This is a genomic window from Streptomyces rubellus (genome assembly GCF_036323805.1).
Classification (GTDB): domain Bacteria; phylum Actinomycetota; class Actinomycetes; order Streptomycetales; family Streptomycetaceae; genus Streptomyces.
Map to the genome: position 1 here is coordinate 1 of NZ_JAZDCX010000009.1, position 110,128 is coordinate 110,128.

Annotated in this window: 110 protein-coding genes and 1 riboswitch; of the genes, 48 read left to right on the top strand and 62 right to left on the bottom strand. The window is 74.6% G+C overall.

What is annotated here, in order from left to right; genetic code table 11:
- Window positions 1-87: 87 nt before the first annotated feature.
- From V1L54_RS12275 to V1L54_RS12305, 7 genes are all read right to left on the bottom strand, one after another.
- A complete protein-coding gene (locus V1L54_RS12275; protein ID WP_330117990.1) occupies window positions 88-426 on the bottom strand; it encodes a TcmI family type II polyketide cyclase in 339 nt (112 codons plus the stop codon).
- Window positions 411-923, bottom strand: a complete 513-nt coding sequence (locus tag V1L54_RS12280) for an SRPBCC family protein (RefSeq protein ID WP_330117991.1) — start codon at window positions 921-923, stop codon at window positions 411-413. Before V1L54_RS12280 ends, V1L54_RS12275 begins: the two co-directional genes overlap by 16 nt.
- Before the next feature lies 1 nt (window position 924).
- Window positions 925-1,194, bottom strand: coding sequence for an acyl carrier protein (locus tag V1L54_RS12285; protein WP_330117992.1), 270 nt, complete (start codon window positions 1,192-1,194; stop codon window positions 925-927).
- 33 nt (window positions 1,195-1,227) lie between these two features.
- Window positions 1,228-2,478: a beta-ketoacyl synthase N-terminal-like domain-containing protein gene (locus tag V1L54_RS12290; RefSeq protein WP_330117993.1), complete on the bottom strand. Its 1,251-nt coding sequence runs from the start codon at window positions 2,476-2,478 to the stop codon at window positions 1,228-1,230.
- Window positions 2,475-3,743, bottom strand: coding sequence for a beta-ketoacyl-[acyl-carrier-protein] synthase family protein (locus V1L54_RS12295; RefSeq protein WP_330117994.1), 1,269 nt, complete (start codon window positions 3,741-3,743; stop codon window positions 2,475-2,477). The genes V1L54_RS12290 and V1L54_RS12295 overlap by 4 nt, the downstream gene beginning before the upstream one ends.
- Window positions 3,740-4,165 carry a cupin domain-containing protein gene (locus V1L54_RS12300; protein WP_330117995.1) on the bottom strand — a complete coding sequence of 142 codons (426 nt, stop codon included), beginning with the start codon at window positions 4,163-4,165 and terminating at the stop codon, window positions 3,740-3,742. Before V1L54_RS12300 ends, V1L54_RS12295 begins: the two co-directional genes overlap by 4 nt.
- 99 nt (window positions 4,166-4,264) lie before the next feature.
- Window positions 4,265-5,410 (bottom strand): SchA/CurD-like domain-containing protein, encoded by a 1,146-nt coding sequence (locus V1L54_RS12305; RefSeq protein ID WP_330117996.1) that lies wholly within the window; start codon window positions 5,408-5,410, stop codon window positions 4,265-4,267.
- 359 nt (window positions 5,411-5,769) lie between these two features.
- On the opposite strand from V1L54_RS12305, the gene V1L54_RS12310 reads away from it, so the two are divergent.
- The 3 genes from V1L54_RS12310 (at window position 5,770) to V1L54_RS12320 (ending at window position 9,329) form a co-directional block, all read left to right on the top strand.
- Window positions 5,770-7,455 carry an FAD-dependent oxidoreductase gene (locus V1L54_RS12310; RefSeq protein WP_330117997.1) on the top strand — a complete coding sequence of 562 codons (1,686 nt, stop codon included), beginning with the start codon at window positions 5,770-5,772 and terminating at the stop codon, window positions 7,453-7,455.
- A gap of 462 nt (window positions 7,456-7,917) precedes the next feature.
- Window positions 7,918-8,370 carry an NUDIX domain-containing protein gene (locus V1L54_RS12315; RefSeq protein WP_330117998.1) on the top strand — a complete coding sequence of 151 codons (453 nt, stop codon included), beginning with the start codon at window positions 7,918-7,920 and terminating at the stop codon, window positions 8,368-8,370.
- Between the two features lie 41 nt (window positions 8,371-8,411).
- Window positions 8,412-9,329 carry an oxygenase MpaB family protein gene (locus tag V1L54_RS12320; RefSeq protein ID WP_330117999.1) on the top strand — a complete coding sequence of 306 codons (918 nt, stop codon included), beginning with the start codon at window positions 8,412-8,414 and terminating at the stop codon, window positions 9,327-9,329.
- A gap of 9 nt (window positions 9,330-9,338) precedes the next feature.
- On the opposite strand, the gene V1L54_RS12325 is transcribed toward V1L54_RS12320, so the two are convergent.
- The 5 genes from V1L54_RS12325 to V1L54_RS12345 form a co-directional block, all read right to left on the bottom strand.
- Window positions 9,339-9,560, bottom strand: a complete 222-nt coding sequence (locus V1L54_RS12325) for a DUF3072 domain-containing protein (protein WP_330118000.1) — start codon at window positions 9,558-9,560, stop codon at window positions 9,339-9,341.
- A 263-nt stretch (window positions 9,561-9,823) separates the two neighbouring features.
- Window positions 9,824-10,000: a hypothetical protein gene (locus V1L54_RS12330; RefSeq protein WP_330118001.1), complete on the bottom strand. Its 177-nt coding sequence runs from the start codon at window positions 9,998-10,000 to the stop codon at window positions 9,824-9,826.
- Window positions 10,001-10,126: 126 nt separating this feature from the next.
- Window positions 10,127-10,684 (bottom strand): CAP domain-containing protein, encoded by a 558-nt coding sequence (locus tag V1L54_RS12335; protein WP_330118002.1) that lies wholly within the window; start codon window positions 10,682-10,684, stop codon window positions 10,127-10,129.
- Window positions 10,685-10,784: 100 nt separating this feature from the next.
- Window positions 10,785-11,030 carry a hypothetical protein gene (locus tag V1L54_RS12340; RefSeq protein WP_330118003.1) on the bottom strand — a complete coding sequence of 82 codons (246 nt, stop codon included), beginning with the start codon at window positions 11,028-11,030 and terminating at the stop codon, window positions 10,785-10,787.
- On the bottom strand, window positions 11,027-11,449 hold the full coding sequence (locus V1L54_RS12345) for a DUF1622 domain-containing protein (RefSeq protein WP_330118004.1): 423 nt from the start codon (window positions 11,447-11,449) through the stop codon (window positions 11,027-11,029). Before V1L54_RS12345 ends, V1L54_RS12340 begins: the two co-directional genes overlap by 4 nt.
- 207 nt (window positions 11,450-11,656) lie before the next feature.
- On the opposite strand from V1L54_RS12345, the gene V1L54_RS12350 reads away from it, so the two are divergent.
- On the top strand, window positions 11,657-13,102 hold the full coding sequence (locus tag V1L54_RS12350; RefSeq protein WP_330118005.1) for a WGR domain-containing protein: 1,446 nt from the start codon (window positions 11,657-11,659) through the stop codon (window positions 13,100-13,102).
- Window positions 13,103-13,130: 28 nt separating this feature from the next.
- Here V1L54_RS12350 and V1L54_RS12355 read toward each other — a convergent pair whose 3' ends face one another.
- Window positions 13,131-13,943, bottom strand: a complete 813-nt coding sequence (locus tag V1L54_RS12355; protein ID WP_330118006.1) for an AraC family transcriptional regulator — start codon at window positions 13,941-13,943, stop codon at window positions 13,131-13,133.
- A gap of 50 nt (window positions 13,944-13,993) precedes the next feature.
- On the opposite strand from V1L54_RS12355, the gene V1L54_RS12360 reads away from it, so the two are divergent.
- Window positions 13,994-14,470 (top strand): DUF2000 family protein, encoded by a 477-nt coding sequence (locus V1L54_RS12360; protein WP_330118007.1) that lies wholly within the window; start codon window positions 13,994-13,996, stop codon window positions 14,468-14,470.
- Between the two features lie 114 nt (window positions 14,471-14,584).
- On the opposite strand, the gene V1L54_RS12365 is transcribed toward V1L54_RS12360, so the two are convergent.
- The gene (locus V1L54_RS12365) at window positions 14,585-15,154 is read right to left on the bottom strand and encodes an AMIN-like domain-containing (lipo)protein (RefSeq protein ID WP_330118008.1); all 570 of its coding nucleotides are present in this window, start codon (window positions 15,152-15,154) and stop codon (window positions 14,585-14,587) included.
- 158 nt (window positions 15,155-15,312) lie between these two features.
- On the opposite strand from V1L54_RS12365, the gene V1L54_RS12370 reads away from it, so the two are divergent.
- Both V1L54_RS12370 and V1L54_RS12375 read left to right on the top strand, forming a co-directional pair.
- A complete protein-coding gene (locus tag V1L54_RS12370) occupies window positions 15,313-18,261 on the top strand; it encodes an AfsR/SARP family transcriptional regulator (RefSeq protein ID WP_330118009.1) in 2,949 nt (982 codons plus the stop codon).
- A 750-nt stretch (window positions 18,262-19,011) separates the two neighbouring features.
- The gene (locus tag V1L54_RS12375; protein WP_330118010.1) at window positions 19,012-19,644 is read left to right on the top strand and encodes a DUF4360 domain-containing protein; all 633 of its coding nucleotides are present in this window, start codon (window positions 19,012-19,014) and stop codon (window positions 19,642-19,644) included.
- A 113-nt stretch (window positions 19,645-19,757) separates the two neighbouring features.
- On the opposite strand, the gene V1L54_RS12380 is transcribed toward V1L54_RS12375, so the two are convergent.
- The 3 genes from V1L54_RS12380 to V1L54_RS12390 form a co-directional block, all read right to left on the bottom strand.
- Entirely contained in the window at window positions 19,758-20,519 is a 762-nt protein-coding gene (locus V1L54_RS12380; protein WP_330118011.1) for a sigma 54 modulation/S30EA ribosomal C-terminal domain-containing protein, read from the bottom strand.
- 119 nt (window positions 20,520-20,638) lie between these two features.
- The gene (locus V1L54_RS12385; RefSeq protein ID WP_330118012.1) at window positions 20,639-21,142 is read right to left on the bottom strand and encodes an SRPBCC family protein; all 504 of its coding nucleotides are present in this window, start codon (window positions 21,140-21,142) and stop codon (window positions 20,639-20,641) included.
- Window positions 21,143-21,433: 291 nt separating this feature from the next.
- A complete protein-coding gene (locus V1L54_RS12390; RefSeq protein WP_330118013.1) occupies window positions 21,434-22,444 on the bottom strand; it encodes a GlxA family transcriptional regulator in 1,011 nt (336 codons plus the stop codon).
- 70 nt (window positions 22,445-22,514) lie between these two features.
- Here V1L54_RS12390 and V1L54_RS12395 point away from each other — a divergent pair, with 70 nt between their 5' ends.
- The gene (locus tag V1L54_RS12395) at window positions 22,515-23,816 is read left to right on the top strand and encodes an MFS transporter (protein ID WP_330118014.1); all 1,302 of its coding nucleotides are present in this window, start codon (window positions 22,515-22,517) and stop codon (window positions 23,814-23,816) included.
- Window positions 23,817-23,892: 76 nt separating this feature from the next.
- Here V1L54_RS12395 and V1L54_RS12400 read toward each other — a convergent pair whose 3' ends face one another.
- The 7 genes from V1L54_RS12400 to hypA all read right to left on the bottom strand — a co-directional run bounded on the left by V1L54_RS12400 (window position 23,893) and on the right by hypA (window position 31,342).
- Window positions 23,893-24,729, bottom strand: coding sequence for an AfsR/SARP family transcriptional regulator (locus V1L54_RS12400; protein ID WP_330118015.1), 837 nt, complete (start codon window positions 24,727-24,729; stop codon window positions 23,893-23,895).
- Between the two features lie 303 nt (window positions 24,730-25,032).
- On the bottom strand, window positions 25,033-26,022 hold the full coding sequence (gene hypE, locus V1L54_RS12405) for a hydrogenase expression/formation protein HypE (RefSeq protein WP_330118199.1): 990 nt from the start codon (window positions 26,020-26,022) through the stop codon (window positions 25,033-25,035).
- 127 nt (window positions 26,023-26,149) lie between these two features.
- Window positions 26,150-27,304, bottom strand: coding sequence for a hydrogenase formation protein HypD (gene hypD / locus V1L54_RS12410; protein WP_330118016.1), 1,155 nt, complete (start codon window positions 27,302-27,304; stop codon window positions 26,150-26,152).
- Window positions 27,301-27,630: a HypC/HybG/HupF family hydrogenase formation chaperone gene (locus V1L54_RS12415; protein WP_330118017.1), complete on the bottom strand. Its 330-nt coding sequence runs from the start codon at window positions 27,628-27,630 to the stop codon at window positions 27,301-27,303. Before V1L54_RS12415 ends, hypD begins: the two co-directional genes overlap by 4 nt.
- Before the next feature lie 57 nt (window positions 27,631-27,687).
- A complete protein-coding gene (hypF, locus tag V1L54_RS12420; protein WP_330118200.1) occupies window positions 27,688-30,072 on the bottom strand; it encodes a carbamoyltransferase HypF in 2,385 nt (794 codons plus the stop codon).
- Window positions 30,073-30,134: 62 nt separating this feature from the next.
- Window positions 30,135-30,935 carry a hydrogenase nickel incorporation protein HypB gene (gene hypB, locus V1L54_RS12425; protein WP_330118201.1) on the bottom strand — a complete coding sequence of 267 codons (801 nt, stop codon included), beginning with the start codon at window positions 30,933-30,935 and terminating at the stop codon, window positions 30,135-30,137.
- The gene (gene hypA, locus V1L54_RS12430; protein WP_330118018.1) at window positions 30,935-31,342 is read right to left on the bottom strand and encodes a hydrogenase maturation nickel metallochaperone HypA; all 408 of its coding nucleotides are present in this window, start codon (window positions 31,340-31,342) and stop codon (window positions 30,935-30,937) included. The genes hypB and hypA overlap by 1 nt, the downstream gene beginning before the upstream one ends.
- 355 nt (window positions 31,343-31,697) lie before the next feature.
- Here hypA and V1L54_RS12435 point away from each other — a divergent pair, with 355 nt between their 5' ends.
- The 9 genes from V1L54_RS12435 to V1L54_RS12475 all read left to right on the top strand — a co-directional run bounded on the left by V1L54_RS12435 (window position 31,698) and on the right by V1L54_RS12475 (window position 39,205).
- Window positions 31,698-32,750, top strand: a complete 1,053-nt coding sequence (locus V1L54_RS12435; RefSeq protein WP_330118019.1) for an NADH-quinone oxidoreductase subunit B family protein — start codon at window positions 31,698-31,700, stop codon at window positions 32,748-32,750.
- Between the two features lie 76 nt (window positions 32,751-32,826).
- Window positions 32,827-34,617, top strand: a complete 1,791-nt coding sequence (locus V1L54_RS12440; RefSeq protein ID WP_330118020.1) for a nickel-dependent hydrogenase large subunit — start codon at window positions 32,827-32,829, stop codon at window positions 34,615-34,617.
- A gap of 11 nt (window positions 34,618-34,628) precedes the next feature.
- Window positions 34,629-35,267, top strand: coding sequence for a NifU-related iron-sulfur-binding protein (locus V1L54_RS12445; protein ID WP_330118021.1), 639 nt, complete (start codon window positions 34,629-34,631; stop codon window positions 35,265-35,267).
- Between the two features lie 6 nt (window positions 35,268-35,273).
- The gene (locus tag V1L54_RS12450) at window positions 35,274-36,041 is read left to right on the top strand and encodes a DUF5947 family protein (protein ID WP_330118022.1); all 768 of its coding nucleotides are present in this window, start codon (window positions 35,274-35,276) and stop codon (window positions 36,039-36,041) included.
- Complete coding sequence (locus tag V1L54_RS12455) at window positions 36,038-36,247, top strand: hypothetical protein (RefSeq protein ID WP_330118023.1); 210 nt, start codon at window positions 36,038-36,040, stop codon at window positions 36,245-36,247. Before V1L54_RS12450 ends, V1L54_RS12455 begins: the two co-directional genes overlap by 4 nt.
- Before the next feature lie 38 nt (window positions 36,248-36,285).
- Window positions 36,286-36,996: a DUF6084 family protein gene (locus V1L54_RS12460; protein ID WP_330118024.1), complete on the top strand. Its 711-nt coding sequence runs from the start codon at window positions 36,286-36,288 to the stop codon at window positions 36,994-36,996.
- Between the two features lie 15 nt (window positions 36,997-37,011).
- A complete protein-coding gene (locus V1L54_RS12465; RefSeq protein ID WP_330118025.1) occupies window positions 37,012-38,190 on the top strand; it encodes a hypothetical protein in 1,179 nt (392 codons plus the stop codon).
- Complete coding sequence (locus V1L54_RS12470; protein WP_330118026.1) at window positions 38,187-39,077, top strand: hydrogenase maturation protease; 891 nt, start codon at window positions 38,187-38,189, stop codon at window positions 39,075-39,077. The genes V1L54_RS12465 and V1L54_RS12470 overlap by 4 nt, the downstream gene beginning before the upstream one ends.
- The gene (locus V1L54_RS12475; RefSeq protein WP_330118027.1) at window positions 39,074-39,205 is read left to right on the top strand and encodes a DUF6893 family small protein; all 132 of its coding nucleotides are present in this window, start codon (window positions 39,074-39,076) and stop codon (window positions 39,203-39,205) included. The genes V1L54_RS12470 and V1L54_RS12475 overlap by 4 nt, the downstream gene beginning before the upstream one ends.
- Before the next feature lie 145 nt (window positions 39,206-39,350).
- Here V1L54_RS12475 and V1L54_RS12480 read toward each other — a convergent pair whose 3' ends face one another.
- Complete coding sequence (locus V1L54_RS12480) at window positions 39,351-39,890, bottom strand: GNAT family N-acetyltransferase (protein WP_330118028.1); 540 nt, start codon at window positions 39,888-39,890, stop codon at window positions 39,351-39,353.
- A gap of 272 nt (window positions 39,891-40,162) precedes the next feature.
- Here V1L54_RS12480 and V1L54_RS12485 point away from each other — a divergent pair, with 272 nt between their 5' ends.
- The 6 genes from V1L54_RS12485 (at window position 40,163) to V1L54_RS12510 (ending at window position 45,407) form a co-directional block, all read left to right on the top strand.
- Window positions 40,163-40,777 carry an MTB12 C-terminal domain-containing protein gene (locus V1L54_RS12485; RefSeq protein ID WP_330118029.1) on the top strand — a complete coding sequence of 205 codons (615 nt, stop codon included), beginning with the start codon at window positions 40,163-40,165 and terminating at the stop codon, window positions 40,775-40,777.
- 388 nt (window positions 40,778-41,165) lie between these two features.
- The gene (locus V1L54_RS12490; protein ID WP_330118202.1) at window positions 41,166-42,392 is read left to right on the top strand and encodes a PP2C family protein-serine/threonine phosphatase; all 1,227 of its coding nucleotides are present in this window, start codon (window positions 41,166-41,168) and stop codon (window positions 42,390-42,392) included.
- 145 nt (window positions 42,393-42,537) lie between these two features.
- A complete protein-coding gene (locus V1L54_RS12495; protein WP_330118030.1) occupies window positions 42,538-43,038 on the top strand; it encodes a DUF2243 domain-containing protein in 501 nt (166 codons plus the stop codon).
- Window positions 43,039-43,043: 5 nt separating this feature from the next.
- Complete coding sequence (locus V1L54_RS12500) at window positions 43,044-44,237, top strand: cytochrome c oxidase assembly protein (protein ID WP_330118031.1); 1,194 nt, start codon at window positions 43,044-43,046, stop codon at window positions 44,235-44,237.
- Window positions 44,238-44,328: 91 nt separating this feature from the next.
- Window positions 44,329-44,586, top strand: a complete 258-nt coding sequence (locus V1L54_RS12505) for a hypothetical protein (protein ID WP_330118032.1) — start codon at window positions 44,329-44,331, stop codon at window positions 44,584-44,586.
- A 173-nt stretch (window positions 44,587-44,759) separates the two neighbouring features.
- Window positions 44,760-45,407, top strand: coding sequence for an acetoacetate decarboxylase family protein (locus V1L54_RS12510; RefSeq protein WP_330118033.1), 648 nt, complete (start codon window positions 44,760-44,762; stop codon window positions 45,405-45,407).
- Between the two features lie 33 nt (window positions 45,408-45,440).
- Here V1L54_RS12510 and V1L54_RS12515 read toward each other — a convergent pair whose 3' ends face one another.
- The gene (locus V1L54_RS12515) at window positions 45,441-45,593 is read right to left on the bottom strand and encodes a DUF6126 family protein (RefSeq protein ID WP_330118034.1); all 153 of its coding nucleotides are present in this window, start codon (window positions 45,591-45,593) and stop codon (window positions 45,441-45,443) included.
- 279 nt (window positions 45,594-45,872) lie between these two features.
- Between V1L54_RS12515 and V1L54_RS12520 the strand changes: the two genes are divergently transcribed.
- The 3 genes from V1L54_RS12520 (at window position 45,873) to V1L54_RS12530 (ending at window position 49,642) form a co-directional block, all read left to right on the top strand.
- Window positions 45,873-46,544 carry a DUF4232 domain-containing protein gene (locus V1L54_RS12520; protein ID WP_330118035.1) on the top strand — a complete coding sequence of 224 codons (672 nt, stop codon included), beginning with the start codon at window positions 45,873-45,875 and terminating at the stop codon, window positions 46,542-46,544.
- A 103-nt stretch (window positions 46,545-46,647) separates the two neighbouring features.
- Entirely contained in the window at window positions 46,648-47,862 is a 1,215-nt protein-coding gene (locus V1L54_RS12525; RefSeq protein WP_443076615.1) for a lycopene cyclase family protein, read from the top strand.
- A gap of 151 nt (window positions 47,863-48,013) precedes the next feature.
- Window positions 48,014-49,642, top strand: coding sequence for an FAD-dependent oxidoreductase (locus V1L54_RS12530; RefSeq protein WP_330118037.1), 1,629 nt, complete (start codon window positions 48,014-48,016; stop codon window positions 49,640-49,642).
- A gap of 61 nt (window positions 49,643-49,703) precedes the next feature.
- Here the strand turns inward: V1L54_RS12530 and V1L54_RS12535 are convergent, their stop codons facing one another.
- The 6 genes from V1L54_RS12535 to V1L54_RS12560 all read right to left on the bottom strand — a co-directional run bounded on the left by V1L54_RS12535 (window position 49,704) and on the right by V1L54_RS12560 (window position 56,660).
- Entirely contained in the window at window positions 49,704-50,783 is a 1,080-nt protein-coding gene (locus tag V1L54_RS12535) for a Rieske (2Fe-2S) protein (protein WP_330118038.1), read from the bottom strand.
- Window positions 50,780-51,814, bottom strand: a complete 1,035-nt coding sequence (locus V1L54_RS12540; protein ID WP_330118039.1) for a phytoene/squalene synthase family protein — start codon at window positions 51,812-51,814, stop codon at window positions 50,780-50,782. The genes V1L54_RS12535 and V1L54_RS12540 overlap by 4 nt, the downstream gene beginning before the upstream one ends.
- On the bottom strand, window positions 51,811-53,367 hold the full coding sequence (gene crtI / locus V1L54_RS12545) for a phytoene desaturase family protein (protein ID WP_330118040.1): 1,557 nt from the start codon (window positions 53,365-53,367) through the stop codon (window positions 51,811-51,813). The genes V1L54_RS12540 and crtI overlap by 4 nt, the downstream gene beginning before the upstream one ends.
- Window positions 53,364-54,524, bottom strand: coding sequence for a polyprenyl synthetase family protein (locus tag V1L54_RS12550; RefSeq protein WP_330118041.1), 1,161 nt, complete (start codon window positions 54,522-54,524; stop codon window positions 53,364-53,366). Before V1L54_RS12550 ends, crtI begins: the two co-directional genes overlap by 4 nt.
- Before the next feature lie 416 nt (window positions 54,525-54,940).
- Window positions 54,941-55,630: an HAD family hydrolase gene (locus tag V1L54_RS12555; RefSeq protein ID WP_330118042.1), complete on the bottom strand. Its 690-nt coding sequence runs from the start codon at window positions 55,628-55,630 to the stop codon at window positions 54,941-54,943.
- A gap of 100 nt (window positions 55,631-55,730) precedes the next feature.
- Complete coding sequence (locus V1L54_RS12560; RefSeq protein ID WP_330118043.1) at window positions 55,731-56,660, bottom strand: RluA family pseudouridine synthase; 930 nt, start codon at window positions 56,658-56,660, stop codon at window positions 55,731-55,733.
- 86 nt (window positions 56,661-56,746) lie between these two features.
- Here V1L54_RS12560 and V1L54_RS12565 point away from each other — a divergent pair, with 86 nt between their 5' ends.
- Window positions 56,747-57,268, top strand: coding sequence for a hypothetical protein (locus tag V1L54_RS12565; RefSeq protein WP_443076606.1), 522 nt, complete (start codon window positions 56,747-56,749; stop codon window positions 57,266-57,268).
- 379 nt (window positions 57,269-57,647) lie between these two features.
- Here the strand turns inward: V1L54_RS12565 and V1L54_RS12570 are convergent, their stop codons facing one another.
- Both V1L54_RS12570 and V1L54_RS12575 read right to left on the bottom strand, forming a co-directional pair.
- Complete coding sequence (locus V1L54_RS12570) at window positions 57,648-59,735, bottom strand: glycoside hydrolase family 3 protein (RefSeq protein WP_330118044.1); 2,088 nt, start codon at window positions 59,733-59,735, stop codon at window positions 57,648-57,650.
- 295 nt (window positions 59,736-60,030) lie between these two features.
- Window positions 60,031-61,263: a glycoside hydrolase family 6 protein gene (locus V1L54_RS12575; protein ID WP_330118045.1), complete on the bottom strand. Its 1,233-nt coding sequence runs from the start codon at window positions 61,261-61,263 to the stop codon at window positions 60,031-60,033.
- Between the two features lie 279 nt (window positions 61,264-61,542).
- Between V1L54_RS12575 and V1L54_RS12580 the strand changes: the two genes are divergently transcribed.
- The 6 genes from V1L54_RS12580 (at window position 61,543) to V1L54_RS12605 (ending at window position 66,869) form a co-directional block, all read left to right on the top strand.
- Window positions 61,543-61,935, top strand: coding sequence for an RNA-binding S4 domain-containing protein (locus tag V1L54_RS12580; protein ID WP_330118046.1), 393 nt, complete (start codon window positions 61,543-61,545; stop codon window positions 61,933-61,935).
- Window positions 61,936-62,260: 325 nt separating this feature from the next.
- Window positions 62,261-64,675 (top strand): sensor histidine kinase, encoded by a 2,415-nt coding sequence (locus V1L54_RS12585; RefSeq protein ID WP_330118047.1) that lies wholly within the window; start codon window positions 62,261-62,263, stop codon window positions 64,673-64,675.
- Window positions 64,672-65,097 carry a roadblock/LC7 domain-containing protein gene (locus V1L54_RS12590; protein WP_330118048.1) on the top strand — a complete coding sequence of 142 codons (426 nt, stop codon included), beginning with the start codon at window positions 64,672-64,674 and terminating at the stop codon, window positions 65,095-65,097. Before V1L54_RS12585 ends, V1L54_RS12590 begins: the two co-directional genes overlap by 4 nt.
- A gap of 1 nt (window position 65,098) precedes the next feature.
- Window positions 65,099-65,491, top strand: coding sequence for a DUF742 domain-containing protein (locus V1L54_RS12595; RefSeq protein ID WP_330118049.1), 393 nt, complete (start codon window positions 65,099-65,101; stop codon window positions 65,489-65,491).
- Window positions 65,472-66,086 carry a GTP-binding protein gene (locus V1L54_RS12600; protein WP_330118050.1) on the top strand — a complete coding sequence of 205 codons (615 nt, stop codon included), beginning with the start codon at window positions 65,472-65,474 and terminating at the stop codon, window positions 66,084-66,086. The genes V1L54_RS12595 and V1L54_RS12600 overlap by 20 nt, the downstream gene beginning before the upstream one ends.
- Before the next feature lie 285 nt (window positions 66,087-66,371).
- Window positions 66,372-66,869 (top strand): YflT domain-containing protein, encoded by a 498-nt coding sequence (locus V1L54_RS12605; protein WP_330118051.1) that lies wholly within the window; start codon window positions 66,372-66,374, stop codon window positions 66,867-66,869.
- A 108-nt stretch (window positions 66,870-66,977) separates the two neighbouring features.
- Here the strand turns inward: V1L54_RS12605 and V1L54_RS12610 are convergent, their stop codons facing one another.
- Window positions 66,978-67,535 (bottom strand): hypothetical protein, encoded by a 558-nt coding sequence (locus tag V1L54_RS12610; protein ID WP_330118052.1) that lies wholly within the window; start codon window positions 67,533-67,535, stop codon window positions 66,978-66,980.
- A gap of 395 nt (window positions 67,536-67,930) precedes the next feature.
- On the opposite strand from V1L54_RS12610, the gene V1L54_RS12615 reads away from it, so the two are divergent.
- The gene (locus V1L54_RS12615) at window positions 67,931-68,770 is read left to right on the top strand and encodes a polysaccharide lyase family protein (RefSeq protein WP_330118053.1); all 840 of its coding nucleotides are present in this window, start codon (window positions 67,931-67,933) and stop codon (window positions 68,768-68,770) included.
- Between the two features lie 142 nt (window positions 68,771-68,912).
- On the opposite strand, the gene V1L54_RS12620 is transcribed toward V1L54_RS12615, so the two are convergent.
- The 3 genes from V1L54_RS12620 to V1L54_RS12630 all read right to left on the bottom strand — a co-directional run bounded on the left by V1L54_RS12620 (window position 68,913) and on the right by V1L54_RS12630 (window position 70,910).
- Window positions 68,913-69,674 carry a YidC/Oxa1 family membrane protein insertase gene (locus tag V1L54_RS12620; RefSeq protein ID WP_330118054.1) on the bottom strand — a complete coding sequence of 254 codons (762 nt, stop codon included), beginning with the start codon at window positions 69,672-69,674 and terminating at the stop codon, window positions 68,913-68,915.
- 127 nt (window positions 69,675-69,801) lie between these two features.
- A complete protein-coding gene (locus V1L54_RS12625; RefSeq protein ID WP_330118055.1) occupies window positions 69,802-70,176 on the bottom strand; it encodes a DUF6412 domain-containing protein in 375 nt (124 codons plus the stop codon).
- A gap of 110 nt (window positions 70,177-70,286) precedes the next feature.
- A complete protein-coding gene (locus tag V1L54_RS12630; RefSeq protein WP_330118056.1) occupies window positions 70,287-70,910 on the bottom strand; it encodes a TIGR03086 family metal-binding protein in 624 nt (207 codons plus the stop codon).
- 318 nt (window positions 70,911-71,228) lie between these two features.
- On the opposite strand from V1L54_RS12630, the gene V1L54_RS12635 reads away from it, so the two are divergent.
- The gene (locus tag V1L54_RS12635; RefSeq protein WP_330118057.1) at window positions 71,229-71,399 is read left to right on the top strand and encodes a hypothetical protein; all 171 of its coding nucleotides are present in this window, start codon (window positions 71,229-71,231) and stop codon (window positions 71,397-71,399) included.
- 41 nt (window positions 71,400-71,440) lie between these two features.
- Here V1L54_RS12635 and V1L54_RS12640 read toward each other — a convergent pair whose 3' ends face one another.
- The gene (locus V1L54_RS12640) at window positions 71,441-71,800 is read right to left on the bottom strand and encodes a hypothetical protein (RefSeq protein WP_330118058.1); all 360 of its coding nucleotides are present in this window, start codon (window positions 71,798-71,800) and stop codon (window positions 71,441-71,443) included.
- 290 nt (window positions 71,801-72,090) lie between these two features.
- Between V1L54_RS12640 and V1L54_RS12645 the strand changes: the two genes are divergently transcribed.
- Window positions 72,091-73,464, top strand: coding sequence for a hypothetical protein (locus tag V1L54_RS12645; protein WP_330118059.1), 1,374 nt, complete (start codon window positions 72,091-72,093; stop codon window positions 73,462-73,464).
- 47 nt (window positions 73,465-73,511) lie between these two features.
- Here V1L54_RS12645 and V1L54_RS12650 read toward each other — a convergent pair whose 3' ends face one another.
- Window positions 73,512-74,237 (bottom strand): ABC transporter permease, encoded by a 726-nt coding sequence (locus V1L54_RS12650; protein WP_330118204.1) that lies wholly within the window; start codon window positions 74,235-74,237, stop codon window positions 73,512-73,514.
- Between the two features lie 67 nt (window positions 74,238-74,304).
- Window positions 74,305-75,291: an ATP-binding cassette domain-containing protein gene (locus tag V1L54_RS12655; protein WP_330118060.1), complete on the bottom strand. Its 987-nt coding sequence runs from the start codon at window positions 75,289-75,291 to the stop codon at window positions 74,305-74,307.
- 90 nt (window positions 75,292-75,381) lie between these two features.
- Here V1L54_RS12655 and V1L54_RS12660 point away from each other — a divergent pair, with 90 nt between their 5' ends.
- Window positions 75,382-76,185 (top strand): TetR/AcrR family transcriptional regulator, encoded by an 804-nt coding sequence (locus V1L54_RS12660; protein ID WP_330118061.1) that lies wholly within the window; start codon window positions 75,382-75,384, stop codon window positions 76,183-76,185.
- Between the two features lie 39 nt (window positions 76,186-76,224).
- Here the strand turns inward: V1L54_RS12660 and V1L54_RS12665 are convergent, their stop codons facing one another.
- A complete protein-coding gene (locus V1L54_RS12665) occupies window positions 76,225-77,889 on the bottom strand; it encodes a glycoside hydrolase family 13 protein (protein ID WP_330118062.1) in 1,665 nt (554 codons plus the stop codon).
- A 245-nt stretch (window positions 77,890-78,134) separates the two neighbouring features.
- Here V1L54_RS12665 and V1L54_RS12670 point away from each other — a divergent pair, with 245 nt between their 5' ends.
- Complete coding sequence (locus V1L54_RS12670; protein WP_330118063.1) at window positions 78,135-78,866, top strand: DedA family protein; 732 nt, start codon at window positions 78,135-78,137, stop codon at window positions 78,864-78,866.
- Window positions 78,867-79,023: 157 nt separating this feature from the next.
- Here the strand turns inward: V1L54_RS12670 and V1L54_RS12675 are convergent, their stop codons facing one another.
- Together V1L54_RS12675 and V1L54_RS12680 are read right to left on the bottom strand one after the other, a co-directional pair.
- Window positions 79,024-79,506: a phosphatase domain-containing protein gene (locus V1L54_RS12675; RefSeq protein ID WP_330118064.1), complete on the bottom strand. Its 483-nt coding sequence runs from the start codon at window positions 79,504-79,506 to the stop codon at window positions 79,024-79,026.
- A gap of 88 nt (window positions 79,507-79,594) precedes the next feature.
- Window positions 79,595-80,338, bottom strand: a complete 744-nt coding sequence (locus V1L54_RS12680) for an alpha/beta hydrolase (protein WP_330118065.1) — start codon at window positions 80,336-80,338, stop codon at window positions 79,595-79,597.
- 120 nt (window positions 80,339-80,458) lie between these two features.
- Here V1L54_RS12680 and V1L54_RS12685 point away from each other — a divergent pair, with 120 nt between their 5' ends.
- Complete coding sequence (locus tag V1L54_RS12685; RefSeq protein ID WP_330118066.1) at window positions 80,459-80,827, top strand: hypothetical protein; 369 nt, start codon at window positions 80,459-80,461, stop codon at window positions 80,825-80,827.
- A 77-nt stretch (window positions 80,828-80,904) separates the two neighbouring features.
- Window positions 80,905-82,185, top strand: coding sequence for a cytochrome P450 (locus V1L54_RS12690; protein WP_330118067.1), 1,281 nt, complete (start codon window positions 80,905-80,907; stop codon window positions 82,183-82,185).
- 14 nt (window positions 82,186-82,199) lie between these two features.
- Here V1L54_RS12690 and V1L54_RS12695 read toward each other — a convergent pair whose 3' ends face one another.
- From V1L54_RS12695 to V1L54_RS12705, 3 genes are all read right to left on the bottom strand, one after another.
- Window positions 82,200-82,682, bottom strand: a complete 483-nt coding sequence (locus V1L54_RS12695) for an AAA family ATPase (protein ID WP_330118068.1) — start codon at window positions 82,680-82,682, stop codon at window positions 82,200-82,202.
- A 71-nt stretch (window positions 82,683-82,753) separates the two neighbouring features.
- On the bottom strand, window positions 82,754-83,284 hold the full coding sequence (locus V1L54_RS12700) for a DUF1360 domain-containing protein (protein ID WP_330118069.1): 531 nt from the start codon (window positions 83,282-83,284) through the stop codon (window positions 82,754-82,756).
- A 93-nt stretch (window positions 83,285-83,377) separates the two neighbouring features.
- The gene (locus V1L54_RS12705) at window positions 83,378-83,683 is read right to left on the bottom strand and encodes a hypothetical protein (protein ID WP_330118070.1); all 306 of its coding nucleotides are present in this window, start codon (window positions 83,681-83,683) and stop codon (window positions 83,378-83,380) included.
- 215 nt (window positions 83,684-83,898) lie between these two features.
- On the opposite strand from V1L54_RS12705, the gene V1L54_RS12710 reads away from it, so the two are divergent.
- Window positions 83,899-85,410, top strand: coding sequence for a DUF1996 domain-containing protein (locus tag V1L54_RS12710; protein WP_330118071.1), 1,512 nt, complete (start codon window positions 83,899-83,901; stop codon window positions 85,408-85,410).
- Between the two features lie 149 nt (window positions 85,411-85,559).
- Here V1L54_RS12710 and V1L54_RS12715 read toward each other — a convergent pair whose 3' ends face one another.
- From V1L54_RS12715 to V1L54_RS12725, 3 genes are all read right to left on the bottom strand, one after another.
- Window positions 85,560-86,090 carry a hypothetical protein gene (locus V1L54_RS12715; RefSeq protein WP_330118072.1) on the bottom strand — a complete coding sequence of 177 codons (531 nt, stop codon included), beginning with the start codon at window positions 86,088-86,090 and terminating at the stop codon, window positions 85,560-85,562.
- 85 nt (window positions 86,091-86,175) lie between these two features.
- The gene (locus V1L54_RS12720) at window positions 86,176-86,568 is read right to left on the bottom strand and encodes a site-specific integrase (protein ID WP_330118073.1); all 393 of its coding nucleotides are present in this window, start codon (window positions 86,566-86,568) and stop codon (window positions 86,176-86,178) included.
- A 138-nt stretch (window positions 86,569-86,706) separates the two neighbouring features.
- Window positions 86,707-87,585, bottom strand: a complete 879-nt coding sequence (locus V1L54_RS12725; RefSeq protein WP_330118074.1) for a glycoside hydrolase family 19 protein — start codon at window positions 87,583-87,585, stop codon at window positions 86,707-86,709.
- Between the two features lie 395 nt (window positions 87,586-87,980).
- On the opposite strand from V1L54_RS12725, the gene V1L54_RS12730 reads away from it, so the two are divergent.
- Window positions 87,981-88,916 carry a DUF2637 domain-containing protein gene (locus V1L54_RS12730; protein WP_330118075.1) on the top strand — a complete coding sequence of 312 codons (936 nt, stop codon included), beginning with the start codon at window positions 87,981-87,983 and terminating at the stop codon, window positions 88,914-88,916.
- Between the two features lie 112 nt (window positions 88,917-89,028).
- Here V1L54_RS12730 and V1L54_RS12735 read toward each other — a convergent pair whose 3' ends face one another.
- The 5 genes from V1L54_RS12735 to V1L54_RS12755 all read right to left on the bottom strand — a co-directional run bounded on the left by V1L54_RS12735 (window position 89,029) and on the right by V1L54_RS12755 (window position 96,801).
- Window positions 89,029-92,232, bottom strand: coding sequence for a glycosyl hydrolase 115 family protein (locus tag V1L54_RS12735; protein WP_330118076.1), 3,204 nt, complete (start codon window positions 92,230-92,232; stop codon window positions 89,029-89,031).
- Between the two features lie 238 nt (window positions 92,233-92,470).
- Window positions 92,471-93,661 (bottom strand): MalY/PatB family protein, encoded by a 1,191-nt coding sequence (locus V1L54_RS12740; RefSeq protein WP_330118077.1) that lies wholly within the window; start codon window positions 93,659-93,661, stop codon window positions 92,471-92,473.
- A gap of 147 nt (window positions 93,662-93,808) precedes the next feature.
- Window positions 93,809-94,060, bottom strand: a complete 252-nt coding sequence (locus V1L54_RS12745; RefSeq protein ID WP_330118078.1) for a DUF4235 domain-containing protein — start codon at window positions 94,058-94,060, stop codon at window positions 93,809-93,811.
- Window positions 94,061-94,234: 174 nt separating this feature from the next.
- Entirely contained in the window at window positions 94,235-95,890 is a 1,656-nt protein-coding gene (locus V1L54_RS12750) for a catalase (RefSeq protein ID WP_330118079.1), read from the bottom strand.
- A 278-nt stretch (window positions 95,891-96,168) separates the two neighbouring features.
- Window positions 96,169-96,801, bottom strand: coding sequence for a hypothetical protein (locus V1L54_RS12755; RefSeq protein WP_330118080.1), 633 nt, complete (start codon window positions 96,799-96,801; stop codon window positions 96,169-96,171).
- Between the two features lie 273 nt (window positions 96,802-97,074).
- Between V1L54_RS12755 and V1L54_RS12760 the strand changes: the two genes are divergently transcribed.
- Window positions 97,075-97,488, top strand: a complete 414-nt coding sequence (locus V1L54_RS12760; RefSeq protein ID WP_330118081.1) for a hypothetical protein — start codon at window positions 97,075-97,077, stop codon at window positions 97,486-97,488.
- A 49-nt stretch (window positions 97,489-97,537) separates the two neighbouring features.
- Here the strand turns inward: V1L54_RS12760 and V1L54_RS12765 are convergent, their stop codons facing one another.
- Window positions 97,538-98,614: a glutamate--cysteine ligase 2 gene (locus V1L54_RS12765; protein WP_330118082.1), complete on the bottom strand. Its 1,077-nt coding sequence runs from the start codon at window positions 98,612-98,614 to the stop codon at window positions 97,538-97,540.
- Between the two features lie 194 nt (window positions 98,615-98,808).
- Here V1L54_RS12765 and V1L54_RS12770 point away from each other — a divergent pair, with 194 nt between their 5' ends.
- Window positions 98,809-99,840, top strand: coding sequence for a DNA topoisomerase IB (locus V1L54_RS12770; protein WP_330118083.1), 1,032 nt, complete (start codon window positions 98,809-98,811; stop codon window positions 99,838-99,840).
- Between the two features lie 40 nt (window positions 99,841-99,880).
- Here the strand turns inward: V1L54_RS12770 and V1L54_RS12775 are convergent, their stop codons facing one another.
- The gene (locus V1L54_RS12775; RefSeq protein ID WP_330118084.1) at window positions 99,881-100,738 is read right to left on the bottom strand and encodes a Sco1979 family transcriptional regulator; all 858 of its coding nucleotides are present in this window, start codon (window positions 100,736-100,738) and stop codon (window positions 99,881-99,883) included.
- A gap of 348 nt (window positions 100,739-101,086) precedes the next feature.
- On the opposite strand from V1L54_RS12775, the gene V1L54_RS12780 reads away from it, so the two are divergent.
- Complete coding sequence (locus tag V1L54_RS12780; RefSeq protein ID WP_330118085.1) at window positions 101,087-101,530, top strand: ATP-binding protein; 444 nt, start codon at window positions 101,087-101,089, stop codon at window positions 101,528-101,530.
- Between the two features lie 64 nt (window positions 101,531-101,594).
- Here V1L54_RS12780 and V1L54_RS12785 read toward each other — a convergent pair whose 3' ends face one another.
- From V1L54_RS12785 to V1L54_RS12795, 3 genes are all read right to left on the bottom strand, one after another.
- Window positions 101,595-103,010 carry an NADP-dependent succinic semialdehyde dehydrogenase gene (locus V1L54_RS12785; RefSeq protein WP_330118086.1) on the bottom strand — a complete coding sequence of 472 codons (1,416 nt, stop codon included), beginning with the start codon at window positions 103,008-103,010 and terminating at the stop codon, window positions 101,595-101,597.
- 223 nt (window positions 103,011-103,233) lie between these two features.
- Window positions 103,234-104,610, bottom strand: a complete 1,377-nt coding sequence (locus V1L54_RS12790; protein WP_330118087.1) for a S1 family peptidase — start codon at window positions 104,608-104,610, stop codon at window positions 103,234-103,236.
- Between the two features lie 438 nt (window positions 104,611-105,048).
- Complete coding sequence (locus V1L54_RS12795; RefSeq protein WP_330118088.1) at window positions 105,049-105,432, bottom strand: hypothetical protein; 384 nt, start codon at window positions 105,430-105,432, stop codon at window positions 105,049-105,051.
- 129 nt (window positions 105,433-105,561) lie between these two features.
- Here V1L54_RS12795 and V1L54_RS12800 point away from each other — a divergent pair, with 129 nt between their 5' ends.
- Window positions 105,562-106,017: a MarR family winged helix-turn-helix transcriptional regulator gene (locus tag V1L54_RS12800; RefSeq protein ID WP_330118089.1), complete on the top strand. Its 456-nt coding sequence runs from the start codon at window positions 105,562-105,564 to the stop codon at window positions 106,015-106,017.
- Between the two features lie 220 nt (window positions 106,018-106,237).
- Window positions 106,238-106,654: a CBS domain-containing protein gene (locus V1L54_RS12805; protein WP_330118090.1), complete on the top strand. Its 417-nt coding sequence runs from the start codon at window positions 106,238-106,240 to the stop codon at window positions 106,652-106,654.
- Between the two features lie 207 nt (window positions 106,655-106,861).
- On the opposite strand, the gene V1L54_RS12810 is transcribed toward V1L54_RS12805, so the two are convergent.
- Both V1L54_RS12810 and V1L54_RS12815 read right to left on the bottom strand, forming a co-directional pair.
- Window positions 106,862-107,335, bottom strand: a complete 474-nt coding sequence (locus V1L54_RS12810) for a C40 family peptidase (protein WP_330118091.1) — start codon at window positions 107,333-107,335, stop codon at window positions 106,862-106,864.
- Window positions 107,336-107,339: 4 nt separating this feature from the next.
- Window positions 107,340-107,492: riboswitch (cyclic di-AMP (ydaO/yuaA leader) on the bottom strand.
- Window positions 107,493-108,055: 563 nt separating this feature from the next.
- Window positions 108,056-109,288, bottom strand: a complete 1,233-nt coding sequence (locus tag V1L54_RS12815; protein ID WP_330118092.1) for an acyl-CoA dehydrogenase family protein — start codon at window positions 109,286-109,288, stop codon at window positions 108,056-108,058.
- A 155-nt stretch (window positions 109,289-109,443) separates the two neighbouring features.
- Between V1L54_RS12815 and V1L54_RS12820 the strand changes: the two genes are divergently transcribed.
- Entirely contained in the window at window positions 109,444-110,085 is a 642-nt protein-coding gene (locus V1L54_RS12820) for a TetR/AcrR family transcriptional regulator (RefSeq protein ID WP_330118093.1), read from the top strand.
- The last annotated feature ends 43 nt before the right edge of the window (window positions 110,086-110,128 follow it).

Genomic DNA, 110,128 nt, shown 5'->3' on the forward strand with positions numbered 1-110,128 from the left:
CCCGGGGGGGGGGGGCCCCGCCCCCCCCCCCCACTCCGGCTGTCCCTGTTCCCGGTTCCCGGCCCGGCCGCGCCGGGGACCGGGTGGTCAGGTGCCGGCGGCGGGGTTGTCCCAGCGGTAGAAGCACCGCGCCATGGCGTCCTTCGGGCCGCGCCAGGTGGCCGGGTCATAGGGCCTGACGCAGGAGGACAGCTGGTCGCTGACGGCGCGGAACTCGGGATGGCGGGCCGCGCGGGCGATGGCCGGGGCAGGATCCCGGTCGCTTTCGATCAGGTGCAGGTAGAGGTCGTCACCGAAGTGGAAGAGACGGCGGCGGGTCACGCCGACCAGTTGGGGCAGCTCTCCCCGGTCGGAGGCGGCGAAGATCCTGGCGACGTCGGGTGCGGTCCCCGGTTCCAGCCGGGCGACGATCAGGGCGTGGTGCACGGAAGGGCGCCCTCTCCCGGCCGGCCTGCCGCCGCGGCGGTGCGGCGTTCACGGGCGGCCTGTTCGATACGGTCCCGGATGAGGGCCAGCTGGACGCGGGAGTTGCGGTTGATGTTGCCGGTCATCCAGGCGTCGTCGACGGGGGCGTCGGGCTTCATCGCGAAGTCCTGCACCCACCGCATCCGCACTCCCCGGGGGGTGTCGGTGTAGGTCCAGTGGATGTCCATGTGGGCGAAGGGCCCGGTCTCGATGCGGCGGGCCCGTACGGTGAGGGCCTCGCGGTCGGCGGTGCGCTCGGACACCCAGCTCCAGACGGTGCCGTCGTCGTCCGGATGCATGGTCAGCCGGAAGGTGACGGTGTCGCCGTCGCGGGAGAGGATCTCGGCGGACGCGTACTCGCTGAACAGGGCGGGCCAGTTCTCGACGTCGTTGGTCATCTCCCACACCAGGTCCAGCGGCGCGGCGATGGTGATCTCGTTCTCGGTGTGTCCGGGCATGTCACACCCCCGCCGCGAGCGCGGTGTTGACGCAGTCGAGGAAATCCCGGGGGGTTTCGCACCGCTCGGCGTTCACCGGCAGATTCCGGCCGTGGCGTTTCTCCAGTTCGCCGACGATGCCCAGCAGGCCCAGGGAGTCCAGTCCGAAGACGCCGAAGGCGGTGTCGGCGCGGGCCGCCAGGTCACCGGGGTCGACGGTGACTCCCGCGGTCCGTTTCATCAGCGCGGCCAGTTCCGTTACGGTCACCCGGCCGGTTGCCTGGGTGGTCATGGGTGGCTCCTTCCAGAGGGGATGGGTGAGGGGTCAGCGGGACGGTCCGGCGGGGCGGCGCAGCACGAGGGCGGCGTTGGCGCCCATCAGTCCCCGGCTGAGGACCAGGACGGTGCGCAGGGGTGCGGGGCGGGCCCGGCCGGTGACCAGGTCCAGCTCGCAGTGGACGTCGCCGGCGCTGGGAGTGGGGGGAACGAGGCCGTGCTCGAGGGCCAGGACGGCGGCTGCGGCGTCCAGGGCGGAGGCGGCGCAGTAGGCCCGGCCGGTACCGGCCTTCGGCGCGGTGACCGGTACCCGCGCGGCATGCGGGCCGAGGGCGTCGGCGAGGGCACCGGCTTCGGCCCGGTCCGCCTCCGGGGTCCCCAGGGCGTCGGCGAAGACCACGTCGACCTCCTCCGGGGCGCAGCCGGCCTCGGCCAGCGCGCCCTCGATCGCGCGGGCCAGGCCCGCGCGGGAGTCCTCCCACCGGCCGGCTCCGGTGAAGGTGGCGGCGTGCCCGGCGAGGACGGCGCGCACGGTGGCACCGCGCCGCTCCGCGGTCTCCCGGTCCTCCACCACGAGCATGGCGCCGCCCTCGGCGGGGACGAAGCCGCAGGCCGTAGAGGTGAAGGGACGGTAGGCACGGCCGGGATCGGCTTCGGTGCTGATCCCGGGGTAGCCCAGCTGGCAGACCATCGAGTACGGGGCCAGGGGGGCCTCGGTCGCCCCGGCCAGGACGGCGGCGGTGCCGCGGGCGACGGTGCGGGCGGCGTGCGCCAGCGCCTCCAGGCCGCCGGTCTCGTCGCCGGCCACCACCGCACAGGGACCCTTGAAGCCGCCGCGGATGGAGAGCTGACCGGTGCTGGCGGCGTAGAACCAGGCGATGGACTGGTAGGGCCCCACGTAGCGGGAGCCCTGCCCCCACAGTTTCTGCAGTTCACGCTGCCCGAACTCGCCGCCGCCGGATCCGGCGGCGGTGGCCACCCCGGCGTCGTAGGGGGAGGCGAGGTCGGCGGGGGCCAGTCGGGCGTCCTCCAGCGCCCAGGCGGCCGCGGCCAGCGCGAAGTGGGTGAACCGGTCGGTCTGCACCAGGAAGGCGGGCTCCACCACGCTCTCCGGGTCGAAGCCGTCCACCTGGCCGGCCACCCGCACCGGCAGGTGAGCACAGCCCTCCCGGGTGATCCGTTCCAGGGCCACCGCGCCGTCCGCGGTGTTCTTCCAGAACGCCTCCGCGCCGATGCCACCGGGCGCCACCACGCCGATGCCGGTGACGACCGCGCACCGCGCCGGCCGGCGGGGGGTCACCGTGTTCTCCCGCGGGGCAGGGTGAGGACGACGGCGGACTGGAAGCCGCCGAAGCCGCTGCCGACCGACAGCACACTGCGCAGCCGCCGCTCGCGGGCCTGGCGGGGCACGTAGTCCAGGTCGCACTCGGGGTCGGGGGTGGTGTAGTTCGCCGTCGGGGGGACCGTCTGGTGGGTCAGGGCGAGCACGCAGGCGGCGAGTTCGATGGAGCCGATGGCGCCCAGGGAGTGCCCGACCATGGACTTGATGGAGCTCATCGGGGTGCGGTGGGCGTGGGCGCCGAGGGAACGTTTCACCGCCGCGGTCTCGTGGCGGTCGTTCTGCCGGGTGCCCGAGCCGTGGGCGTTGACGTAGTCGACGTCCGAGCCGTTCAGGCCCGCCGCCGCCAGGGCGGTGTCGATGGCGCGGGACATCTCCAGGCCCTCCCGGGTCAGGCCGGTCATGTGGTACGCGTTGCCGAAGGTGGCGTAACCGGCGATCTCGGCGTACACCCGGGCGCCGCGGGCCCGGGCGCGCCCGGCCTCCTCCAGTACCAGGACCGCGCCGCCCTCGCCCATCACGAACCCGTCCCGGTCGGCGTCGAAGGGCCGGGAGGCGTGCGCGGGATCGTCGTTGTTGGGGGAGGTGGCTCTGATCGCGTCGAAGCAGGCCATGGAGATCGGCGAGATCGGCGAGTCGGAGGCACCGGCGAGGCAGATGTCCGCGCGGCCCTCGGCGATGGCGTGGAAGGCGTGGCCGACGGCGTCCAGGCCCGAGGTGCAGCCGGTGGAAACCGCCTGCACCGGGCCGCGGGCCCCCGCCTGTTCGGCGACGGCCGAGGCGAGGGTGGCGGGGGTGAAGGCGCGGTGCAGATGGGGCCCGGCCCGGCGGTGGTCCACGTCCCAGCGCCGGCCCCGGTCGCTGACGGCCACGTAGTCGTGTTCCAGCCGGGTGGTGCCGCCCACCGCGGTCCCCAGGAACACGCCCGTCCGCCACGGGTCCTCCCGGGCCGGTTCCAGTCCGGCGTCGGCGACCGCCTCGGCGGCGGCCACCAGCGCGAACTGCACGTACCGGTCGCAGCTTCGGCTCTGCTGCTCGGTCAGGCCGTGCGCGAGCGGGTCGAAATCGCACTCGGCCGCGATCTGCGACCGCAGACCCGCCGGGTCGAACAGGGTGATGCGCCGGGTGGCGGTCCGGCCGGAGGCCAGCAGCTCCCAGAACGCGTCCGCGCCGATCCCGCCCGGAGCCACCACACCGATGCCGGTGACGGCCACGCACCGGGTCACGCCACCACTCCGGACGGTTCGGCCGCGGGCTCGGCGGGGGTCTCCTCGGTGTCGACGTGGCCGAGTTCGGGCCGCGGGGCCAGCGGACCCAGGTGGAACACCAGCCGGGCCTGCGTACTGCCGGTGTTGCGGAACCGGTGCCGCACGTGGGCCGGGATGAACACCCCCTGGTCCGGTCCGAGAGCGTGCGGGACGCCGTCCAGGTCCACTTCCAGGTCACCGGTGACGACGTAGACGAACTCCTCGGAGTACGGGTGGTAGTGCTCCCCGATCCGGTCCCCGGGCTCCACGGTGGCCAGTCCCATGAAACCGCTGGTGGCACCGGCCGTGGTGGGGGTGAGCAGCGCTCGTAGGTCACCGCCGCGGCGGCGGTTGGGCGGAATCCGGTCGAGGGCCACGATGCGGGGGCGTTGCTCGGTCACGATCGATCACTCCCAGTGGGTGAGGAAGGGCAGCGGGAAACGGCGGATGGCACAGGGGGAGGCCGGGCACCGGCGGGCAGAGGGGCCGGCGTCCGGCGGTCACAGGTCGGGGGCTCTGCGGTCGGCCAGGAGCCGCATGCCGGAGCGGGCGAGCAGACGCAGGAGCCGGCTCTCGGCGGCCGGGGAGTGTTCGGCGGCCGGGCCGCCGCTCAGGCCCAGGGCCTCGGTGTCGAGCAGGCGTTCGGCCTCGGCGGCGGCCTCGGGCCCGGCCAGGCCCGTCACGGCGGCGGGGGCGGTGTCCGCCTCGCCGTCCACCTCCACCAGACGCACCACCAGGTCGTCGCGGTGGAAGACGGTGGCGGCGCACACCGGACTGCCGGGACCGGCGGCGCTCGTGCCGTCCTGTCCGGCCAGCAGCCGGGCCAGCTCCTCCCCGCGGCCGGCCCGGGCCGGGTAGCACAGGGCGTGCCTGCGCACCCGCGGCGGGGCGGGCCGGGCGAAGACCGTGTGGTGCACGGCCGGCAGTGCCGCCCGGGTGAAGAACACCCGGGCGGCGGACACCTCGCCCAGTTCCCGCTCCCGCTCCAGACACGGGGCCAGGGCCTCCTCCACCGCCCGTACCTCGGGCCGGGCGGCCACCCGGAGCAGACTGGTGAGCACATCACCGTCCGGCCGCCGCAGTTCGAAGGTCTGGACGACACGGTTGCCGTGCAGGAACAGGGCGGTGCCGCACAGCCCCACCCCCTCCTCCGTCTCCGGCAGCGGGTAGCCGGACAGGATCTCGGCCACCTTCGACTCGCTGCCGGGGGTGACGGTGTAGGTCACCGCGTGCCGCACCGCCGTGTCCCCCGCGCGGGGCTCCACCCGCGGGCCGGCGGCGGAGCGGCGGCCGGTCTGCCGCAGTACGCCGAACCGCAGCGACCGCATACTGCGCACACAGGCGCGCAGCGGACGGACCATCTCCAGGTGCTCCTCACTGTTCACCCAGGACAGGAACGACGGGGCGCTCTCCCACTCGCTGGTGATCAGCCACTGGGAGGGGTCCTCCACCGACTGGCACACCTGGTCCTGGATGTGCCCCGGTGTGGACGCCACCTGGCGGCACATCCGTTCGTAGGCGTCCAGGAAACGCCGCCGGTCCTCGTCGGCCACTTCCAGCAGCAGCACCACCCGCAGCCGGGTGCCGTCGAACACCGACTGGGAAACACGGCCCGACACCGGGGACACACGGCCCGAGGCTGTCATCCGGCGCACCTCTCTCATCTCTCGTCTCGCCCGGGAAGGATTCCGGCCCCGGGCGAACGAGGTCCCAGGAGCAAGGAGACCGGCGTCCGCTCACCACGGGAACGCCCACCACGATTCCTGATCGTGTGGCGGCTTCCCCCACCCCGCAAATCCTGCGACTCAATCAGGTGACGCCCCGACAGACGCACGCCCGGGGCGGAATGTGACCGGGCCTCAGCTCGTCCGCCCCGGCGGGGCACCCGGCGGGGCGGTGGGCTCATCCGGGTGAAACAGCGCCGGGCCCCGGCCGGCGGTGGCATGCATCATCGCGGTGCCCGCGGGCGCGGGCACCGGGGTCGATGCGATGCGCTGGAGGGCAGATGCACACGGAAGCCGATCTGAAGGTCCCGGTACTCGTCGTCGGCGGGTCCCTGGTGGGCCTGTCCGCCTCTCTTTTCCTGGGCCGCCTCGGGGTGCGGCACATCCTGGTCGAACGCCGCCCGGGCACCTCCGCCCACCCCCGCGGGCGCGGCAACAACGTCCGTACCATGGAGGTGTTCCGCACCGCCGGAATCGAACCGGCCGTCCGCCGGGCCGCCGCCGTGCTGGCCGGCAACCACGGCATCCTCCGGACTCCGGTCCTGGCCGACCCCGCCGCCGGACGGTGGCTGTTCCAGCGGATGGACCCCGACGGCCGCCTCGCCCGCGTCAGCCCCAGCTCCTGGTGCCTGTGCAGCCAGAACGACCTCGAGCCCGTCCTGCTGGAAAACGCCCGGGCACTCGGCGGAGACCTGCGGTTCTCCACCGAACTGCTCAGCTTCGTCCCCACCACGGACGGCGTCACCGCCACCGTGAAGGACCTGCGCACCGGCGAACACGGCACCGTCCGCGCCGACTACCTGGTGGCTGCCGACGGCCCCCGCAGCCCGGTCCGCGAGCAGCTCGGCATCGGCCACAGCGGACCGGGCGAGCTGTTCCACAACGTCAGCGTCTCCTTCCGCTCCCGCGCGCTGGCCGGCATCGTCGGGGACCGCCGTTTCCTGATGTGCTACCTCACCGGCCCCGGGGCCGACGGCACGCTGCTGCCGGTCGACAACCGCGAGCGGTGGGTCTTCCACCTCCCCTGGCAGCCCGAGCGGGGCGAGACCCTGGAGGACTTCACCGACAGCCGCTGTGCCGACCACATCCGCCGCGCCGTCGGCGACCCCGGCCTGGACGTGGCGGTCACCGGCCGGGTCCCCTGGCACGCCGCCGAACGCGTCGCCCTGTCCTACCGCGCCGACCGCGTCTTCCTCGCCGGCGACGCGGCCCACGAGATGTCCCCCACCGGCGCCTTCGGCGCCAACACCGGCATCCAGGACGCCCACAACCTCGCCTGGAAGATCGCCGCCGTCCACCACGGCTGGGCCGGCCCCGCCCTGCTGGACACCTACGACACCGAACGCCGCCCCGTCGCCCAGGCCACCGCCGCCCGCGCCTCCGACCGCGCCGCCGAGCACCACCACCCCGGCTACGTCCCCGAGCCCGCCCCCACCGCCCCGGCGGGCCGTCCCGGCCCCGGCGGGGCGGGCGCCGGGCGCGGGGGTCCGCAGGCGGGCATCCTCGCCGCCGCGCTCGGCTACCGCTACCCCGACGGCGCCGTCCTCGGCACCGATCCCGCCGCCCCCGTCCTCCCCCACACCCTGGAGCTGACCGGCGAGCCCGGCACCCGCGCCCCCCACCTGTGGCTCCACCGCCCCGGGCAGGAGGAGCCGGTCTCCACCCTCGACCTCTACGAGCGCGCTCCCGTCCTCCTCAGCCACCCCGGCACCCCCTGGCACGACGCGGCCGTCCGCGTCTCCCGGGAACTGTCCGTGCCGCTCACCTCCTACCGCGTCGGCACCGCTGCGCACGCCGATCTGGTCCCCGCCGACACCTCCGACTGGGCCGGTCCCCACGGCATCACCTCCCAGGGCGCCGTCCTCGTCCGGCCCGACGGCTTCACCGCCTGGCGCCACCCCGGTCCCGCCGCCGATCCCGGGGCCACCCTCCAGCGCGTCCTCACCGCCCTCCTCCGCCTCACCTGACTCCCTCCGGCACCCTCCGGAGGACCGGCCGGGGCTCCGGAGGCCCGCCACGGCGGCAGGCGGGATCCGGACCGGCTCGGCGGCCGGTGCGGACGCTGCGAGTTCCGCCGGGTCTGCGGCGGCTCGCGCTCGCACGCCTACGGCCTCACCGGCGGCCCCTACGCCGAGGAGCCCTGGTGCGGCTACCTTCCCGGCTCCTTCCCCACCAGCGGGAACTGGCCGCCCGGCCGCTGCCGGAAAGCGCCGGGGAACGCCGCGACCGGCCGGTACGGCACACCGGTCCCGCTCTCTCCCGTCCTCCGGTACCGGGAGGCGGATGACCTCCGCGGCCGGCCCGGTGCTCCGTGCCGGAGGCGGGTAGCCTCGGCGGGACAGCCGCCGAGTGGGCCGACCGGCCCCGCGGCACCGGTCGGCCGCCGTGCCGGAACCGGGACCCGCTCCCCCTGTCCGGAGGAACACAGCGTGACAGAACTGGCCGCCCGGTTGTGGCATCTCCTGGGCGGGCCGCTGCAGTGGCGCCTCCAGTGGCTCGCGCACGCCAAGTTCACGGCCGGTGTCACCGGCGTCGTGCGGGACGCGGAGGGCAGGGTGCTCCTCCTCAGACACCGCCTGTGGCACCGGGACCGCCCGTGGGGTCTCCCGACGGGGTACGCCGCCCGGGGCGAGACCTTCCAGGACACGGTCGTGCGCGAGGTGCGCGAGGAGACCGGGCTCGAGGTCCGCGTCGGCGAGCTCGTCCGTCTCAGAAGCGGCTACCGGCTGCGGATGGAGGTGGCCTACGAGGCCGAACTCGTCGGCGGCACCCTCCGGATCGACCCCTGGGAGATCCTGGAGGCGAGGTGGTTCGCGCCCGGCGACCTCCCCGAGGGACTGCAGGAGTCCCACCGGTCCCTGATCACGCGCCGGCCGGGCTGAGCCCGGCCGGCGCCGCGCGCACGCGGCGTACAGTGGCGGGCATGGCGACCGGTATACCGGGGGTCCCCGGTCTGGAGGCGGTGCGGCACCGGCTGGGCGCGGAGTTGTTCGCCCGGGTGGCGGGACCGGAGGGGCCGGCGAACCGGGTCCGTATCCACGAGTCCCCCGGTCCCCGGTGGTTCGGGCCCGACCGGCCGATCCGGACGGTGCACGGTGACGCCGCCATGTTCGCGGGAGGCCTGCGGGCGCTGCTGCTGCAGTCCCTGCACCCACTGGCCATGGCCGCGGTCGCGGCCCACTCGGGGTACCGGGGCGATCCCTGGGGCCGGCTCCAGCGCACCAGCACCTTCCTGGCGGTGACGACCTTCGGCACCGCCGAGGACGCCCACCGGGCGGTGGAACGGGTCAGGGCGGTGCACCGGCGGGTGCGCGGCCGCACCGCGGACGGCCAGGAGTACGCGGCCGGCGATCCACGGCTGCTCGGCTGGGTGCACGCCGCCGAGGTCGACAGCTTCCTGAACGCCCACCGGCGCTACGGTGCCCGGCCGCTGGAGGAGGCCGCCTACGACGGGTACGTCGCGGACACCGCCCGGGTGGCCGCCGCGCTCGGGATCCCCGATCCGCCCACCGACCAGGCAGGGCTCGCCGCCCGGCTGGAGAGCTACCGTCCCGAGCTGCGGGCCACGGCGCAGGCGCGGGACGCCGCCCGGTTCCTGCTCCTGCGCCCCCCGCTGCCCTGGGCCGCGCGCCCGCCGTACGCCGTGCTCGCCGCCGGTGCCGTGACCCTGCTCCCCCACTGGGCCCGCGGGCCGCTGCGGCTGCCGTACCTCCCCCTCGTGGAGGAGGCCGCCGTACGCCCGGCGGGCCGGACCCTGACCAGGACGATCCGCTGGGCCATGACACCACCGTCACCGCCACCGTCACCGTCCGGCGACGGCACGGAGCGGCCGGGCCGGTGACGGGCGGGGTCAGGAGGCCTGGTCTCCGCCGTCTTCCCGGCCGGCCGTCCTGGGGGACTTTCCCTGGAGGCGGTCGATCATCTGCGACGCCCGGGCCTTCGTCAGGTCCTCGGGGATCTCCTCCCCCGCCTCCCGGGCGAGTGTCCGCAGATAGCTCAGCTGCGGGCCGGTCGCCGGTTCCTCTCCCGTGACCCAGTCGTCGACGTCCTTGTCCGGATTCTGTTCCGTCATGTCCGGCCGGGTACCCCCGTCTCCGCCACTGTCACCTCCCGGCCGTGCGGCCCCCGCCCGGGCACGGGGAATCACCCGTCCGGCGCCGGGCGCGCCCTTCGGGGGCCGGCGACGGCCGGGCCGCAGGCCTCGCCTCCGTCATACGGTCCGCCGCGAGCACCTGGCTGGTCTCCGAGCACGTCCCGCCCGCGCGCGTCCTCGCGGACGCCGAGGGGGAACCGGGCGGGCCGCCGGTGATTCCGCACGCCCGGCCGCTCCGTTCGTCAGCGCCTGCGGCCGCGGGCGGTCCAGCCGCCTCCGATCCCTGCCACGTGCAGGGCCAGCAGACCCAGCCCCAGGAGCATGAGGTTGGTGGACGAGAACACGTCGTTCGTCGAGAGCTCCGCCGCGTTGATCAGGAACGCGATGAAGAACAGCACGGCCGCCACGATGCCCAGCATGGACTCTCCCCTCTTCGAGTGATGACCCGGTGTGAACACCGTGTGCCCCGTGGCCATCGGCGAACACCCGGTTCCCGGGCCGCCTGCGGTGACGCGGGGCCCGGAGGGAAGCGGTCCCGTCCCGTCTCACCGGTACCCGAAGTTCTGCGTCCACCAGGCCACCGGTGTGCCCGGGGCCTGGAACACGCCCACGCCGATCGCGCGGAACAGCGGGTTGAGGATGTTCACCCGGTGCCCGGGACTGTTCATCCAGGCCACCACCACCGCCATGGCGTTCGGTTCGAGCACGGCGATGTTCTCGGCGGCGGGGTACGGGTAACCGGCCGCCAGCATGCGCTCGTCGGGACTCACGCCCTCGGGGGTGAGGTGGTCGAAGAAGGCCCGCTCCGCCATGTCCCGGCTGTGCGCGCGGGACGACAGCCGCAGCCGCTCCTCGGTGCGCAGCCGTACCAGACCGCGCTCGGCGCGTTCCTGGTTGACCAGGGTCACCACGTCGTCCTCCAGGGCTTCCCGGCGGGTTCTCACCGGCGGCCGCGCGGAGTCCGGCGCCGCGGCCGGGGCGGTGCCGGTGAACCGCAGCCGGGCCCCGCCGTCCCCGGACCACTGCGGGTCCCATCCCTCCTCGTCCTCCTCGCCCTGCCCGCGCTGCCCGTTCCCCGCCCAGTGGTACCGGTGCCCCGCCATGAGAACCCGCCTCCCCGTTCCGGCCCGAACGCGCGCACCATTGTCGTCCACAGGTAGGCCGGCGGGGAGCGGACCGGGCCGGCGGCCCGTGCCCGCCCGCTCAGCGCGGCGGGGACAGGCGCAGGCCCGCGGCGACCAGTTGGCGGACGGCGACCACGGCCGCGGCCGCGGCGACGGTGTCCCAGGCCGGGTCGCCGGCCAGCCGCAGCAGTCCCGCCGCGGTCAGGAAGTCCAGCAGGACGGCCAGCGCGGGCCTGAGCCGCCTGCCCGCCACGAGGACCACCGCGGCCGACACCAGACCGGAGGCCGTGACCGCCAGGGCGGCCCAGTGCGTCGCGGTGGTCATGACGGCACCGCGGCGCGGGAGCCGCCGGCCTCCTCCTTCTCCCCGCGCCGCTCCCGCTCGAGTTCGGCCCGCTCGCTCGCGATCTCGCGGCTGAGGAAGAAGTTCAGGGCGGTACGGATGGCGGCGATCGCGGCGAGCTGCCCGATCTCGGTGAAGCTCGGCGCGACGGCCGTGCGCAGTACGTCCCCGGCGAGCTGGAACTCCAGGCCCAGCGCCAGGAACCGGCCCAGGGAGAGCCGGATCCTGTTGAACTGGCGGCCCACCCCGCCCCCGCGCACCCCCGCCAGCAGGAAACGGCCGAACGCCCAGACCGCGCCCACGAAGATGACCACCGCGCCGGCCGCCTCCACCAGTCTCACCAGCAGGTCGACGGCTTCCCGGAGGGTGGACTCGGACAGTACCTCCACCGATGTGTTCATGATCCGCGAGTACCCGTACCGGCGCGTTCGGCACGGCGACCGTCCGGAATTCCGCAGACCCGGGGGAAGCCGGGTTGCCCGCTGCCGGCGGCCGGGGACCGGCTGTCAGTACCCGCGCCTGGTGTTCCCCGCATCGCCGGAACCGGCCGCACGACGGCCGGTCACACCCGGCGCCCTCCCCTGCTCGCGCCCGGAGAAAGGCCCGTCATGCCCGTTGCCACCGAGTCGACCACCTATCTGGAGCTGTCCGAGGAGGGCGCGGGCGCGCACAAGTTCTACGAGGTGCGGCACCACGGCACCGAGGTGACCATCTCCTTCGGCCGGATCGGCGAGAAGGGCCAGACCCGCACCACCGGTTACGCCAGCGTCGAGAAGGCCGCGGCGGTGGCCGCCCGCAAGGTCGGCGAGAAGGTCCGGAAGGGCTATGCCCCGGCGGTGCGCGGGGTGCGCGGGCGTCGCCCGGTCACCCGGCGCGAGATCGCCAGCAGCCGTTCCACGGCCCGGCAGGCACCGGTGCTGTGGCGGTTCCGTTCCGGAGCGCCGGCCTTCGGCGTCTTCGTCGACGACGACCACGCCTGGGTCGGCAACCAGGACGGGGACGTGTTCACCCTCACCCACGACGGCGAGGTCACCGGCCGCTTCGGTCTTCCCGACGGCGTCAAGTGCATCGTCGCCGACGACTTCTGGATCTACGCCGACTGCGACGACGGCCGCGTCTACGACCTGGGCGGCAAGGTCCCGCACGTGGCCTACGAGATAGCCGCCGATGTCGACATCTACTGGCTGGACATCCGCGACGGGCTCCTGGGCGTCTCCGACGCCCAGGGCGGTGTCACCACCGTCGACCACGAGGACGACTTCCAGTGGCGCCGCCCGGGCGCCGGCACCCACGCCTGGATGGTCCGCTGCGACGAGGACGGGGTGTACCACGGCGACTCCCACGGCGTGGCCCGGTACGCGGCCCGCGACGGCGCGCCCCTGTGGTCGGTTCCCACCCAGGGGCCGGTGCTGTTCGGCTGGCAGGAGGCCGACGAGGTCTTCGCCGGCACCGGCCGGGGCCAGGTCTACCGGCTGGCCAAGGACGACGGCACCGTGCGGGCCCGCTACCGCTGCGACGCCGCGGTGTTCTCCTGCGCCGCCCCGCCCGACGGCCGGTACGTCTTCGCCGGCGACAACCACTCCTCCGTGTACTGCTTCACCGCCGACGGCACCCGGCTGTGGAAGCTGGGCACCGGGTGCGGTTCGGCCTACTCCATGCAGTACCGCGACCAGCGCCTCTACCTCGTCACCACCGACGGCTCGCTGGCCTGCGTCGACGCCTCCGAGAGCGCGGTCCGCCGGGCCGAGGGCGGGCAGTTGCCCCGCACGGCCGACATCAAGGCCACCGGGTGGGAACGCGTCACGCCCTCGCAGGAGGTGGAGACGGTGCACGTCTCCGCCGGCGCACCGGTGGACGGTGTGGTCGTGGAGTGCGTCCAGGAGGGCTCCCGTACCCGGGTCCGGGTCGTCTCCCCCGGCTACGACCCCGCCTGGCGCGTCCAGTTCCCCAAGGACATCCGGGTTCCCGGCGCCCGGTACGTCGTCTCCGAGGTCCATGTGGCCGCCCGCGGCGACTTCTACCGGACCCGTGGCGACATCAGGCGCCTGCTGTAAGCCGGGCCGTCGGCGGAGGCGGGACCGTTCACGGGGTGACGACGGCGGGTCCCGGGCGGCCGCGGCGCGCGTACCGGCCGGGGCCGACCCCGACCACCCGCCGGAAGTGGCGGGTCAGGTGCGACTGGTCGCAGAACCCGGCGGCCACCGCCGCCTCCGGCACCGGCAGACCGGCCAGCAGCAGCCCGCGCGCCAGGTCCACCCGGCGCGTGGTCAGGTACCGGTGCGGCGGCATGCCGAACTCCCGGCTGAAGCTCCGCACCAGGTGCGAGGGGTGGGCGTGGAGCAGCCGCGCCGCCTCGGACAGGGTCAGGCCCGCCGTGACCCGGGCGTCCAGCAGGTCGCGCAGCCGGTGGGCGAGCCCCGCGTCCCGCCGGTCCGGCACCGCGTCGGCCGTCCGGCGCAGATGGCCCTCCAGCCGCTCGCAGATCAGCACCAGCCTGCTCTCCGCCTCCAGTTCCTCACCGGGCAGCGCCAGCGCGGTGTGCAGGCCGTGCACGCGGCGTCGCAGCAGCGGGTCGCGCAGTTCGGGCCGGTCCACCGCCGTGCCGATCAGACGCTCGTCGAGCCGGTCCCCGTCCAGGTAGACGACGCGTTTGCGGAAGCCGTGCGCGGTGGCGGCCGTACCGTTGTGGGGGACGTGCGGCGGGAGCAGGGTGACGATGCCGCCGGGGGCGCCGTGCTCGTGCCGGTCCAGGTCGTAGCGGACCACTCCGTCGTCCACGATCAGCAGGGTCCAGGTGCCGTGCACGTGCATCGGGTAGGCGTGGTCGGTGAAGTGCGCGTGGAAGACCTCCGCGACACCCGCCACGGACGGGCGCCAGGCATGGATCTCGGCCATGCAAGGAACGTACAAGACCGCGCCGTGCCGGGCGCGGGAGGCTGCGGGACATGGAAACTCAGCACGGGAGGACCGGCGGTACGGGCACCGGGGACGGCGCCCCGGCCCCGCCCGCCGTCCGCTTCGACACCAAGATCGCCGTACTCCTCCGCGACGACCTCGCCGTCTGGCAGCGCCTCAACGTGACCGCGTTCCTGGTCAGCGGGCTCGGAACGGGGTGCCCCGAGGTGGTGGGCGAGCCGTACGCCGACGCCGACGGCACCGCCTATCTGCCGATGTTCCGGCAGCCCGTGCTCGTCCTCGAGGGCACGAAGGAGGTGCTGGGGTCCGCGCACACCCGTGCCCTCGGCCGCCGCCTGCCGCTGTCCGTCTTCACCTCGGATTTGTTCTCCACCGGCAACGACGAGGACAACCGGGCGGCGGTGCGGGCGGTTCCGGCGGACCTGCTCGACCTGGTGGGCCTCGCGGTGTACGGGCCGCGCAACGCCGTCGACAAGGTCCTCAAGGGCGCCCGGATGCATCCCTGACCGCGGCGGGAACGGCACACGCGCCCCGCGTGCCGCACAACGGCGCGGTGGACGGGGCGCGTGTGCCGGGCGGAGCGGGCGCTCAGCCGGAGATCCCCCGCGGGCCGTGGAGGGTCACCAGGTGTGCGCGACGTCCACGACCAGGCGGTCGCCGGTCTGGAAGACCCGGAACGGCAGCCTGGCGCGTACGCCCAGGCCCACCTGGGTCTGTCCCTCGAAGCTGGCTCCGAACCTGGTGTCCCGGAACGTTTGGTACCCGGTGATGTCCACCCCCGGGAGCGGCTGCCCGGCCGTCCCCGCGTAGACGGCCGCGCCCGTCTGCGGGTCGTAGCTGGGCGCGGTCAGGTAGATCTGCAGGATGGCGCCGCCCTTGACCGGGATCGGCTTGCCTGAGCCGTCCTGGTGGAGGACGTCGACATAGCCGACGTGGTAGCCGAGTTGCTCCGTGGTGCCGGTGACGTCGAAGACCATGCGGTCGTAGCACTCGTGCGCACCGGTCCTGATGTTCTTCAGCGGCTCGGTCTGCGAGTGGCCGGCCGACTTCAGGCCGCTGCCCCAGGCGGTCGAGCAGACCTGGGCGGATGCCGCCGCCCGGCCGTCCGCGGCCCAGGCCGTCCCGGCCGTGCCCGCCACTGTGGCGCTCGCCAGCGCGAGCACCGCGGCCGCCGTTCTCAACAGTCGCATGTCCTGCCCCCCGTGATCGTTCGTGTACGGCTGTATACGGTGGGACACCTGACCGGGCGTCATGGTTGCCCGGAACGGCGGTAATCGGCCAGCCTCGCGACGACATGTCGCAAAAAGAGCCCCGGCGGCGGGCACCGGGAGCCGCTAGGGTCCGGCGGGTGGAGGCACACAGCGCCGACGAAGTGACGTTTCGTCTTCTGGGGCCGGTGCGGGCGTGGCGCGGCGGTGCGGAGCTCGAACTCGGCCCGCCCCAGCAGCGGGCGGTACTGGCCGCGCTGCTGCTGCGGCGGGGACGCCCGGTCACCGCCGGGAAACTGGCGGACGCGCTGTGGGGCCACCGCCCGCCGCCGGGCGCGGCCGCGACTGTGCGGTCGTACCTGTCCCGGTTGCGCACGGCGCTGGAACCGCGCCGGCCCGCCGGGCGGCCCGCGGTGCTGCTGGTCTCCACCCCCGCCGGTTACGTGCTGGACGTCCCGCCCTCCGCCGTGGACCTGGAGGTGTTCGAGCAGCGGGTGGCACGCGCCCGGCGGCTGCGTTCCGAGGGCGACCCGGCCGGGGCCGGGGAGCTGCTGCGCCGGGCCCTGGAGTCCTGGCCGGGTACCCCGCTGGCGGGAATACCCGGACCGCTGGCCCACGCCGAGCGCGCCCGCCTCGACGAGCGGCGCCTGGCGGTGCTGGAGACCTCGCTCGAGGTCGGTCTGGAACTGGGCCGCCACCACGAACTGGTGGCCCGGCTGCGGGCGCTGTGCGCCGACCATCCGCTGCGGGAGGGGCTGCGGGAGCTGCTGATGCTGGCCCTGTACCGCTGCGGACGGCGGGCGGAGGCGCTGGAGAGCTACCAGGACATCCGGCGCGTCCTGGCCGCCGAGCTCGGCGCCGAGCCGGGCCCCGCGCTGCGCCGTACGCATGCCGGGCTGCTGGCCGCCTCCCGGGCGCCGGACGGCACCGTCCCGGCCGGCGGTACGGGTACCGGGCACACCGGCGGTACGGCCCGGCCGGCCGGCGAAGGGCCGGCCGCGGACGGCCGCGCCGGGACGGCCGGTGCGGCGCGCCCCTGCCAGCTGCCCGCCGCGCTCACCACGTTCGCGGGACGGGAGGCCGAGCTGGCCCGGGTCCACGCGCTGCTCCCGGCGGGCCGGGAGCCGTCCACCGTGGTCATCAGCGCCATCGGCGGGATGGCCGGCATCGGCAAGACGACACTGGCCGTGTACTTCGCCCACCGGATCGCGGACCGCTTCCCCGACGGGCAGCTCTACGTCAACCTCCGGGGTTTCGATCCCGGCGGCGCCGCGCTGGACCCCGCCGAGGCCGTCCGCGCCTTCCTCGTCGCCCTCGGGGTCCCCCCGCAGCGCCTCCCCGCCGACGCCGCCGGGCAGACCGCGCTCTACCGCAGCCTGCTGGCCGACCGCAGGGTGCTGATCGTCCTGGACAACGCCCGGGACTCCCGGCAGGTCCGGCCCCTGCTGCCGGGCACGGCCGGCTGCCTGGTCATCGTCACCAGCCGCGACCAGCTGGCGGGTCTGGTCGCGGCCGAGGGCGCGCATCCGGTGCCCCTGGACCTGCTCTCCGACGAGGAGGCCGAGCAGCTTCTGGCCCGCCGGATCGGGCGGGAGCGGACGGCGGCCGAACCGGAGGCGGTGCGGGAGATCGTCCGGCGGTGCGCGCGGCTGCCGCTGGCGCTGGCCGTCGTGGCCGCCCGGGCCGCCACCCATCCGCACTTCGGGCTGCGCGCCATCGCCGAGGAGCTGCGGGAGGGCCACGGCGGTCTGGACGCGTTCGCCGGCGGCGAGGCGGCCGTCGACGCCCGGGCGGTCTTCTCCTGGTCCTACCGCGCGCTGCCGCCCGACGCGGCCCGGCTCTTCCGGCTGCTGGCGCTGCACCCCGGTCCGGAGATCTCCGTCTCCGCGGCGGCCGCCCTGGCGGGGCTCGAACCGCGCCGGGTCCGGGCACCACTGGCGGCGCTGACCGATGCCCATCTGCTGGTCCAGCGCGCACCGGGCCGCTACAGCTGCCACGACCTGCTGCGCGTCTACGCCGCCGAACTGCTGGACGGGGCCGACAGCGGGGCCGAGCGGCGGGCGGCGCTGCGCCGCATGTTCGACCACTACCTGCACACCGCGTACGGCGTACTGGCGCTGTTCCATCCGCAGCGCGACACGATCGAGCTGCCCGAGCCGGTCTCCGGGGCCGTGCCCGAGGTGTTCGGCGGCCGGCGACAGGCCATGGCCTGGCTGGAGGCCGAACGGCAGGTGCTGGTCACCACCGTCTCCCGGGCCGCCGCCACCGGGTTCCCCGCGCAGTCCTGGCAGCTCGCCTTCACCCTCGACCTGTTCCTGGACCGGCTGGGCCACTGGCATGCCCAGCACACCGTCCAGCGCGCCGCGCTGGACGCCGCCCGCGGTGCCGGGGACCGGCTCGGGGCGGCGTACGCCGAACGCGCGCTGGGCTTCGCCTGCATGCGCCTGGAGCGGGGGCAGGACGCCGCCCGGCACCTGCACGCGGCGCTGGAGGCTTTCGCCGGGCTCGGCGAACCGTTCGGACAGGCCCGGACGCACCGTCTGCTGGCCTTCGCGGCCAACCGCGACAAGCGCCACCAGGACGCGCTGGAGCACTACCGGCGGGCCCTCGAGCTGTACCGCGGGGCCGGCTACCGCAGCGGCCGGGCCAGCGTCCTCAACGAGATCGGCTGGACCCACATCCTGCTCGGCGAGCACCAGGAGGCGCTGGAGCAGTGCGCGCGGGCGGTCGCGCTGCACCGGGAGACGGGCGACCGCAACGGGGAGGCCGCCGCGCAGGACAGCCTCGGCTACGCGCTGCACCATCTGGGGAGGTACGAGGAGGCCCTCGGCTGCTTCGACCACGCGCTGCGCCTCTACCTCGACCTGGGCGACCGTTATCTGCAGGCCGACACCCTCGTCCACATCGGGGACACCCGGCAGGCGGCGGGAGACCGGCGGGCGGCCCGTTCGGCCTGGCGGCGGGCCCTGGACATCCTGGAGGGATTCGACCACCCCGACACCGAGGAGGTCCGGGAACGCCTGCACCGGCTCGGCCCGGAGGGGCCGGAGGCGGACGGGACGGCAGCGGCGGACGGAACAGGACGGTGAGCGGGCGAGCCGTCCCGGCCGGGAGGCGTACCGCGGGCCGGTGACGGCGGCCTCGCACGCGTACCGGCGGAGGTCCCGCGCGGGGTGCGTCCGGTTCGCACCGCCGCGGCACCGGCGCCGTGCCCGGCGGGCTACACGGATGCCGCGTCCGGCCCGGGGCACGGCACTCCCGGCTACGCTGGTGCGCGCACGCCCCGGCTCCCCGGGCGGTCCGCAAGGCCTCGACCCCACCGCCCCGTTCCCGAAGAAGCCGCGGAGGATCGCCGTCCATTTCAAGCCATCGCGCATGTGCCCGGCACACGGGAGGCCGGCCGTGTCCGGAAGCCCGCCTCCGCACAACGGGTGATGAAGCACCCGCCGCCGGCGCTCCGCCCCCTTCCGGTGGTCCTTCTCCCCCGGTCACCGCCCGGACCGGGGAGGCCGGTTTACGCCTGTCGGGGCAAGGCACCCGTCCCTACACTGGGAGCGCTCCCACAGCAAGGGTCCGAAGGCCGGCCCGCACCGGACAGTGCAACGGCCTTCACGCAGAGTCGCATCACCACCCCGCCAGCCGCACCTTCGCGGAACGGCGTCCTTCCCCCGAGGCGACGCGGTTCCGGATGTGCTCTCCGCGAGCGAGCCGGCGTACGGCCGGGCTCCGGGAAGGCCGTGGTCCAGCGGAGTCGGGAAGAGCCGGCACACCGTGTCCGAGCGCGTCCCCGGTACGGCGCGGGGTCCTCCGCCACACCCGTACGACCGATTGGAGACCCCATGCTCGGTGTTCTTGCCGCCGGCGGAACCGTCGCGGCGTTATCCGCCTCGCTTCTGTCCCCCCAGGCCGCCCCCGCCGAGACCACGGCGCCGCCCGCGGGCGCGGCGATCGAGGTCGCGACCGTCAACGGCTCGGGGTGCCCGGCCGGGACGGCCGGGGTCACGGTCTCGGGCCGGGACTCCTTCACCGTGACCTACGACGACTACCTCGTCCAGGTGGGCCCGGTCGCCACGCCCACCGAGTTCCGGAAGAACTGCCAGATCAACCTGGAGATCGCGGTCCCCGCGGGCTACACCTACGCCATCTCCGGCGTGCAGAACCGCGGTTACGCCTATCTGCAGCCGGGGGCCAGCGCCCTCCAGCAGACGACCTACTACATCCAGGGCAGCGCCGGGACCGTGACCACCTCCCAGGAGTTCGACGGTCCGTACCGGAGCTCCTGGAGCACCACGGACTCGCTGGGGAGCGACGAGCTCGTCTGGGCTCCGTGCGGCCAGCGGCGGAACCTCAACATCAACACCGAACTGCGGGTGTACAGCGGATCCTCGTCGAAGGACGCGGTCAGCTTCATGGCGATGCGCTCGACGAGCACCGCGGGCAGTTCCTTCGACATCGTCTGGAAGCAGTGCTGACCCCCGCCGGATGACGCACTCGCGCGGGGAACGGAGCGCCGGGCGGACAGCCGCGGGCGCGCCACCGCCCGCCCGGCCGGACCGAGGGTCCGGCCGGGCGGGCGGCCCCCTCCTCAGGCCGCCGGGGTGATCAGCCCGTAGTCGCCGTCGTGGCGGTGGTGGAGCAGATTGCCGCGCCCGGTGGCGGTGTCGACGAAGAACACGAACGGCAGTCCGGTCGCCTCCAGCCGCCAGGCCGCCTCCTCCACGCCCATGCGGGGTGCCGGGGTCCCGCTGACCTCCAGCGCCACACCCGGCGGGTGGTCGGCCGGCAGCGGCACCGGCAGGTCCCCGCGGGCCCGGGCCAGCCGGTAGCCGCCGGCGGCGGTCCGGTAGACCACGCTGTCGACACCCGAGACCGCGTCGGTGAACAGGTGGAAGTCGTACTCCAGGGCCTCCAGCTCCTCCACGGCCTCCGCCGGTGTCAGGCCGGGAGGGCCGAAGGACCGGTGGCGCACGATCCGGCGTCCGGTCACCGGGCGCGGCCGGCCGTACGGCGCCCGGCCGCGGTGCGGCCTGCCGTGGTCGCACACCCGGGCCAGCCGGCCCGCCAGCCGGTCCCGCAGCAGGTCGATCGCCTCGGGCATGGTGTCCGCGGCGACCTGGGCCCGCACCAGGTGCCCGTTGACGTCGACGTTCACCTGGGCGACCGCCGGCTGCCGGACGGAGGTGCCCGGTGCCAGGCTCAGCTTCACCCGGGTGTCCAGGACCGGCTCCCTGATCTTGCCCAGGACCGCCAGCACCTTGGCGCGGGCGTACTCCGCCGTGCCGCCGGGCACGTCACCACGGGTCTCCACCCGGACCGGGGGGACGGGACGCGTCTGCGATCGGTTCATGGTCTCCTCCTGCCGTCGTGGCACGTCCAGCTTTCCCGCCGGGTGATCGATCGCAGGAGGGCCGAAGGTCCCGCCGCCCGGTGCCGTCCGTCCTCACCGCCCGTACCGGACGGTCCCGGTCACCGCCCGGCGGGAGCGCGGCCGGCCCGGGCGTGCATCTCGCGAACGGTCGCCGCGAGCGCCCGGCGCATGTACGCCCGCCACAGCGGGGCCACCGCCAGCCGGACGGGAGCGCGGCGGAACCGGCGCGGACGGAACGCGTACGTCCACTCGATCGCGGTCCCGCCCCCGGCGCCCGGGGCGAGGCGCCACTCACCCCGGGCGCCGTGGACGGCCCAGCCCAGCAGGCCGGTGAACCCGCTCACCTCGTAGCCGAAGAAGGACGGCGGCTGGTGGTCGGTGATCCGCTCGTGGACGACGCTGCCGTCGGAGAGTACGGGCCTGCGGCTGACCCCCACCCGGTCCCACGGCCCGGTCTGGTCCCGGACGGCGGTGACGGCCGGCAGCGGGCCGAAGCCGGTGAAGATCAGCGGGAGTTCGACCCCGACCGCGACGGGGAAGGCCGCCGGCGGTTCGACGGAGGCGGTTTCGCGGACGGTGACGGACACGGGGCTCGGCGCCATGGCCGGCTCCTCTCGAAGGTGAGTTGACGTTGTCAACAATCCTAGGGATGCAGAGTTGACGTTGTCAACAAATCTCTCCGGAAGAACGGACCCACGGCACCGGACGGCCGGGCCGCGCGGACCCGCGGGGCACTGCCGGGCACAGCCGGGGAGCCGCCGGGGAAGGACGGACTCGACGCCCTCGCCCCGCGTGCTCCGGGAGCCGCCGCGGGGATGAGCCGCGGCGCGGCGTACCGGCGCTTCAGCGGCGAGGACGATCCACCGGCGGCCGGTGAGCCGGAGGCGCCGCCGTCAGGACGGGCCCGCCGCCGGACCCCGGAAGGTGGCGCGGTAGGCGGTGGGCGTCACACCGAGCGCCTGCTGCATGTGCCGGCGGAGCGAGACCGCCGTGCCGAAACCCGCCTCGGCGGCGACTTGGTCGACGGACAGATCGGTCTCCTCCAGCAGCTGGCGGGCGCGTACGATGCGCTGCTGGACGAGCCACTGCCCGGCGGTGACGCCCGTCTCCTCCCGGAAGCGGCGGGTGAAGCTGCGCACGCTCGTGGACTCCCGGGCGGCCAGCTCCTCCAGGGTGACGGGGCGGCCGAGGTTCTCCAGCGCCCAGGCGCGGGCGGCGCCGGTGGAGGACCGCCGCGGCTCGGGCACGGGGCGCGGGATGTACTGGGCCTGCCCCCCGTCGCGGTGCGGCGGTACGACCGTGGTGCGGGCCACCGCGTTGGCGACGGCCGCGCCGTGGTCGCGGCGGATCATGTGCAGGCACAGGTCGATCCCGGCCGCCTCCCCGGCGGAGGTGAGCACCTCGCCCTCGTCGGTGTAGAGGACGTCCGGGTCGAGCCGGACCGCCGGATACACCCGCCGGAAGCGCTCGGCCGACTTCCAGTGGGTGGTGGCCCGGCGGCCGTCGAGCAGCCCGGCGGCCGCGAGCACGAAGGCGCCGGTGCAGACCGAGGCGATCCGGGCGCCCGGCCGGACGCGCGCGAGGGCGTCGGCGAGCGGGGCCGGCAGCCGTCCCTCCCCCACCTGACCGTCCTCGTCCCCCTCCGTCCCGTGCGCGGCCGGGACGAGCACCGTGTCGGCCTCCGCCAGAGCATGCGGACCGTGCGCCACGTACACGGAGAAGTCCGCGGTGGTGCGGACTTCTCCCGGCTCGGGCGCGCAGGTGACGACCTCGTACAGCGGTGCGCCGTCGGCTCCGGCGGCCGCGCCGAACAGCTGGTGGACCAGGCCCAGTTCCATCGGCAGCAGACCGTGGCGGACCAGGACCGCCACCCGGTGCCGCCCGGTTCCCGTGAAGATGTCCATGGCCAGATCCTTTCACATGTCGTCCATCCGGCCACTCGTCGGCGCGGGAGCGGCCGAACAGCATGGGCGTATGACACAGACGATCACGACTCCGTCCGCCACCCGCGGCGGGCGGGTGCACCGGGCCTGGTGGATCGCCGCCGCGGCCGCGCTGACCGTCATGGCCGCGGGCGCCTTCAGCACCATGCCCGGTCTGCTGGTCACCCCGCTGCACCGGGACCTCGGCTGGTCGCGCGGCTCGATCGGGTTCGCCGTGTGGGTGAACATGGCCGTCACCGGGCTGGTCGCGCCCTTCGCCACGGCCCTGATGGACCGGTTCGGGCTCCGCCGGGTGGCCGCGGGCGCCCTTGTCGCCGTCGGCGCCGGCGCGGCGCTGACGGCGGTCATGACCCAGCCCTGGCAGCTGACGCTCTACTGGGGGCTCCTGGTCGGTCTGGGCTGCGGTTCCGTCGCGATGGGCTTCGCGGCGGTCGTGGTCCAGCGCTGGTTCGGCGCGCGGCGCGGCCTGGTCACCGGCATCCTGACGGCGGCGGGCGTCTTCGGGCAGTTCGCCTTCCTGCCGCTGCTCTCCCGGGGCATCGACCGGTACCAGTGGCGTCCGGTCACGGTGACGGTGGCGCTGGCCGCCCTGGCCCTCGTCCCGCTCGCCTGGCTGCTGCTGCGCGACCATCCGGCCGACCTCGGCCTGCGGCCCTACGGGAGCGGCCGGCCCGTCCCCCCGCCGGCTCCGGTCCCGGGCGCCGCCCGGCACGCGGTGGCGGTGCTGCGCGCGGCGGCCCGGACCCGTACGTTCTGGCTGCTCGCGGGCACCTTCGCCATCTGCGGCGCGTCGACCAACGGCGTCATGTGGACCGGCTTCGTACCCGCGGCGCACGACCACGGCATGCCGACCACGGTCGCGGCCGGGCTGCTCTCGCTCATCGGCGTCTTCAACGTGGCGGGCACGGTCCTGTCCGGCTGGCTCACCGACCGCCACGACCCCCGGCTGCTGCTCTCGTGCTACTACGGGATGCGCGCGCTCTCGCTGGTGTGCCTGCCGTACCTGCTCGGGCCGGAGGCCCACTGGCCCCTGATCGCCTTCGTCGTCTTCTTCGGGCTGCTCGACGTGGCCACCGTGCCGCCGACGATCGCGCTCTCGGCCGTCCGGGAGGTCTACGGGGAGCGGAGCGGCGCGATCGTGTTCGGCTGGACACTCGCCTTCCACCAGGTGGGCGCCGGGCTGATGGCCTTCGCCGGCGGCCTGCTGCGGGACTCCCTCGGCTCCTACGACCTCGTCTGGTTCGGCTCCGCCCTGCTGTGCGCGGTGGCGGCCCTGCTGGCGGCGGCGATCGGCCGGCCCGGCCCGGCGGCCGGAGCCGGGAAGAGCGGATGAGCGCCGGGACGTCACCGGCCCCTGTCACCCTGCCCCCTGTTCCCGGCCGCCGGGCCGGCGCCGCGGTGCCGGGTGGTCACCGGCCCGTCGGCAGCGGCCGGAGCCCGGGGGCCGAGCGCTGCGGGACGACGGCCCGCAGGGTCTCGCGCGGGCAGACGCTCCCGTCCGCCAGGAGCGACCGGTGCGCGCGGCGCAGCCCCTCCCCGGGGCCGGCGCCCCGCTCGGCGCGGAGCCGCAGGCTCATGTCCCGGTAGGCCCGGAGGGCGGCGCCGGGATCACCCTCCAGGCACAGCGCGCACATCAGCAGCTGGTGGAGGCGCTCCCGCAGCGGATGCTCGGCGAGCAGTCCGCGCAGTTCCACGACGGTGCCCTGGTGCCTGCCCAGGGCCAGGGCGGTCGCGAGCCGCCCCTCGTGGAGCGTGAGGCGTATCTCCGCCGTCCGCCGCGACTCGCCGAGCAGCGTCAGGGAGGAGGACGCCCCCGCCGCCGGGAGGGGGTCCCCCCGCCAGAGCCGCAGGGCCGCGTGGAACAGCTCGAGGGCCCTCACCAGGTCCTCCTCGCACAGTGCCCGGGCGGCGGCGGCCCGCAGATCCACGACCTCCAGGAAGTCACACTCCCCGGGGGCCAGACCGAGGCGGTAGGCGCCCGACTCGTACGCCAGCCGGGCGTCACCGCCGGGGGTGGCCCTCCGCAGGATCCGGCGGATCCGCCACACATAGGTCTGGATGTTGGCCGCACCGGAGGCCGGTGCGCCGTCTCCCCACAGGAACTCCCTGATCAGAGGGGTTCCGACCGGCCTGCCCTCCCATAACACCAGCAGCGCCGCCAGCAGTGCCGGTTTCGTCCCCGTCACCGGCAGGACCGCGCCGTCGTCCGTGATGACCTTCGGCCGGCCCAGGATCTCGATTCTCAACAGGCACCTCGTCGGCGGGGGAAGCGGTCGTCGGTGTGCGGGAGCGGCCGGGCCGCGGACGGCGCCCCGCGGGGCCCGGTGGATCCTCGCCCCGCTGTGCCGCCGGTGGTGCCGGGGACAGGTCCCCGCCCGGGAAGATACCGCTTGCCCGCCGGCTCCTCCGCGGGACCGGCGAACGTGTCCGGACACCTGCCGGGACATGCCCGTCCGGGGTGCGGGAGTGCCCGTTTCCGGCCCGGCCGGCCCGGTCGGCGCCATCGGGGGCGGCCGGGCCGGCCGGGCCGGTGGGGTGCCGGGCGGGGGTCAGCAGATGCGGGGCAGCTGCTCGCCCAGCGGCAGGTCCACCACCCGGGTGCCGCCCAGCCCGGTGCGGGCCACCACCGTCCCCGGGTGGTCCGCCACGCACTCCCCGATCACGGCGGCGCCGGCGCCGTGCGGGTGGGCGCGCATCGCGGCGAGGACGGCGTCGGCGTGCTGCCGGGGGACAAAGGCCACCAGCAGTCCCTCGTTGGCCACGTACAGCGGGTCCAGGCCGAGGAATCCGCAGGCGTTCGCCACCGCCTCGGGCACGGGCAGGTCGCGTTCGGCGAGGACGACGCCGGTGCCGGAGGCGGCGGCGATCTCGTTCAGCGCGGCGCCCAGTCCGCCGCGGGTGGGGTCGCGCAGCGCGTGGATGTCCGGGGTGACCGCCAGCATCGCCTGCACCAGGCCGCCCAGGGGAGCGGTGTCGCTGCAGATCTCCACCCCGAACTCCAGGCCCTCGCGGACGCTCATGACGGCCACCCCGTGCAGCCCGAGGGGCCCGCTGACGATCACCGCGTCGCCGGGCGCGGCACGCTGCGGGCGGATGTCGACGCCCTCGGGGACCAGTCCGATCCCGGCGGTGTTGACGTAGACGCCGTCGCCGTGGCCGGCGTCGACCACCTTGGTGTCGCCGGTGACGACCGCGACGTCCGCGGCCGCCGCGGCGGTGCCGATCGCCTGTGCCACGCGGCGCAGGACCGCCATGTCGGTGCCCTCCTCGACGATGAGCGCGCACGACAGGAAGGCGGCCCGCGCGCCGCTCATGGCCAGGTCGTTGACCGTGCCGTTGACCGCCAGATCGCCGATGCTCCCGCCGGGGAAGAACACCGGCCGCACCACGTAGGAGTCGGTGGACATCGCCAGCCGGGCACCGCCCAGTGACACCTGGGCGCAGTCGCCGAGCGCGGCCAGCGTCTCGTTGCCGTAGGCGGGGACGAGGAGGTGCTCCACCAGTTCGGCGGAGAGCGCCCCTCCCCCGCCGTGTCCCATGACGACGACCGGGTGGTCGCGCAGCGGGGCGGGACAGGACCAGTTCGCCGGGTCCGCCGGCGCGGGGTCGCCGGCCGACGCCGGCGCGCAGGGACCGGTGTACGGGTCGGTGTAGGGGTCGGTGCCGTCAGCCAACGGAGGTCGCCTCCTTCGCCGTGTCCCCGGCGGTGCTCCCGGCCGTCGTTCCCGCCGGGCGGTCCAGGCGCCGGTAGAGGTGGTAGGCGGCGCAGGCGCCTTCGCTGGAGACCATGGTGGCGCCCAGCGGGGTGCGCGGGGTGCAGGTGGTGCCGAAGGCGGCGCACTCGTTGGGTTTGATCAGGCCCTGGAGCACCTCGCCGCTGCGGCACACCTCGGACTCCCGGGCCGTCAGCTCCGTGACGGAGAAGCGGTGTTCGGCGTCGTACTCGCGGAACGCCCCCGCCAGCCGCCAGCCGCTGCCGGGGATCACCCCGATGCCGCGCCAGGCCCGGTCGGTGACCTCGAAGACCTCCTGGAGCATCCGCCGGGCGGCGGGGTTGCCGGCCTCCCGCACCGCGCGGGGGTAGGCGTTCTCCACCCGGTGCTCACCGCGTTCGAGCTGGTGGACGGCGCGGCGTACGCCCTCCAGGATGTCCAGCGGTTCGAAGCCGGTGACCACCACGGGGACCTTGTGGCGCTCGGCCAGGGCGGGGTACTCGGCGGTTCCCATCACGCTGCACACGTGGCCGGCGGCCAGGAACGCCTGGACCCGGCAGTGCGGCGCGTTCATGATCGCCTCGATGGCGGGCGGCACGCGCACGTGCGAGACGAGCACGCTGAAGTTGCGGATGCCGCGCCGCCGCGCCTCGTGGACGGCCATCGCGTTGGCGGGCGCGGTGGTCTCGAAGCCGACACCGAAGAAGACCACCTCCTTCTCCGGGTGCCGCCGGGCGATGTCCAGGGCGTCCAGCGGCGAGTAGACCACCCGTACGTCGCCTCCGGCGCCCTTGACGCGGAACAGGTCGCGTTCGCTGCCGGGCACCCGGAGCATGTCACCGAAGGAGCAGAAGACCACCCCGGGGCGGGAGGCGATCTCCAGCGCCTTGTCGATCATCTCCAGGGGTGTCACGCAGACCGGGCAGCCGGGGCCGTGGATGAGCTCGACGGTCTCGGGCAGCAGCTGGTCGATGCCGTGGCGGATGATCGAGTGGGTCTGGCCGCCGCAGACCTCCATCATGGTCCAGGGCCGGGTGACGGTGGCGTGGATGTCCTCCAGGAGCCGCCGTGCCAGCGCGGGGTCGTTGAACTCGTCGATGTACTTCACCGGTTGCCCTCCTGTACCGCCGGTGCGGCGGCGGGCTCCGGCCGGTCCTCCGCCCCGGCCTCGGCCGCCGCGCGCTCCCAGGCGTCGCCGAACTCCTCGTCCAGGAGTCCGAGTTGTTCGAACAGCTCCAGCGAGGCCCGGGCCGACTCCTCGTCCAGCCGCTGGAGCGCGAAGCCCACGTGGACGATCACGTACTCGCCCGTCTCCACCTCGGGCAGGTAGGCGAGGCACACGTCCTTCTCCACGCCGCCGAAGTCGACCCGCGCCATGCGCGTGCCGTCCCGTTCCTCGATCCCGGTCACCCTGCCGGGCACCGCCAGGCACATACGTGTTCTCCGTCCGTCGTCGTGGGTGTTGTGGGTGGGGTCGGTTCCGCCGCCGGGTCACGGGGAGCCGGCGCGGGCCGCCACCAGGAGCTGCCCGAGGGCCAGTCCGCCGTCCCCGGGCGGCACCCGGTGGTGCCGCAGCACCGTGAACCCGGCCGCGCGCAGCCGCCGTTCGCACTCCTGGTCCAGCAGCGCGTTGGCGAACACCCCGCCGGTCAGGGCGGCGAGGGTCGTGCCGGTCCGCCGGCGCGCCAGCCGGCAGGCCGCCTCCACCGCTTTCGCCACGGCCCGGTGGAAGCGGGCGGCGATCACCGGGGGCGGGGTGCCGGAGCGCAGGTCGGCGACGGCGGCGCGCAGGACGGGGGCCGGGTCGAGCAGTGCCGGGAGTCCGTCGCCGCCGGGTGCGGGGCGCAGCGCGAAGGAGTAGCCGGGGCCGCCGTCCGCCCAGACGCGGGCGGCGGCGGCCTCCAGGGCGACGGCGGCCTGCGCCTCGTGGCCGGCCCGGTGGCACAGGCCCACCAGGGAGGCCATGGCGTCGAACAGCCGTCCCATGCTGGAGGTCGGTACGCAGGCCAGGCCGCGCTCCAGCTGCCGGGCGAGGACCCGGCGCTCCTCGGGCGGGCAGGCGGCCGTGCACGGCAGGTCCGCATCCCAGGGCAGACCGGCGGAGCGCAGCTGGGACAGTGCCATCCGGCAGGGGTTGCCGACGCCGGCGTCGCCGCCGGGCAGCGGTACGTACGCCAGGTGGGCCAGCCGGCGGTGGCGGGCGTAGTCGGCCAGCAGCACCTCGCCGCCCCAGACGGCGCCGTCGTCGCCGTGGCCGGTGCCGTCGAAGGCGACGCCGATGACGGGGGCACCGCCGTCCAGCCCGTTCTCGGCCATGGCGGAGGCGATGTGGGCGTGGTGGTGCTGGACCAGGCGCGGCGGTGGTCCGCCGGCGGCGCGGGCGCGGGCCCAGCGTGTGGACCGGTAGCCGGGGTGGCGGTCGGCGGCCAGCACCTTCGGGTCGACCCCGGTCAGCGCCCGCATCCGCCGCTCGGCGCCGTCCAGGGCCCGCAGGGCGGCCGGGTCGTCCAGGTCCCCCAGGTGCGGGGCGAACCAGGCGGTTCGGCCCTCGCCCAGGCACAGCGCGTTCTTCAGGTCTCCGCCGGCCGCCAGCGCGGGCAGCAGGGGCACGGGCAGTTCGACCGGCTCGGGGACGTACCCGCGGGAGCGGCGGAGCACGACCTCGCCGCCGTCCGGGCGGACGCGCACCACGGAGTCGTCGCAGGGGAAGGCGATGGGCCGGTCGTGCCACAGCCAGGCGTCGGCGATGCCGGCCAGCCGGTCCAGTGCCTCGCGGTCGTCGGTCACGATGGGCTCGCCGGAGCGGTTGCCGCTGGTCATCACCAGCACCGCCGGTCCGGGGGCGTCCCCGGGCAGGCCGAGGAGCAGCCGGTGCAGCGGGGTGTAGGGCAGCAGCACTCCCACGTCGGGGCTGCCGTCGCAGACCCCGGGGGCCAGCGGGCCCGGCCCGTGGTCGGTGCGGCGGCGCAGCAGCACGATGGGGCGGCGGCGGCCGGTGAGGACGCGGCGCTCGGCGGCGTTGAGGCGGGCGAGGCGGGCGGCGGTGCCGGGGTCGGGGCACATCACCGCGAGGGGCTTCGTCCCGCGCGCCTTGCGCTCGCGCAGGGCGGCGACGGCGGCGGGGTTCGTGGCGTCGCAGGCCAGGTGGTAGCCGCCGAGGCCCTTGACGGCCACGACCGCGCCGTCGGCCAGCAGCCGGCGGACGGCGGCGAGTGCCGCCGCGCCCTCGGCCGCGGGCCCGCCCGGGGTGCCGGGCGAGCCGGAGGTGCTGCCGGCGGGGGTCAGCCGCAGCCGGGGGCCGCAGTCGTGGCAGGCGACGGGCTGGGCGTGGAAGCGGCGGTCGGCGGGGTCGGCGTACTCGCGGGCGCAGGCCGGGCAGAGGGGGAAGGCGGCCATGGTGGTGGCGGCCCGGTCGTAGGGCAGCGCGGTGGCGATGGTGAACCGCGGGCCGCAGTGGGTGCAGGTGATGAACGGGTGACGGTGGCGGCGGTCGGCCGGGTCGGCCAGCTCGCGCAGGCAGTCCGCGCAGGTGGCGGTGTCGGGCGGGATCCGGGTACGGCCCTCGCCGCACTGCGAGGGCCGGATGGTGAACTCCGCCTCCGGCCGCGCGGTGCCCAGGGGTGGCACGGTCTCGCAGGTCACCGAGGAGACCACGGCCAGGGGCGGGGGCCGCTCCGCGACGCGGCGGCAGAACGCCTCCACCGCGTCGGCGCCGCCCTCCACCTCGGCGACCACGCCGCCGGCGGTGTTGGCCACATGCCCGGTCAGGCCCAGTTCGCGGGCCAGGGTGTGGACGTAGGGGCGGAATCCCACGCCCTGGACGGTGCCGCCCACCGTGACCCGGCGGCGGACCGTGCCGGGCCCGGGGGCCGCCACCTGGTCGCGGTGGGCGGCGGTGGCCGTCACGGTGGCGCCCGCGCCGCTGTCCTGCGGGGCCGTCACCGGACAGGGGCTCCGGTGCCGGGGCCGGGGCCGGTCTCGGGGTGCGGGACGCCCGGCGCGTGTCCGTGGTCGTACGGGTGCGCGTGGTCGTGCCGGTGCTCGTCCAGATGCCGGGCCGCCAGCGGCGGCCGGTGCGGCGGTTCCCCCTCGCACACGGCCAGGATCCGCTCCAGGAGCTCGTCCGCGCCCCGGCCGGTGCGGGCGCAGGTGGGCAGCACCGCCACGCCCGGGTTGACCTGCCGGACGTTCCCGGCGAACGCCTCGGCGTCGAAGCCCGCGGCCCGGGCGAGGTCCGTCTTGGTGAGGACGACCAGGTTCGCCAGGCCGAAGGCCGTGGGGTACTTGAGCGGCTTGTCCTCGCCCTCGGTGACCGACATCAGCGCCACCCGCAGGGTCTCGCCCAGGTCGTAGGCGGCGGGGCAGACCAGGTTGCCGACGTTCTCCACGAACAGCACCCGGGTGCCGTCCGGCAGCCAGCCCGCCAGGTGCCCGCGCAGCTGCTCGGCCTCCAGATGGCACAGCCCGCCGGTCAGCACCTGCTTCACCGGCGCCCCGGACCGGGCCAGCCGCCGGGCGTCGTTCTCGGTGGCGAGGTCGGCGGTGAGCGCGGCGACCGGCACACCGCGCCCGGCGGCCCGCGCCAGCAGGAGCTCCAGCAGGGCGGTCTTGCCGCTGCCCGGGCTGGACAGCAGGTTGACGGCGGCGGTCCCGCGGCCGGACAGCCACGCGCGCAGCGTGTCCGCCAGCCGGTCGTTCTTCGCCAGTACGGCCTGCTTCAGGTCGACGGTCCGGCACATCACGCGCTCTCCCTCTGCCGTGCGTCCCGCCGCTCCGGGCGGTCCCCGGGGCAGCCGTCGCCTCCCGGGAGGGTCACATCGGCGATCTCCAGTTCCCGTCCGGCCACCAGCTCCACCGCCGCGCCCCGGCAGCCGGGGCACCACAGCCGCGGTGGTGTGCCCGGGGCGAACTGCCCGGCGCAGTCCCCGCAGCGGGCCCGGGCGGGCACCTCCTCGACGACGAGTGCGGCGCCGGCCAGCGCGGTGCCCTCGGTGACCACCTCGAAGGAGAACCGCAGGGCGTCGGGAACCACCCCCGACAGTTCACCGACCCGCACCCGCACCGACTCCACCGAGGCGGCGCCGTGGCGGCGGGCGGCGTCCTGTGCGCTCTCGGCGACGGCGGCGGCGATCGACAGCTCGTGCATGGGGCGTCACGCTAGCCAGCCGCGGCGGGTCCGCCGGGGGCGCCGCCGCGGCGTGGCACCGAGTTCGCCCGTCCGGCCCATGCCGCCGGGGACCGAGGTGCCCGCTCCCCCGCGGCCGTCCGCCGGGCGCCGTACCACGCCCCGCGGCCGGCCCCCGTCCGCGGTGTGCCGGCCCCGCATACCGGGGCATCCGGCTGACGCACTCGCCGCCCCGCGCGTCCGAATTGTAGTTGTTTGCACGTAATGCCAGACTTCTGGAGCGATCGGCTGCCGAGGACTCGCGGACCCTCGCCCGTGCCGCCCCCGGACCGGGCCCGCTCCCGCCCACCCCGAAGGCTCCAGGAAGGAAGACGCCATGAGCACCGACTCACCGGCCCCCAGCGGCGTCGAGGAGGTCCACATCCTCTGGATCTCGGAGGGCATGAGCTGCGACGGCGACACCGTCGCGGTCACCGCCGCGACGCTGCCGAGTCTGGAGGACGTCGTCCTCGGCGCCATCCCGGGCATCCCGAAGGTGCACCTGCACAACAAGGTGCTGGCCTACGAGACCGGCGAGGGCTTCACCCGCGCCTTCCACCGGGCCGCCGACGACGAACTGGGCCCGTTCGTCCTCGTCATCGAGGGCTCCGTCCCCAACGAGAACATCAACGGGGACGGCTACTGGACCTCACTGGGCAACGACCCCGACACCGGCGAGCCCATCACCCTCAACCAGTGGATCGACCGGCTGGCACACAGGGCCTACGCGGTGGTGGCGATCGGCACCTGCGCCACCTACGGCGGCATCCACGCCATGGCGGGCAACCCCACCGGCTGCATGGGTCTGGCCGACTACCTGGGCTGGGACTTCCGCTCCGCCGGCGGACTGCCGATCGTCAACGTACCCGGCTGCCCCGTCCAGCCCGACAACTTCATGGAGACCCTGCTGTGGGTGCTCCACCAGGCGGCGGGCCACGCCCCGCCCATCCCGCTGGACGACCAGTTGCGGCCGACCTGGCTGTTCGGCAAGACCGTCCACGAGGGCTGCGACCGGGCCGCGTACTACGAGCAGGGCGACTTCGCGCTGGACTACAACTCCCCCAAGTGCCAGGTGAAGATCGGCTGCTGGGGCCCGGTGGTGAACTGCAACGTCCCCAAGCGGGGCTGGATGGACGGCATCGGCGGCTGCCCCAACGTCGGCGGCATCTGCATCGCCTGCACCATGCCCGGCTTCCCGGACAAGTTCATGCCCTTCATGGACGAGCCCCCCGGCGGCAGCGTGTCGTCCGCCTTCCTGAGCAACGCCTACGGACCGCTGGTGCGGTCGCTGCGCGCCATCACCAACCGGACCGTGAACCAGGAACCCAAGTGGCGCCACAACCGCGCCGAGCTGACCTCCGGCTACCAGCCGCGCTGGACAGGCCGCTGACGATGCCCGCCAGAACGACGGCCCCGGCCTTCCCGGAGACGCCGAAGCCCCCGAAGACGCCCGAGAGGACCGCCCCGTGACGACGAGCCAGACCGTCCCGGTCGAACAGCGCACCCTCACCGAGGTGGCGTTCGACCCCATCACCAGGATCATCGGCAACCTGGGCATCTACACGAAGATCGACTTCCCCAACCGGGAGGTCGCCGAGTGCCGGAGCACCTCCTCGCTCTTCCGCGGCTACAGCGTCTTCATGAAGGGCAAGGACCCCCGCGACTCGCACTTCATCACCAGCCGCATCTGCGGCATCTGCGGGGACAACCACGCCGTCTGCTCGATCTACGCCCAGAACATGGCCTACGGGGTGAAGCCGCCGCCGCTCGCGGACTGGATCATCAACCTGGGCGAAGCGGCCGAGTACATGTTCGACCACACGATCTTCCAGGACAACATGGTCTTCGTCGACTACTGCGAGCGCATGGTCAAGGAGACCAACCCCGGAGTGCTGGAACGCGCCGAGCGGACCCCGGCGCCGCGCGGCGACGTGCACGGCCAGCGGACGATCGCCGACATCATGCGCTCCTACAACCCCTTCGAGGGCTCCACCTACAAGGAAGCCCTCACCATGAGCCGGCTCACCCGCGAGATGTGCTGCCTGATGGAGGGCCGCCACGTCCACCCCTCCACGCTCTACCCCGGCGGCGTCGGCACGGTGGCCACCCCGCAGGTCTTCACCGACTACCTGGTGCGGCTGACGCGCTGCCTGGACTTCGTCAAACGGGCCGTCGCCCTCAACGACGACGTCTTCGACTTCTTCTACGAGGCGCTGCCCGGCTACGAGGAGGTCGGCCGCCGCCGCACCCTGCTGGGCTGCTGGGGCGCCTTCCAGGACCCCGAAGTGGTCGACTACGACTACCGGACGATGAACGAGTGGGGCAACGCCATGTTCGTCACCCCCGGCATCGTCGTCGACAACGAGCTGGTCACCACCGACCTGGTCGACATCAACCTGGGCATGCGGATCCTGCTGGGCAGCTCGTACTACGAGGACTGGACCGGCGAGGAGACGTACGTCGCCAAGGACCCCCTCGGCAACCCCGTCGACCCCCGCCACCCGTGGAACCAGACCACCATCCCGGCCCCGCAGAAGCGCGAACTGACCGAGGGCGGCAAGTACAGCTGGGTGATGAGCCCCCGCTGGTACGACAGGCGCACCAACGACTTCCTCGCCCTGGACACGGGGGGCGGTCCGATCGCCCGGCTGTGGGCCACCGCGCTGGCCGGCAAGGTGCGCACCCCCTATGTCCGCTCCACCGGGCACAGCGTCGAAATCGACCTGCCGAGGACCCCCGGCATGCCCGAGACGCGGCTGGAGTGGACGCCCCCGCCCTTCCCCAACACCATCGAGCGCAACCGGGCCCGGATGTACTTCGTCGCCTACGCCGCCGCCATGGCCCTGCACTTCGTGGACAAGGCGCTGGAGGAGGTCCGGGCCGGGCGCACCAAGACCTTCGAGGACTTCGAGGTGCCCGACGAGGGCATCGGCGTGGGCTTCCACGAGGCCGTGCGCGGGGCGCTCTCCCACCACCTGGTGATCCGCGACAAGAAGATCGCCAACTACCACCCGTATCCGCCGACCCCCTGGAACGCCAGTCCCCGGGACTTCTACGGCACCCCGGGCCCGTACGAGGACGCCGTCCAGGGCTGCCCGATCTTCGAGGAGAACGGGCCGGAGAACTTCAAGGGCATCGACATCATGCGCACCGTGCGCAGCTTCGACCCGTGCCTGCCGTGCGGGGTGCACATGTACCTGGGCCGCGGCCGCACCCTGTTCCAGAGCCACTCGCCGACCCTCGGCGCACTCGCGTAGGGGCGGCCGCCATGACCTGGGACGACGAGTACGCCCGCGCGCGGGTGGCCCGGGCCGAGGAACTGCTGGCCGGGCTGGAGACCCTGCCGGACAGCGCCGCGGCGGCCCGGGCGACCGAGACGGTCGAGACGCTGGTGGACATCTACGGCGAGTGCCTCGCCCGGATCATGGACCACCTCGGCCGGTGCGCCCCCGGCGCTCCCGCCGCCGGTGACGCCGGTGGCGCGGACCACGGCGACGGTGCGGGGGACGCCGGCACCGGACCGGCGCACCGGATCGCGGCCGACGAACTCGTCGGCCACCTGCTGCTGGTGCACGACCTGCATCCGGATCCGGTGGAGATCCGGATCCGCCGGGCCCTGGACGCGCTGCGCCGCCGGCCGGCCTTCGGCGGGAGCGAAGTGGAGCTGCTGGAGGTCTCCGGCACCGCGGCACGGATCCGGCTGCGGGCCGGCGGGCGCGGCTGTCCGTCCTCGTCCCAGTCCTCGCCCGATGCGCTGGAGCGGGCCGTACGGGAGGCGGTGTCCGCCGCCGCGCCCGAGATCGGGCACCCGGACGTCGAGACCGTCCCCGTGGCGGCACCCGCCGCGCTCATCCCGGTGGACAGCCTCTTCCGCAAACCCGCGCTCACCGCCGAGCGGGGCGGGTGAGCGGCCGTGGCGGAGACGGTCCCGGCCTCCGTGCCTCCCTGTGCCCCGTCGCCCGGGCCCTTCCCCGCGCCCCGGCTCCGCCGGCTGGCGCTGCGCCCGGCCCGGCGGGCCGGGCGCAGCGGGCCGCGGGACACCCCCGGCGGTCCCGGCGGGGAGCGGTGCGACCTGTGCTCCCAGCCCGTGCCGGCGGAGCACCGCCATCTGCTGGACATCCGCGCGGACGCGGTCTCCTGCGCCTGCCGCGCCTGCGCCCTGCTGTTCGACCGCCGGGAGGCGGGCGGGGCGCACTACCGGCTGCTGCCGCTGCGCAGGATCCGGCTGGCCGGGGAGGTGTTCGACGACGCGCTGTGGGCCGGGCTCGGCGTCCCCGTCGGCCTGGCGTTCTTCACCCGCGCCGGGGAGTCCGGCGAGATCCGGGCCGGTTACCCGAGTCCGATGGGGCTGCTGCGCGCCACCGTGGACCCGCACCGCTGGCACGAGGTGGAGAGCGGGCTGGCTGCGTGCGCCCCGGATCCCGCGGCACCGGCCGACGACGTCGAGGCCCTGCTGGTCAACCGGACAGAGGGGGTCCGGGAGCACTGGATCGTCCCCCTGGACGACTGCTACCGCCTGGCGGCCGTGGTGCGCGCCCACTGGAAGGGCCTGAACGGCGGGCCCGAGGTGTGGCGGCACATCGGGGACTTCTTCCGCTCCCTCCCCGCCGGCCTTCCTCCCCCACCTCCCCCACCTCCCCCGACCGCATCCCGATCAGCGACCCGTAAGGAGGCGCCATGAGCGGTATCACCGTGGGCAAACCCGATGTGCGGCCCGACAGGACGGCCCATGTGAGGGGCGTCAGGCAGGGCAACGAACCGGGCTCCTACGAGAAGTCCCCGGGCCATCTGCCCGACGGCCGCTCCACGGCCCGCCGGTCGACCGGTGTCAGCCCCGGCCGCCGCGACCCGATCCTGCCCGAGATGCCGAATCTGTCCCCGCCGTGACCGGCCCCGGCAGCACCCCGGCAGCCACACCGGGAGCCGTGCCGGGCGGCCCGTCCGCCCGGCACGCCGTCCCGTCCCTGTCCTTCGAGGTCACCGGCGCGGAGCCGGAGCGGTTCGCCGCGGTTCCCACCCTGCGGTTCGGACTGCGGATCACCCGGACCGGCGGCGGGCCCGTCCGTTCGGTCAGCCTGACGACCACCGTCCGGATCGACGTGGCCCGCCGCCGCCACGGCGAAGCGGAGCGGCGGGCCCTGACCGAGCTGTTCGGCCTGCCGGAGCGGTGGGGCACCACCCTGCGCCCCCTGGTCTGGACCCGGATCACGACCGTGGTGCCCCCGTTCGAGGACACCACCGTGGCCGAGCTGCCCCTCCCGTGCACCTGCGACACCGAACTGGCCGTCACCAAGTACCTGTTCGCCGTACGGGACGGGGAGGTGCCGCTGGACTTCCTCTTCGGCGGCACGGTCTTCTTCCGGGCCGCCGACGGCCGGCTGGGCACGGCCCGGATCTCCTGGTCCGAGGGCGCCGCCTACCGGCTGCCTGCCGGGCTGTGGCACGGCCTGCTGGACCGCTACTTCGGCGGCAGTCCCTGGCTGCGGCTGTCCCGGGAGACCTACGACCGGCTCGACGCCCACCGGACCCGGCAGGTGCTGGGCACCTGGGACAAGACCGTCGCCGCCCTGCTCGACCGGGCGGACGGCACCGCCCCGGGGAGCGGCGGGCCTTCCGGCACTTCCAGAACTCCCTGAGACCACCGGAGCACCATGAACGACGTGACACCGGCAGCGCCCCCGGATTCGGCGCCCCCCTGGGGCGGGCCCGCCGGGAAGGTCGAGAAGATCGTGCGCACCTGCCTCTACGAGGGCTACCTGCTCTGGCCGTACCGCAGGTCCGCGCTGAAGAACACCAAACGCTGGACCTTCGGCGGGGTCTTCCCGCGCTCCTGCGCCACCGCGCTCGGCGAGCCGTACCGGATGCGCACCCAGGTGCTGCTCGACGCCTCCGGCCGCCCCGCCGGGCAGACACAGGTGTCGGTCCGCGTGCGGTTCCTGCACGTCGTGGACCGCGGCCTGGAACGCGCGGGACCCGACGGCCCCGAGGCCGTGGACGAGCTGACGGTGGACGGCGAGCGCCATCTCGCCTGGCAGGAGGCGACCGAACGCGAGGTGTCCGTCCCGCTGGTCCTGGCGGCCGCCCTCTCCGGACCGGTGCGGGCCGCCGTCGACGTCCCGGCGGGCACCGACCGCGAGCCGCTGCGGGACGGCGCGGACCGTCCCGCGGGCGCCGTGGTGCGCCGCTGGCGGGCGCTGCGCGGCACCGTGGAGATCACCGCCGAACCCGTCCGGGCCGACGGGACCGACGGGGTGTACCGGCTGACCGTGGACATCGTGAACACCACGCCGTGCCCGGTCCCCGAGGCGGACGCCCGCGGTGCCCGGGAGGAGGCCTGCGCGTACGCCTTCGTCTCCACCCACACGGTGCTGCACAGCGCCACCGGACGCTTCGTCTCGCTCGTCGACCCGCCCCGGCGGCTGCGGGAGGCGGCCGGGGCCTGCGGGAACCAGGGCACCTGGCCGGTGCTCGTGGACGACGAGACCGACGGCGACGGCGCCGGCGACGGCCCCGGCGCTCCCGCGGAGGCGGGCGGGGGAGCGGACGGCGGCGGGTCGTTCGCCCGCACCGTGCTGTCCTCCCCGGTCACCCTCTACGACTTCCCCGAGGTCGCCCCGGAGAGCCCCGGCGACCTGTTCGACGGCACGGAGATCGACCGGCTGCTGATCCTCGGCGTGATGAGCCTGACGGAGGAGGAGCAGCGGGAGGCCCGGGCCTGCGATCCCCGGGCCCGGGAGATCCTGGACCGCTGCGCCGGACTCGGCCCCGACGAACTGCTCGCGCTGCACGGCACCATCCGCGAGTTCCGTCCCGTCCAGGAGGGCACATGAGCGGCCGGCCGCACCCGGATCCGGAGACCGGGGAACCGGGGACCGCGGGCTCCGGCACCGCCCGGACGGCGGTGATCGGCGGAGTACGGCTGGGCCGGGGCGACCGGGTGCGGCTGCGGCCGTCCCCCGGCGCCGACATCCTCGACCTGGCACTCGCCGGCCGCACCGCCGAGATCGTCGCCGTCGAGGAGGACTTCGAGGGCCGAAGGCACGTCGCGGTCGCCCTGGTGGGCGATCCGGGGCGTGACCTGGGGGCGAGCAGCCAGATCGGCCACCGCTTCTTCTTCTCCGCCGAGGAGCTGGAGCCGGACGGGCCGCCCGCGGCCGGCGGCACGGACCGCGCCCGGATCCTGGTGGCCGGGATCGGCAACCTCTTCCTCGCCGACGACGGGTTCGGGCCGGAGGTCGTCACCGCGCTGCGCGGGCGCACGCTGCCCGCCGGCGTCCAGGTCGCGGACTTCGGCATCCGCGGCATGGACCTGGCCTACCGGCTGCTGGAGGGGTACGGCACCGCCCTGCTGGTCGACGCGGTTCCCCGCGGGCGGGCACCGGGCACCCTGTCGGTCATCGAGGCGGAGATCCCCCCGGAGGAAGAACTCCCGGGCATGCCCGAGGCACACGCCATGGACCCGGTCGGCGTACTGGCCCTGGCCCGGCGGCTGGCGGCCGACGGCGGCGCACCGCTCCCCCGGGTCCTGGTCGTCGGCTGCGAGCCGCTGGTGCGGATGCGCGGCGACGAACCGGATGTGGCCGTCGGTCTCAGCGAGCCCGTGCGGAAGGCCGTCACGGCGGCCGCCGCGCTGGTGGAGTCCCTGGTGGCGAAGCTGGCCGCCGGAGAACCGGTCACCGCAGAGGCCCTCGCCGGGAAGGAGGTGAAGTCCCCGTGAGAAACGGCATCCGCATCCCCGCGGCCGTGGTGCGCCTGACCGTGGGCGCCCTGGGCGCCGTCGTCGTCGCGGTCCTGGTGGCAGAGGCGCCGGCGCTGTGGCGGTACGCGAAGATCCGGGCGATGTGACGGCCCCGGCGGGCTTCCCGGCCGCCCGTCCCGTACCCCCGGGCGTCCGGCACGGGGCCGCGGCCGTCCCGCACCGCTCCGCGGCCGGGCCCGCGGGTCGTTCCGCCCCGGCCGCCTCGCGCCGTGCCGTGTCTCCCGCCGCGGGTCACCCGTCCCGCGCGCCGGTGTCGTCCCGCCGGGCGGCGCGCAGCGTCCTGACCATGACGTGCTCCCGGCGGCCGTCGGGCAGCAGACGGCCGCCGGCCGGCCCGGTGGGCACGAAGCCGTGGCGGCGATAGAGGGCCGCCGCGTGCGCGTTGCCGGACATGACCGACAGCCGCAGGGTGCCGAACCCGGCCGCCGACGCCCACCGCACCACCGCCCGCACCAGCGCGTCCCCGACCCCGCGGCCCCGGGCGACGGGGTCGACCCACATCGAGATCAGCTCCGCCGTACCGCCCTCCCCGTCCGGCTCCGGCACGGGGACGCCGCCGGCCATCCCGGCCGGCCTGTCCGCGAGCAGGGCGGCGAAGTGGCACGCGCCGGGAAGGTCCAGCCGGGCACGCCAGCGCTCCTCCCGGTCGCCGGGGCCCTGCCAGTCCGCGAGCCGGGAGCCGAACGCGCCGGGCGCCTCCGCGAGCGCCGCCAGCCGCAGCTCGCGCCAGATCCGCCAGTCGTCCGCCGCCAGGGTCCGGATCTCGGTCATCCGGGCAGGCTGCCGTACGGAGCCGGCCGGCGGCAACCGGCGACACGGCACGCCGCGCTCGACCGTTACCGCACCGCCCTCCGCCACCCCGGCCCTCCGGACCGGCCGGCGCCCGCGGACCGCCGGAATCCGGCACGGCCGGCCGCCTCGCACGGTTCTCCCGCGCCCCCGCCGGGACCACCGGCGGCGGCCGTTCCCCGGCGTACACCCGGCATGCGTTCCCCCACCACGGGTAGTCAACGGACACCGCCCTATCCGTCCGAGGTGAGGTCATGGCCAGCGTCGTCCGGCAGCGCACAGCAGTCCTCGCAGCGCTCACGGCGCTGCTGGCCGCGGCCTGCACCGGCGGAGGCGGGGAGGAGCCCTCCCCCACCCCGAGCCCCAGTGCCCCCGCGACCGCCCCGTCCCGTCCCGCCACCGATCCGCCGACCGCCTCTCTGTCCCCCTCCCCCTCGGTGACCGCCACCGCGCCGGAGGACCCGGCCGGAGCCGCCGAGGAGATCCGGGAGAACTGGGAGGAGTTCTTCACCGCCGCGTCGGTCGACGACAAGGCCGCCCTGGTCGAGGACGGCGAGCTCTACCGGCTGATGATCGAGGGCTTCACCCGCGACGAGGACGCCGAACTGCTCCGCGTACGGGTGGACCGGACGGCCTTCACCTCCCCCGAAAGCGCCCGGGTCGGCTACACCCTCACCCGGGAAGGCAGCCCGGTCGCCACCGGGGCCACGGGCACCGCCGTCCGCCAGGAGGGGACCTGGAAGATCAGCTTCACCACGCTGTGCTCCCTCACACGGTACGGCGACGACGTCCCCCAGGCGGCGACCTGCCCCTCGCCCCCGTCCTCGGCGTCCCCGGCGTCCTCGGCCCCGCCCGCGTCCGCTCCGTAGGCCGGGGCGGTGACGGCCCGCCGCGCGTGACCGCCGCCCCGCCCCGGCGTTCACCACGGTGCCACCACCGGCCGCCGCGGGGCGGCGGCCTCCGGGTGCCCGAGGGCGGGAACGGACCGATGAATTCCGGAAGAGCCGCCGCCGCAGGCTTGCACCCCGCCGCGCCGGGTAGGCGGGGGGGTGCGCCCGGGGTGCCGACAGGTGGAGTCGTATGACAGGCCCCCGGTCGCATCCTCGTCGGCGGCCGGCGGATTCCCCCGTCCTGTCGGCCGCCGGCGGGGCCACGCGCCCTGTCATGAGGTCCGGAACGGGTGCCCGGACGTACGGACGGCCGTCGGGGAGCAGGAAAGGAGCCACCGTGCCGGAACGTGCTCTCCGCAGTCGGCAGATGCTCGCCGGTCTGCTGTCCGCCAGCCACCTGCTGCCCCTGGAGCTGCTGCCGGACGCCGTGGCCGAGTACGCGGCTCCCGCGGGGCTCACCGACATCCGGATCTATCTGACCGATCTGCAGCAGTACGTACTGCGACTGCTTCCCCCGGGCCGGCGGGAGGCCGGGGCGGGAGCGGCGGACGGCGACGCGGAGCTGAGGATCGAGGGCACCGTGCCCGGGCGGGCCTTCCAGCACGGGCGGACCCTGCCCGCCGCCGGAGCCGGCCCCGAGGGGTACCGGTGGTGGGTCCCCGTGTTGGACGGCACCGAGCACCTGGGCGTCATGCACATCGCCACCACCGGCGACGACGAGCGCGTCCACGACGACATGAACCAACTGGCCACCCTGACGGCGCTCCTCCTGACCAGCAAGAGCGGCCACAGCGACTCCCACGCCCGTCTGGTCCGCACCCGGCCGATGGGGGTGGCCGCCGAGATGCAGTGGCAGCTGATGCCCCCGCTGACCTACGCGGACGGCCGGGTGGTGATCGGTGCCGCGCTGGAGCCCGCCTACGAGATCAGTGGTGACGCCTTCGACTACGCCACCGCCGGGCCCGTGGTGCATCTCGCGGTGTTCGACGCCATGGGACACGACACCGCCGCCGGTCTCACCGTCAATCTCGCCGTGGCCGCCTGCCGCAACCACCGCCGGCAGGGCGCCGGTCCGGCCGAGACCGGCGAGGCCGTCGAACGGACGCTGGTCGAGCAGTTCGGCCACAGCCGCTATGTCACCGGTGTCCTGGCCGAGCTGGACACCCGCACCGGCGAGTTCACCTGGATCAACCGCGGCCACCACCCCCCGGTCGTCATCCGCGGCGGACGCTGGAGCACCCTGCTGCGCTGCCCGCCCACCCATCCGCTGGGCACCGGCCTGGGCCTGCGGACCACCGTCTGCCGGGAGCAGCTGGAGCCGGGCGACCGCGTCGTGTTCTACACCGACGGCATCACCGAGGCCCGCGGTCCCGGGAACCGCGAGTTCGGCCTGAGCCGCTTCATCGACTTCATCGTCCGGCACCACTCCGACGGCCTGCCCGTCCCCGAGACCCTGCGCCGACTGGTCCACTCCGTGCTCGACTACCACGGCGGCCGGCTCCAGGACGACGCCACCGTCCTGCTCTGCCAGTGGCTCGGCCCCGCCGCCGAGGACTTCGCCCCGGCGGCGGAGCGGGCCGGCCTGCGCGACTGACGGCGGGCCGCGGGCGGGGCCCGGGTCACCCGGCGGGGTGCGTCAGACCGGCTTCGGAGGGCCGCCCGCCGTGACACGGCGGGCGGCGGGGTACGCGTACCGCGTCCGGTACGCCTCCCCTTCCGGAAAGGGCAGCACACAGACCATGGCCCAGCCCTCCCAGCCCTCCCAGCCGCCCCCCACGCCGGACGCCCGCCTCCGGCCGCGCCGGTCGCTGGCCGTCTGCGCGCTGATCGGCGCGGCGGTCATGGCGGCGGTCGACGAGATCGTCTTCCACCAGCTGCTGAACTGGCACCACTTCTACGACCGCGCCACTCCCACCGTCGGGCTGCTCTCCGACGGCCTGCTGCACACCGCCGAACTGCTGGGTCTGGTGGCCGGGTTCGTGCTCTACGCGGATCTGCGCCGCCGCCGCGCCCTGTCCGTCCCCCATGCCCGGGCCGGGCTGTTCCTGGGACTGGGCGGTTTCCAGCTGTTCGACGGGATCGTCGACCACAAGCTGCTGCGGCTGCACCAGATCCGCTACGGCGTCGATCTGCTCCCCTACGACCTGGCCTGGAACGCGGCGGGCCTGGTGCTGCTGGGCATCGGCGCCGCCCTTGCCGTGCGCGCGGGCCGCGGCGTACGGCCTGTGGAGGCCGGGTGACGCCGGTGGCAGCGGATCACCTCCACCCCGCCGGCGCGGGCCCCTCCCCCGCGGCCGTGCTCGCCGCGGCGGTCGCGGCGGCGGTGGTCACCGGCTACCTGCTCGCGGCCGTACGGCTGCGCCGCCGCGGTGACACCTGGCCGCCCTCGCGGGACCTGTGCTTCGCGGCGGGCGGCACGGCCCTGGCCGCGACCGCCGTCCTCGCCCCGCCCGGCGGGCCGTTCACCGCCCACATGGCCGGGCATCTGGTCACCGGTATGGCCGCTCCGCTGCTGCTGGTGCTCGCCCGGCCGCTCACCCTCGTCCTGCGGGTGCTGCGTCCGGGGCCTCTCCGGCGTGCCCTGCTGGCCGCGGCGCACTCCCGGCCCGCCGGGTGGCTGCTCTTCCCGCCGCTGGCCGCGGCCGTGGACGTGGGCGGGCTGTGGCTGCTGTACCGCACCCCGCTGTGGGCCGCCGCACACGGCCGGCCGCTCCTGGCGGCCGCGCTGCACTTCCATGTCCTCGCCGCGGGTGTGCTGTTCACCTTCGCCGTCTGCCGTCTCGACCCGGTGCGCCGCCGCTGGGGCCTGCCCTGGCGCGGTGCGGCGCTGCTGGGGGCCGGGGCCGCGCACGCCGTGCTGGCCAAGTCCCTGTACGCCACTCCCCCGCCCGGTACCGGCTTCACGGGCGCCGATCTGCGCACCGGTGCCCAACTGATGTACTACGGGGGAGACTTGGTCGAGGTGGCCCTGGCCGCGGTCCTGGCCGTCCAGTGGTACGCCGCCACCGGCCGGGCCCTCGCCCGGGGCCGGCGGGCCGCCCGAAGCCCCGCCCGGCGCACCGCTGCCGCCCGGCGCCCGTTCTCCGGGAAGTCCTCCGGATGCGTGTTCGCCCTGCCGATGGGTAAGCGGAGGACACGGCCCGCGACGGAGTCGCACAGCGGTCAGCGGAGCAGTCGCGCTGACACGGCCGGCGGCCGGCACGTCCGTCCCCGAACCGGCCGGCCGCCGACTCGTCCCGGCCCGACCGGCCCCCAGGAGAGCTGTGAACCACCGACTCCGGCTCTCCTGGAAGAGGAAGCCGGGCCCGGGGAGGAGGACGCGCCGCCCGTCGGGTCCCGTGCGGAGGGCGCCCGCCGGACGGCGGACGCCCTGAGCCGCCGGAGCCCGTACGGGGCGGCCGCCGTCCGTCCGGGTGCGGGGACGACCCCTCCGGGATGACACGGGAGGCCGGATGCAGTAGGCCGCCGTGCGGGAGGCCCGGACCGGGGCGAGGGTGGAAGTACCGATCACCTCGAAGGAGACCTTCCTCATGCGCGTTCTCTTCCGCCTGTCCGCCGTCGGTGCCGCCCTGTGCTGCGCCGTACTCGCCGGTTCTCCCGCCGTCGCCTCCGACACCGCCTCCGACACCGCCCCCGCCTCCGCCCCCGCCTCCGTGTCCGCCTCCGGCCCGGCGTCCGGCATCCAGATGTGCAGCGAGCACATCAGGCCCGGCCTCCTCGGTGGTCTGCTGCCGGAGATGGGCAGCCAGACGAAGAGCTGCATGTCCAGCAACTCCGCCGTGGAGTAGGGGCGGAGGCGACGGGGAAACCGGACGGTGTCCCGGGCGGGTGTCACACGGTCTCCGTGCGGCACCCGCCCGGTGCCGTACCGGAGGCGCACACGGGCACGGCCGTTCCGCCGGCGGACACACCGCCGGTACCGCTCCCCGGCCGGGGCCCGACACGGAAGGAGACGCGGAGTATGCCCGGTCCCGTCCCGGAGGACTCCGGGGAGAACCCCGCGCCCTGTCCGCCGCCCGCGCCCTGGCGGTTCCGGGGACGGCTGTGGGCCGGTCTCCTGCCGCTCCGCCGGCCGCTGCCCGTTCCCGGGGATCTGCGCCCGCTGTTCTCCCCCTCCCGGCTGGCCGTCGGACTGGTCCGGTACCGGGAGGGCACCTTGCGCTACGACGAGCTGGCCATCGGCCCGCTGGTCCGCCGCGGCCGCCGGGCCGGGCTGCTGATCGACCGCATCTGGGTCGACGACGCCGTCTCGGTGCGCGGCGGGCGGGACATCTGGGGACTCCCCAAGGAACTCGCCGAGTTCGTCTGGACGGACACCGGCGGGCGGACGGCGGTACGCGTCGCCGACCGGGACGGTCCGCTGGCCGAGCTGGTCCTCGGCTCCGGACGGCCGGGCCTGCCGGGGGTACCGCTCCCCCTGCCGGGCTTCTCCGGCTCGCCCGGGCGACGGCTGTTCATCCCCGGCCGGCTGCGGGGGACCCTCCGTCCCGGGACGCTGACGGTCACCTCGTGGTCGGACCGGCTCCCGCCCCTGGAGCGCACCGCCACCCGGCTCGCGGTGGCCGTGCGCCCCTTCCGGATGACCGTTCCCGGGCCGGTGCGCCGCTGAGCCCCGGGCCGGGAGGCGGTCCGGGGCGTGCCGTCACTGCCCGCCGCCCAGCTCGAACAGCAGATAGAGGAAGGCCGCGACCAGGTGGCCGGCGATCAGGTAGACGAAGAGCCGGACGGCGAGTCCGCGGGGGAACTTCCGCTCCTCGTTCATCGGCGCCGCGGGCCGGGGGTGCTGTTCGGGCATGGTGGTGCCGCCTTTCGGACCGGCCGGAGCCGGCGGGGAACGGGGCCGGAGACCTCAGGTGACGCACAACCCGGCGACAGTACTGCGCGGCGGGACGTGAACGAACAGCAGGTCCGCGTGCCGGCGGCGGCCCGCGGCGGCAGGTCGCCGGACGGAGTGCCGGGCACCGTCTCGGGAGGTCCCTCGGTTCGGGAGTCCACCGGGGTGATCGAGCCGGAAACCTGCCCGGTGGGCGGTCTTCCCGTCTGCCGGGCAGGAAGACCGTGGAACGATGATCGGATGGACACCACCGCGATCGCGTCCGGAGCACGCCGCCCGGCCCTCCGCCCGGCCCTCCGCCCGGCCCTGCTGCTCGCGGCGCTCGGCCTGCTGACCGCCTGCGGCTCCCAGCCCGCCTCGTCGGCCTCCTCCCCGCCCTCCCCGGCCTTCCCCCGCCCCGACCGGCTCGCCTCCTCGTTCCCCGGGGGGCACGAGCAGTACGGCGGGTCCCCCTCTCCCCGGCCCTCCCCCACCGCCTCCGCCTGCCCCGCCTCGGGACTGCGCGTCCACGCGGAGGAGGCGGAGGCGGCCATGGGACTGCGGGTGCTGGGCGTCCGGCTGGTGAACTGCGGCGAGGACTCCCGCACCGTCCGGGGCCGTCCCGGCGTACGGGTGCTGGACGGGGACGGCGAACCACTGGAGGTGGAGATCCTCCACACGGTGTCCGAGATCGCCCTCGTCGACGGACTCGACGACGCTCCCGCGCCGGTGCCCCTGGACCCCGGCGAGTCGGCGGTGGCCCGTCTGGTGTGGCGCAACACCGTCACGGACGCCACGGTGCCCGCCACCGACGGCAGCGCCGTGGAGATCGACCCGCTCGGCGACCGGGAGCCGCAGACCGTGCCCGCCCACCTCGACCTCGGCAACACCGACAGGCTCGCCGTGAGCCCCTGGGCACCGGTGCCGCGGTAGGGCCGCCCCCGCCGCGGCGGGTTCCGCCGTGCCCTGCCGGTTTCCGCCGGACACGGACGGTGTACGAGGGGGCACGGCGTGGAAGACGGCCGGAGTGAGCGATCTGGAAGGTCTCGGCGCGGACACCCCCGCGGACATCGCCGTGGTGGGCGCCGGCGCCGCCGGGCTGTCCCTGGTGCACCGGCTGGCCGGCACCGTCGGCCCGGACGGCACCGCGCCCACCGTCGTCCTCGTCGAGGCGCCCGAGGGACCGGTGCGCGCCCCGGCCCGCACCTGGTGCTTCTGGGAGACCGGCGAGGGCCCGTACGACGAGGCGGTACGGGCCGGCTGGGACCGGCTGCGGGTGCGCGGCCCGGACGGCCGCGCCACCGAGGCCCACCTGGGTGCCGCGCGCTACAAGATGCTCCGCTCCTCCGACTTCGCCGCCCTGGTGGAGGCCCGGCTGGCGCGCCTGCCCCGGGTACGGCGGCTGGCCGCGGTCGTCGACCGGGTGCTGGACGATCCGGCGGGCGGCGCCGTCGTCCACGGCACCGACGCCGCGGGGACCCCGGTACGGGTGCGGGCCCGCTGGGTGTTCGACTCCCGCCCGCCCCGGCGGCTCCCGCCCGCGCGCAGCACGCTGCTCCAGCACTTCCGCGGCTGGTTCGTGCGCTGCTCCGCCGACGCGTTCGACCCGTCGGCCGTGGAGCTGATGGACTTCCGCACCCCGCAGCCCGCCCACGGGCTGTCCTTCGGCTACGTCCTGCCGCTGGGCCGGCGGGAGGCGCTGGTGGAGTACACCGAGTTCTCCCGCGCCCCGCTGTCGGCCGAGGGCTACGAGCGGGCGCTGCGGGACTACACCGGCCGGGTGCTGGGTCTGGAGGGGATGACGGTCACCGGCACCGAGCAGGGCGTCATCCCCATGACGGACGCCGTCTTCCCGCGCCGCGCCGGGCGCTGCGTCTTCCGTATCGGGACGGCCGGCGGCGCCACCCGGCCCGCCACCGGCTACACCTTCGCCGCCGTCCAGCGGCAGAGCGACGCCATCGCCGACGCCTGGCGCCGCGGGCGCGTCCCGGTGCCGCCCGCCGCGCACGCCGCCCGCCACCGGGCGATGGACGCGGTCATGCTGCGGGCCGTGGACACCGGCCGGGTGGCGGGGGCGCGGTTCTTCAGCGAACTGTTCCTGCGCAATCCGCCCGACCGGCTGCTGCGGTTCCTCGACGGCCGCTCCCGGTGGTGGGAGGAGTTCGCCATCGGGCTGAGCACCCCGGTGCTGCCCATGCTGCGCTCGGCGGTGGAACTGCCCGTACTGCCGCGGCGCGCCGCCGTGCCCTGACCCGGCCTCTCCCCCACCGTTCCGGCGGTGTACCGCTCGTCCGCGTCATCCCTCTTGCTCCTTCTTGCCCCTTCTCGCTCCTCCTCCGTTCCCGGTCCCCGGTTCCCCACCCGCGTTCCCCGCCGTCCTCGTCCGACAGGAGTGTTCCGCCATGCCGCTGCCCCCACCGCACCACCGACGACCGGCCGCCGTACCCGGCCGCCCGGCCGCCCGGCGCGGGCGCGACCGCAGAGCGACCGTCCTGCATCCGGCGCCGGGGCGCCCGGCGGTGGCCGGGGAGCCGCCGCGAGTCGCCGTCGCGGGCGGCGGCATCGCCGGGCTGGCGGCGGCCACCGCGCTGGCCGAACGCGGGGTGCGGGTCACCGTCCTGGAGCGGGAACCGCGGCTGGGCGGCCGGCTGGCCGGCTGGCCGGTGACGCTGGCGGACGGTTCGGCGGTGACGATGGGCCGCGGCTTCCACGCCTTCTTCCGCCAGTACTACAACCTGCGCGGGCTGCTGCGCCGGGTGGACGGCTCACTGGGGATGCTCTCCGGACTGCCCGACTACCCCCTGGTCCACAGCGGCGGTGCCCGGGACGGCTTCGCCCGGGTGCCCCGCACCCCGCCGTGGAACGCGCTCGGCTTCGCCGCCCTCAGCCCCACGTTCACCCTGCCGGGGCTGCTGCGCATGGACCCGGTGGCGGCCCTGCCGCTGCTGGACGTACGGGTGCCCGAGGTCTTCGAGCAGCTCGACGGGATCAGCGCCGCCGACTTCCTGGACCGCGTCCGTTTCCCCGCCGGCGCCCGGCATCTGGCCTTCCAGGTCTTCTCCCGCAGCTTCTTCGCCGATCCCGGGGAGCTGTCGGCCGCCGAGCTGGCCCTGATGTTCCACATCTACTTCCTGGGCTCCGGCGAGGGGCTGCTCTTCGACGTGGCGAACGAGCCCTTCCCCGCCGCCCTGTGGGAGCCGCTGGCGAAGTACCTGTCCGGCCACGGCGCCGAGACCCTCACGGACACGGCCGTGGAGGCGGTCTCCCCCACCGCGTCGGGCGGCTACGAGGTGGCCGCCGCAGGCGGCGCGCCACAGCGGTACGACGCGGTGGTCCTGGCCCTGGACACCGGCGGGCTGCGGCAGGTCGTGGCCGGCTCCCCCCGTCTGGGCGATGCCGCCTGGCGCGCCCGGATCGCCCGGCTGCGCACCGCCCCGCCCTTCCTGGTGACCCGGCTGTGGCTGGACCGCCCCGTCCGTCCGGAGCGGCCCGGTTTCCTGGGCACCAGTGGTTACGGTCCGCTGGACAACGTCAGCGTGCTGGAGCGCTGGGAGGGCGAGGCGGCCCGCTGGGCGCGGCGCACCGGCGGCTCGGTGGTGGAGCTGCACGCGTACGCCGTCCCGCCCGGCGCCGACCGCGCCGCCGTGCAGGAGGAGCTGCTCGCCGGACTGCACCGGCTCTGGCCGGAGACGCGCCCGGCGCGGGTGGTGGACGCGGTGCACGAGTGGCGGGCGGACTGCCCGCTGTTCGCGGTGGGGTCCTTCGCCGACCGGCCCCCGGTGCGCACCCCCGACCCGGGCGTGGTGCTCGCCGGGGACTGCGTCCGGGCGGATCTGCCGGTGGCGCTGATGGAGCGGGCGGCCACCACCGGCTTCCTGGCGGCGAACGCGCTGCTGGAGCGCTGGGGGGTGCGGGGGCAGACGCTGTGGACGGTGCCCAACGCCGGGCGCTCGGCACCGCTGCGGGCCCTGGCGGCGCTGGGCGGCCGGGAGGGCGGCCGGGAGCGCCGGCGGGCACGGCGGCACGCGTGAGCCGGCGGCGGCCGGAACGGGAGAACCGTCCCGGCCGCCGCCGGCCCTGCCGTGCCGGGGGTCAGCCGGGGAAACGGCCCGTGCTGCGCAGCTGCCAGCGCCGTTCGGCGTAGGCGAGGTCGTCGCGCCACAGCCGGGCCGCGGTGCGCCGCACCAGCGGGCGCAGCAGCGGGGCCGCCGCCCGGGCCAGGGCGAAGCCGGGGCGGTCGGAGGTGGCGAGCACCGCCTCGGTGACGACGGTGCGGGGCCGGCCCCGCTCGTCCTCGCCCAGTGGGGTGGCGTGCGTCTCCACCACCGACGACACGCCCTCTCCCTCGGTGATGCGCATCACCACGGTGCGCGGCTCGGGGGCGGTGAAGACCGCCCGCACCGGGACCGCGCCGCGCGAGGCCACCCGGAAGGTGACCTGGACGGTGAAGCGGTCCTCCTCGGGATCGGAGGGTTCCGGGCCGGTACCGGGCGCCTGGAGCACCGTCAGACCGGTGAAGGAGTAGGGGTGGAACCAGGCTCCGTGCCAGGGGTCGAGGCGGTTGGCGACGACGTCCTCCGGTTCACAGACGCCCTCGGCCTCGGTGACCGCGCACAGCGAGGCGTCCCGGGCGGGCCGTTCGGGCACCACCGGGCGCTCCAGCGGCTCCTCGCCGCCGACCGCGTCCAGCCGGACCCAGGCCAGGACGCCGTCGTCGTGGGCCGGGTACGGTTCCCAGCCGGCGCCGCCGCGGCCGTCCAGGGCCAGCCCGTGCCAGTGGCAGACCAGCCGGCCGCAGTGCACGGGACTGTCCTTCAGCGGCGCGCCCAGGTGGGGGCAGGCACCGGGCCCCGCGGTCAGCCGGCCGGCCGCATCACGCCAGGCGACCACCTCCGTGCCCGCGACGGTGCGTCCGTGGGCGCGGCCGGGCCGTATCCGCTCGGACGGTCCCAGCACGTACCAGTTCCCCGAGGGCCGGGCGGTGGCCCGCTTCAGGGCGGCCGCGATGACGGCCGGTGAGGCGTCGCGCCAGGTGGGCCGCTGCGCGGCCCAGTCGACCGGGGCGGCCGGCCGCAGCGGCAGCCCGCGGCGCGGCGGTGCGGGGAGGCGCCGCGCCAGGCGGGAGGAGAGGCGGGCGGGGCCGCCGCTCCGGCGGAGTGGTTCACGGGTCATGGCAGGGCCCTCCTGCGGAAGACGGTGCGGGCCGGGTGCCCGGCGGGTTCCGTCCGGCCGGCGGTGTCCGGGGCCGTGCCCGGCCGCCCGGCGGACGCGGTACGGCGGTGCAGCCGGGCGGCGGCGAGCCGGGCCAGTCCGTCCAGGGCAACGGCGGCCCGGCGGTGGCCGGGCACGGCGACCCGGCGGTGCAGCACGTCGTAGCCGGCGTCCTCGATCCGCTCCAGGATGCCGCCGTAGAGGGTGAACGCCGTACGGATGCAGGGCCGGGCGACGGGGTCGAGCATGGCGATGCCGGGGCGGGCCTCGCGGTACACCGACCGGGTGTGCGCGGCGACCTCGCGCAGTGCCGCGCGCACCCGGGGGTGGCCGCGTCCGGTGTCGCGGCACCGGCGCAGCATCTCGCGGTCGACCCCGTGGGCGGCGAGCACCTCGCCCGGGAGGTAGACCCGGCCGCGGTCCAGGTCCTCGCCGACGTCGCGCAGGAAGTTGGTGAGCTGGAAGGCCACGCCCAGGGCCGCCGCGTGCGGCTCGGCCTCCTCGCGCGGTACCACCGTGCCCAGGACGGGCACCATCTGCAGGCCGATGACGGCGGCCGAGCCGTGCATGTAGGCGTACAGGTCCCGGTAGGTGGGGTAGTCCGTGACGTCCAGGTCCATCCGCATGGAGGCCATGAAGTCGGCGAACAGCCCGGGGCCGATGCGGTAGGCGGCGGCGGTGTGGGCCAGCGCGCGCAGCACGGGGACGGTGCTGTCCGCGCTCGGCCCGGCGCGCAGCTCCCTCTCCAGCGCCTCCAGTTCCCCGGCGCGCTCGGCGGGTGTGCGGCCGGTGCCGAGGTCGTCGACGATGTCGTCCGCCCAGCGGGCGAAGCCGTACAGGGCGTGCACGGCCGGGCGCCGCTCGACCGGCAGCAGCCGGGTGGCCAGGAAGTACGTCCTGCCGTGGCGGGCGTTGAGCCGGCGGCAGACGGTGTAGGCGTGGCGCAGCCGCGGATCGGTGACGCCCGCGGCGTCCAGTTCCCGGGCGGTCACCGCTGCCCCACCTCCCCGGCGGCAGCGGAGAGGTGGGCGGTGCGGCGGCCGGCGCGGCGCGGCGCGCGGGCCGCCGGTGGCGGGCCGGTGACGCGCCGGGCGGCCAGCTTCCCGGAGACCAGCACGGTCGGCACGCCCACGCCGGGGGTGGTGCCGCACCCGGCCAGGACGGCGTTGTCCACACCGCGCACCAGGTTCCCCGGGCGGAACGGCCCGGTCTGCCAGAAGGTGTGGGCGGCGGAGAAGGGGGTGCCCGCGGCGTGCCCCTGCGCGGCCCAGTCCACCGGGGTGACCAGGTGCTCCGTCTCGATGTCCGCGTCCAGCCCGGTCAGGCCCCGGCTCTCCAGCTCGGCCACGAGGCTGTCCCGGTAGCGGGGCGCCAGCTCGTCCCAGGGCAGCGGCCCGGTGTCGGTGTTGGGGCAGGGCGCCAGGACGTAGAGCAGGTCGCGCCCCGGCGGGGCCAGCGCCGGGTCGGTGGCCGTGGGGCGGGTGACCAGCAGGGACGGATCACTCATCAGGCTCCCGGTCCGGGTGAGTTCGGTGAAGGTGCGCCGCCAGGCGGCACCGAAGAAGAGGTTGTGGTGGGCCAGTTCGTTCCGGGTGCGGCGGACCCCGGCGTGGAGCACCACCGCCGAGGGCGAGTGCCGCAGGGACAGCGGGCGGCGGGGGGCGCGGCCCAGCAGCCGGTAGGCGACGGGCAGGTCGGGGGTGAGGACGACCGCGTCGCAGGGGACGCGGTCGCCGTCGCCGGTGTGGACGGCCACCACCCGTCCGGCCCGCTGTTCCAGGCGTGTCACCTCGCACCCGTACCGCAGCTCGGCGCCCGCGTCGCCGGCGGCGCCGGCCAGGGCGGCGGGTACGGCGTGCATGCCGCCGCGCGGGAACCAGACCCCGGCGACGGTGTCCATGTAGGCGATGACGGCGTAGGCGGCCAGCGCCCTGGCGGGCTCCACCCCGGCGTACAGCGACTGGAAGGTGAAGACCCGGCGCAGCCGCTCGTCGGTCAGGAACCGCCCCACCTGCCCCTCCAGCCGTCCGAAGCCGCCCAGGGCGGCGAGCCGGGCGAGGTCCGGGTGGAGCAGTTGCAGGGGGTGGTCGATGTTGCTGTCGATGAAGCGCCCCATCTGGGCCCGGTACAGGCACTCCAGCCAGCGGCGCAGCCGCAGGTAGCCGGCCGCCTCGGCGGGTCCGGCGAAGCGGCGCACCTCCTCGGCCATGGCCTCGGCGCCGGTGTGGACCTCCAGCGCGGAGCCGTCGGCGAAGCGGGCCCGGTAGGCCGGGTGCAGGGGCAGCAGCTCCAACCGCTCGTCCACCGACTCGCCCACCGCGGCCAGCGCCTCGTCGAGCAGGTGCGGCATGGTCAGCACGGTCGGTCCGGTGTCGATGCGGTAGCCGCCGCGCTCCAGCCGCCCGGCCCGGCCACCGGGGCCCGGGTCGCGTTCGAGGACGGTCACCCGGCGGCCGGCCCCGAGCAGGTGCAGGGCGGCCGCCAGCCCGGACAGCCCGGCGCCGACGACCACCACATGATCGGTACGTCCCTGGACGCGTCTCACCGCAGCGCCTCCGTCCCCGGTCCGGTGGCGGTCCGGGCACCGCGGGCACCGTCCGTTCCGGCCACGGCGTGGACCATGGCGGCCAGCCGGTCCGCGACGACCGGGTCCTCGCAGGCACCGTGCAGCCTGCGCTCGGCGAGCTCGCCGAGCCGTTCGATCCGCTCCTCCACGGCGGCGCGCACCCCCAGCCCGGCCAGCACCCGGCGGAAACGTTCCAGCCGCTCCGGGGTCAGCGCGCGGTCTCCCAGGCTGCCGCGCAGCACGGCCAGGGCCGACGTGTCGCCGAGCGCCTCGGCCCGCTCTAGGGCGAGCGCCACCAGATAGGTGGTCTTGCCCTCGCGCACGTCGTCCCCCGCGGGCTTGCCGGTGCGCCGGGGGTCGCCGAAGACACCCAGCAGATCGTCCCGAAGCTGGAAGGCCAGCCCCGCGTCCCGCCCGGCGGAGCGCAGCGCGCCGACGAGCTCGGGACCGGCCCCTCCCAGGACCGCGCCCAGGTGCAGGGGCCGCTCGACGGTGTAGAGGGCGCTCTTGAGATAGGCGACCCGCAGCGCGGCGGACGCCGAGGGCCGGCCGGCCGCCTGGGCGTGCAGGTCCAGGAACTGCCCGGCCACGGTCTCGGTCCGCATCGCCCGCCAGGCCCGCTGCGCCTCGCGCCGGAGCGCCGCGTCGTCCGGCAGGGACTCGGTGAACAGGTCGTCGGCCCAGGCCAGCGCGAGGTCCCCGGCCAGGACGGCCACCGAGGTCCCGTACGCCTCGGGGCGGCCGACCATGCCGTCCTGCCGGTGGCGGCGGGCGAAGTCGACATGGAGGGCGGGGCGGCCCCGGCGCAGGGCGGAGTCGTCCATCAGGTCGTCGTGGACCAGGGCGCAGGTCTGCAGCAGTTCCAGGGCCGCGGCGGTCCGCAGGACGGCGGGCGCGCCGGTGCCGTGCGGAGCGCCGCCGGCGGCCCGCCAGCCCCACCACAGGAAGCCGGCCCGCGTCCGCTTGCCGCCGCGCAGCGCGAACCGCGAGACCCCGGCGGCCAGCTGGGCGCCGAAGGTGCCGTCGATGTCCTCGGCCTCGGCACACCGCTCGGTCACATAGTCGCGCAGGGCCTCCTCCACCCGGAGCCGGACCTCGTCGGTGCCGGGGGCGGTTCCGTCACGTGTTCCCCCCACCGGTGCGGATTCCGGCGGTGCGGATGGCCTGGCCGGCTCCGGCCGTCCGTCGTGGGCACCGCCGGGAGCACCCGGGCTGATCATGGCAGTCGGGTTTCTCACGCCGCGGACCGCCCGCTGCGGGGGCCGGGGGTGGCATGCCCTGCGGACACGGCCGCGAACGGGGTACTGCTGACGAGCATCATGGCCCTTTCCTCGTCACCATCAGGGGCGTTGGGCGCTGTGACGGTCTTGGGCGGGTGCCCTCGCGCGGTGGCCGGAAACCTCGGCGGAACCGCGCCGGATCCCCTGCCGGAATTGTGGCCGTCCCTCCTCCGTGCCCCTGGCAGGCGAGGGTGCACGGCGGTGGCTCACGGCTCATCTCCACCCGATCGACGCAGACCCGCGCCGCGGGCCGGCGGTGGCGGGCCGCCCGCTCACGCCGCGCCCTGCGGGCGGCCCAGCAGACTGTCGTCGAGGCGGGCCAGCAGATCCGCCGGGTCCTCGTAGACCTCCACGGCGCCCGCGTCCAGCAGTTCCTGCCGGGTCAGCCCGCCGGAGAGCACGCCCAGACAGGGCACGCCCGCCCGCTCACAGGCGGCCACGTCCCACACGGTGTCGCCCACGAACACCGCCCGGTCGGGGCCGACCCCGGCCCGGTCGAGCGCGGAGACCACCAGGTCGGGCGCCGGTTTGCTGGCCTCGACGTCGTCGGAGCTGGTCGCGCCGGCGACCACGTCGTCCGCGCCCACCGCCTGTCGCATCACCGCCAGCTCGTCGCCGTGCGCGGAGCTGGCCAGTACGACCGTCCAGCCCCGCTCCGCGCAGGCCCGCAGCAGCTCGGCGGCTCCCTCCAGCGGGGCCAGCCGCGGCCAGTACTCGGCGTACAGGGTCCGGTGGGCGGCGGTGACGGCCTCGGCCTCCGCCGGATCGTGGTCCTCGCCCAGCAGCCGGTCGAGGAGCTGGTCGCTGCCCATGCCGATGGTCCGGTGGATCAGGGACATCGGCACCCGGCGGCCCGCCTGCCGGAACGCCTCCCACCAGGCCACGGTGTGCAGATAGGTGGTGTCCACCAGGGTGCCGTCCACGTCGAAGAGCACCGCCCGTCCCGTTCCGCCGCCGCTCATGCGCTGTCCTTCCGCCGGCCCGTGCCGTCCGTCCCACCCGGCTTCTCCGGGTTCTCCAGGTGCCCGGGTACCCGGGCGGGCCGCGGTCATGGACGCGCTGTCACCCGTCCGGGCCCGTCCAGGCGGAAAGGGTGCGGCGGCTGGTGAACCGCCGGGGACGGCCGGTGACGGGGTCGGTGAACTCCAGGACCCCGGCCAGCAGCTGCAGCGGGCTGCCGAAGTCGTCCGGGGCGCGCTCGGCGGGGCGGGGGTAGACCGGGTCGCCCAGGATGGGGACGCCCAGACCGCTCATGTGCAGCCGCAGCTGGTGGGTGCGGCCGGTGCGGGGCAGCAGCCGGTAGCGGCCGAGTCCGCCGCGGTGCCCGGTCAGCTCGATCCGGCTGACACTGTTGGGCTCCCCCGGCACCTCGTACGCGGCGATGACCCCGCGCTCCTTGACGATGCGGTTGCGCACCGTGCGGGGCAGCTCCAGGGCCGGGTCGTACGGTGCGACGGCCTCGTACTCCTTGTGCACCCGCCGGTCCCGGAAGAGGTTCTGGTAGGCGGCGCGGTACCGGGGGCGGACGGTGAACAGCACCAGGCCCGCGGTGAGCCGGTCCAGCCGGTGCGCCGGGCTGAGTTCGGGCAGTGCCAGATCGCGGCGGAGCCGGGCCAGGGCGGTCTCGGTGACGTGCCGGCCGCGCGGGGTGGTGGCCAGGAAGTGCGGCTTGTCCGCGACGACCAGGACGTCGTCGCGGTACAGCACCTCCACCTCGTACGGCACCGGCACCTCGTCCGGCAGCTCCCGGTGGAACCACACGTACGCCCCCGGCGTGTACGGGGCTCCGGGGGCGAGCGGCCCGTCGGCGTCCCACACCTCGCCGCCGGACAGCATGGCGTCGATCCGCCCCGGCGGCACCGCGGGCAGCCGGTCGACCAGATGGTCGCGGACCGTCGCCCAGTCACCGGTCCCGGGCAGCCTGAGGCGGACCGGGTCTACGCCGTGCCGCTGGGGCAGCGGGGCGGGTGGTGCCGTGCGTCTGCGTCTCATCGCGGTGCCCAAGCCTACGCGGGGCCGGTACGGGTCCGGCGGTGCGGACCGGGCATAGGATCGGACCGCTCGTCCCAGGAGGTGCCGTGTCCCAGCAGGAGATCCCCCGTGTCCTGGCCGACCTCGGCGACCGCGCCGGCCGGGCGCCCGTCGAGCGCGGCGGCGCCCTGTGGCGGCTGGCCGAGTCCGGCCGGCAGCTCGACGCCAATCTGGTGCGGCTGCCGCCAGGGGCGGCCGTCGGCGAGCACGCCGAGAACGACCTGGACGTCCTGCTGCTGGTGGTCGGCGGCGGCGGGGAGCTCGAGGACGGCGCGGGCGGACGGCAGACGCTCACGCCCCAGCTGCTGGTGTGGCTGCCGCGCGCCTCGCGGCGGTCGCTGCGGGCGGGACCGGACGGGCTGGTCTACCTGACCGTTCACCGGCGGCGGCCGGGTATGACCATCGGCGCCGGTCCGCCGTCTCCGGCGGCGGTGGCCGCGGCGGACGGCGGTGAGCCGCCGTGCCTGCTGGACCGGGTCTGCCCGGCCTGCGGCCGGATGAACGAGGCGGCGGGCGCCGTCCGCTGCGAGCGGTGCGGGGAGCCGCTGCCGTCCGCGACGGACCGCTGAGCCGCGCCGGGCCCGCCGTCAGGCGCCCCGGCAGCTGTAGAGGAGAAGCAGCAGCAGAGCCGTACCGGCCAGGCTGATCAGGAGCGAGCCGAGGCAGCCGGACCGGTTGGAGAAGAAGACGAACACGTTCACCGTCCTGTGCGGATACGGCCCGGCGCCCCCGCGGGTCGGGGTGCCGGTGCCGCTCGATCGTGGTGGCCGCACCGCTGTGCCGCCGTCCGCCCCCGGGCCGGCGTCCCGCACGTCCCTTGCCGGTCCCGGGTGGGCTGACCTGCCCTCCGGTACCCGGGCCGAGGGAGCGGAAACCCGCGGTACCGGCGGGGTGCGGCGGGCGGGAGGACCGCCGCACCCCGCCGGCGCGGGACCGTGCCGCTCCGCCTCAGGAACCGGTGCGGAGTGCTGAGGGGACGGCCGGGGCGCCGGTGGCCGTGGAGCCGAACGCCGCCGATCCGCCGGGGGCCGGCCGCGCGTTCCGGCCCTCCGAGGGGGCGGGGGCGTTGTCGTGCACCGTCACCTCGGCCCGGAAGCCCCCGGGCCGCCGGTCCGCGGTCCGGTGGTCGGTGGGGTAGGTGAGCCCGTGGCCGAAGGGGAACAGCGGGGTCTGGCCGTCGCCGTCGTTGACGGGCTGCTGGCTCACGGAGCGCATCCACGTCATCGGCAGCCTCCCCGTCGGCGCGTGGTCGCCGTAGAGCACGTCGGCCACCCCGGCACCCTCGGTGCCGGGCAGCCAGGCGGCCAGCAGCGCGTCCCAGCCGTCGAGCCGCTCCGCGATGTCCAGCGGACGGCCGGAGACGAGCACGACCACGACAGGCACCCCGGAGGCCCGCAGCCTCTCCAGGGCGGCCAGGTCCTCCCGGTCCAGGCCCATCGAGCCGCGCCGGTCACCCGCCATCTCCGCGTACGGGGTCTCGCCGACGACGGCCACGGCCACGTCGTAGGAACCGTCGATGCCGTTGCCGTACCGGTCGTAGGTCACCCGCGACGGGTCGGAGGCCAGCGACCGCATCCCCTCCACAACGGTGGTCCCCGGGGTGACGTCCCCGCTTCCGCCCTGCCAGGTGATGGTCCAGCCGCCGCTCTGGTGACCGATGTCGTCGGCGTTCTTGCCCGCGACGAAGACCTTGGCCGACTTGTCCAGCGGCAGGACGCCGCCGGAGTTCTTCAGCAGCACCTGGGACTTGCGCACCGCCTCGCGGGCGAGCCGACGGTGCTCCCCGGAGCCGATGGCGGCGGTGTAGGAGCGGTCGGTGTAGGGGTTCTCGAAGAGGCCCAGCTCGAACTTCCTGGCCAGGATGCGGCGGTTGGCGTCGTCGACGCGCTCCATCGGGATCCGGCCGGCCCGCACCTCGCCGCGCAACAGCTCGGTGAACCTGCGGTAGTCGTACGGCACCATGACCATGTCGATGCCGGCGTTCACCGCGTCCCGCACCTCGGCGGCGGTGAAGCCCTCCTGGCCGTCGAGCTGGTCGACGCCCGCCCAGTCCGAGACGACGAAACCGGTGAAGCCCAGCTCTCCCTTGAGGACATCGGTGATCAGATGGCGGTTCCCGTGCATCCGCACGCCGTTCCAGCTGCTGTAGGAGACCATCACCGAGCCCACCCCGCGCTCCACCGCCGCCCGGAACGGCGGGAGGTGGATCTCGCGCAGTTCCGCCTCGCTCAGCTCGGTGTTCCCCTGGTCGACGCCGCCGGTGGTGCCGCCGTCCCCGAGGTAGTGCTTGGCGGTGGCCAGGACCGAGCCGGGCGCGTCCAGGGAGGGGCCCTGGAGGCCGTCGATCAGCGTGGTCATCGCGCTGGGCAGTTCGGGCTTCTCCCCGTAGGACTCGTACGTGCGCCCCCAGCGGTCGTCGCGGGCCACGCACAGGCAGGGCGCGAAGGTCCAGTCGATGCCGGTGCCGGCGACCTCCTCGGCGGTGGCGCGGCCGATCCGCTCCACCAGTCCGGGGTCGCGGGTGGCGCCGAGGCCGATGTTGTGGGGGAAGATCGTGGCGCCCCGCACGTTGTTGTGGCCGTGGACGGCGTCCACGCCGTAGATGACGGGGATGCCCAGCGGGGTGGAGAGCGCGGTCCGCTGGAACGAGTCGTACATCTCCGCCCAGGCCTGGGGGGTGTTGGGGACGGGGGCGGATCCGCCGCCGGAGAGGACCGAGCCGATGCGGTAGGCCGCCAGGTCCGACTGGTCCTCCAGCGCGCTGCGGTCGACCTGGGTCATCTGCCCGATCTTGTCGTCGAGCGTCATCCTGGACAGCAGGTCCTCGACGCGGTCGTCCACCGGCAGGGCCGGGTCCTCGTAGGCCGGCGGCGCGTCGGCCGAGGCCGCCGCGGGTGCGCTGTTCAGGGTGCACGCGGCCATGAGGGTCACGGCGGCTCCCGCGGTGAACCTCCGTAACCTGCCGCGCAGCGCGGTCCGTCCGGCGGCCGGTTCGCCGGCCGGTCCGCCGGTCCCTCTCGTCGTCCATCTCGTCACGGCGTCGTCCTTCCGGTGGGGGCGGAAACACACGGTCCGGTGCCTCACCGGCCCGGCCGACGGCCACCGGGCCGGTCCGGACAGTTCCTCGGCGGCGGTGAACTGGTCTCGGGTGGCTCTTCGGTTCTCGGGACTTCTTCGGCGGGGGCCGATACGGGCCGTCCGGCCCCGGCGGAGGAGACACCGGGGCCGGACGGGTGACCGGTTCGGTGGCGCGCCCTCATCGCGCCACCGAACCGGGGTTCCCGTCCGGGACTCCAGGCGCGTTCGAGTCGGCCGGACGGGCGGTCGGCGGTCAGGGGCGCAGCGGCGGCTCCGCGTTGCGCACCAGTTCCAGGACCTGCTGCGGGAACCACTGGCCGGCCGGCGGGTCGATCATGCCGCGCGCGGGGTCCTCCGGCCCCTCCGTGCCGCGCAGGCACTCGCCGTCCGACTCGCCGGGGATCTTGATCCACAGATGGGCGTCGTTCAGCGGATCACCGGTGTCGGTGGTCGGCCGCTTGCCCAGACCGCGGTCCGGCGGGTTGCACCATTCCTGGGGGTCGGGGTACTGGTCCGTGTCCGGGGTCCAGGGGCCCTGGCCGTTGCGGCTGGTGTCGGTGACGAAATGGGGCTGGTCGGCCGGGTCCGGGGTGACGTTCTCGTCCAGCCAGGCCCGTGCGTCCTCCTGGTCCCACCACTGGTTCGGGCAGTCGGCCGGGTCGCCGCCGCCGGCGGCGTACTCCAGGCAGCCGGAGACCAGTTCGCCGTAGCGGGCCAGTTCCTCGTCGGAACGGTAGTTGGAGGCGTTGAGGTAGAAGCCCCGGGTCTTCTCGACCCCCGCCTCGATCAGCCGCGGCACGATGGAGTTGACGCTGTGCCAGCCGCTGTGGCCGGCGTCAAGGTAGACGGTGGTGCCGGGCAGGGCGGTGAGGGCGTCGACGGCGTAGTCGATCTCCGCGTAGCGGGCGGCGGTCAGGGTGCCCTCCTCGTCGTCCTGCCCGCAGTCGGAGGGCAGCAGGGCCAGGGAGTCGGGCTCCAGGATCACCAGCGCCTTCTTCTTGCCGATGCCCTTGGCGACCTCGTCGATCCACGCCTGGTACTCGGCGGTGTCGGCGGCCCCGCCGGCCGAGTACTGCGAGCAGTCCCGGCCGGGGACGTTGTAGAGGGTCAGCACCGGCAGGGCCCGCTTGCGCGCCGCGTCCCGCACGATCTCGCGGACCTCGCCACGGATGAGGCTGTCGTCGCCCCGGCCGTTGAACCACACGGACTGCGGAGTCCGCACCATCCGTGCGACGGCGAGGGCGTCCTTGTGCTTTCCGGCCCTGACCAGCTCCCGGATCTGGTCGTACGCGTCCGGGTTGGCGGGCGGCGTGTACAGGCGTGTCCCGCTCGGCCGCCGGTCGTCCTTCCCCGCCTCCGGCGAGCCGGCCGCGGCGCCGGCCGTTCCCGTGGTCCCCGCGAGCAACACCAGCGCGGCGGCGGCACCCGCACCGGCGACGGCGGCGTTTCCCCGCCCGTTCTTCCGCCTGTTTCTCCGTCTGTGCACGTGTCTCGGCTCCTGACGTGAGCAGTCCGGCGGAACACTCCCCGAGTCGGTCCCCCTCATGGGAGCGCTCCCATATCCGCTGCCAGACCTTCTACCCGCCCGGGCCGCGCGTCAAGACCCCCCGCCCCGTTTTCTTCGGCACGGCTCCCGGCGCTCGGCGCCCGACCGTCAGTTCATTGCGGAGGTGAACAACAGTGACAGTTTCCGCATATGCCCGTGCCACCGCCGGCGGCCGACGGCGGCCGCACCGCGCGAGGCTCCTCCTCTAGAGTCGGGGGCATGACCGCAGCCGAGGGGAGCGTACGGATCGACAGCTGGATCTGGTCCGTCCGGCTCACCAAGACACGCTCGGCGGCCGCCGCCGCCTGCCGCGCCGGCCATGTCCGGATCAACGGGGAGCGCGCCAAGCCCGCCGCCCCGGTGCGCTCCGGTGACGAGGTGCGTCTGCGCCACTCGGGGCGTGAGCGGATCGTTGTCGTCAAACGCCTGGTGCGCAAGCGCGTCGGCGCGCCCGTCGCGGCGGAGTGCTTCGTCGACAACAGCCCGCCGCCGCCACCGCCCGAGTACGCCGCCCCCGCGGCCCGGCGCGAACGCGGCGCCGGGCGGCCCACCAAGCGGGAGCGGCGCGACCTGGAGCGGCTGCGCGGCCGCGGGACCGCCGACCGGGATTAGCGGGCGAGAACACCGCGTGGTCCGGGATCCCGAAGGGCCGGAAGCGGACGCCCGGTGGGATTCTCCGCGGGCCGGCCCGCGGAGAATCCCACCGGGGAGTACCGAAGAAGCGCCGGGACGGACACGAAACCGGCACGGCGGCGGAGCGGGCCGTCCGGTCCCTCCGCCCGGCTCACCGCCACCACCAGGGAAAACGCTTCTGCCCGCCATTCTCAGTGAGTTGTCCACACTTGTTTCCCTCTGAACGGCCGTACGGCTACCATCGCCCCGTTCAACGCCGCCCTCACCAGCGGCGGCCCATCACCGCAACCACCGCTGGGGAGAAATGGCACCGCGCGTCACCGTGCCGGGACGGCAGAGGCGAAGGACGAAGAAGGACTCCTCCCGCCTGGAATCGATCCGGACAGCCCTGCTCATCCTGGCCGTCGTCCCCAGCGTGGCACTGGCCGCCCTGTGGACGGTCAGCACCGTGCAGCTCGGGACCACCTGGCAGAACCGGGACATCCAGCACACCATCGCCAGCCGGGCCGCGTACCCGGCCACGGACGTCCTCCTCGCCCTGCAGATGGAGCGGGGGATCAGCGCCTTCGCACTGAGCGACCCCGAGGCCGGCCGCGCCGTCCTGGAGAAGCAGCGGAAGCGCACCGACCAGGCCGTGAGCACCTTCGAGGACCTCTCCGACATCGAGGTCTCCGACACCTACCCGCAGACGCGGGAGGGGCTGACACAGATCCGCGGGAAGCTGGCCGAACTCGACGAGGTCCGGGCGGCCGTGGACGGCGGGAAGGCCACCCAGCAGCAGGTCTACGAGCGTTTCAACGAGCTGGTCGAGGCGGACCTCCGGTTCTTCGAGTCCCTCGGCCAGACGGAGGACCTGGAGCTGACCGTCCTCAGCGGGCCCCTGAACAGCCTGTCCAGAGCCCAGGAGATGCTCTCCCGCCAGGACGCCCTGCTGGCCAGGGGCCCGGACGAGTTCGGCCCCGCCGAGTACGACCAGTTCGTGGAGCTGGTCAGCGTCCAGCGGTACCTGATCGAGCAGGAGTACGAGCCCTACCTCCGCGAGAACGAGACCGCCGCCTACCGGAAGACGGTCGACGGCGATGCCTGGCAGGCCGTCACCGGCATGCAGGACGCCCTGCTGCGCTCCTCCGGCAGCAGTGCCTCCACCGTCCTGGAGGACGGCGGGGCCGCCCGCTGGCAGCAGGCGTCCGCCCAGGTGCACACACAGCTCGGCCGGCTGTCCGGCATACGGGTCGAGTTCGTCTGGGCGGCGGGCGACGCCTCCATGGAGTCGTTGCTGAACCGCCTGGTCACCACGAGCGCCGTCGGTCTGAGCGCGGTGGTGGTGGTCGTCCTGCTCAGCCTCTGGCTCACCAGCGTGCTGCGGCGGCGCGTCCTGGCGCTGCGCGAGGAGGCACTGGAGCTGGAACAGAAGCTGCCCGACATCGTGGAACGACTGCGCCGGGGCGAGAACATCGACATCGACGCCGAGGTCTCCGAGGTCAGCCACGGTGACGACGACCTCGGCCGGCTCGGCAAGGCCCTCAACACCGCCCGCCGCAGCGCCATCGAGACCGCCGTGCGGGAGACGGAACAGCACCGCGGCTTCGAACGGCTCCTGCAGCGCATCGCCCGCCGCACCCAGCTGCTCATCGGTCTGCAGCTGAAGAAGCTCGACGAGATGGAACGCCGGCACGAGGACCCGGAGGTGCTGGAGGGGCTGTTCGACCTCGACCACCTCACCGCCCGGCTGCGCCGCTACGAGGAGAACCTGGTCATCCTCGGCGGCGGCCAGCCCCAGCGGCGCTGGCGCAGACCGGTGCGGGCGCTGAACGTCCTGCGCGCCGCGCTGGGGGAGGTGCGGGACTACCGCCGCATCCACATCGAGGTCGAGGGGCAGCCCTGGCTGTCCGAGCGCGCCGTGGGACCGACGGTCCACATCCTGGCCGAGCTGATGGAGAACGCCACCACCTTCTCCAAGCCCCCCACTCCCGTGGAGGTCCGGGCCGGGCTGGTGGGCCGGGGCCTCGCCGTGGAGATCGAGGACCGCGGTCTGGGCATGGAGCCCGAGGAGTACGAGCGGATCAACCGGCTGATGGCCGAGCCGCCCAGGATGGACATCATGTCCCGGGTCGACGACATCCGGCTCGGCCTGTACGTGGTCGCACGGCTCGCCCACGGCCTGGGAGTGGACGTGGAGCTGCGTCCGTCGGTGTTCGGCGGCACCCGGGCGATCGTGCTCATCCCCGCCGAACTGATCGCGGACGGACCGGGTCCGGACGGCGGCGCGGAGGAGGCGGGAAGCGAGGAGACCGGACAGACACCGCTGCGGGGAGTCCCGGACTCCGCCGCGGAGGCACCCGCCGGACTGCCGGCCCGCTCACGCGGCCGGGCGATGAGCGCGGTCACCTCCGTGCCCGCCCCGCGGGGCGGAGCACGGCCCGGCACGCGGCCCCGGCCCGCCGGGGACTCCTCTCCCGACGCCGCGGCGCGACCGCTGCCCAAACGGGTCCGCCGGGCCAGTCTCGCCGCCGAGCTCAGGGAACCGGAGCACCGTTCCGGCAGCACCTCCGGGGAAGAGACCGGACCGCATCCGCAGCCCGCCCGCTCCGGCGCCGCCATCGGCGCCTTCCAGCGGCAGTCCCGCGCCGCACACCGACAGCCCTCCCGAGACGGCCACCCCCCAACCGGCGGCAGCACGCCGGGCCGCAACCCGAACACGACGGAAGACCCACGATGACACAGCGAACCACCGCCACCAACCAGGACCTGGACTGGCTGCTGGACGGACTGGTCGATCAGGTGGCGGGCACCAGGCACGCCATAGTCCTGTCCGACGACGGACTGGTCGTCAGCCAGTCCCGCACCATCGATCGCACCGACGCCGAACGGCTCGCCGCCGTGGCCACCGGGCAGCAGAGCCTCGCCCGGGGAGTCGACGAGCTCTTCCGCGGCGGGCCGGTGCGTCAGGTCATCGTGGAGATGGCCGATCTGTGGCTCTTCATCACCGCCGCCGGCAAGGGGACCCACCTGGCCGTCGTGGCCTCCCAGGACGTCGACGCCGAGGTGATGGCGGTCGCCATGCACACCCTCGTCCAGCAGGTCGGCCAGAAGCTGGGCACCGAGGCCCGTACCGGTGACACGGTCACGGACGGAGGCTGATGTGGGTGGCCACTGGACGGACGACCTGGGGTACGAGGAGGCCGACGACTCCCTGGTCCGGCCTTATGCCATCACCCGTGGCAGGACCGTTCCGGAACGTGGTGACCTCGGTCTGATCACGGTGGTGACCACCGTCGGCTCCCAGGACGACCAGCCCTCGGACAGAGGACTGGAGCCGGAGCACCAGGCCATTGTGGAGCAGTGTCGCGGGTCGGCCGCCGTCGCGGAGATCGCCGCGGCACTCGACCTGCCCGTGTCGGTGACGAAGATCCTGATCGACGACCTGGTGTCGCTCGGCAGGGTGACGGTCCGGCCACCGCTGGTGGCCCGGGAAAACGGTGGACTGAACGTGACTCTTCTGCAGGCGGTGAGGGATGGACTCCGGAAACTCTGATCACCCGGCCGGGCTGGAGACCGGCCCGGCCACCCCCTCGGCCGTCAAGATCCTGATCGCCGGCGGCTTCGGGGTGGGCAAGACGACCCTGGTCGGAGCGGTCAGCGAGGTGTCTCCCCTGCGCACCGAGGAGTACCTGACACAGGCGAGCGTCGGCGTCGACGACATCGAGGGACTGACGGACAAGAGCACCACGACGGTGGCGCTCGACTTCGGCCGGATCACCATCCACCCCGAACTGGTGGTCTACCTGTTCGGCACACCGGGCCAGGAGCGCTTCTGGTTCATGTGGAACGACCTGGTGAACGGTGCGCTGGGCGCGGTCGTACTGGTCGACACCAGACGGCTGGACGTCAGCTTCGCCTCCATCGACTTCTTCGAGAGCCGGGGCATCCCCTTCGTGGTGGGGGTCAACTGCTTCCACGGCCGCTGCGACCGCACCGAGGAGGAGGTTCGCGAGGCTCTCGATCTGGACCCCGGCGTCCCGCTGCTGATGGGGGACGTACGGCGCCAGGAGGTCGGCCGCGATCTGCTGCTCGCCCTGGTCGATCTGCTGTTGTCCCAGCCGGCGCCCATGGGCACACCGGTGGGCTGACCCCGCCCGTCCCGGCGGAGCCGGTCCGGGCCCGGACCGGCTCCGGACCGGGCCCGCGGCACCTTCCGGAGCGGTGCCCGTGCCCCGGTCCGTGCCGTCCTCGCCACCGGAAGCGGCGTGTCCGGCCGCGTGCCGTCACCGGCCGCGCCGTACCAGTGCCGGGGCGGCCCCGCCCGGGTCCTCGCCGGCCGGAGCGTGCGACGCCCCGGCACCCTTCCAGCCATAAAGCGGCACCCCCCGGGCAGGCGGCCAGTAGCGCGCACCGAACGGAAGGAGAGTGCGACGATGGCGCACATCGATCCGAACCCCCCGGACCCGGTCAGCGATGCCTGGAACACGGTGGCCAGCTACTCCGCCTACGAGGAGGCCCAAGCCGCGGTCGACCGGCTCTCCGACGAGAAGTTCCCCGTGGAGCACATCGACATCGTCGGGTCGGACCTGCGCCTGGTCGAGCATGTCACCGGCCGGATGACCAAGGGCCGCGCGGCCGGGCTCGGTGCCGCCAGCGGTGCCTGGTTCGGCCTCTTCATCGGTCTGCTGGTGGGACTGTTCACCCCCGGCCCCGCCTGGCTCGGGCTGATCCTCGGCGGTATCCTCATCGGCGCGCTGTGGGGCGCGGTCTTCGGTTTCGTCGGTCATGCGGCGACCGGTGGACGCCGTGACTTCTCCTCGACCCGGTCCCTGGCCGCCGCCCGCTACGACGTCATCGTGCGCGGCGGGCACGCCGATCAGGCCCGCACCATCCTCCAGCGCGAGGGGCTGACCGGAACCGGAACCGTCTGAAGACACCCGCCCCCGCTTCACGGGCGGGGGGCGCCGCGTCCGTACCGGTGCCCGGGCTCCCGGGCACTCACAGCCGCGCCGATGCCACCGGCGGCACGGGCCGCCGGGTCAGCCGGCGGCCCCGGCGGCACGGTAGGGCTCGGGGGCGGCGGTGCCGGAGGGCCCGGTGTTCCCGGGGGAAGCCGCCAGGGAGATGCGCTCCACCGCCCGCCGCTCCTCCGCGGGACGCTGCCCGGCCGGAGCGGCGCCCCGGTCCCGCTCGGCCGCGGTCCCGGACATCGGGGTGACGGCGGAGACCGGAGCGGCGGCCGCGGAGCCGCCGGCCCGGCCTGCCGCGTGACGGCCGGCCTCGGCTCCCGGAGAGCCCGCGGACGCCGGGGCGGCACCTCTGGGGCGGTCCCGCTCCGTGGCGGGGACCGCGGCGGCCGGGGTGGCCGAGGCGGGACCGGGTGCCGGGACCGGGGCGGCGGCCCGGGTGCCGGACCCGGTGCTCAGCCGGTGACTGACGGCTTCGTCGAGGGTGACGGCACGCTGGAGCCGGTCGGCCAGCCGGCCGGCCTCCGCGCCGAGGGCGGCGATGTCCGCCCAGTCCAGGTCGAGCACCACATGGAGTTCGGCCCTCCCGGACGGAAGGGCCCGCAGGGGAAGGCTGCTTCGCTCTGTCATCGGCATGTCCTCACAGTGGGCGGCGGACGGAACGGCTCGCACCCCGCGGCAAGCGCCGCACGGCACGCGAAGGGGTACGCGGTGGCGGCCCCGCCCGTTCATCCACCCGTGCCGCGCACCCGGCGGCCGGGCCGTGGGGCGGGGTTTCCAAGTGTTCCCACGGCCGTTACAGTTCTGCATGGGAGCGCTCCCATACAGCTCGGCCGAGAAACGGGGACAATCCCCCGGCACCGCCCCCGGTCCCGGCGGCCACCGCGACCGGACACGACCGGGCCGGAAGGCACCCGCCGCACGGCTCCCCCCGCACCATGGCACCGCCGGACCGTCCGCGGGCGGGCGCACCGCGCCGCACCGTCACGGGCTCCGCCCGTCCGGCACTTCCCTAGGAGATCGACATGCCCCCCACCTCACGGCTCCGTTCCCGCCGCGGCTTACCGGCCGCCCCGGCCGCCGCCGCGCTGGCCCTGGCCCTGCTCTCCACGGCGTTCTCCCCGGTGTTCTCCCCGGCCGCCGAGGCCGCCGGCCTCCCCGCCGCGGCGGGCTGCGAGACCACCGCGGCGGACGGCTTCTGCGACGACTTCGAGTCCCAGACCGGCTCCCAGCCCTCGGGCCGCTGGACCGCCGGCGCCCCCAACTGCTCCGGCACCGGCACCGCGAGCGTGGACTCCTCGGTGGCCCACAGCGGCGGCAAGTCACTGCGGATCAACGGCGGGGGCGGCTACTGCAACCACATCTTCGTCGGAACCCCGCTGGACGAGGTGGACACCTCCGGCACCTTCTGGGCCCGCCTCCAGGTGCGGCACACCACCCCGCTGCCCGCCGCCCACATCACGTTCGCGGCCATGCACGACGCGGGTGAGAACAAGGACCTGCGCATGGGCGGCCAGAACAGCGCCCTGCAGTGGAACCGCGAGTCCGACGACGCCACCCTGCCCGAGCAGAGCCCCAACGGCGTGGCGATGAGCCGCCCCCTGCCGGTCAACACCTGGACCTGCGTGGAGTTCCGGATCGACGGCTCCGCCGGGCACCTGGAGACCTGGGTGGACGGCGAGGCCGTGCCGGGCCTGGCCGTCGACGGCACCCCCACCCACGACATCGACGGCCAGTGGCTGCGCAAGCCCGGCTGGCGGCCCTCCTTGACCGATCTGCGGGTGGGCTGGGAGAGCTACGGCGGGGAAACCGACACCCTGTGGTTCGACGACATCGCCGTCGGCAGTTCCCGCATCGGCTGCTGACCGGGGCGCACCCCGCGCCCCACTCCCCCGCGTCCTCCCCGGTTCCCACCCCCCACGGTGAGAAGCCTCCGGCGCACGGCCGTCACCGGCCGTGCGCCGGGGGCGCCGGGAGGGCTGGGAAGACGACAGGGTTCCGCTCCGTTCAGCCCTCCTTCCGCCCGCTCCTTCGGCGGTTCCTTCCCGCCGCCCCGCTCCGCGCCACCGCGGGGCCGCGGTGCAGCAGCGCCCGTTCCACCGCCGTCCACACCGTGGTCGTGGCCAGGTAGAGCCCGGCGGCCAGCGGCACGAACGCGGCGGTGACCAGCGTCCCGAAGGACAGCAGCGGCAGCACCTTCACCAGCCCCGCCATCCCGGGCACCGCCTGTTCGGGCGCCGGGGCGACCGCCGCGCGCGCCCGCCGGTACGACCACAGCGCCACCGCGGCGAGCACCCCGAACAGCGCGAGGTACACCAGTCCCGGCGCGCCGAGCACCCCGCCGTCGGCGAGCGCGTCGGCCCAGCGGCCGCCCAGCGGGGCGGGGCCCAGCCGGTCCGCCAGCAGCCCGTTGGGCTCACCGCCCACCCGCGGGGCCGTGAACAGCCGGTACATCACGAAGAAGACCGGCAGCTGGAGCAGCGTCGGGGCGATCCCGGCCAGCGGCGACACCCCCTCCCTGGCGTGCAGTTCCAGCAGGGCCCGCCGGAGCCGTTCCGGATCCCGGGCATACCGCTTCCGCAGCCCGGCCACCTCCGGGGCGAGCCGGGTCCGGGCCTTCTCGCCCCGCACCCCCGCCCGTGCCAGAGGGTGCAGCAGGGTGCGTACGCACATGGTGGCCACGATGATCGCGACGGCGGCCGCCGAGGTGGCGAAGAGCGGTTCGAGTGCGCCGGTGAGCAGCGCGAAAAGCTGGGCGACAGTGCGCATGAAGGGGATTCCTCCCGGAATCTCGTCGTGCCGGACGGAGCTGTTTCGGCGTGACGAGCCGTGCGGACACGGCCCCGGCCGGGGTGCTCCGGGGCGTCCGGAGATCCGGGAGAGGAGGGGGCCGCGGCTACCCGGCCGTCGGGAGGGGGCGGCCGGGTGCCCGGGGCCGGGGGCGGCCCGCGGCGTCGGGATCGCGCTGCGGCAGGAAGGCGGTGCGGCGTTCACGGTCGCGCAGCGCGGTACGGACCCGGGCGGGCGGTGCGGGCCGGGCCAGACGTGCGGCCAGGAGGGCGGCCACGGCGAGGGCGGTGCCCGCGGCGGCGGTCGCGGCGAGTGCCACCGCGGTGGTCGCCAGGCCGCCCTGCCCCGGCTGCAGGCCGGTCAGGAGTGCCAGCAGGGCCAGCACCGCCGGGGGGACCAGCAGCAGCGGCAGGTTCGGGCCCGTGCCCGGCCGCCACCGGCGGAGCGAGGGCGCGCGGCCGGTGGAACCGCCGTACGGCATCAGCACCTCCCCCGCGTCCGCGCCGCCCGTCCCGCGGGCGCGGGAGCGGCTGCCGACGATGTTAGCCCAACCGCCCCGGCCGGGTCCGGTTCCCTTCCCTGCTCCCGGGACTACTCCCGGAGCGCGGCCGGCGACCAGCCGGGACGGCGCCCGCCGAGGCCGACGACCCGGTCCAGGAGCGGGGCGCCGGGCGGCACCTCGACCACGGGGCCGAAGATCCCTTCCCGGCCGGTCCCGTCCGCCGACTGTTCCAGCAGTTCGGCGGAGACCCGCAGGCTCTCCTCGTCGCAGGTGTACTCCTGACCGGTTGCGCGGGCGAGGTCCCAGCCGTGGAGGAGGAGCTCGTTCAGGGCGACCCGGCCCGCGACCCCGGCCGGCAGGGTGACGCCGCCCGCCTGGGTGACGCCCTCCCAGGCGCCGGGGTCGCGCCACGCCGCGGCGAGTTCACCCAGCCGGCGCGGGATGTCCTCGCGCCAGTCGGCGGGCAGCAGCGCGGCGGAGGGCCGCTGGACGGCGGGGTCGGTCCCGGTGGCGACGCCGAGGTCCTTGCGCGCGGCGTCCCGGAAGGCCACCGACAGACCGTGGACGTGGTGCAGCAGGTCGCCCACGGTCATCTCCTCGCACGGTGTGGGCGCGGCGAGCCGGCCGCCGGGGACGCCCGCCACGACGCGGGTCATCCGGCGGGCCACCGGTTCCAGATCGGGTGGCCGGGACTCCGGTGCCGGAGCGGTCATCTCTGGTTCCTCCTCCTGGTGCGGGCGTGCGGCTCCGCACGCCCGGGGACGCGTACACCATGGGGACCGGTCCGGCGACCGGAACTCATCGCCGCCGCGGAAAGAGGCGCGAACAGATTTGCGATCGACTGGCATGATCGCCTCCGCACCGGGTAGCCGCCCGCCGTTCGTCCCTTCTTCGCGTCCCGAAGAGGGGACGCGATGTGTCACCGCGTGAAAGCACCGGTACGCTACGCGACCGGCCGCCGCGTGGCGCCCGGGGTGACACGAGAGACACAAGTGCCGGTTATGCCGGAAAGCGCAGAGAGGGAAAGTCCTGTGACGACCACCGCCACCCGAACCGACCACCCGCCGATCTACGAGAGCCTGGTCGAGGAGCTCGGCGACGTGCTCACCGAGACCCGTGAGGTGGCCGAGCGAATACAGCGCGAGACCCGGGAGGCCCTGGACTGGAGAGAGCCCGGCGCCCGGCAGCCGCGGCCCGAGTGAGCCCGGGCCGCGGCGCGGGTCCGGCGCCGCGGCACGGGGAGTCAGCCGGTGGCCGGGAGCGGGACCAGGAAGTACTCCCGGCCGTCCCGCCCCACCACCCGCACCGGATGCGAGGGGAGCGCGTCGAAGACGGCCGCCGCCACCTTCTCCGGCGCGTCGGCGGCGCTGAGCGGCGGCCGCAGGGCGGCGCGGATCGCCGCGCGGGACCTCGCCGAGGGCGGCCTGCGCCCCGCGAGCGCGGCGCACTCGTCGATCTGCTCGTCGCTCAGCCGCGGCCCGTATCCCTTGCGGCGCGCCTCGGCGGCCACCACGGTGGCCAGCGCGGCACGGTTGTGGTCACGGCAGACATCGCCGGGCGTACCCCTGGGCTGGAAGTGCCGGGCGGTTCCGATCGAGGACAACGGCTGCCTCCGTGGGGCGTGCGGGGAACCCGCGGGGATCGAAGGGGCGGGTGGTGCCCGGCGGCGTCCGCCGCCGGGCACCACCCACGGCCCGCGGTGTCGTACCGGCCCGGCCGGGAGGGGGGAGAACCGCGGCCGGAACCGGTACGGAGGCGGTACGCCGGGGGGGTGGCGCCCGCCTTTCCTCCAACACCGGGCCATACCCGGATGTTCCCCGCCTTCTGGAACTTTCTTTCGAACCGGAACGCTTCCCGCCGGGTGACGGCACGCCGGCTGGGTAGCCGAGCGTCATGAGGACAAACCGCCCCATCTCTCCTGTTCTCCCGGGACGGCGGGCGGGCCTGGTCTGGGCCGCCGTACTCGCCGTGGCCGTCGCTCTGCTGGGCCCCACGGGCAGTGCCCGGGCGGCCACCGACATCGAGGAAGTGGCGGCGGCGCTCCGGGAGACGCCGGTCTACGTCGACCCCGCCGCCTCGGACAAGCTCTCCGCCGCCGAGGCCGACCGGCTCGCCGGGCAGATCCGGGCCGGGGACGTACCGGTCTATGTCGCCGTGCTGCCCGACGACGCCTCCTACGAGGGCGACGCCGTCTTCGACCGGCTGCGCTCCGAGGTGGACCGCCCCGGGGTGTACGCGGTCGCCCTGGGCTCGCGGTTCGGCGCGGCGTCCGACTCCGCGGTCCTGCGGGGCGCCACGGCGAGCTCGCTCGCGCAGCGCAACCTGCGGGAACACCCCAACGACCCCTACCGCATCCTCAGCGGCTTCGTCACCGATGTGCAGTCGGCCGCACGGGACGGCGGGGCCGGCTACCGCGACCGCGGTCCGGCGGGCGGTGGATCCGGCGGTGGCGGTGGTGTGCTGGTGGGCTTCCTGGTCGTGCTGGCGGTGTTCGCGCTGGGCGGGCTGTTCCTGACGCGGCGCTCGCACAGGCGGCAGGAGCAGGAGGAGCGGGCCGAGCTGGAACAGGTGCGGGCCGCGGTCGACGAGGACATCACCGCCTACGGCGAGCGGCTGGACCGGCTGGACTTCTCCCCCTCCGCCCCCGGTGTCACGCAGGAGATGCTCACCGACTACGAGCACGCGCTGGACGCCTACGAGAAGGCCAAGCAGGCCTCCGCGGCGGCCCGGCGCCCCGACGACATGCGGGCGGTGACCGAGGCGCTGGAGGACGGCCGGTTCTCCCTGGCCGTCCTGGACGCCCGGCGGGAGGGCCGGGAACTGCCCGAGCGGCGGCCGCCGTGCTTCTTCGACCCCCGGCACGGGCCGTCGGTGCGGGACGTGGAGTGGACGCCCCCGGGCGGCGCGCCCCGCGAGGTGCCGGTCTGCGCGGCCGACGCCACCCGTGTCGAGGACGGCCTGGACCCGGCGGTGCGCACGGTGCCGACGGCCACCGGTGAACGGGTGCCGTACTGGGACGCGGGTCCGGCGTACGGGCCGTGGATGGGCGGCTACTACGGGGCCTACGGCTCGATGCTGCTGCCCGGCCTGCTGTTCGGCACGGTGCTGGGCAGCAGTCTGGGCGGCTGGGGCTACGGCTACGGGCCCGGCTGGGGCTACGGCGGCGAGGGCGGCTACTCCGGTGACAGCTTCGGGGGCGGCTTCGGCGGCGGTGACTTCGGGGGCGGTTTCGGAGGAGGCGGCTTCGGCGGGGACGGCGGCTTCTGAGCCGCCGCCCCCGGGCGTCCTCCGCTCCCCGGCTGCCGGGTCCGGTGTCAGGCCGTACGGCGCCGGAAGAGCACGGCGGACGCCGCGACCGAGACGGCGAGGATCCCGCCGCACCAGGCCAGCGCCAGCCACGGGGCGCTGCCCACCGGCCGGTCCAGCAGCAGCCCGCGCAGCGCCTCGATGACGGGTGTGGCCGGCTGGTGCTCGGCGAAGCCGTGCAGCCAGCCCGGCATGGTCTCCACCGGTACGAAGGCACTGCTCGGGTACGGCAGGAACAGCACCAGGAAGGTGAAGCCGCTCGCGGCCTCGGGAGTCCTCGCCAGCAGCCCGACGGCCGCCGACAGCCAGGAGAAGGCCACGACGTAGGCCGCCAGGACGCCCACCGCCGCGAGCCAGCCCGCGGCACCCGCCTCCGGGCGGAAGCCGATGGCGAAGGCGACGGCGAACACCGCGGCGGTCGCGGCGGCGTTGCGCACGACGCTCGCCGCCACGTGCCCGGCCAGGACGGAGCCCCCGCCGACGTCCAGGGAGCGGAAGCGGTCCACGACGCCCTCGGCCATGTCGCCGCTGACGCTGACGGCCGTCGCGGCCGCCCCGTACCCGGCGCACAGCACCAGCACCCCGGGGACGACGTAGGTGACGTACCGGGTGCCGGTCTCGATCGCGCCTCCGAAGAGGTAGACGAACACCAGCATCAGCATCACCGGAAGCATCAGCGAGGTGATCAGCGCGTCGGCGTTGCGCGCGGACAGCCGTACGCAGCGGGCGGTCATGGTCGCGGCACGGGCCGGGGCACCGGGCGCGGCGGTCCGGGCCGCGGGGGCGGTGGCGGTGGCGGTCTCAGACACGGGCGGTCGCCTCCCCGGTGGTCCGCGCGGCGGTCCGGGTGCGGTCGGCGGGGCGGCCGGTGAGGGCCAGGAAGACGTCGTCGAGGGTGACCTCGTACACGGCGAACCGCTCCACCGCGCCGCCGTCCGGGTCGATCCCGTCCAGCAGCGCCCTGATGTGCGCCGCGCTGCCGTCGGTGGGCACCCCGAGGACCAGACGGGCCGGGTCATGGAGGACGGCCCTCCCGCCGAGCCGCTCCGCGATCCGTGCGTACGCGGCGGGTCCGGCGAGGGTGAGGTCCAGGCGCCGGTCCGCGACCCGCCGCTTGAGGTCGGCGGCGGTGCCCTCGGCCACCACCCGTCCGGCGTCGAGGAGGGCGATGCGGTCGGCGAGCCGGTCGGCCTCCTCCAGGTACTGGGTGGTGAGGAAGACCGTCGTCCCGGCCTCGGCCAGGGAGGCGGTGACCTCCCACATCGTCTGGCGGCTGCGCGGGTCGAGCCCGGTCGTCGGCTCGTCGAGGAAGACCACCTCGGGATCGCCGACCAGCCCCGCGGCGATGTCCAGCCGGCGGCGCATGCCGCCGGAGTACGTTCCCGTCCGGCGGCGGGCCGCACCGCTGAGGCCGAACCGCTCCAGCAGTTCCCCGGCCCGTTCACGGGCCCGGCGGCGCGGCAGACCGCACAGCCGCCCCATCATGACCAGGTTCTCCTCGCCGGTCTGCTCCTTGTCGAGCGCCGCGTACTGCCCGGTGAGGCTGATGCGGCGGCGCACCTCCCGCCGCTGCCGCACCGTGTCGAAACCCGCCACCCGCGCCCGCCCGGCGTCGGGCGTCGCCAGTGTGGCCAGGATGCGCACGGTCGTGGTCTTGCCCGCCCCGTTGGGACCGAGCAGCGCGAACACGCTGCCGCGTGCCGCTTCCAGACCGATCCCGTCCAGCACCGTCACCGGGCCGTACGACTTCCGCAGCCCGACCGCCTCGACCGCTGCCTCCTCCGCCATGCGCCCCGCCCCCTCTCGTCTTCCGCGCCTCGGACGCGTTCTTCTGCGTATGCCATACACGCTACTGCGTAACGCATACACATATCTAGGATGACGGTCAACCCGAAGGCGGAGAGCGGAGCGGCGAAGACGATGGCGAAGGACAGCGACACCGACCTGCCCCCGGGCCTCGAGACCGCCTGGGGACTGCGCGGACGCCCCGGCAAGGGCCCCCGGCCGGGCCTGAGCGTGGACCGGATCGTCGATGCCGCCGTCGGACTCGCCAACGCCGAGGGGCTCCCGGCGGTCTCCATGGGGCGGATCGCCGGCGCCCTCGGCGTCTCGACGATGTCCCTGTACCGGTACGTGTCCTCCAAGGAGGAACTGCTGGTCCTGATGCAGGACGCGGCCTACGGGCTGCCCCCGGCGGGCCCCCCGCCCGAGGAGGGCTGGCGGGCCGCGCTGGCGCACTGGGCCCGGGCGATGCGGGAGGTGCTGTACGGCAACCTGTGGATGCTCCGCGTCCCCATCGCCAGCCCGCCCACCACCCCCCGCGCGCTCGCCTGGATGGAGCGGGGTCTGGTCTGCCTGCGGGACACCGCCCTGGACGAGGGCGAGAAGATCGAGACCATCCTGCTGGTCAGCGGCTTCGTCAGGAGCGAGGCCACGATGACGGCGGACATCGTCTCGGCCGCCCGGGCCTCGGGCAGGACGGTCGAGGAGACCATGGCCGCCTACAGCCGGCTGCTGGCCAGGCTGGCCGACCCGGAGCGCTTCCCGGCGGTCAACGAGGTGCTCAGAGCGGGGGTCATGACCGAGGAGGGCGCTCCCGACGAGGAGTTCGCCTTCGGCCTGGAGCGGCTGCTGGACGGCATCGAGGTCCTGGTGGCGGCGCGGGACGCGCGGGACCGCTGAGGCGTACGGCGTACGCCCCCGCGGCCCCGGAAGCCCGCGTCAGCGCGGCTGGGTGTCCAGCCAGACCGCGGTGTCCGGCGGCAGGCCGCGCCCGGCGGTCCCCCCGCCCAGCTCCCCGCTGGCCAGCAGCGGCTCGCCCGCGGACGCCGGCAGGGGCAGCGGGGCGCCGGAGAGGTTGACCCGGCACTCCAGCGCGCCCTTGCGGAAGGCCAGCTCGCCCTCCCGGGCGGGCAGCCAGGCGAAGCTCTCGTCGCCGGTGAAGGAGCGGCGGACCTTCAGAGCCGCCCGGTACAGCTCCAGGAAGGAGCCGGGCCGGCCGGTCTGGGCCTCGACGGAGTACTCGCCCCAGCCCTCCGGCTGCGGCAGCCAGCTTCCGCCCGGGCCGAACCCGTACGACGGGCCCGAACGCTCCCAGGGCATCGGCACCCGGCAGCCGTCCCGGCCCTTGCGGGCGCGGCCGGTCCGCTCCCACATCGGGTCGCGCAGCGCCTCGCGCGGCAGGTCGGCCACCTCCGGCAGGCCCAGCTCCTCCCCCTGGTAGAGGTAGGTGGTGCCGGGCAGTGCCAGGGTCAGCAGGGCGGCGGCGCGGGCACGGCGGCGGCCCAGTTCCCCGTCCGCGGCCGGCTCACGGCCGTCGGCCATCAGCCAGGCGACCGCGTCGGCGCCCTCGGGCAGGGCGTAGCGGCTCAGATGGCGCACCACGTCGTGGTTGGACAGCACCCAGGTGGGCAGCGCGCCGACCGAGCGGGCGCCGTCCAGGGAGGCGTCGACGACCCGGCGGAACTCGGCGGCGTCCCACCGGCAGCGCAGATAGGGGAAGTTGAACGCCTGGTGGAGCTCGTCGGGCCGGGTGTACAGGGGCAGTCTGGACTCGCTCACCCCCGCCTCGGCCACCGCGATGCGGGGCGGGTGGTACTCGTCCAGGACCCGGCGCCAGGCGCGGTGGATGCCGTGCACCTCGTCGCGGTCCCAGAAGGGGTGGTCGTGCCCCTCGGGCGGGGCGTTGAGCGGGGCGGAGTCCTCTCCCAGGGTGTCGCGCAGCGGCGGGGTGAGGTCCTTGCGCATGCCGTGTGCCACGTCGATGCGGAAGCCGTCGACGCCCAGGTCCAGCCAGAACCGCAGGACGCTCTCGAACTCGGCGAGGACCTCGGGGTTCTCCCAGTTCAGGTCGGGCTGCTCGGCGGCGAAGATGTGCATGTACCACTGGCCGTCCGGCACCCGGGTCCAGGCGCTGCCGCCGAACTTGGACCGCCAGTCGGCGGGCGGCTCCGCGCCGTCCGGGCCCCGGCCGTCCCGGAACACGAAGCGGTCCCGGGCCGGGGAGCCGGGCGGGGAGGCCAGCGCCTCGGCGAACCAGGGGTGTTCGCTGGAGCAGTGGTTGGGGACGATGTCGACGATGACCTTCAGGCCCAGGGCGTGTGCCCTCTCCAGCAGTTCGCGGAAGTCGTCCAGGGTGCCGTGCCGCGGGTCGACGTCGCGGTAGTCGCTCACGTCGTAGCCGCCGTCGGCCCAGGGCGAGCGGTAGAAGGGGGTCAGCCACACGGCGTCCGCGCCGAGCTCCGCCACATGGCCGAGCCGGCCGGTTATCCCCCTCAGGTCGCCCATCCCGTCCCCGTCGGAGTCGGCGAAGCTGGGGACGTAGATCTGGTATACGACCGATTCGCGCCACCACTCGGCGCTGTCTCGGGACGTGCTCTGTATCACGGGGGCCTCTCGGGGGTGCTGCTGTCGTGCGGCGGAAGGGCATTCAAGACGGCCGCGCCGTTCACGGTCAAGAAATCTCCTGGACACGGGTACGCGACATCACTTATGTCCGGTATTCGGACGGCGGGGTCCCCCGGTGCGGAGCTCCCGTCGCGGCCCGCCCGGGAGGCGGCCGGTTCGCCCCCGGGAGCCGGGGGTAGCCGGTCCCACACCGTTCGTTCCCCTCGCACCAGGGTGGGTCGCAGATGATCGAAGCAGCAGCCTCGCAGCCGTCCGGCGGACTCGCCGGCTGGGTCACGGACCTGATGGAGACGCTCGGCGCTCCCGGAGCGGGGCTGGCCATCGCGCTGGAGAACCTCTTCCCGCCCCTGCCGAGCGAGGCCTTCCTGCCACTGGCCGGCTTCGCCGCGGCCCGCGGCGACATCAGTCTGCTCGCCGCCCTGCTGTGGACCACGATCGGCTCGGTGAGCGGCGCTCTGGCCCTGTACTGGGCGGGTGCGCTGCTGGGCCGGGAGCGGACCATGGCGGTCGCCTCGCAGATTCCGCTGCTGAAGCCCGCCGACATCGAGAGGACGGAGGCCTGGTTCGCCCGGCACGGCACCAAGGCGGTCTTCTTCGGGCGGATGGTGCCGGTCTTCCGCAGTCTGATCTCGGTCCCGGCGGGCATCGAACGTATGCCCATGAAGACCTTCCTGATCCTCACCGCGCTCGGCAGCGCGCTGTGGAACACCCTCTTCGTGCTGCTGGGCTACACCCTCGGGGACAACTGGCACATCGTCTCGGACTATGCCGGGATGTACTCCAGGGCTGTCATAGCGCTCGTCGTCCTCGCGGTCGGGGGCTTCGTCGTCACCCGCCTGGTCGGGTCCCGCCGGGAGCGGCGGCGGAGGCGGACACGGGAGGAGCGGGAGGGCCGGGAGGACGGACCGCAGGGGAGGCGGCGGTACGGGCGGGAGACCGGGCGGCGCGACCGGTGACCGCGCCGCGGCCCGGGGCCGCCCCCCCCCCGGTCCGCGGTGCCCTACGCACGGCGCGTCCGTCCGCACGGTGCCCGGCCGGCGTTCCCGTACCTCTCCGGTCGTCTACGCTCGTCCCGCGCACGGCGGCGCCCGGGGTCTCCGGCGCCCCGGGCCCTCAGGTGCGCCCCTCCCGCTCCTGGGCCTCCTCCAGTACGGGCTCCGCCGCCGTCCACCCGGCCCGCACCACCGGGAAGCCGGCCGCCTCGTAGGCGTCGCAGACCTGGTGGTCGTCGTCGACCACCAGGGCGACCGTGCCCTCCCCGGCCAGTCTCCGCAGCAGCTCCAGCTTGACGACACGGGCCGGGCGGCGGTCCCGGTCGCCGCGCATCAGCAGCCGCCCGGCCGGCAGACCGTGCCGGGCCAGCCACTCCAGGGTGTCGCGGCGGCACCGCTCGGGGCGCCCGGTCACGTACGCCAGCTCGTGCCGCTCCGCGCTGGACAGCGCCAGTGCCACTCCCCGGGCCAGCGGCGGGTCGCCGGGCGCGGCGGCGAAGAAGGCGTCCCAGTCTCGCCGGCGGCCGTCGATGTGGTGCAGCCGGTGACGGACGTCGGCGAGTGTTCCGTCCAGGTCGAACACCGCCAGGGAGCGGGGGGCCATCGGGTCACCTCCACGGGTCGGGACCGCGGCGCACGGACGGCGCCCCGCCATGGTCGCACTCCGCGTCCGGTCCGCCGGAGGGCCGGGCTCAGTTCTCCGGCGGGCCGCCCACCCACCAGCGCAGTGCCGCGGTGGCCAGTTCGGGCGGCACCTCGTGGCCGCCGCCGAACTCCCGGTAGGTGACCTCGTAGCCGGCGCGTTCCAGCGCGGGCACCAGGCGGCGGCTGCAGGAGCCGACCGGCAGGACGCGGTCGTCCCGGCCGTGGGAGACGAAGACCCGGGGGCTGCCGTGGTGGACCATGGGCGCCATGAAGCCGGGTGAGAAGGCGAGCACCGCCCCGAACAGGTCCCCGTTGGCCAGGCCCAGCGAGAGCGCGTAGGAGGCACCGTCGGAGAACCCGGCCACCGCCACCCCGGCCGGGTCCACCGGGAAGCGCCGGAAGACGTCCCGCAGCGCGGCGTCCAGCCGGGACACGTCCGGCCCGTACCCGCCGCGGATCACGTCCCAGGTGGAGTCGGCGGCCTGGGGCGCGAGCAGCAGCAGCGAGTCGGACCCGGCCTGCGGGAGCAGCCAGGACAGCGCCCGTTCCGCCGTCCCCCCGGCACCGTGCAGGGTCACCGCCAGCCAGTACGGCCGGGCGGGGCCACCGCCCGCCGCGGACGGCGGGACACGCAGCAGCGCCCCACCGTCCACCCGGTACGTACCCGGCTCCCCCGCCATGGGGACACCGCCGGACGGCCGGGCGGCGAGCCGGCCGTGCGGTTCGTTCTCCGCGATCGCCGTGTGGGGGTAGGTGCTCTCGGGCACCGGTGCCTCGTCGGTTCCGGCCATTCCTCTCCAGTCCTCCTCCGGTGCTGTCCGGCCCCGCCCGGTGCGCGCGTCCGCCGGGCCGGTGGAGTACCCGTGGCACGGCGGTGCATGCCCTCCGCCGCCCGGGGGTACCCCACCCGCATGGTGGACGAAAACGAGAAGAACGGTATCAACCGGGACGGAACGGCAGAAGGGGCCTCGCGGGACGCGAGGGCCCGGGAGCTCCAGGAGGCCGAACGGCGCCGCGAGCGGTCCCGGCCCTTCGACTACCCGTACCGGGAACGCCGCGCGAACGTGCGGGCCAGGCGCCACATCAGCCGCGAGGAGGCCGACGCGGACATGCCGCCGGGCCTCTCGGGCGGCTACGGCACCACCGGCGGCGGACAGCCCGCCGGTCCGGCACAGCCCCGGCCGGGCAGGTCGGTGGTGGCGGAGGACCCCGCCGGGACCGTCGACGAGGGCGGCACCGCCGGCGGAGAGGACCGGGGGGACGAGGAGCGCGGCCTGTAGCGCAACCGGGCGCGGCGGCCGGGCCCCTTCGGCCTCCCCGGCGTTTCCCCTCCTGGCCGCCCGGGCACGCGCGCCCCATGGACTCCCCTCGCCACCCCCTTCTGGACCGCTCCCTGCCGCTGCTCGCCCGGGGATACGCCTGGCTGCCCGACCGTATGCGCCGCGTCCCGGGTCCCTTCCTCCGCACCCGTCTGATGGGGCGCCACGCGGTGGCCCTGCGGGGACCGGAGGCGGTGCGGTTCGTCTACGACGAACACCATGTGCGGCGGCACGGCGCCGTTCCGGAACCGGTCAGGAGCACTCTGTTCGGCCATGGCGCGGTGCACACCCTGGACGGCCAGGCGCACCGGGTGCGCAAGGCCCTGTTCCTGTCCCTGCTCACCGACCCGGACGGAGTGGCCGATCTGGTCGGCCGCACCACCGCGGCCTGGGACGAGGCCGCGGCGCGGTGGGCGCGGCGGCCGCGGGTGGTGCTGTTCGACGAGGCGAGCCGGGTGATCACCCGGGCGGTCTGCGGATGGACCGGCGTGCCGCTCGACGAGTCCGAGGCGGACGCGGTCGCCGCCGACCTGGTGGCCATGGTCGACGGCTTCGCCACACCGGGGCCGCGCCACTGGCGGGCCCGGGCGGCCCGGCGGCGCCGGGAGAACTGGCTGGCCCGTCTGGTGGCGGACGTGCGCGCCGGTTCCGTCCGGGTACCGGCGGACTCGGCGGTTGCGGTGGTGGCGCGGCACCGCGACGTCGACGGCGCGGAACTGGACGCGCGGACCGCCGCGGTCGAGCTCCTCAACATCCTGCGGCCGACCACCGCGGTCTGCTGGTTCGTCGCCTTCGCCGCACACGCCCTGCACCGCTGGCCGGAGAACCGCGAGCGGCTGCTGTCGGACGGCGGTCAGGACGGCGGGGCCGGGGGCACCGGCGGCCCGTACGCGGAGGCGTTCGCCCACGAGGTCCGCCGCTTCTACCCCTTCGCCCCGTTCATCGGCGGCCGGGCGGTGGCGGACCTGACCTGGCGCGGCGAACCGGTCCCCGCCGGTGCGCTCGTCCTGCTCGACCTGTACGGGCAGAACCACGACGCCGCCCTGTGGGAGGATCCGTACACCTTCGATCCCCGGCGCTTCCCCGGCCGTACGGTGGAGCGGGACGAACTGGTGCCGCAGGGCGGCGGCGATCCGGAGGTCAACCACCGCTGCCCGGGCGAGGACATCACCGTCGCGCTGCTGCGGGCGCTGTCGGTCCGGCTGGCACGGCTGGAGTACCGGGTTCCGGAGCAGGACCTGTCGATCCCGCTGCGGCGCGTCCCGGCCCGGCCGCGCAGCGGTTTCGTCATCGCCGACGTACGCCCGCCCGCCGGCTGACGGGCCGGGCGCCCTCACCCGGCGGCGCCCGGCCCGCTCCCGCCGGCCCCCTCGGCGGTTTCGCGGTCCGGCCGGACGGTGAAACCGCCGCGCCCGTCGAGGCGTACCTCCCACACCGCGTCGAACCCGTCCGCGCGGCGGGGCTCGCGCAGCCGCCGGAGCGTGTCGTACAGCCCCACGTCGGGCACCCGCTCCCGGTCCGGCCGGGCAGCGTTGCGGGCCAGGGCGCCCGGCACGTCCGGCGGGAACCAGTAGGCCACCACCCGCGCCCCGTACGCGCGCCCCGCCCCGATCAGCGGCGCCCACTCCGCGGGCGAGGGGTTGGTGTTGTCCACGACGACCGAGCGGCCCTCCTCCAGTGCCTCGGCCACCAGGCGCATCTGCCGCCGCTGCCGGTGCCGGGCGGCCCGGGGGAAGAGGTCCTTGCTGACCACGGTGTGGGTGGTGGCGAGGTGCCGGGCGCGGAAGGTGGACTTCCCCGAGGCCTGGAGCCCCACCAGGACGGCCAGCTCCGGCCGGGACGCCCCGGGTTCCCTCCTCGGCCCTTCCCCGCCCTCCGCCGCCCCCGTCAGTCCTCGGCCTTCTGCTGGGTCAGGCTCCAGGCGTACTGCAGCCAGTCGGAGAAGGCCACCGTGCTCAGGCACGAGACGACCAGCCGGGTGGCGCGCGGGGCGGCGACATACCCCATGGTCAGTCCGCTGGCGACCCACATCGCGACGCAGAAGGGGCAGGCCAGCAGCTCCCCCACCGACCTATGCAGCCCGTGCCCGCGGGGTTCGTCCATGACCTCGGCCCCGTGGAGGCTGCCGGCGCGGCGGGTGAAGGGGGCCCGCAGGAAGCTGGTGACCTTGTCCTTGGTCAGCAGCCGGGAGCTGCGGTAGGTGGCCACTCCCATCAGCAGCAGGTCCAGGGGAGGCACCCGCTCCGGAAGCTGCCGTCCCGAGGCCCGCGTCCGCCAGGCGAACACCCCGATCCCGCTCGCGTAGACCCCCGCCAGAGTGACGAGCCCGCGCAGTGAGACCTCCCCTCCCTCGGAGTACTCGTCCGCGCCGGTGGCCCGGCCCACGGTCTCGGCGGCCTGGTCCATGGCACCGCTCATCGGCTCCTCCTCCTGATCGGTATGTCCTGGGTACTTCGTCCGTGCGGCCTCGGCCTCCGCCCGCCGCGGGCCGGGGGCCCGGTGTCCGGGGGCTCAGGGCCTGGGGTTCTCGCGCCGCCACCGGGGCCGCGCGTCGGCGCCCCGCCGGCCCGCCACCGAGGCGCACCGCGGGCACAGGCGCCGGACGCGGTCGGCCGCGCCGCCCGACTCGGGTATGACGTCGGTCCACTCCACGTGGGGGAAGCGCCCCAGCCGGGAGCGGCTGAGGGACAGTCCGCACACGGTCTGGTTCATGCCCTGCTCCCAGGCGTGCACCTCGCCCGCGGGCAGCCGGAGGTTGTCCTCCTCGTCCCGCCACTGGCCCGAGGCCGCCACCGCGTAACGCTTACGTACTGGCACGGACTAGGGGGTTCCCCCGACGCGGGGGTCCACACGCGGCAGCCACCGGTTCTCCGCCTCCGGGCGCCCGCTCCGACCGGCGGCTCAGCGAATTATTTGGCACAACCCGAGCACTTCTGAACGGCCTCTAGGGGCCCTCCGTATGTACCAGGAGCTTCCCCCTATCCGGAAAGCCGATAGGCCGGAACGACGCAAGAGGAGTGCTGAGGAGTCCCATGAAGAAGAAAGCGCACAAACGCTCTCCCGTGGTGAACAGAGCGATCGCCGCGGCGACAGCCCTTCTGCTGGGAGGAGGCGGACTGGTCGCCGTCAACGTCTACGCCAGCGCCGGCTCCAAGCACGACGGTGCACGGGAGCGGACGGACCGGCGCCTCCAGAACGTCGCGACCATCGACTGCCCGGAGGTGGTGAACGAGCTCAGTCAGGTGCCCGACCGGTCCCGCCGTGAGGTGGACCGCAACCTGGCGCTGCTGGACACCCAGGTCGCCGAGGCGTACCAGCGGCTGGCCCGCTCCGGGAAACAGGTGGCGAACGACCCCGGCTTCGTCCGGAACGCGATCCTCGGCCCGCTGGAGAGCAAGCGGCGCGCGACGATCGAGCGGATCCAGATCTCCATCGGCCGGTTCGGGGACCGGCCCGGCGGGCTGGAGCGGCTGGCACCGTGCAAGGCGCGGGACAACGGCAACAAGGGCCGCGGCGGCGGCCGGAACCAGGACGGCGGCCAGGGCGGCGACCAGGGCCAGAACGCCGGCCAGGACGGCGAGCAGCAGGACGACGGCGGCCAGAACCAGGGCGGCGACCAGGGACAGGGCGGCGATCAGGGCGGCGCCCCCGGCCAGGGCGGGAACGGTCCGTCCCCGGAGGACTTCGTCGACATCCGCGAGGTACAGCCCAACTTCTCCGAGCCCGACTTCGGCAACGGCTCCAGCGGCACCTTCACCACCGAGTGCGGCCGCAACGAGAACGGCAACTTCAACTCCGACAACGTCATCGTCGCCCCCGGGGTGAGCAACGGCGCCCACCACATGCACGACTACGTCGGCAACCAGGACAACAACGCCTTCTCCACCAACGAGTCCCTCGCCGCCGCCGAGACCAGCTGCGCCAACCCCGAGGACCGCTCCGGCTACTTCTGGCCCGTGCTGCGTGTGCAGAACGGCGAGGCCGAGCAGGACGCCGACGCGCCCGGCGGCGGCACCGAGGGCAATGTCGGCAAGATCCAGACCCCCGCCTCGGTGACCCTCTTCTTCCGCGGCAACCCCACCTCGCCCGTGGTGGCCATGCCCCGCTTCCTGCGCATCATCACCGGTGACGCCAAGGCCTTCACCAACGGCGACGCCAACGCCAACGCCTCCTGGTCCTGCACCGGCTTCGAGGACCGCCAGCTGCGCGACAAGTACCCGCTGTGTCCCGAGGGCAGCCAGGTGGTGCGCACCTTCCGCTTCCAGAGCTGCTGGGACGGCCAGAACATCGACAGCGCCAACCACCGCACCCATGTCGCCTTCGCGGCCGAGGACGGTTCCTGCCCCGACGGCTTCCAGGCCATCCCCCAGATGGTGCAGCGCGTCACCTATGACCTGCCCCGGGGCGAGGTGTTCGCCGTCGACTCCTTCCCCGAGCAGCTCCACAAGCCCATCACCGACCACGGTGACTTCATCAACGTCATGTCCGACGAGCTCATGGCGGAAGTGGTCACCTGCATCAACGAGGGCCGGGACTGCCAGTGAGGCGCTCCGGGGCCCGCGCCGCTGATCCGGCCCGGCCGGACTGAAACCTGCCGGGACGGGGTCCGGGAGAAGCCCGGGCCCCGTCCCGAGCCCCTTCCCGGACCGGCGAACGCGCCGGTCCGGGTACCCGATCCGCTGCGCGGCCGGTCTCAGCCGTGTCCCTGGTGTCCCTCGTGGCCGTCCCCGCCGGAGTGCGCGTGCGCGCCGCCGTCGCCTCCACTGTCCCCGGAGTGCGACGCCCCGGACTCCACGGCGCCGCCGAGCCGGCCGCGCAGCTTTCCCAGCATGCCGGGCTCGCCCACGGCGACCCATTTCTCGCCGACGAGGTAGGTGCCGCCGTAGGGCTTGGCCTCCGTGAGCCAGCTCCGCTGCCCCCCGGCCGTGGCGAACGTGGTGAGCACGTACCGTCCGTCGCCGGTCGTGCAGACCCCCTGCCGCAGTTCCTCGGCGTCGGTCTGCACCTGCGGCTCGCACTCGGTGCGGGCGGCGAGCTGTTCCAGAGTGCCCCTGGCGGTCTCCGGTGTCTTCCGCTTCTGCTCCGCCCCGCTCGTTCCGCCGCTCGCGCCGCTGCCGGACCCCCCGTCCGCGGTGCCGCCGCCGGACGCGGCGCAGCCCGCGGCGAGTACGAGCGAGCCGATGAACGCGGCGGCCCGGACCGCGGTACGTCCCGTGAAACGCATCGTTGGCCTTCCTGGGTGGGAGAGAGGTGACATCTCCCGTTACGCACGGCGCCGGTCACCGTCTCATTCCGGGTGGCCGGTCCGCTCACCCCTGCCGGTGGCGCCGGCCGCCCACCCGGAACGCGTGGACGGGGTGTCCCTGCTCGTCCGCGGTCTGCATCACCTGCTCCCAGCTCAGGGCCCGGCCGCCGACGGCGAACAGCGGACCCGATCCCCGGTCCCCGATCAGCAGGCCCAACACCTCCACCGCCCGTTCGCTGAGGCCTCCCTCCCCCTCGGGCACCTCCCGGCCGCAGACGCCGGTCACCCGGCGCCCCGCCAGGTCGATGTCCTGGATCTCCAGGGAGAGCAGGTCCAGCACCCGCAGATCCCCTTCCCACAGCAGCAGCCACAGCGCCCGGTGCGCCATGGCGATGGAGTCGTCGGCGAGCAGTTCCGCCAGCCGTTCCGCGGTGACGTGTTCGTCTGTGAGCGTCATGGCCCGGCAGTATTCCGTCCGGATACGTCCGGGGGTAGGGGTAGGAACGATCCTTCCTGTGAACAGAAAGTCCCGCGCCGCCGCCCGCCGTGCGGACGGCGGCTGCGGCGGCGCGGGGTGTTCGCGTCAACTGCCCTGTCAGCAGGTCAGGTTGTCACCGGGGGTGGTCCCCAGGAGCCGGGTGAACTCCCGGTACTTGTCGACCCGGCTCTGCACCTGGGCGGGATTCCTCCCGCCGCACTCCAGGGCGCCGTTGATGCTGCGGATGGTCTCGCCGAAGCCGTGTCCGTTGACCATCGCGTCGTGCGGGGTCATGGTGCCCGGACCGCTCTGGGTGTTCCAGTACCACAGGGCCGTCTTCCAGGCGACCGCGGCGTCCCGCTCCACCAGGTGGGGGTTGTTCAGCAGGTCGATGCCCAGCGCGTCGCCCGCCGCCTTGTAGTTGAAGTTCCAGCTCAGCTGGACCGGGCCGCGCCCGTAGTAGGCGTCCTGTCCGGCGGGGCAGCCGTACGGCTGGCTCTGGTCGCAGTAGTGCGGGTAGTTGGCGGTGTTCTGCTCCACGATGTGGACCAGTCCGCCGGTCTCGTGGTTGACGTTGGCGAGGAAGGCGGCGGCCTCCCGCTTCCGCGTGGTCTCGTCACCGGTTCCGGCGAAGGCGGGGTAGGCGCTCAGGGCCGCCGTCAGTCCCTGGTAGGTGTAGAAGGAGTTCCGGTTCGGGAACATCTGGTTGAACTGCGCCTCGCTGACCACGAATCCCGAGGGGTCGGGGTCGGCGGGGTTGGGCGCGGTACCGCCGCAGGCGCCCTTGTCCTTCCAGACCCCGGAGGTTCCGGGCGGCGTCTCGTTCTGGGTCCACCACTGGGCGGTCCAGTTGCGGCCGTTGTGGGAGACGGTGTCACCGTTGTGGTAGACCGCCGAGGAGTTCCAGGCGGAGGCGCACTCCGCGGCGGAGGCCGTGCCGGCGGGGAGGGTGACCGCCAGGGAACCCGCGAGCGCGGCCGCGGCGACGCCGGCCATTACACGTGGTCGTATCACCTGAACGTCCCTTTCTTGTGGGGGGATTGGTCAAGACCACCTAAGCGTTTTGGTCTGTACCAGTCAAGCCGCAGGCCGGAGTCGGGCATGTCCGGGCCCCGGCCCGGGGGTGCAGGGATGCGGGGAGTGCCCGCGGGAGAACGCCGCGCTCCGGAGGATTCCGGGAGCGTCCGTGCGCGCCGTGCCCGCCCGGCACGGGCCGGCGGACGGACAGCCGGAGAAATCCGACGGCGGAGGGAGCCGCCGGTAGGACCGTATGCCTTGCCGGTTCACCCGAATGCCGGTCGTCCGGCCGGGTCCCGCCTTCGTTGTTGAAGACGTGACTTCACCAGATCCGTTGTCCGCATCCGCGCACCGCCGCTCCGGACGGGGCGGCCGTGCGTGAACAGGACCAGTACTTCGAGCCGTACGGCGTACCCGCGCCCGGGGATCCCGGCGGCCGGCGGACGGCCGCTCCCCCCGGGTTCGGTGCGGTGCCGGAGCAGAGGGCCCCCGCTCCGCCGGAGTCGGACCTCCTCGGCCCGGCCTGGGACTTCGAGGCCGAACTCGCCCAGCTGCTGCGCGACCCCGGCCGGCTCCCCCCCTCTCCCCCGCCGCGGTCCCGGAACCGGCACCAGCGGCCGCGGGACACGGCACCCGCCGCCCCGGGCGGTGGCCCCGGTGACGGACCCGGCGGGAAGGACGAGGCCACCTGGGTGCTGCGCCGCTTCGAGGCGACTGCGGAAACGGTCCCTCACGACGAGGTGTCCGGCGTCCCCCCCGAGTACCCCCGGGAGGCGCGGTCCCCGGTCGTCCGGCGCCGCAGGCGCCGCCGGACCCACCGTCCCGAGGTGTCATGGCTGCACATGTTCAGCTTCGCCGTCGCGGCGCTGACGGCCTGCGTCGTGGCGATGATCAGCGTCCTGGGCGGGCTGGTCTCCTACGACCCCCTGCGCCGGCTGGCCGGCCCCCATGTGCTCGGCGAGCTCGCCCGGTGGTGGCCCCTGCTGGTCTACGGGCCCTGGCTGGCCGCCTCACTGTCGATCCTGCGCGCCACCGTCCTGCGGCGCCGGGCCCGGCACTCCTGGGCCGTGGTGGTGCTCTTCTCCACCGTCGCGGTGGTCCTCTGCGTCGCCCACGCCCCCCGTACCCTCTCCGGGATCGCCGCCGCCGGGCTCCCCCCTGTCACCGCCCTGGTCTGCTTCCACCAGCTCGTGGGACAGATCACCCTCACCCAGCCGCGGCACGCGCTGCCGCGCCGGTCCGTGCCGCTGCCGCGGCAGCGCGGGCCGGTCGGCAGGCACACCGCGCACCGGGACGGCGACCGCGGCTGAAAGCCGGGACGGCCGCGGGCGGGCCGTACGCGCCACCACCGGATCCGGCCGGGACGAGCCGTGGCTCGTCCCGGCCGGATCGGTCATCCGCGGTGCGACCGGTGCGGACCGGTCACCACCGGTGCCGGCCGGCCCGCATGCTCTCCGGCGGCCCCAGGTAGCTGGGCTCCAGTCCGCCGGTGTCCACGACGATCCGGTGGACGATGACGGTCGGGTCCACCATCCACAGCTTCAGGGTGTGGGTGCCCGCCCTGGCGATCGTGTGCCGGGTGGAGGTGCGGTTGACGTTGTCGGAGGTGTTCCTAGCCCACCGCCTGTTCATGGAGGTGTCGTCCGCGCCCGTGGCCGCGATGACGTCGACGGTCTGCGGCTCGTCGTCGTCGATCGAGACGGCGTACCGCAGGCCCTCCGTCGGCAGGACGTTGTTGCGGGGCGCCAGGTACACCCAGACCTCGGCCTCGCCGGCCGTGGTGAGGGTCATCTCGTACTCCAGGCGCGGGCCGCGGCCGCCGGGGGTGCGGCTGGGCGCGGTGACCGGGTACGGCTCCATGCCGTCCTCCGCCCGCCCGATGTCGGGCAGCCGCCGCCAGCGGACCCCGGCGGTGTTGACCGCCCGGGAGTAGTGCGCGGCCTCCATGGAGAGGTAGCCGCCCGCCTCCACGAAGCCCCGCAGCCTGCGGCGCGGGAGCCTGGGCTTCTCGACGACGGCCTGGACCTCCACGGTGGCGCCGTCCGGCCCGTGGACCGTGATCGGCACCCTGGTCACTCCCCCGGGGGCCCGCTCCCAGTCGATGTGGACGGTGGCGCGCACCTCCTTGGTCACCCGGCCGCGGGCCTTGCGCACCTTCACCCACGGCTCGGCCGGGACGATCCGGTAGTCGAACGGCCTGCTGCCGCGGTTGAAGACGTCGATGTACTGGTCGGGGCGGGTCTGGTACGGGCTGAAGGCGGGGAGTACCGCCTTGCCGTCCGCCTCGGGCCACCACTGGTCGGAGCCGTCGACCGCCACGCCCAGTTCTGCGCGGCCGGGGACCTCGATGCGCCGGACCGCCGGATAGACCTCGTCGGGCAGGGCCACATGGTTGGGCGTCTGGGGCTGCTGCCAGGAGGCGTCGGGCCCGTAGCGCTCCACATCGCCGTAGCCGATCTTCGGCTGGGTCTGGAAGCCCTTCCACTTGCCGCCGGCCAGGATGTTGTTGTAGTAGTCCGACATCGCCTGGTCCGCGGCGAAGCGGGCGTCGGTGAGGTCGGCGTAGTCGTTGGTGGCGGCGCGGCCCTGCTGTGCGTAGAGGATGTTGGTGAACTCCGCCTCGCGCAGCTCGTAGAGGTTGGCGGTCGCCTTCACTTGGTAGAGCACCAGCTGGTAATAGGCGTCCTGGTCGGCCCGGGGGAGCTTGCGCCCGATGGCCTCGGCCTTCTTCGCCAGCTTCCGCCACTCCGCGGTGACCCGGGCCGTCTCCCCGTAGTGGTTGAGGTGGTACGGGCTGGCCTCGTCGTCGTAGACCACCGCCGCCTCGTCCCGGGAGAGGTCCTTGGCGGGGTCGAGGGTGATGCGGCGGTTGAGCAGCTCGGGCTTGCGGCGGGCCTGGAGGACGCCGTAGGTGTGCAGCACCTCGGCGATCTCCTCGGCGTACCGGGGACCGAAGCTCTGCGCGGCGTACCGCCGCTCCCACTCCTCCAGCTTCTCCAGCGGCCAGCGCTCGGGGTCCCAGGCGTAGTCGAGGAAGAACTGCGCGGGCATCTCCTCGGCCTTGAAGTCGCCCACGTTGACCACCCACAGGCGGTCCACGCCGTAGGTGTACGTCAGGTGGAGCTGCTCCCAGGTGCTGACCAGGTTGATGGTGTCGACCCACTTGTAGTTGCGGCCGACGCCCACGTAGTCGAAGTGGTAGTACATGCCGTAGCCGCCGGCGCGCTTCGGGAGCGACTGGTCGGGCAGCTTGCGCATGTTGCCCCAGTTGTCGTCGCAGAAGACGACGGTGACGTCCTCCGGCGGCCGCAGTCCCTTGTCCCAGTACCGCTGGACCTCCTTGTAGAGGGTCTGGACCTGTGGGATGCCGGTGATGTCGGACTTCCCGGTGATCTCGCGGAGGATCTCGCGCTGGCTGTCGAGGATGGACTCCATCAGGTCGATGCCGTCGCCGTCGGGCAGGCTGACGTCGCCGTTGCCGCGCATGCCGAGCGTGACGACGCCCTCGAAGTCCTCCTCCAGCATGCGGCGGATGCCGTCGGCCCAGTACTTCTTGATGGCCTCGCCGTTGCGGCGGAAGCTCCACTCACCGGTGCCGCCGTACGGGTCGCTGCCCGGCTCGGTGATGTTGCCGTCCTCGTCACGCTTGGCGGCGACGGCGTGCCGGTTCCACTCCTCGATGCCGCGCATCATGGGCGCCTCGTGCGAGGTGCCCATCACGATGCCGTACGCCTTGGCCGTCTCGTGGTTCTTCGGGTCGTCCTCGGCGAAGGCCCGGCCCCACACGGCCGGCCACAGGTAGTTGGCCTTGAGCCGGAGCATGGTCTCGAAGACCTGGGCGTAGAAGTCGCTGTTGAAGCCGTTGGGGAAGCCGGGGGCGTGACCGGGGCCGAAGTACTCGGGCGCCCAGGTGCCCAGCGCCGGGTTCTCGTCGTTGATGAAGATGCCGCGGTACTTCACGGCCGGGGTGCCCTGGGTGTGCCGTCCGGACAGGACGTACAGCTCGTCGTGGCGGCGCGGCGGCACGTCGTCCCAGAAGTGCCAGGGCGAGACGCCCATCTGCCGGGTGGTCTCGTAGATCCCGAAGATGGTGCCGCGCTGGTCGCTGCCGGCGATCACGAAGGCGCGGCGGACGCCCGGCAGCGGGTTCTCCACCACCTGCTCGAGGGTGGTCTCCCACTTCCCCGCGATGCCGGAGACGTCGAGCTTGCCGCTGCCGATCAGCTTGTCGATCAGCGGGCTCCGGCCGATGGTTCCGATGATCACGACCTCGGACCGCCGGGGCACCCGGTCCGTCATGACGGCGGGCTCGACCCCGGTGACCCGCTCGGTGTCCTTGCGCAGGTCGCCGACCGCCCGGATCACCCCCGGATGGTCGGCGCCGCTGACCACCAGCGGCGCGGCCCTGCCGCCCGCGACGAGGGGGAAGCTCCCGCCCCGGCGGGAGAAGGAGATGTAGGTCTCGGAGCCCCGGCCGTGCCTGCCGCCCCTGGCCGTCGCGGCCTGGGCGGTGGAGGCGGTGACGGCGGGCACGGTGGTGGCGGCGGCGGTCAGCGGGACCAGACTCAGGAACGTTCTCCTGCTGGCGTCCTGGGGAACCTGCGAGCCGGTGTTGGGCCTTCTCATTGCTCAGTCTCCGCGAGTGATGGACGGGAGAGGGAATGGCGCACTGATCTTTCCGGAATGGTTCCGGAAAGAAAATCACCGGGGCATGCTCAGGTCAAGGGCCTGTATCCGGGAAGTTGCGTGTACGTGAAAGGAGTTCAGCCTCCTGAACGGAGGAGCTCACAGCCGGGAGCCCTGAAAGTTTTCGCCGGTACGCCGGTACGGCCGAGCACCGTCCTGCCCCCTCGGCGCCGACCCCTCAGAGCGCGGCGGCCATCCGCCGCACCGCCTCGGCGAGCACCTCCGGCGAGGTGGCCGTGTTCAGCCGGACGTGCCCGGCGCCCCCCGTGCCGAAGTCGGGTCCGGAGTTGAGGGCCACCCGGCCGCGCTCCAGGAACACCGCCGCCGGGTCGTCGCCCAGCCCGAGGGCGCGGCAGTCCAGCCAGGCGAGATACGTGCCCTGGGCCGGCCGGTACCGCACCGCGGGCAGGTGTTCCGCCAGCAGGCCGGCCAGCAGCCGCCGGTTGCGGTCCAGCCCGGCCAGCAGCGCGTCGAGCCAGTCGCCGCCGTGGCGCAGGGCCGCACCGTGGGCGATGACGCCCAGATGGCTCGCCCCGTGCCAGACCTCCTCGGGCATCCGGGCCAGGTCCTCCGCGGCACCCGGCCCCGCCACCACGAGAGCGGCTTTCAGCCCCGCGAGGTTCCACGCCTTGGAGGCCGACAGCACGGCGAAGGAGTCCGAGGCGCCGCGCACACTCGGATAGGGGACGTGCTCCGCCCCGGGCAGCACCAGGGGCGCGTGGATCTCGTCGGAGACGACCCGGACCCGGTGCTCCCCCGCCAGAGCGGCCACCCGCTCCAGTTCGCCCCGGGTGTGGACGGTGCCCGTCGGGTTGTGGGGGCTGCACAGCAGGTAGGCGGCCCGCCGCCCGCCCGCGGTGGCCGACTCGAAGGCGCCGCGGAGCACCCGGGGATCCAGCCGGTGGTCCGCGCCGAGCGGGGCCTCGACGATCCGGCGGTCCAGGTGCTCGACGAACGCGTAGAAGGGCGGGTACACCGGCGGGTTGACGACCACCGCGTCTCCGGGACCGGTGACCAGCTTGAGCACCTCCACGATCCCCAGCATCACGTCGGGCACGAGCGCGGTGTGCTCCGTCCCGATCCGCCAGTCCCAGCGCTCCGCGGCGAAGGCGGCCAGCGCCTCGGCGTATCCCGTGCCCGCCGGATAACCGGTGTCGCCGAGGGCGACGGCCTCGGTGAGCGCCCGGGCGACGGGCTCGGCGAGGGGAACGTCCATCTCCGCCACCCACAGCGGCAGCACGTCCTCGGGGTGGGCGCGCCACTTCACGCTGGTGCGCCGCCTGAGCTCCGCCACGGTCAGCCGGCGCAGCGGGTCGGGGCCCGGCACCGCGCCGGGCCGCGGGGAGTGCGGGGGGTTCGGGAGCGCCAAGGGACACCTCCGGGATCGGCCGGGTACCCACCGTAGGCGGTCACCGGTCCCCCGACGACCCGGTGGGCCGGGTGACCGGACACCGGCTGGCCGGCGACGGGGGTTCCCGCCGCCGGCCCGCCGGTCCGTGGTGCCGGTCCGGGACGCTCAGCCCGGCCAGCTTCCCGTCATCCTGCGGACCACCACGGCACCGCCGCGGTCCACCGCCGCCCTGACCACCGAGAAGATCACTCCCTGGATCGCGGCGGCCAGCAGGATCTCGCTCAGCTTCCGGTTCTCGTCACCGGGGTCGGGGGCGTCGTCCTCGTCGCTTACGAGCTTCCACGCCTGCTTGAAGGCCGTGGTCGCGATGGCACCGCTCAGCATGCCGAGCCCGAGGCCCACCGGCCTGTACAGCATTTTCTGCTTTCTTCTCTTCATCGACCGGACCTCTCCTGCCGGGTGTTCCTGTCACGGCCCGGGGGCCGCTTCCCGGGTCCCTGGCACGGATTCCCCGTGAACGGCCCGCCACACGGGCGGGTGCGCCCGGGCGGCGGGCCGGGTCCGGCGGGACGGGCGGCCGGGGCCGCCGGCTCAGCGGGTCACCACGTGCCGCTCGTCGGGGACGCAGTGCGTCATCGTCAGGCCGGTCACGTCACGCGGCGGGTTCTTGCCCAGGTTCGCCAGCCGCTCCCGGTCCTCGTCGGTCAGCTGCTGGCCCGGCAGCGGCTCCAGGTGCGCCACGTCCTGCGGGGAGATGCCGAGGCCGTCGCCGACCCGCAGCCCCAGCTCGTTCTCGGCCAGCAGGCAGTGCCACACCATCCGCTCCTGGATGTGCCTCGGGCACTGCCCGAACTGGTTGACGAAGTTCTTGACCAGGTCGTCGCGCTCCCAGTCCTCCATCAGCATGTAGCGCTGCCCGGCCTGGAGGTAGTCGTTGGTCCGCGGGATGCGGCTGCGGGTCAGCCGCCCGCGGAGCTCCGGCCCCTGCTCGCCGTAGCCCGGGCCCTCGGCCTCCCGCAGTCCGCCGAGAGTGGACGGCTCGTAGTTGACGTGCCGGTTCTCACCCCGGGGGTCGACCTCGTACGCCATCGGGCCGCCGTTCTGGTTGGTGTGCACCGGGGCCTTGGCCCGGTTCACCGGCAGCTGGAGGTAGTTGGGTCCCACCCGGTAGCGCTGGGTGTCGCTGTAGGAGAAGGTGCGGCCGACCAGCATCTTGTCGTCGGAGAAGTCCAGGCCGTCGACCAGCACGCCGGTGCCGAAGGCGATCTGCTCGTTCTCGGTGAAGAAGTCGTCCGGCATCCGGTCGAGCACCATCCGGCCCACCGGCTTGGGCGGGAACTCCTGCTCCGGCCAGGTCTTGGTGTCGTCCAGCGGGTCGAAGTCCAGTTCCGGGTGCTCGTGGTCGTCCATCATCTGCACCAGGAGTTCCCACTCCGGGTACTCGCCCCGCCCGACGGCCTCGTACAGGTCCTTGGTGGCGTGGCCGAGGCTGTCGGCCTGGACGTTGGCGGCGTCCTCCTCGGTCATGGAGCGCACGCCCTGCTTGGGCATCCAGTGGTACTTGACCAGCATGGTGCGGCCGTCGGCGTTCTCCCACTTGTAGGTGTTGACCCCGAAGCCCTGCATGTGCCGGTAGTCGGCGGGGATGCCGCGCGGGCTGAAGAGGTTCACCAGCATGTGCATCGACTCCGGGGTCTGCGACATGAAGTCGAAGATCCGCTCGGGCCGCTGCTCGAACGTCACCGGGTCGGGCTTGAGGGCGTGGATGACGTCGGGGAACTTGATCGCGTCCCGGACGAAGAAGACGCCCAGGTTGTTGCCGACCAGGTCCCAGTTGCCCTCCTCTGTGTAGAACTTCACCGCGAAGCCCCGGGGGTCGCGGGCGGCCTCGGAGGAGTCCCGGCCGCCGATGACGGTGGAGAAGCGGACGGCCACGTCGGTGCGCTTCCCCCGCTCCTGGAACAGCTTGGCGCGGGTGTAGCGGCTGATGGGCTCGTCGCCCCAGGAGCCGTACGCCTCGAAGAATCCGAAGGCCGTCACACCGCGCGCGTGCACCACGCGCTCGGGGATGCGCTCCCGGTCGAAGTGGCTGATCTTCTCCAGGAAGTGGTAGTTCTCCAGCGTGGCCGGGCCCCGGGCCCCGACCGTGCGCTGGTTCTGGTTGTCGTGGATCGGGTGCCCCTGCCGGTTGGTGAGCACCGGCCGGTCGTCGCCCGTGGTGGCTCCCCGCTTCGCTGTCTCGGTCACGTCCTGGTCTCCTTCGAACATCGGGTGCGGATGTGGTTCCGAGTCCGCCGCACCCGACTGCCTCTACCCCGATCCGCCCCATTCGTACCATCGGATGACCCATAGGTTCTTTGGGTCTTTTGCGGACCGGGGTGAGTGACCGGTGCGCGGGGTGGGACGTGTGAGGCGACGCACACCGGAAGCGGGACCGTGCGACCCCGCGGACGGGGCGAGACGCCGGGGTACGCGCCGGGCCCGCGGCGCCCCGGACGGGGTGCCGCGGGCCCGGCTGTACGGGGTCAGCGCTCCAGATCGCCGCGCATGGCCACGAACAGCTTCCCGGCCTCCGCCAGGTCGCTGTCCGGGAACAGCGCGACCGCGGCGGTGCTCTCGTCCGCCCAGCCGCAGATCACGTTGCCGCTCTCGGCGAGCGAGGCCAGCAGGCACTCCACCGAGCCGCCCAGCGGTCCCGGGTCGGCCACCGGCTCGGCCGTGGGCTGCCCCAGCTCGGGATCCCACTGGATGTGCTCCAGCATGCCGCGGAAGAGGTGCTCACGACGCTTGCTGGGGTCTTCGGGGACGTTGTCGACCCCCTCGAAGAGGATCGGGTCGCCGCCTTCCGGGGCGGCGAAGTGGCTGACGACCAACCGCATGCCGTCCCTCATCTCCCCCGGGTCGACCGGCACGTCCGTGACCGCTCCGTCGCCCGTGTGCTTGCGCAGCCCGCCCGCCTCGTCGGCGTCCACCAGAGCCCGCTCTCCGTCCGGCGCCGGGGTGCCCGGCGTGGCGGGCTGCGAGGCGTCCGGCACGGCGGGTCCGGAGGAGCCCGGCGCGGCCGGCACGTCCTCCGGCTGGCACCCGGTCAGCGCCGCCACCGCCAGGACCGCGACGACGGCCGCCTGGCGCAGAACTCCGCTGGATGTCCGAAACACAGTGGTGTACCCCCCTGTCCAAGGCCGTCCCCCTGACGGCCGCGATCAGTGGACGCGCAGGTGAACCGGGCCGGTTCCCGTTTCCCGGGGGCTGTTGTAAAGAGCGTCGACAGCCCGGGAAGCTGACCGGAGTTCCGCTGTCCCCGCCGGCCGATCCGGGGTACGCATGACAGGGCGCGCCGGACAGCGCGCCGGACACCGCGGACCCGGCCGGTCCGGCGGAGCCGTACCGCGGGGCGCCGCCCCTCGGAACCACGAGAGGAGGCCGTCCCCGTGCTCACCGACATGGAGGCGGAGGACGCGGAAGGGGACGGCGTTCCGCGGCCGGAGGGGGCCGGCGGGGCCGGCTGGTGCGCATGGGTCACCGGTGACTGCTGGCTGTGGTGCGAACGCACCGGCACGGCGGTGACCTGGCTCGGACCGGTGATCTCCTGGGGCACCCATGCCCCGCTGTACGCCTGCGAGGACTGCATACGCCGTCTGGAGGAGCAGGTCCGGACCCCTCCCGCCCACCGTACCGCCGCCTGCTGGCTGTGGTGCGGGCGCGAGGGCGTACCGGTGACGCCGCTGGCGGAGGTGGGGCACCGGGGCGGCACGGCCGTCTTCCACGCCTGCGACGAGTGCATCGGCCGGCTCAAGCAGCGGGTGCTGGCACTGGCGCTGGACAAGGACGCGGCGGAACGCTGAGCGCCGCGGAACGCCGGGCACGCCCCGGCCTCGTCCTCGCCCCGGGCCCTCAGGCCAGGGTCCTGCGGACCGCCTCCTTCACCACGTCCCCCAGGTCGCCCGTCTCCTCCAGGACGGCACGCTGGACGTCGGCGCCGTTGCCCCGGCGGAACAGCTCCTCCACTCCCTCTCGGACCAGGGTCAGGTCCCCGGTGTCCGACAGGGCCGGGGCGACATGGTCCACCAGGGCTCCCACGACGGCCTCGGCGGGCGCGGGCTTGAAGGTCACCGGGTGCACCAGGTCGCCGGCGAGCCCGGAGCGGCTCGCCCGCCACGCGGCCAGCCGCAGCAGACCGACACCGACCGGCGACGGCGGCTCGCCCGCCCGCCAGGCGCGTGCCGCGGTCTCCACCAGGCCGCGCACGAGCGCGGCGATCACCACCGTGTCGTGGACGTCCAGGCACACGTCGGCGACCCGCACCTCGACCGTGGGGTAGCTGCGCGACAGCCGCGCGTCGAAGTAGATCATCCCCTCGTCCAGCAGCGCCCCGGTCCCGATCATCGAGCCCACCTGCTCGTGGTAGCGCTCGGCCGAGCCGAAGACCTCCACCGGTCCCGCCGACGGCCATCTGCCCCACACCCGGCCTCGGTAGCTGGCGTAGCCGCTGTCGGTGCCCTGCCAGAACGGCGAGTTGGCGCTCATCGCCAGCAGCGGGTACAGCCACGGCCGGATCCGGTCCAGGACCGCCACCCCCTCCTCGTCGGACTCCACGCCCACATGCACGTGGCAGCCGCAGGTGAGCTGCTCCTGCACGGTCAGGCCGTACTCCCGCGCCATCCGCCGGTAGCGCTCGTCGGGGCTGAGTGAGGGGTGGGCCTCCACCGGTGAGGTGGCCAGCGCCGCGACCTCGGCACCGGCCGCCCGGGCCCGCTGGGACGCCGCCCCGCGCCACCGGCGCACCTCGACCGCGAGGTCCACCATCTGGGTACGGGGGCGGGTACCGGTCTCCACCTGCTCCCGCTGCAGTTCCTTCTCGAGTTCCTCGTCCTCCCCCGCGGAGGCCAGCACCGCCCCCGAGACGGCCCGCGGCTCACCGCTGTCCGCGTCCACCAGGAGCAGCTCTTCCTCGATCCCCACGCTTCGCATCCCACAGCCTCCTCAAGGGGTGTTCCGTCCAGCGGTTTCCCCGGCCCGGCCGGAGTACGCCGCCCGCCGCGCGGTACGGCGGAGCACTGTCATGGTTGCGCCGGAAGGGGGAAGCGAAAAGGACGGGAGCGGGCGCCCGCCGTACCGGCGGTGTCCGCACGAGCTGCACCGCACCGGTGAGGCTGGAGGATCGCTTGCGTCTGCGCCACACCCGTCCCGACGACCCCGGCCACACCCGCCGGCGCCACGGCCGCGGCTTCCGCTACCTCGACGCCTCGGGGGAGCCGCTGCGCGATCCGGCGGAGCTGGCCCGGATCCGGGCCCTGGCCATCCCGCCGGCCTGGCGGGACGTGTGGATCTGCCCGAGGCCCAACGGCCATCTCCAGGCCGTGGGCACCGACACCGCGGGCCGCCGCCAGTACCTGTACCACCCGCGGTTCCGTGCCGAGCAGGAACGGGCCAAACACGACCACGTGCTGGAGGTGGCCGAGGCGCTGCCCCGTATCCGGGCCGCGGTCGAGGAGCACCTGGAGCAGCGCGGGCTGACCCGGCAGCGGGTGCTCGCCACCGCCGCGCGCCTGCTGGACCTGGGTTTCTTCCGGGTCGGCGGGGAGCGCTACGCGGAGCGGAACAACTCCTACGGCCTGACCACCCTGCTGCGCGAGCACACCAGCTGCGGCAGCGGCGCGGTGACCTTCAGCTACCCGGCCAAGCACGGCAGGGAGCAGGTCCGCGCCGTGGCCGATCCGGCGGTCTGCCGGTCCGTACGCGCCCTGAAGCGGCGCCGCGCGGGCGGCGACCGGTTGTTCGTCTACCGGGAGCGGCCCGGCTGGCACGAGCTGACGGGCGAGGAGCTCAACGCCTATCTGAAGGAGCAGGGCGGGGTGGACATCACCGCCAAGGACTTCCGCACCTGGCACGCCACCGTGCTGGCCTCCGTCGCCCTGGCCGTCTCGCGGTACGCCGACCGGAACGTGACCGCGCGCCGCCGCGCGGTCACCCGCGCCGTGCGGGAGGTGGCCGAGTACCTGGGCAACACTCCGGCGGTGTGCCGCGCCTCGTACATCAATCCGCGGGTCGTCGAGCTGTACGAGGAGGGCGTGACCATCGCCCCCGTCCTCGACCGCCTCGGGGACCGGGCGGCCTTCGGGGTGCCCGCCACCCGGGGCGCCGTCGAGGAGGCCGTGCTGCGGATGCTCCGCACCGGCCGTCCGCCGGGCGGCTGAGACGGCACCGGACCGGACCGGCCCCGGCGGTCCGGGCGTCTCAGAAGTTCTCGCGCAGCCCGCGCAGCACCCGCTCGGTCTCCTGCACCGGAACGGCCTGGGTGACCATGCGGTCGAGCGCCTCCAGATAGGTGGTGACCTCGGGGCGCTCGTCGATGTAGACGGCGCCGGTCAGGCTCTCGCTGTAGACGACGTCCGGCAGCTCCGGGTAGCTGAACCGGAAGAGCTGGAAGGGGCCGAACATGCCGGGGTGCGGTCCGGCCTCGAAGGGCATGACCTGCAGGCTGATGTTCGGCTTGGCGCTCTCCTCGATCAGCCGGTCGATCTGGGCCCGCATGACCTCGGCGCTCCCGACCGGCCGCCGCAGCACCTGCTCGTCCAGGACCATCCACAGCCGCGGCGCGCCGGGCTTGGTCAGGAGCTGCTGCCGTCCCATGCGCAGCGCGACCCGGCGGTCGAGCTCCTCCTCGTCCGCCGCGGGGAAGCCGGTCCGCAGCAGGGCCCGGGCGTAGTCCTCGGTCTGGAGCAGACCGGGAACGCAGTGGGGCTCGTAGGAGCGGATGAGGCTCGCCTCGCTCTGCAGGCTGACGTAGAGGCTGAACCAGTCCGGCAGGACGCTGCGGAAGCGGTGCCACCAGCCGGGCCGGTTGGCCTTCTCCACCAGCGCGAGGAAGGAGTCGGCCTCCTCCTTCCCGACACCGTAGCTCTCCAGCAGCGCCTTGACGTACAGCGGACGCAGGCCGACCTCGGCCTTCTCCATGCGGCGGACCGTGGACGTCGTCACGCTCAGCACCGCGGCGGCCTCGTCGAACGACTTGCCCGCCCGCTCCCGCAGATCACGCAGTCGCAGGCCGAGGACGATCTGTCCCACTGTCGGCGCCGACCGGGACTCGCCCATGGCCTCTCCTTCCCCACCCACGCCTTGCCGGCAGAGCAGTGTGCCATGACACCGGCGACGCAGCCAGGGTGCAAGTTAAATCTTGCAATTTGCAGAACTCTTCTTGCCTTTTGCGTGCAGCAGTGAGCATAGTAGCCGGGTGATCCAGTTCACGACGCGGTCGCGCCGGCGTCGAACCGCCCCGGTCCGCGGACCATCCTCCACCACCCGCCCGGTCCGCACACCCACCACCCTCCCCTGCCGTGGCGCACTGGACGCAGCAGCCGGCCGGCGAGCGTTCCCCGGCACGCGAAAGGCGAGCCCGTGATGGCTCCTCTCCCCTATTCCGCGCACACACACTCCTCGCACATGGTTCCCATGTTCCCGGCGGCCGTACACGTCCCCCGCCCCCGCCCCCGGAAGCAGGCGCAGTTCGAGGTGCCGGCCCAGCGCTCCTCCGTGGGGACGGCGCGGCACCTGCTCACGGAGTGGCTGGGCCGCTGGCACTGCCCCCGGAGCGTCATCGACACGGCACAGCTGGTGATATCCGAGTTCGCCGCCAACGCCGTCCTGCACACCGCCAGCGACCGGATCGTCTGCCGCGTCCTGCAGGGTGAGCGGCGGCTGCGCATAGAGGTGTGCGACCAGGGCACCGGCCCGGTCGGCCTCGCGCCGCGCCAGGCCGGCCCGGACTCGACCAGCGGGCGCGGGCTCCAGCTGGTCGACACCCTCGCCGACGCCTGGGGCGACATCCCCGCGGTCCGTTCCCGGGGGCGCGTCGTGTGGGCCGAGCTGAGGCTGGACGAGGCCTGACGGCGGGGACCGGCGGGGCCGTACGCCCCGGCCGGTGACGCCATGCCCCGGAGGCCGCCCGGCGCTACTCGGCGGCGGGCATGTCCGGGGGCGTGCCGTGCCAGACCGTGGTGGCGTTGCAGAACTCGCGGATGCCGTGGCCCGCCAGCTCCCGGCCGTAACCGGAGCGCTTCACCCCGCCGAAGGGCATCGCCGGGTGCGAGGCGGTCATGCCGTTGAGGTAGACGCCGCCCGCCCGCAGATCGCGCACGCAGCGCTCCTGCTCCGCCGCGTCGCGGGTCCAGACGTTGGAGCTCAGGCCGAAGGGGGTGTCGTTGGCGACCTCGATCGCCCGGTCCAGGTCCGCGACCCGGTACAGGGTCGCCACCGGCCCGAAGGTCTCCTCGTGGTGCACACGCATCTCCGAGGTGACGTCCGCCAGGACGGTCGGCTCGTAGAACCAGCCGGCCGGGTGCTTCGCGGGCCGCCGCCCGCCGCACAGCACGGTCGCGCCGCGCTCGCGGGCGTCCTCGACCAGTTCCTCCAGATCCGCCCTGCCCCGCTCGCTGGACAGCGGTCCGACGTCGGTGGACTCGTCCAGCGGGTCGCCGACCCGCAGCGCCCGCATGCCGTCCGTGAAGAGCCGGGCGAACTCGTCATACACCTCCTCGTGGACGATGAACCGCTTGGCCGCGATGCAGGACTGGCCGTTGTTCTGGGTCCGCGCGGTCACCGCCGTCTCGGCCGCCTCCGCCACGTCCGCCGAGGGCAGGACGAGGAACGGGTCGCTGCCGCCGAGCTCCAGGACGGTCTTCTTGATCTCGTCGCCGGCCACCGAGGCCACCGAGCGTCCGGCGGGCTCGCTGCCGGTGAGCGTAGCGGCGGCCACCCGCGGGTCGCGCAGGACGCCCTCGACCGCGCCGGAGCCGATCAGCAGGGTCTGGAAGCAGCCCTCCGGGTAACCGGCGCGGCGGAAGAGGTCCTCCAGGTACAGCGCGGTCTGCGGCACGTTGGAGGCGTGCTTGAGCAGACCGGTGTTGCCCGCCATCAGCGCGGGCGCGGCGAAGCGGATCACCTGCCAGAGCGGGAAGTTCCACGGCATCACCGCCAGGACCGGGCCCAGCGGACGGTAGCGCACGTACGCGGCGCTGCCGCCGCTGTCCTCGACGTCGGCCGGCGAGGGATGCTCGTCGGCGAGCAGGTCCGCGGCGTGCTCGGCGTACCAGCGCATCGCCTTCACGCACTTGGCGGCCTCGGCCCGGGCCGCGGTGACCGGCTTGCCCATCTCGGTGGTCACGGTGCGGGCGATGTCGTCCCGGTCCTTCTCCAGCAGGTCGGCCGCCCGGTGCAGCAGCCCGGCGCGCTCGCCGAAGCCGGTGGTGCGGTACTCCTCGAAGGCCCCGGCGGCGCGCTCCAGTCGCGTCTCGATCTCCTCCGGTCCCAGGGCGTCGAAGGTCCGCAGGGTCTCCCCGGTGGCCGGGTTGGTCGTCGCGATGGGCATGGGGTCCCTCCTCGGAGGACGGCGGAGGCGGTGCGGCCCGCGGCCGACCGGTCACGTACGCGGGGCCGGGTACCCGTCCGCGGCGGTCTCAGTCGGCGTGCGCACGGCGTACGGCACGCCCCGGGGGTGGGAGACGGGACGGGTGCTCCCGGGGCGTGCCGTGCTGAGGGGCGGGGCCGGGCTCCGCCGTTCCGCGAGGGGGGCGGGGCGGTGGTGCGGGCGGTCAGTTCCGGCGCGGGTCGCGGAAACCGTTTCCGGCGGGCGCCTCGGCGCCACCGTCCTCGATGCCGCCATCCGCGCCACCGCCACCGCCACCGGCACCGAGCTGGGCCCCGGTGACCTCCAGCGCGGTGGTGACCGGCTGGAAGAAGGTCTCGCCGCCCCGGGTGCAGTCACCGCTGCCGCCCGAGGTCAGTCCCACCGCGGCGTCGCCGGAGAACATCGCGCCGCCGCTGTCGCCGGGCTCGGCGCACACGTCGGTCTGGATCAGGCCGTTGACGATGTCGCCGTTGCCGTAGTTGACGGTGGCGTTCAGACCGGTGACCGTGCCCGCGCTGAGGCCTGTCGTACTGCCGCTGCGCTGCACCCGCATGCCGACGCTCGCCTCGGCGACCCGGGTGATCTCCTGGACGGTGCCGTCCTTGAGGTCGACCGTGCCGGGGGCCGGGGCGGCGGGGTCGTCGTAGACGACGAGCGCGAAGTCGCTCACCGGGAACCGCGACGCCACGACGGTGCCCAGCGGCGCCCCGCCCCGGGCGTCGGCGGTCCAGGTCCGCGAGGCGTTGCCGCAGTGGCCCGCGGTCAGGAAGGCCGGGACACCGTCGAGAGTGACGTTGAAACCGAGGGAGCAGCGCGATCCGCCGCCGAAGATGGCGTCGCCGCCGTCCACTCCGCCGGCCCCCTCGGCACCTCCGCCGCCACCGGTGGCACCGCCCGTCTCGTTTCCGCCCGTCACGCTTCCGGTGCCGCCGCCGCCGGTGCCGTTCCCCCGGGAGTCGTCGTCCCCGAAGCCGTTCTCGCCGAAGCCGTCGCCACCGCGGCCGTCCTCACCGCGGCCCACGCCGTCGCGGTTCCCGGTGAAGGGCCGGAACTCGCCCGCGGACCGCTTGACGGTCACCGTGCCGTCCAGTGCGCCGGTGGCCTGTCGCAGCGCCGCCATCCGCTCGCCGGTGACCGTTCTGTCGGCGAGGACGACGACCTTGTTGGTCCTGGGGTCGATCGACCAGGCGGTGCCGGGGATCGACGCGGTGTCGCCCAGAGTACGGGTGACGGCCTTCAGCTCCGCCATGCTGTTCTCGACGATCACCGCCCGGGCGCCCCGGGACTCGGCCGCCCGGGCCGCCTCCTCGTCCAGGACGTTCATCACCAGCCGGTCGTCGCCGTCGTCGAAGTACCAGCCCGCGGCGTCCGCCCCGAGGTCCGCCGCGAGGGTCGAACCGAGCTGCGCGGCCGACGCGAAGGTGAGCGTCCGCGGCCCGGCCCCGGCGGGCTCGTTCCAGCTGGCGCTGGCGTTCGGCAGCACGATCGCCGCGGCCGCGACGACCACCGCTCCCGCCCCTGCTGTCGCGCCGGTCCGCTTCTTCACACGTCGGTGACTCAACTCACTGACCTCCACTGCGCGGGCTGGCCGGCGGGAAGCCACCGGCCCGGGATGCCGTACGGACCCACGGCCGCCGAGGCGGCCACGGTGATGTCCGTGCCGGAGTGGGACGGTGCGGGAGCCGCTCCCGCACCGTCCGCACGCTCCGGCCGCCAGGAGGTACGGGGGCGGTCCGGCCCGGTGCTCAGGAGCACTCACGACCGGACAACTTCCGGCGTCCGGCGCCGGGGGGAGGGATACGTTGGGATGTTCGCCGCCGGGGCGGCTGCCCGCCGGGCAGCGCGCCCGCGGGCCGGGACGGAGCGGGAATCCGCGGCCGGCAGCCGGCCCGGCCCGCCGTCACCCGCTCGTCGCATCGGGCGACAGCGGACGGAACAGGGTGCCCTCCGGCCGGTCAGCGGCCGGAGGACACCCTGGTGTCGCCGTTCGTGGGTCCGGTCACCGCTGGGTGAGCCGCAGCCTTACCTCCACCTCCTGATCGCCGGAGACCCGGGGCTCGGCGGTGACGTCGTAGTAGCCGGACAACGTCTCCTGGACCTGCCGGACCGAGTCGGGACTGCCGCTGATGTCCGCCTCCGTGGGCTCCTTCAGCTCCAGGGCGCAGTCGACCTCCCCGTGCGTGCTGACGTCGACCGTTCCCACCCAGAACCTCCGCTTCTCCCCGCCGTCCCCGCCGTCCCGCTCCCGGCCGTCCCCCAGCTGGGGGGACCGCGGGAACGCCGACCGCAGTACGGCGAAGACGGCCGCGGCGTTCGAGGCGGTGCAGTCGGGCAGTTCGATCTCGACGAGGCTAGCGCTCTCTTCGTTCTGCACAGTGCTCATGGTCCCTACCTGTACCCCGGTGCGGGCGATGGTCACAGTCCGGATCCGTCCGCCCGCGGCCACCTCCCCGCATCCGGCACCACCGTGGGTGCGACCAACGGAATGAGCCGGCTCGGCTACGCTCGCCGCATGGACACGACGGCCTACCACGCCGCCCCCGCCCGGCTGCGGAACACACCGAGCTGGCTCCTGTCGCAGGCGACGGCACACGCCCACCGGCTGGTGTGGGCCGCGTTCGCCGACGCCGGCGTCCGGCGCTACCACTACGCCCTGCTCGCCGCGCTGGAGGAGTACGGTCCGGCCAGTCAGGCGGAGCTCGGCCGCCGCTGCGGGATCGACCGCAGCGACGTCGTCGCCGCACTCAACGAGCTCGCCGGGCGGGACCTCGTCAGGCGCTCCCCGGACCCGGCGGACCGCCGCCGCAACATCGTCACGGTCACCACCGCCGGAGTACGGCATCTGGGTCTTCTCGACGAGTCCCTGGACCGGGCACAGGACGAGCTGCTCACCGGGCTCTCCCCGGACGAGCGCGCCCAACTGGTACGGCTGCTGGCCCGGGTCCTGGAACACCACTCGCCCCGGTGACAGGACGAGGCGGAGCGGGGGGCGCGGGCGCGGGGAGAGCCCGGGGAGACGTCCGGGAGGGGAGCCGGGGAACACCCGGCACACCGAAAGCCTCCAAAGCGGCACATCGGACATCACCACCCCGGTTGCGGGTACCGGTGCACAAGGGCGGCGGCACCGGTGACCACGGTCCGCGCCGCCTTCGCCCGACATCCGAGTCCGACAGACGAGGAGCGTTCCGATGGCCCGGAAGATCCGCGACGTCATGACCGCCGATCCGACCACCGCCACCCCGCAGGCCACGCTGACCGAGGTGGCGCGCCTGATGCGGGACCACGACATCGGCGACATCCTGATCGTCGACGGTGACGAACTGCGCGGTGTGGTGACCGACCGCGACCTGGTGGTGCGCGCGCTGGCCGAGAACAGCGGCGGCGACACCCCCGTGCAGGAGGTCTGCAGCGACACGCTGGTGACCGCGGAGCCCGACGACGACATCTCGCGAGCGGTCCGGCTGATGCGCGAGCACTCCGTGCGGAGGCTGCCGGTGGTGGACCACGGCCACCCGGTCGGCGTCGTCAGCATCGGCGACCTGGCCGTGGAGCGCGAGCCGGGGTCCGCGCTCGCCGACATCAGCGCCGACAGCCCCAACCACTGACCGCGCCGGCACCGCGCCCCGTCCGGCCACCGCCGGGCGGGGCGCCCGCGCGCACCGGTGGCCCGGAGGAGACCGGCGCGCATTCCGGAACCGGGCGCCGGGGCCGGAAAACCGGACGGCGCGCCACGGGGGTCTCCCGTGGCGCGCCGTCGTTCCCGGCCCCCGGAGGCACTCGGGCCCCGCGGACCGGACCGGGGCTGACCCGGTTTACCTCACCCGCCCGTACCGCACGCTCTTGGTCCAGATCTTTTCCTTCCGGACGGTCTTCCCCGGCTTCGGGGAATGCCAGATCTTTCCGCTGCCGGCATAGATGCCGACGTGGTAGACACGGCCACCGGAGTGGAAGAACACCAGGTCGCCCTTCTTGCGCGACTTGACGGAGACCTTCTTGCTGCGGTTGTACTGGGCAGCCGCGGTGCGCGGCAGTTTCTTGCCCGCCTTCTTGTACGAGTACTGGGTGAGCCCCGAGCAGTCGAAGCGCTTCGGCCCCGCGGCACCGTACTTGTACGGCGCGCCCTTCTTGGCGGCCGCGACCTTGAGCGCCTTGCCTGCCGGGGTGGCCGCCTCGGCCTCAGGGGTGGCGTTCGGCACCAGTGCCGCCCCCGCCAGCGTCGCCACGGTGACGGCGGAGGTGACGGCGGCCCGGGAGGCGAGTCCCGGTATGCGTGCGTACGCGGACATGAACTGACCCTTCGTCATCCGCCTGCGAAAGATGACCTGTCGGGTTCGGGCCGGCGAAGTTGCCCGGCCACCGAAGTGGCTTCACCCCAAGGGCCGCGTGGGACGCGGCCCGCCTTGCTCGGGTCTCCCGCTCCTGCCGATCCGTTGTGGTTCGTCTCTCGCCCGGGTGGCGGCAGGACTCGGCGTCCGCCCGGACCGCCCCGCCGTGCGACGGGGACTTGGCAACGCTTACGGATACTGCGTCAAGAACGCCGCGATTTCGAAGACTGAAGGCTTTCTGTGAACTTCTTCACTCCTGCGGAACCCGGCCGCGGAACCGTTTCACCGGCCGGTTGGTTACCGCATGAAACAACCTTTGAACAGGGGATTCTGACAGGCTGTCCGGAGGCGCGAAAAGGGCGGGCGGAATCCCGCGCGGACCCGGCGCGTGTGAGCCCCGTCACCCCGAACGGCTGCCCGCGTGTCGGGTGAATCCGGTGCGGATTCACCCGGGAAACGCCACGCGCCGGCGATATGACGCCCCGTCGGGCGGAACCGCCCGGATGTCCTCCGGCGCCCCCGCCGCCACACCCGTCCGCCGGACGCGCACGCGGACGGGGCCGCGCCGCGTACGGCCCGGCCCCGCTCCCGGAGCGGCACGCCTGCCGGGGCGGAGCGTCCCCGGGGAACAGCGCGCCGCGTCACCGGACCACCGCCGCCCCCGCGGTGGTCCGGCGGAGTTCAGCGGATGTGCATGCCCGAGATCGTGCGGGCGACGACCAGCCGCTGGATCTCGCTGGTGCCCTCGAAGATCGAGTAGATGGCGGCGTCCCGGTGCATCCGCTCCACCGGGTACTCCCGGGTGAAGCCGTTGCCGCCGAGGATCTGGATCGCCTGGGCGGTGACGGCCTTGGCCGTCTCCCCGGCGAAGAGCTTGGACATCGAGCCCTCGGCGGCCTCGAAGGGCCTGCCCGCCGCCGCCATCCACGAGGCCCGCCACACCAGCAGCCGGGCGGCGTCGATACGGGTGCGCATGTCGGCGAGCTGGAAGGCGATGCCCTGGTTGTCGATGATCGGGCGGCCGAACTGCACCCGGGTCCTGGCGTACTCCAGCGCGACCTCGTACGCGGCGCGGGCGATGCCGACGGCCTGGGCGCCCACGGCCGGACGGGAGGCCTCGAAGGTGGCCATCGCGGCGTTCCGCACGCGCTCCCCGGCCTTCCCCCGCTTCGCCTTCTCGCGGGCGCGGGCGAGGCGCTCGTCGAGCTTCTCCTTGCCGCCCAGCAGGCAGTGGCCGGGGACGCGGACGCCGTCCAGGACGACCTCGGCCGTGTGGGAGGCGCGGATGCCGTGCTTCTTGAACTTCTGCCCCTGGGACAGGCCGGGGGTGTTCGGCGGTACGACGAAGGAGGCGTGCCCCTTGGCGCCGAGTTCGGGATCGACGACGGCGACGACGACATGGACGCCCGCGATGCCGCCGTTGGTCACCCACGTCTTGGTGCCGTCGAGCACCCACTCGTCCCTGGCCTCGTCGTACACCGCGCGGGTGCGCATCGCGGAGACGTCCGAGCCGGCGTCCGGCTCGGAGGAGCAGAAGGCGGCGACCCTCACGTCGTTCTCGTCGCCGTACATCTGCGGGATCCAGGTGCCGATCTGCTCCTCGGTGCCGTTGGCGAGGACGCCGACGGCGGCCAGGGCGGTGCCGACGATCGACAGGCCGATGCCCGCGTCGCCCCAGAACAGCTCCTCCATCACCACCGGGATGCCCAGGCCGGTGGGGTCGAAGTACTGCTGCGCGTAGAAGTCCAGCGAGTACAGACCGATCTTGGCCGCCTCCTGGATGACGGGCCACGGGGTCTCCTCGCGCTCGTCCCACTCCGCGGCGGCGGGGCGCATGACATCGGCCGCGAAGCCGTGGACCCAGTCCCGTACCGCCTTCTGGTCGTCGCTGAGGTCGAGTGCGAACTCCCCCATGGAAGCCCTCCATCCCGGTTGTTACTGGCGGTAACAGAAATATGTTGCCCACTGGTCCGTTGTCAACCTCCTGTTCCGGACAGCTCCACCGCGCTCCAGGGGTGTTACGTTGCGCTCAGGTGACGGCGAGCGGCCGCGGACGGGGAGACCAGGGCATGGGGACCACACAGCGGGAGGACCAGCGCACCGCCACGGAACGCCGCCGCAGGCAACTGCTGGAGGCCGCCGAGCGCGTGGTGCTCCGGGACGGGCCCGGCGCCTCGATGAACGCCATCGCCGCCGAGGCCGGCATCACCAAGCCCATCCTGTACCGGCACTTCGGCGACAAGGGCGGGTTGTACCGGGCCCTGGCCGTCCGGCACACCGACGCCCTGGTGGACGCGTTGCGGGCCGCGCTGGACGCGCCGTGTGACCGGCGCGAGCGGGTGGCGGCCGCCCTGGACACGTACCTGTCCGCCATCGAGGCCCGCCCGCAGGTCTACCGCTTCCTGATGCACCCCGCCGAGCATCCCGGCGGGGACCGCGGCTTCGACGTCGGCCAGCACTCGGCCCCGCTGCTGCGGCGGCTCGGCGAGGAACTGGCCACGGTGATCGCCGAACGCGTCGACCTGGGGCCCGAGGGCGGGGAGCGGGCCCGCATCTGGGGCCACGGCATCGTCGGCATGATGCACGCGGCCGGTGACTGGTGGCTGCGCGAACGGCCCTATCCCCGCGACCGGCTGGTGCGGCAGCTGGCGGACCTGCTGTGGGGCGGCCTGGCCACGGCGGACGACCGGGCGGGCGGCCCCGGTTTCTGACCCTCCCGCCGGGCCTCCCCGGCCCCTCCCGGCGACCGCCGCG

What these genes read in the sequence shown, in the direction of transcription:
- V1L54_RS12415 (WP_330118017.1), bottom strand. Translation starts at nt 27,630, where the DNA reads ATGTGCCTGGCGGTGCCCGGCAGGGTGACCGGGATCGAGGAACGGGAC.
- V1L54_RS12285 (WP_330117992.1), bottom strand. Translation starts at nt 1,194, where the DNA reads ATGACCACCCAGGCAACCGGCCGGGTGACCGTAACGGAACTGGCCGCG.
- V1L54_RS12395 (WP_330118014.1), top strand. Translation starts at nt 22,515, where the DNA reads ATGACACAGACGATCACGACTCCGTCCGCCACCCGCGGCGGGCGGGTG.
- V1L54_RS12670 (WP_330118063.1), top strand. Translation starts at nt 78,135, where the DNA reads ATGATCGAAGCAGCAGCCTCGCAGCCGTCCGGCGGACTCGCCGGCTGG.
- V1L54_RS12720 (WP_330118073.1), bottom strand. Translation starts at nt 86,568, where the DNA reads ATGACGCTCACAGACGAACACGTCACCGCGGAACGGCTGGCGGAACTG.
- V1L54_RS12690 (WP_330118067.1), top strand. Translation starts at nt 80,905, where the DNA reads ATGGACTCCCCTCGCCACCCCCTTCTGGACCGCTCCCTGCCGCTGCTC.
- V1L54_RS12735 (WP_330118076.1), bottom strand. Translation starts at nt 92,232, where the DNA reads ATGAGAAGGCCCAACACCGGCTCGCAGGTTCCCCAGGACGCCAGCAGG.
- V1L54_RS12685 (WP_330118066.1), top strand. Translation starts at nt 80,459, where the DNA reads ATGGTGGACGAAAACGAGAAGAACGGTATCAACCGGGACGGAACGGCA.
- V1L54_RS12520 (WP_330118035.1), top strand. Translation starts at nt 45,873, where the DNA reads ATGGACACCACCGCGATCGCGTCCGGAGCACGCCGCCCGGCCCTCCGC.
- V1L54_RS12645 (WP_330118059.1), top strand. Translation starts at nt 72,091, where the DNA reads ATGAGGACAAACCGCCCCATCTCTCCTGTTCTCCCGGGACGGCGGGCG.
- V1L54_RS12745 (WP_330118078.1), bottom strand. Translation starts at nt 94,060, where the DNA reads ATGCTGTACAGGCCGGTGGGCCTCGGGCTCGGCATGCTGAGCGGTGCC.
- V1L54_RS12485 (WP_330118029.1), top strand. Translation starts at nt 40,163, where the DNA reads ATGGCCAGCGTCGTCCGGCAGCGCACAGCAGTCCTCGCAGCGCTCACG.
- V1L54_RS12515 (WP_330118034.1), bottom strand. Translation starts at nt 45,593, where the DNA reads ATGCCCGAACAGCACCCCCGGCCCGCGGCGCCGATGAACGAGGAGCGG.
- V1L54_RS12715 (WP_330118072.1), bottom strand. Translation starts at nt 86,090, where the DNA reads ATGCGTTTCACGGGACGTACCGCGGTCCGGGCCGCCGCGTTCATCGGC.
- V1L54_RS12805 (WP_330118090.1), top strand. Translation starts at nt 106,238, where the DNA reads ATGGCCCGGAAGATCCGCGACGTCATGACCGCCGATCCGACCACCGCC.
- V1L54_RS12320 (WP_330117999.1), top strand. Translation starts at nt 8,412, where the DNA reads ATGGCGACCGGTATACCGGGGGTCCCCGGTCTGGAGGCGGTGCGGCAC.
- V1L54_RS12510 (WP_330118033.1), top strand. Translation starts at nt 44,760, where the DNA reads ATGCCCGGTCCCGTCCCGGAGGACTCCGGGGAGAACCCCGCGCCCTGT.
- V1L54_RS12335 (WP_330118002.1), bottom strand. Translation starts at nt 10,684, where the DNA reads ATGGCGGGGCACCGGTACCACTGGGCGGGGAACGGGCAGCGCGGGCAG.
- V1L54_RS12375 (WP_330118010.1), top strand. Translation starts at nt 19,012, where the DNA reads ATGCTCGGTGTTCTTGCCGCCGGCGGAACCGTCGCGGCGTTATCCGCC.
- V1L54_RS12585 (WP_330118047.1), top strand. Translation starts at nt 62,261, where the DNA reads ATGGCACCGCGCGTCACCGTGCCGGGACGGCAGAGGCGAAGGACGAAG.
- V1L54_RS12530 (WP_330118037.1), top strand. Translation starts at nt 48,014, where the DNA reads ATGCCGCTGCCCCCACCGCACCACCGACGACCGGCCGCCGTACCCGGC.
- V1L54_RS12680 (WP_330118065.1), bottom strand. Translation starts at nt 80,338, where the DNA reads ATGGCCGGAACCGACGAGGCACCGGTGCCCGAGAGCACCTACCCCCAC.
- V1L54_RS12310 (WP_330117997.1), top strand. Translation starts at nt 5,770, where the DNA reads ATGCACACGGAAGCCGATCTGAAGGTCCCGGTACTCGTCGTCGGCGGG.
- V1L54_RS12775 (WP_330118084.1), bottom strand. Translation starts at nt 100,738, where the DNA reads ATGGGCGAGTCCCGGTCGGCGCCGACAGTGGGACAGATCGTCCTCGGC.
- V1L54_RS12795 (WP_330118088.1), bottom strand. Translation starts at nt 105,432, where the DNA reads ATGAGCACTGTGCAGAACGAAGAGAGCGCTAGCCTCGTCGAGATCGAA.
- V1L54_RS12655 (WP_330118060.1), bottom strand. Translation starts at nt 75,291, where the DNA reads ATGGCGGAGGAGGCAGCGGTCGAGGCGGTCGGGCTGCGGAAGTCGTAC.
- V1L54_RS12480 (WP_330118028.1), bottom strand. Translation starts at nt 39,890, where the DNA reads ATGACCGAGATCCGGACCCTGGCGGCGGACGACTGGCGGATCTGGCGC.
- V1L54_RS12380 (WP_330118011.1), bottom strand. Translation starts at nt 20,519, where the DNA reads ATGAACCGATCGCAGACGCGTCCCGTCCCCCCGGTCCGGGTGGAGACC.
- V1L54_RS12465 (WP_330118025.1), top strand. Translation starts at nt 37,012, where the DNA reads ATGAACGACGTGACACCGGCAGCGCCCCCGGATTCGGCGCCCCCCTGG.
- V1L54_RS12580 (WP_330118046.1), top strand. Translation starts at nt 61,543, where the DNA reads ATGACCGCAGCCGAGGGGAGCGTACGGATCGACAGCTGGATCTGGTCC.
- V1L54_RS12710 (WP_330118071.1), top strand. Translation starts at nt 83,899, where the DNA reads ATGAAGAAGAAAGCGCACAAACGCTCTCCCGTGGTGAACAGAGCGATC.
- V1L54_RS12560 (WP_330118043.1), bottom strand. Translation starts at nt 56,660, where the DNA reads ATGAGACGCAGACGCACGGCACCACCCGCCCCGCTGCCCCAGCGGCAC.
- V1L54_RS12780 (WP_330118085.1), top strand. Translation starts at nt 101,087, where the DNA reads ATGGTTCCCATGTTCCCGGCGGCCGTACACGTCCCCCGCCCCCGCCCC.
- V1L54_RS12445 (WP_330118021.1), top strand. Translation starts at nt 34,629, where the DNA reads ATGACCTGGGACGACGAGTACGCCCGCGCGCGGGTGGCCCGGGCCGAG.
- V1L54_RS12700 (WP_330118069.1), bottom strand. Translation starts at nt 83,284, where the DNA reads ATGAGCGGTGCCATGGACCAGGCCGCCGAGACCGTGGGCCGGGCCACC.
- V1L54_RS12365 (WP_330118008.1), bottom strand. Translation starts at nt 15,154, where the DNA reads ATGCGACTGTTGAGAACGGCGGCCGCGGTGCTCGCGCTGGCGAGCGCC.
- V1L54_RS12325 (WP_330118000.1), bottom strand. Translation starts at nt 9,560, where the DNA reads ATGACGGAACAGAATCCGGACAAGGACGTCGACGACTGGGTCACGGGA.
- V1L54_RS12785 (WP_330118086.1), bottom strand. Translation starts at nt 103,010, where the DNA reads ATGCCCATCGCGACGACCAACCCGGCCACCGGGGAGACCCTGCGGACC.
- V1L54_RS12605 (WP_330118051.1), top strand. Translation starts at nt 66,372, where the DNA reads ATGGCGCACATCGATCCGAACCCCCCGGACCCGGTCAGCGATGCCTGG.
- V1L54_RS12800 (WP_330118089.1), top strand. Translation starts at nt 105,562, where the DNA reads ATGGACACGACGGCCTACCACGCCGCCCCCGCCCGGCTGCGGAACACA.
- V1L54_RS12660 (WP_330118061.1), top strand. Translation starts at nt 75,382, where the DNA reads ATGACGGTCAACCCGAAGGCGGAGAGCGGAGCGGCGAAGACGATGGCG.
- V1L54_RS12470 (WP_330118026.1), top strand. Translation starts at nt 38,187, where the DNA reads ATGAGCGGCCGGCCGCACCCGGATCCGGAGACCGGGGAACCGGGGACC.
- V1L54_RS12435 (WP_330118019.1), top strand. Translation starts at nt 31,698, where the DNA reads ATGAGCACCGACTCACCGGCCCCCAGCGGCGTCGAGGAGGTCCACATC.
- V1L54_RS12555 (WP_330118042.1), bottom strand. Translation starts at nt 55,630, where the DNA reads ATGAGCGGCGGCGGAACGGGACGGGCGGTGCTCTTCGACGTGGACGGC.
- V1L54_RS12350 (WP_330118005.1), top strand. Translation starts at nt 11,657, where the DNA reads ATGCCCGTTGCCACCGAGTCGACCACCTATCTGGAGCTGTCCGAGGAG.
- hypE (WP_330118199.1), bottom strand. Translation starts at nt 26,022, where the DNA reads ATGGGACACGGCGGGGGAGGGGCGCTCTCCGCCGAACTGGTGGAGCAC.
- V1L54_RS12390 (WP_330118013.1), bottom strand. Translation starts at nt 22,444, where the DNA reads ATGGACATCTTCACGGGAACCGGGCGGCACCGGGTGGCGGTCCTGGTC.
- V1L54_RS12610 (WP_330118052.1), bottom strand. Translation starts at nt 67,535, where the DNA reads ATGACAGAGCGAAGCAGCCTTCCCCTGCGGGCCCTTCCGTCCGGGAGG.
- V1L54_RS12385 (WP_330118012.1), bottom strand. Translation starts at nt 21,142, where the DNA reads ATGGCGCCGAGCCCCGTGTCCGTCACCGTCCGCGAAACCGCCTCCGTC.
- V1L54_RS12625 (WP_330118055.1), bottom strand. Translation starts at nt 70,176, where the DNA reads ATGCCGTACGGCGGTTCCACCGGCCGCGCGCCCTCGCTCCGCCGGTGG.
- V1L54_RS12490 (WP_330118202.1), top strand. Translation starts at nt 41,166, where the DNA reads ATGCTCGCCGGTCTGCTGTCCGCCAGCCACCTGCTGCCCCTGGAGCTG.
- V1L54_RS12505 (WP_330118032.1), top strand. Translation starts at nt 44,329, where the DNA reads ATGCGCGTTCTCTTCCGCCTGTCCGCCGTCGGTGCCGCCCTGTGCTGC.
- V1L54_RS12820 (WP_330118093.1), top strand. Translation starts at nt 109,444, where the DNA reads ATGGGGACCACACAGCGGGAGGACCAGCGCACCGCCACGGAACGCCGC.
- V1L54_RS12620 (WP_330118054.1), bottom strand. Translation starts at nt 69,674, where the DNA reads ATGCGCACTGTCGCCCAGCTTTTCGCGCTGCTCACCGGCGCACTCGAA.
- V1L54_RS12630 (WP_330118056.1), bottom strand. Translation starts at nt 70,910, where the DNA reads ATGACCGCTCCGGCACCGGAGTCCCGGCCACCCGATCTGGAACCGGTG.
- V1L54_RS12280 (WP_330117991.1), bottom strand. Translation starts at nt 923, where the DNA reads ATGCCCGGACACACCGAGAACGAGATCACCATCGCCGCGCCGCTGGAC.
- V1L54_RS12725 (WP_330118074.1), bottom strand. Translation starts at nt 87,585, where the DNA reads ATGGCCGGCGTCGCCGCGGCCGCGCTCGCGGGTTCCCTGGCGGTCACC.
- V1L54_RS12815 (WP_330118092.1), bottom strand. Translation starts at nt 109,288, where the DNA reads ATGGGGGAGTTCGCACTCGACCTCAGCGACGACCAGAAGGCGGTACGG.
- V1L54_RS12810 (WP_330118091.1), bottom strand. Translation starts at nt 107,335, where the DNA reads ATGTCCGCGTACGCACGCATACCGGGACTCGCCTCCCGGGCCGCCGTC.
- V1L54_RS12650 (WP_330118204.1), bottom strand. Translation starts at nt 74,237, where the DNA reads ATGACCGCCCGCTGCGTACGGCTGTCCGCGCGCAACGCCGACGCGCTG.
- V1L54_RS12340 (WP_330118003.1), bottom strand. Translation starts at nt 11,030, where the DNA reads ATGACCACCGCGACGCACTGGGCCGCCCTGGCGGTCACGGCCTCCGGT.
- V1L54_RS12495 (WP_330118030.1), top strand. Translation starts at nt 42,538, where the DNA reads ATGGCCCAGCCCTCCCAGCCCTCCCAGCCGCCCCCCACGCCGGACGCC.
- V1L54_RS12360 (WP_330118007.1), top strand. Translation starts at nt 13,994, where the DNA reads ATGGAAACTCAGCACGGGAGGACCGGCGGTACGGGCACCGGGGACGGC.
- V1L54_RS12355 (WP_330118006.1), bottom strand. Translation starts at nt 13,943, where the DNA reads ATGGCCGAGATCCATGCCTGGCGCCCGTCCGTGGCGGGTGTCGCGGAG.
- V1L54_RS12345 (WP_330118004.1), bottom strand. Translation starts at nt 11,449, where the DNA reads ATGAACACATCGGTGGAGGTACTGTCCGAGTCCACCCTCCGGGAAGCC.
- V1L54_RS12675 (WP_330118064.1), bottom strand. Translation starts at nt 79,506, where the DNA reads ATGGCCCCCCGCTCCCTGGCGGTGTTCGACCTGGACGGAACACTCGCC.
- V1L54_RS12600 (WP_330118050.1), top strand. Translation starts at nt 65,472, where the DNA reads ATGGACTCCGGAAACTCTGATCACCCGGCCGGGCTGGAGACCGGCCCG.
- hypA (WP_330118018.1), bottom strand. Translation starts at nt 31,342, where the DNA reads ATGCACGAGCTGTCGATCGCCGCCGCCGTCGCCGAGAGCGCACAGGAC.
- V1L54_RS12535 (WP_330118038.1), bottom strand. Translation starts at nt 50,783, where the DNA reads ATGACCCGTGAACCACTCCGCCGGAGCGGCGGCCCCGCCCGCCTCTCC.
- V1L54_RS12590 (WP_330118048.1), top strand. Translation starts at nt 64,672, where the DNA reads ATGACACAGCGAACCACCGCCACCAACCAGGACCTGGACTGGCTGCTG.
- V1L54_RS12455 (WP_330118023.1), top strand. Translation starts at nt 36,038, where the DNA reads ATGAGCGGTATCACCGTGGGCAAACCCGATGTGCGGCCCGACAGGACG.
- V1L54_RS12615 (WP_330118053.1), top strand. Translation starts at nt 67,931, where the DNA reads ATGCCCCCCACCTCACGGCTCCGTTCCCGCCGCGGCTTACCGGCCGCC.
- V1L54_RS12765 (WP_330118082.1), bottom strand. Translation starts at nt 98,614, where the DNA reads ATGCGAAGCGTGGGGATCGAGGAAGAGCTGCTCCTGGTGGACGCGGAC.
- hypB (WP_330118201.1), bottom strand. Translation starts at nt 30,935, where the DNA reads ATGTGCCGGACCGTCGACCTGAAGCAGGCCGTACTGGCGAAGAACGAC.
- V1L54_RS12305 (WP_330117996.1), bottom strand. Translation starts at nt 5,410, where the DNA reads ATGACAGCCTCGGGCCGTGTGTCCCCGGTGTCGGGCCGTGTTTCCCAG.
- V1L54_RS12330 (WP_330118001.1), bottom strand. Translation starts at nt 10,000, where the DNA reads ATGCTGGGCATCGTGGCGGCCGTGCTGTTCTTCATCGCGTTCCTGATC.